The 115343-nt window shown below is 63.8% G+C and carries 100 protein-coding genes, 1 tRNA gene, 2 pseudogenes and 2 riboswitches (2 of these 105 cut by a window edge); of the genes and pseudogenes, 38 read left to right on the top strand and 65 right to left on the bottom strand.

All coding sequences use genetic code 11. From position 1 onward, the window contains the following. From fliG to QYH69_RS17850, 5 genes are all read left to right on the top strand, one after another. Positions 1-14 carry the 3' end of a flagellar motor switch protein FliG gene (fliG, locus tag QYH69_RS17870; protein WP_075158458.1) on the top strand. Its footprint begins 982 nt before the window's first position, so only the last 14 of its 996 coding nucleotides appear in the window; the start codon falls outside the window, past its left edge; it ends in the stop codon at positions 12-14. Next, a complete protein-coding gene (fliH, locus tag QYH69_RS17865; protein WP_308833169.1) occupies positions 7-678 on the top strand; it encodes a flagellar assembly protein FliH in 672 nt (223 codons plus the stop codon). The genes fliG and fliH overlap by 8 nt, the downstream gene beginning before the upstream one ends. Further along, entirely contained in the window at positions 672-2171 is a 1500-nt protein-coding gene (gene fliI, locus QYH69_RS17860; RefSeq protein WP_308833168.1) for a flagellar protein export ATPase FliI, read from the top strand. The genes fliH and fliI overlap by 7 nt, the downstream gene beginning before the upstream one ends. 2 nt (positions 2172-2173) lie before the next feature. Continuing rightward, positions 2174-2623: a flagellar export protein FliJ gene (fliJ, locus tag QYH69_RS17855; protein WP_308833167.1), complete on the top strand. Its 450-nt coding sequence runs from the start codon at positions 2174-2176 to the stop codon at positions 2621-2623. Positions 2624-2746: 123 nt separating this feature from the next. Next, on the top strand, positions 2747-4351 hold the full coding sequence (locus QYH69_RS17850) for a flagellar hook-length control protein FliK (RefSeq protein ID WP_308833166.1): 1605 nt from the start codon (positions 2747-2749) through the stop codon (positions 4349-4351). Between the two features lie 46 nt (positions 4352-4397). Here the strand turns inward: QYH69_RS17850 and QYH69_RS17845 are convergent, their stop codons facing one another. Next, positions 4398-5351, bottom strand: a complete 954-nt coding sequence (locus QYH69_RS17845; RefSeq protein WP_308833165.1) for a fimbrial protein — start codon at positions 5349-5351, stop codon at positions 4398-4400. Positions 5352-5692: 341 nt separating this feature from the next. On the opposite strand from QYH69_RS17845, the gene fliL reads away from it, so the two are divergent. From fliL to fliR, 7 genes are all read left to right on the top strand, one after another. Next, entirely contained in the window at positions 5693-6205 is a 513-nt protein-coding gene (gene fliL / locus QYH69_RS17840; protein WP_308833164.1) for a flagellar basal body-associated protein FliL, read from the top strand. A gap of 60 nt (positions 6206-6265) precedes the next feature. Then, positions 6266-7264 carry a flagellar motor switch protein FliM gene (gene fliM, locus QYH69_RS17835; protein ID WP_075158465.1) on the top strand — a complete coding sequence of 333 codons (999 nt, stop codon included), beginning with the start codon at positions 6266-6268 and terminating at the stop codon, positions 7262-7264. After that, positions 7257-7751 carry a flagellar motor switch protein FliN gene (fliN, locus tag QYH69_RS17830; protein WP_374992438.1) on the top strand — a complete coding sequence of 165 codons (495 nt, stop codon included), beginning with the start codon at positions 7257-7259 and terminating at the stop codon, positions 7749-7751. Before fliM ends, fliN begins: the two co-directional genes overlap by 8 nt. Continuing rightward, complete coding sequence (gene fliO, locus QYH69_RS17825; RefSeq protein ID WP_308833163.1) at positions 7748-8368, top strand: flagellar biosynthetic protein FliO; 621 nt, start codon at positions 7748-7750, stop codon at positions 8366-8368. The genes fliN and fliO overlap by 4 nt, the downstream gene beginning before the upstream one ends. Before the next feature lie 120 nt (positions 8369-8488). Next, positions 8489-9199, top strand: coding sequence for a flagellar type III secretion system pore protein FliP (gene fliP, locus QYH69_RS17820; protein ID WP_308833181.1), 711 nt, complete (start codon positions 8489-8491; stop codon positions 9197-9199). Positions 9200-9291: 92 nt separating this feature from the next. Beyond that, positions 9292-9561, top strand: a complete 270-nt coding sequence (gene fliQ, locus QYH69_RS17815; protein ID WP_075158468.1) for a flagellar biosynthesis protein FliQ — start codon at positions 9292-9294, stop codon at positions 9559-9561. 58 nt (positions 9562-9619) lie between these two features. Beyond that, complete coding sequence (gene fliR / locus QYH69_RS17810; protein WP_308833162.1) at positions 9620-10411, top strand: flagellar biosynthetic protein FliR; 792 nt, start codon at positions 9620-9622, stop codon at positions 10409-10411. Positions 10412-10432: 21 nt separating this feature from the next. On the opposite strand, the gene flgL is transcribed toward fliR, so the two are convergent. The 12 genes from flgL to flgB form a co-directional block, all read right to left on the bottom strand. After that, positions 10433-11677 carry a flagellar hook-associated protein FlgL gene (gene flgL, locus QYH69_RS17805; protein WP_308833161.1) on the bottom strand — a complete coding sequence of 415 codons (1245 nt, stop codon included), beginning with the start codon at positions 11675-11677 and terminating at the stop codon, positions 10433-10435. Positions 11678-11689: 12 nt separating this feature from the next. Beyond that, on the bottom strand, positions 11690-13684 hold the full coding sequence (gene flgK / locus QYH69_RS17800) for a flagellar hook-associated protein FlgK (RefSeq protein ID WP_308833160.1): 1995 nt from the start codon (positions 13682-13684) through the stop codon (positions 11690-11692). A 376-nt stretch (positions 13685-14060) separates the two neighbouring features. Further along, positions 14061-14816 carry a flagellar regulator YcgR PilZN domain-containing protein gene (locus QYH69_RS17795; protein ID WP_308833159.1) on the bottom strand — a complete coding sequence of 252 codons (756 nt, stop codon included), beginning with the start codon at positions 14814-14816 and terminating at the stop codon, positions 14061-14063. A 253-nt stretch (positions 14817-15069) separates the two neighbouring features. Next, on the bottom strand, positions 15070-16074 hold the full coding sequence (gene flgJ / locus QYH69_RS17790) for a flagellar assembly peptidoglycan hydrolase FlgJ (protein ID WP_308833158.1): 1005 nt from the start codon (positions 16072-16074) through the stop codon (positions 15070-15072). 16 nt (positions 16075-16090) lie between these two features. Beyond that, positions 16091-17332 (bottom strand): flagellar basal body P-ring protein FlgI, encoded by a 1242-nt coding sequence (locus QYH69_RS17785; RefSeq protein ID WP_308833157.1) that lies wholly within the window; start codon positions 17330-17332, stop codon positions 16091-16093. Between the two features lie 5 nt (positions 17333-17337). Further along, positions 17338-18027, bottom strand: coding sequence for a flagellar basal body L-ring protein FlgH (gene flgH, locus QYH69_RS17780; protein ID WP_374992443.1), 690 nt, complete (start codon positions 18025-18027; stop codon positions 17338-17340). 71 nt (positions 18028-18098) lie between these two features. Then, on the bottom strand, positions 18099-18887 hold the full coding sequence (gene flgG, locus QYH69_RS17775; protein WP_308833155.1) for a flagellar basal-body rod protein FlgG: 789 nt from the start codon (positions 18885-18887) through the stop codon (positions 18099-18101). A gap of 63 nt (positions 18888-18950) precedes the next feature. Next, positions 18951-19709 (bottom strand): flagellar basal-body rod protein FlgF, encoded by a 759-nt coding sequence (gene flgF / locus QYH69_RS17770; protein WP_308833154.1) that lies wholly within the window; start codon positions 19707-19709, stop codon positions 18951-18953. 80 nt (positions 19710-19789) lie between these two features. Further along, on the bottom strand, positions 19790-21052 hold the full coding sequence (gene flgE / locus QYH69_RS17765; RefSeq protein WP_308833153.1) for a flagellar hook protein FlgE: 1263 nt from the start codon (positions 21050-21052) through the stop codon (positions 19790-19792). Between the two features lie 24 nt (positions 21053-21076). Beyond that, positions 21077-21802: a flagellar hook assembly protein FlgD gene (locus tag QYH69_RS17760; protein WP_308833152.1), complete on the bottom strand. Its 726-nt coding sequence runs from the start codon at positions 21800-21802 to the stop codon at positions 21077-21079. 22 nt (positions 21803-21824) lie between these two features. Beyond that, positions 21825-22247, bottom strand: coding sequence for a flagellar basal body rod protein FlgC (gene flgC / locus QYH69_RS17755; RefSeq protein ID WP_308833151.1), 423 nt, complete (start codon positions 22245-22247; stop codon positions 21825-21827). 90 nt (positions 22248-22337) lie between these two features. Next, complete coding sequence (gene flgB / locus QYH69_RS17750; RefSeq protein WP_308833150.1) at positions 22338-22823, bottom strand: flagellar basal body rod protein FlgB; 486 nt, start codon at positions 22821-22823, stop codon at positions 22338-22340. 283 nt (positions 22824-23106) lie between these two features. Between flgB and flgA the strand changes: the two genes are divergently transcribed. From flgA to QYH69_RS17735, 3 genes are all read left to right on the top strand, one after another. After that, positions 23107-24696: a flagellar basal body P-ring formation chaperone FlgA gene (gene flgA, locus QYH69_RS17745; protein ID WP_308833149.1), complete on the top strand. Its 1590-nt coding sequence runs from the start codon at positions 23107-23109 to the stop codon at positions 24694-24696. Between the two features lie 135 nt (positions 24697-24831). After that, a complete protein-coding gene (flgM, locus tag QYH69_RS17740; protein WP_308833148.1) occupies positions 24832-25173 on the top strand; it encodes a flagellar biosynthesis anti-sigma factor FlgM in 342 nt (113 codons plus the stop codon). 98 nt (positions 25174-25271) lie between these two features. Then, positions 25272-25718, top strand: a complete 447-nt coding sequence (locus QYH69_RS17735; protein WP_308833147.1) for a flagellar protein FlgN — start codon at positions 25272-25274, stop codon at positions 25716-25718. A 13-nt stretch (positions 25719-25731) separates the two neighbouring features. Here QYH69_RS17735 and QYH69_RS17730 read toward each other — a convergent pair whose 3' ends face one another. The 13 genes from QYH69_RS17730 to QYH69_RS17670 all read right to left on the bottom strand — a co-directional run bounded on the left by QYH69_RS17730 (position 25732) and on the right by QYH69_RS17670 (position 40315). After that, positions 25732-26769 carry a GSU2403 family nucleotidyltransferase fold protein gene (locus QYH69_RS17730; RefSeq protein ID WP_308833146.1) on the bottom strand — a complete coding sequence of 346 codons (1038 nt, stop codon included), beginning with the start codon at positions 26767-26769 and terminating at the stop codon, positions 25732-25734. A 128-nt stretch (positions 26770-26897) separates the two neighbouring features. Beyond that, positions 26898-27629 (bottom strand): RNA polymerase sigma factor FliA, encoded by a 732-nt coding sequence (locus tag QYH69_RS17725; RefSeq protein ID WP_075155282.1) that lies wholly within the window; start codon positions 27627-27629, stop codon positions 26898-26900. Between the two features lie 24 nt (positions 27630-27653). Beyond that, positions 27654-28523 (bottom strand): MinD/ParA family protein, encoded by an 870-nt coding sequence (locus tag QYH69_RS17720; protein WP_308833145.1) that lies wholly within the window; start codon positions 28521-28523, stop codon positions 27654-27656. Continuing rightward, positions 28516-30372, bottom strand: coding sequence for a flagellar biosynthesis protein FlhF (gene flhF, locus QYH69_RS17715; protein ID WP_308833144.1), 1857 nt, complete (start codon positions 30370-30372; stop codon positions 28516-28518). The genes QYH69_RS17720 and flhF overlap by 8 nt, the downstream gene beginning before the upstream one ends. Further along, positions 30369-32477 (bottom strand): flagellar biosynthesis protein FlhA, encoded by a 2109-nt coding sequence (gene flhA, locus QYH69_RS17710; RefSeq protein WP_308833143.1) that lies wholly within the window; start codon positions 32475-32477, stop codon positions 30369-30371. Before flhA ends, flhF begins: the two co-directional genes overlap by 4 nt. After that, on the bottom strand, positions 32474-33736 hold the full coding sequence (flhB, locus tag QYH69_RS17705; protein WP_308833142.1) for a flagellar biosynthesis protein FlhB: 1263 nt from the start codon (positions 33734-33736) through the stop codon (positions 32474-32476). The genes flhA and flhB overlap by 4 nt, the downstream gene beginning before the upstream one ends. A 196-nt stretch (positions 33737-33932) precedes the next feature. Next, the gene (locus QYH69_RS17700) at positions 33933-35180 is read right to left on the bottom strand and encodes a DUF3443 family protein (protein WP_308833141.1); all 1248 of its coding nucleotides are present in this window, start codon (positions 35178-35180) and stop codon (positions 33933-33935) included. A gap of 43 nt (positions 35181-35223) precedes the next feature. Beyond that, entirely contained in the window at positions 35224-35847 is a 624-nt protein-coding gene (locus QYH69_RS17695) for a DUF2844 domain-containing protein (protein ID WP_308833140.1), read from the bottom strand. A 351-nt stretch (positions 35848-36198) separates the two neighbouring features. Next, positions 36199-36906, bottom strand: coding sequence for a protein phosphatase CheZ (gene cheZ / locus QYH69_RS17690; protein ID WP_075155288.1), 708 nt, complete (start codon positions 36904-36906; stop codon positions 36199-36201). Position 36907: 1 nt separating this feature from the next. Further along, entirely contained in the window at positions 36908-37303 is a 396-nt protein-coding gene (gene cheY / locus QYH69_RS17685) for a chemotaxis response regulator CheY (protein WP_308833139.1), read from the bottom strand. A gap of 215 nt (positions 37304-37518) precedes the next feature. Beyond that, positions 37519-38610, bottom strand: a complete 1092-nt coding sequence (locus QYH69_RS17680) for a chemotaxis response regulator protein-glutamate methylesterase (protein ID WP_308833138.1) — start codon at positions 38608-38610, stop codon at positions 37519-37521. A gap of 5 nt (positions 38611-38615) precedes the next feature. Beyond that, on the bottom strand, positions 38616-39383 hold the full coding sequence (gene cheD, locus QYH69_RS17675) for a chemoreceptor glutamine deamidase CheD (RefSeq protein ID WP_308833137.1): 768 nt from the start codon (positions 39381-39383) through the stop codon (positions 38616-38618). Further along, positions 39380-40315 carry a CheR family methyltransferase gene (locus tag QYH69_RS17670; RefSeq protein ID WP_308833136.1) on the bottom strand — a complete coding sequence of 312 codons (936 nt, stop codon included), beginning with the start codon at positions 40313-40315 and terminating at the stop codon, positions 39380-39382. The genes cheD and QYH69_RS17670 overlap by 4 nt, the downstream gene beginning before the upstream one ends. A gap of 305 nt (positions 40316-40620) precedes the next feature. Here QYH69_RS17670 and QYH69_RS36120 point away from each other — a divergent pair, with 305 nt between their 5' ends. Then, complete coding sequence (locus tag QYH69_RS36120) at positions 40621-40806, top strand: pentapeptide repeat-containing protein (RefSeq protein ID WP_374992442.1); 186 nt, start codon at positions 40621-40623, stop codon at positions 40804-40806. Positions 40807-41008: 202 nt separating this feature from the next. Here QYH69_RS36120 and QYH69_RS17665 read toward each other — a convergent pair. The 8 genes and pseudogenes from QYH69_RS17665 to flhD all read right to left on the bottom strand — a co-directional run. Further along, positions 41009-42442 (bottom strand): annotated as a pseudogene (locus tag QYH69_RS17665) (methyl-accepting chemotaxis protein); the annotation flags it as partial. A 27-nt stretch (positions 42443-42469) separates the two neighbouring features. Beyond that, positions 42470-42997: a chemotaxis protein CheW gene (gene cheW / locus QYH69_RS17660; RefSeq protein WP_075155294.1), complete on the bottom strand. Its 528-nt coding sequence runs from the start codon at positions 42995-42997 to the stop codon at positions 42470-42472. Between the two features lie 51 nt (positions 42998-43048). Next, positions 43049-45409, bottom strand: a complete 2361-nt coding sequence (gene cheA / locus QYH69_RS17655) for a chemotaxis protein CheA (RefSeq protein WP_308833134.1) — start codon at positions 45407-45409, stop codon at positions 43049-43051. Between the two features lie 136 nt (positions 45410-45545). Further along, a complete protein-coding gene (locus QYH69_RS17650) occupies positions 45546-45917 on the bottom strand; it encodes a response regulator (protein WP_308833133.1) in 372 nt (123 codons plus the stop codon). A 29-nt stretch (positions 45918-45946) separates the two neighbouring features. Further along, positions 45947-47041: a flagellar motor protein MotB gene (gene motB, locus QYH69_RS17645; RefSeq protein ID WP_308833132.1), complete on the bottom strand. Its 1095-nt coding sequence runs from the start codon at positions 47039-47041 to the stop codon at positions 45947-45949. A 25-nt stretch (positions 47042-47066) separates the two neighbouring features. Then, positions 47067-47927, bottom strand: a complete 861-nt coding sequence (gene motA, locus QYH69_RS17640) for a flagellar motor stator protein MotA (protein ID WP_308833131.1) — start codon at positions 47925-47927, stop codon at positions 47067-47069. Between the two features lie 134 nt (positions 47928-48061). After that, on the bottom strand, positions 48062-48607 hold the full coding sequence (gene flhC, locus QYH69_RS17635; RefSeq protein ID WP_075155299.1) for a flagellar transcriptional regulator FlhC: 546 nt from the start codon (positions 48605-48607) through the stop codon (positions 48062-48064). Positions 48608-48730: 123 nt separating this feature from the next. Continuing rightward, entirely contained in the window at positions 48731-49060 is a 330-nt protein-coding gene (gene flhD / locus QYH69_RS17630) for a flagellar transcriptional regulator FlhD (RefSeq protein WP_308833130.1), read from the bottom strand. Positions 49061-49775: 715 nt separating this feature from the next. Between flhD and QYH69_RS17625 the strand changes: the two genes are divergently transcribed. Continuing rightward, the gene (locus QYH69_RS17625) at positions 49776-50846 is read left to right on the top strand and encodes a glycosyltransferase family 4 protein (protein ID WP_308833129.1); all 1071 of its coding nucleotides are present in this window, start codon (positions 49776-49778) and stop codon (positions 50844-50846) included. Positions 50847-51360: 514 nt separating this feature from the next. On the opposite strand, the gene QYH69_RS17620 is transcribed toward QYH69_RS17625, so the two are convergent. Continuing rightward, complete coding sequence (locus tag QYH69_RS17620; RefSeq protein WP_075155302.1) at positions 51361-51666, bottom strand: H-NS histone family protein; 306 nt, start codon at positions 51664-51666, stop codon at positions 51361-51363. Positions 51667-52225: 559 nt separating this feature from the next. On the opposite strand from QYH69_RS17620, the gene QYH69_RS17615 reads away from it, so the two are divergent. Next, positions 52226-52504 carry a PXPV repeat protein gene (locus QYH69_RS17615; protein WP_308833128.1) on the top strand — a complete coding sequence of 93 codons (279 nt, stop codon included), beginning with the start codon at positions 52226-52228 and terminating at the stop codon, positions 52502-52504. A gap of 178 nt (positions 52505-52682) precedes the next feature. Here the strand turns inward: QYH69_RS17615 and QYH69_RS17610 are convergent, their stop codons facing one another. Next, positions 52683-53504: a Cof-type HAD-IIB family hydrolase gene (locus QYH69_RS17610; RefSeq protein ID WP_308833127.1), complete on the bottom strand. Its 822-nt coding sequence runs from the start codon at positions 53502-53504 to the stop codon at positions 52683-52685. A gap of 54 nt (positions 53505-53558) precedes the next feature. Next, on the bottom strand, positions 53559-54449 hold the full coding sequence (locus tag QYH69_RS17605) for a BadF/BadG/BcrA/BcrD ATPase family protein (RefSeq protein ID WP_308833126.1): 891 nt from the start codon (positions 54447-54449) through the stop codon (positions 53559-53561). Positions 54450-54638: 189 nt separating this feature from the next. Here QYH69_RS17605 and QYH69_RS17600 point away from each other — a divergent pair, with 189 nt between their 5' ends. Then, positions 54639-55274: a DNA-3-methyladenine glycosylase I gene (locus tag QYH69_RS17600; protein WP_308833125.1), complete on the top strand. Its 636-nt coding sequence runs from the start codon at positions 54639-54641 to the stop codon at positions 55272-55274. A gap of 93 nt (positions 55275-55367) precedes the next feature. Here the strand turns inward: QYH69_RS17600 and rpsU are convergent, their stop codons facing one another. Together rpsU and QYH69_RS17590 are read right to left on the bottom strand one after the other, a co-directional pair. After that, positions 55368-55580, bottom strand: a complete 213-nt coding sequence (gene rpsU / locus QYH69_RS17595; RefSeq protein WP_075155305.1) for a 30S ribosomal protein S21 — start codon at positions 55578-55580, stop codon at positions 55368-55370. Between the two features lie 253 nt (positions 55581-55833). Then, positions 55834-56238 (bottom strand): hypothetical protein, encoded by a 405-nt coding sequence (locus QYH69_RS17590; RefSeq protein WP_308833124.1) that lies wholly within the window; start codon positions 56236-56238, stop codon positions 55834-55836. A 25-nt stretch (positions 56239-56263) separates the two neighbouring features. Here QYH69_RS17590 and QYH69_RS17585 point away from each other — a divergent pair, with 25 nt between their 5' ends. The 4 genes from QYH69_RS17585 to QYH69_RS17570 all read left to right on the top strand — a co-directional run bounded on the left by QYH69_RS17585 (position 56264) and on the right by QYH69_RS17570 (position 63235). After that, the gene (locus QYH69_RS17585) at positions 56264-57700 is read left to right on the top strand and encodes a flagellin (protein ID WP_308833123.1); all 1437 of its coding nucleotides are present in this window, start codon (positions 56264-56266) and stop codon (positions 57698-57700) included. A gap of 310 nt (positions 57701-58010) precedes the next feature. Continuing rightward, positions 58011-59573, top strand: coding sequence for a flagellar filament capping protein FliD (gene fliD, locus QYH69_RS17580; protein ID WP_308833122.1), 1563 nt, complete (start codon positions 58011-58013; stop codon positions 59571-59573). A 44-nt stretch (positions 59574-59617) separates the two neighbouring features. Continuing rightward, on the top strand, positions 59618-59917 hold the full coding sequence (locus QYH69_RS17575) for a flagellar protein FliT (RefSeq protein WP_075155308.1): 300 nt from the start codon (positions 59618-59620) through the stop codon (positions 59915-59917). Positions 59918-60211: 294 nt separating this feature from the next. Next, positions 60212-63235 (top strand): tetratricopeptide repeat protein, encoded by a 3024-nt coding sequence (locus QYH69_RS17570; protein ID WP_308833121.1) that lies wholly within the window; start codon positions 60212-60214, stop codon positions 63233-63235. A gap of 1310 nt (positions 63236-64545) precedes the next feature. Here QYH69_RS17570 and cysC read toward each other — a convergent pair. From cysC to QYH69_RS17510, 12 genes and pseudogenes are all read right to left on the bottom strand, one after another. Further along, positions 64546-65112, bottom strand: a pseudogene (gene cysC / locus QYH69_RS17565) (adenylyl-sulfate kinase); the annotation flags it as partial. A 310-nt stretch (positions 65113-65422) separates the two neighbouring features. Further along, positions 65423-67138, bottom strand: a complete 1716-nt coding sequence (locus QYH69_RS17560) for a thiamine pyrophosphate-binding protein (protein ID WP_308833120.1) — start codon at positions 67136-67138, stop codon at positions 65423-65425. Between the two features lie 56 nt (positions 67139-67194). Next, positions 67195-68583 (bottom strand): L-serine ammonia-lyase, encoded by a 1389-nt coding sequence (locus QYH69_RS17555; RefSeq protein WP_308833119.1) that lies wholly within the window; start codon positions 68581-68583, stop codon positions 67195-67197. 211 nt (positions 68584-68794) lie between these two features. Beyond that, a complete protein-coding gene (locus QYH69_RS17550; protein WP_374992441.1) occupies positions 68795-69865 on the bottom strand; it encodes an alginate lyase family protein in 1071 nt (356 codons plus the stop codon). A 244-nt stretch (positions 69866-70109) separates the two neighbouring features. Beyond that, complete coding sequence (gene gcvP / locus QYH69_RS17545; RefSeq protein ID WP_308833117.1) at positions 70110-73040, bottom strand: aminomethyl-transferring glycine dehydrogenase; 2931 nt, start codon at positions 73038-73040, stop codon at positions 70110-70112. Positions 73041-73118: 78 nt separating this feature from the next. Then, positions 73119-73499, bottom strand: a complete 381-nt coding sequence (gene gcvH / locus QYH69_RS17540; protein WP_075155317.1) for a glycine cleavage system protein GcvH — start codon at positions 73497-73499, stop codon at positions 73119-73121. A 103-nt stretch (positions 73500-73602) separates the two neighbouring features. Further along, positions 73603-74721: a glycine cleavage system aminomethyltransferase GcvT gene (gene gcvT / locus QYH69_RS17535; protein WP_308833116.1), complete on the bottom strand. Its 1119-nt coding sequence runs from the start codon at positions 74719-74721 to the stop codon at positions 73603-73605. 82 nt (positions 74722-74803) lie between these two features. Beyond that, positions 74804-74922, bottom strand: a riboswitch (glycine riboswitch). Positions 74923-74978: 56 nt separating this feature from the next. Beyond that, positions 74979-75090, bottom strand: a riboswitch (glycine riboswitch). Positions 75091-75270: 180 nt separating this feature from the next. Further along, positions 75271-75621, bottom strand: a complete 351-nt coding sequence (locus tag QYH69_RS17530) for a hypothetical protein (protein ID WP_308833115.1) — start codon at positions 75619-75621, stop codon at positions 75271-75273. Between the two features lie 173 nt (positions 75622-75794). Then, positions 75795-76850 carry an oxidoreductase gene (locus tag QYH69_RS17525; protein WP_308833114.1) on the bottom strand — a complete coding sequence of 352 codons (1056 nt, stop codon included), beginning with the start codon at positions 76848-76850 and terminating at the stop codon, positions 75795-75797. Between the two features lie 101 nt (positions 76851-76951). Further along, positions 76952-77986 (bottom strand): carbon-nitrogen hydrolase family protein, encoded by a 1035-nt coding sequence (locus QYH69_RS17520; protein WP_308833113.1) that lies wholly within the window; start codon positions 77984-77986, stop codon positions 76952-76954. Positions 77987-78010: 24 nt separating this feature from the next. Beyond that, positions 78011-79888, bottom strand: coding sequence for a cation acetate symporter (locus tag QYH69_RS17515; RefSeq protein ID WP_308833112.1), 1878 nt, complete (start codon positions 79886-79888; stop codon positions 78011-78013). Next, positions 79878-80222, bottom strand: a complete 345-nt coding sequence (locus QYH69_RS17510) for a DUF485 domain-containing protein (RefSeq protein WP_308833111.1) — start codon at positions 80220-80222, stop codon at positions 79878-79880. Before QYH69_RS17510 ends, QYH69_RS17515 begins: the two co-directional genes overlap by 11 nt. 163 nt (positions 80223-80385) lie before the next feature. Between QYH69_RS17510 and QYH69_RS17505 the strand changes: the two genes are divergently transcribed. Together QYH69_RS17505 and QYH69_RS17500 are read left to right on the top strand one after the other, a co-directional pair. Next, positions 80386-81282 carry a LysR family transcriptional regulator gene (locus tag QYH69_RS17505; RefSeq protein ID WP_308833110.1) on the top strand — a complete coding sequence of 299 codons (897 nt, stop codon included), beginning with the start codon at positions 80386-80388 and terminating at the stop codon, positions 81280-81282. A gap of 231 nt (positions 81283-81513) precedes the next feature. Then, positions 81514-83607 (top strand): UvrD-helicase domain-containing protein, encoded by a 2094-nt coding sequence (locus tag QYH69_RS17500; protein WP_075155325.1) that lies wholly within the window; start codon positions 81514-81516, stop codon positions 83605-83607. Positions 83608-83771: 164 nt separating this feature from the next. Here QYH69_RS17500 and QYH69_RS17495 read toward each other — a convergent pair whose 3' ends face one another. After that, positions 83772-84713, bottom strand: a complete 942-nt coding sequence (locus tag QYH69_RS17495; RefSeq protein WP_075155326.1) for a cytochrome c5 family protein — start codon at positions 84711-84713, stop codon at positions 83772-83774. Between the two features lie 359 nt (positions 84714-85072). Between QYH69_RS17495 and QYH69_RS17490 the strand changes: the two genes are divergently transcribed. The 5 genes from QYH69_RS17490 to QYH69_RS17470 all read left to right on the top strand — a co-directional run bounded on the left by QYH69_RS17490 (position 85073) and on the right by QYH69_RS17470 (position 88856). Further along, positions 85073-85148: transfer RNA gene (locus QYH69_RS17490), tRNA-Arg, on the top strand. A gap of 467 nt (positions 85149-85615) precedes the next feature. Beyond that, complete coding sequence (locus QYH69_RS17485; protein ID WP_308833109.1) at positions 85616-86668, top strand: N-acetyltransferase; 1053 nt, start codon at positions 85616-85618, stop codon at positions 86666-86668. Further along, positions 86646-87062, top strand: coding sequence for an ASCH domain-containing protein (locus QYH69_RS17480; protein WP_308833108.1), 417 nt, complete (start codon positions 86646-86648; stop codon positions 87060-87062). Before QYH69_RS17485 ends, QYH69_RS17480 begins: the two co-directional genes overlap by 23 nt. 12 nt (positions 87063-87074) lie before the next feature. Continuing rightward, positions 87075-87581, top strand: a complete 507-nt coding sequence (locus tag QYH69_RS17475; protein ID WP_308833107.1) for a GNAT family N-acetyltransferase — start codon at positions 87075-87077, stop codon at positions 87579-87581. Positions 87582-87593: 12 nt separating this feature from the next. Continuing rightward, positions 87594-88856, top strand: a complete 1263-nt coding sequence (locus QYH69_RS17470; RefSeq protein WP_308833106.1) for a hypothetical protein — start codon at positions 87594-87596, stop codon at positions 88854-88856. 528 nt (positions 88857-89384) lie between these two features. Here the strand turns inward: QYH69_RS17470 and QYH69_RS36115 are convergent. After that, on the bottom strand, positions 89385-89627 hold the full coding sequence (locus tag QYH69_RS36115) for a SymE family type I addiction module toxin (protein ID WP_374992437.1): 243 nt from the start codon (positions 89625-89627) through the stop codon (positions 89385-89387). Positions 89628-90235: 608 nt separating this feature from the next. Here QYH69_RS36115 and QYH69_RS17465 point away from each other — a divergent pair. The 6 genes from QYH69_RS17465 (at position 90236) to QYH69_RS17440 (ending at position 96457) form a co-directional block, all read left to right on the top strand. Continuing rightward, entirely contained in the window at positions 90236-92341 is a 2106-nt protein-coding gene (locus QYH69_RS17465) for a tetratricopeptide repeat protein (RefSeq protein WP_308833105.1), read from the top strand. A gap of 97 nt (positions 92342-92438) precedes the next feature. Beyond that, the gene (locus QYH69_RS17460; protein ID WP_308833104.1) at positions 92439-93545 is read left to right on the top strand and encodes a DegT/DnrJ/EryC1/StrS family aminotransferase; all 1107 of its coding nucleotides are present in this window, start codon (positions 92439-92441) and stop codon (positions 93543-93545) included. Then, on the top strand, positions 93542-94300 hold the full coding sequence (locus QYH69_RS17455) for an SAM-dependent methyltransferase (protein ID WP_308833103.1): 759 nt from the start codon (positions 93542-93544) through the stop codon (positions 94298-94300). The genes QYH69_RS17460 and QYH69_RS17455 overlap by 4 nt, the downstream gene beginning before the upstream one ends. 10 nt (positions 94301-94310) lie before the next feature. After that, positions 94311-94991, top strand: coding sequence for an acetyltransferase (locus QYH69_RS17450; RefSeq protein WP_308833102.1), 681 nt, complete (start codon positions 94311-94313; stop codon positions 94989-94991). A gap of 41 nt (positions 94992-95032) precedes the next feature. Further along, positions 95033-96025 carry a GNAT family N-acetyltransferase gene (locus QYH69_RS17445; RefSeq protein ID WP_308833101.1) on the top strand — a complete coding sequence of 331 codons (993 nt, stop codon included), beginning with the start codon at positions 95033-95035 and terminating at the stop codon, positions 96023-96025. An 18-nt stretch (positions 96026-96043) separates the two neighbouring features. Beyond that, positions 96044-96457: an FdtA/QdtA family cupin domain-containing protein gene (locus QYH69_RS17440; RefSeq protein WP_308833100.1), complete on the top strand. Its 414-nt coding sequence runs from the start codon at positions 96044-96046 to the stop codon at positions 96455-96457. A gap of 51 nt (positions 96458-96508) precedes the next feature. Here QYH69_RS17440 and QYH69_RS17435 read toward each other — a convergent pair whose 3' ends face one another. From QYH69_RS17435 to QYH69_RS17400, 8 genes are all read right to left on the bottom strand, one after another. Continuing rightward, complete coding sequence (locus QYH69_RS17435; RefSeq protein WP_308833099.1) at positions 96509-97168, bottom strand: hypothetical protein; 660 nt, start codon at positions 97166-97168, stop codon at positions 96509-96511. A 124-nt stretch (positions 97169-97292) separates the two neighbouring features. After that, a complete protein-coding gene (locus tag QYH69_RS17430; RefSeq protein ID WP_308833098.1) occupies positions 97293-98147 on the bottom strand; it encodes a glycosyltransferase in 855 nt (284 codons plus the stop codon). Positions 98148-98391: 244 nt separating this feature from the next. Beyond that, positions 98392-99666, bottom strand: coding sequence for an MFS transporter (locus QYH69_RS17425; RefSeq protein WP_308833180.1), 1275 nt, complete (start codon positions 99664-99666; stop codon positions 98392-98394). Between the two features lie 146 nt (positions 99667-99812). After that, positions 99813-100547, bottom strand: a complete 735-nt coding sequence (locus tag QYH69_RS17420) for a ribonuclease activity regulator RraA (RefSeq protein WP_308833097.1) — start codon at positions 100545-100547, stop codon at positions 99813-99815. Positions 100548-100583: 36 nt separating this feature from the next. Further along, positions 100584-101369 carry an SDR family oxidoreductase gene (locus tag QYH69_RS17415; protein ID WP_308833096.1) on the bottom strand — a complete coding sequence of 262 codons (786 nt, stop codon included), beginning with the start codon at positions 101367-101369 and terminating at the stop codon, positions 100584-100586. Positions 101370-101698: 329 nt separating this feature from the next. Next, on the bottom strand, positions 101699-102589 hold the full coding sequence (locus tag QYH69_RS17410) for a LysR family transcriptional regulator (RefSeq protein ID WP_308833095.1): 891 nt from the start codon (positions 102587-102589) through the stop codon (positions 101699-101701). A gap of 657 nt (positions 102590-103246) precedes the next feature. Then, positions 103247-103822, bottom strand: coding sequence for an FUSC family protein (locus tag QYH69_RS17405; protein WP_308833094.1), 576 nt, complete (start codon positions 103820-103822; stop codon positions 103247-103249). An 84-nt stretch (positions 103823-103906) separates the two neighbouring features. After that, positions 103907-104155, bottom strand: a complete 249-nt coding sequence (locus tag QYH69_RS17400; protein WP_308833093.1) for a hypothetical protein — start codon at positions 104153-104155, stop codon at positions 103907-103909. A gap of 399 nt (positions 104156-104554) precedes the next feature. On the opposite strand from QYH69_RS17400, the gene QYH69_RS17395 reads away from it, so the two are divergent. Both QYH69_RS17395 and QYH69_RS17390 read left to right on the top strand, forming a co-directional pair. Next, positions 104555-105490 carry a LysR family transcriptional regulator gene (locus tag QYH69_RS17395; RefSeq protein WP_308833092.1) on the top strand — a complete coding sequence of 312 codons (936 nt, stop codon included), beginning with the start codon at positions 104555-104557 and terminating at the stop codon, positions 105488-105490. 207 nt (positions 105491-105697) lie between these two features. Then, a complete protein-coding gene (locus tag QYH69_RS17390) occupies positions 105698-106852 on the top strand; it encodes a porin (protein WP_308833091.1) in 1155 nt (384 codons plus the stop codon). A 143-nt stretch (positions 106853-106995) separates the two neighbouring features. On the opposite strand, the gene QYH69_RS17385 is transcribed toward QYH69_RS17390, so the two are convergent. From QYH69_RS17385 to QYH69_RS17370, 4 genes are all read right to left on the bottom strand, one after another. Continuing rightward, positions 106996-108144, bottom strand: coding sequence for a branched-chain amino acid ABC transporter substrate-binding protein (locus QYH69_RS17385; RefSeq protein ID WP_308833090.1), 1149 nt, complete (start codon positions 108142-108144; stop codon positions 106996-106998). 89 nt (positions 108145-108233) lie between these two features. Continuing rightward, positions 108234-112241 (bottom strand): trifunctional transcriptional regulator/proline dehydrogenase/L-glutamate gamma-semialdehyde dehydrogenase, encoded by a 4008-nt coding sequence (gene putA / locus QYH69_RS17380; RefSeq protein WP_308833089.1) that lies wholly within the window; start codon positions 112239-112241, stop codon positions 108234-108236. Between the two features lie 863 nt (positions 112242-113104). Further along, positions 113105-113275 carry a hypothetical protein gene (locus QYH69_RS17375; protein WP_308833088.1) on the bottom strand — a complete coding sequence of 57 codons (171 nt, stop codon included), beginning with the start codon at positions 113273-113275 and terminating at the stop codon, positions 113105-113107. A gap of 98 nt (positions 113276-113373) precedes the next feature. Then, positions 113374-115343, bottom strand: partial view of a primosomal protein N' gene (locus tag QYH69_RS17370; RefSeq protein WP_308833087.1) — the 3' portion only. 325 nt of this gene lie beyond the right edge of the window; only the last 1970 of its 2295 coding nucleotides appear in the window; the start codon falls outside the window, past its right edge; its stop codon occupies positions 113374-113376.

Genomic DNA, 115343 nt, shown 5'->3' with positions numbered 1-115343 from the left:
ACGCATATGTCTGAACGTGAGTCCGCGCGCAGCGACACACTGTCCGCGTATCAGCGGTGGGAGATGGCATCGTTCGATCCGGTGCCGGAACCCGATCCCGTTGAAGAAGAACGCGACATCGAAGCCGAGCTGCAACGGCTTCGCGACGCTGCGCATGCCGAGGGAGTCGCGTCGGGCCACGTGGCCGGACAGGCGCTCGGCTACCAGGCGGGCTACGAGCAGGGACACGCGAAGGGCGTCGAACAGGGACGCGCCGAAGCGCGCAAGGAAGCCGAACGCGTGATCGCGATCGCCGATTCGTTTACGGGCGCGCTCGGCGCCGCGCAAAGCGAAGTGGCCGAGACGCTCGTCGCGCTCGCGCTCGACATCGCCCAGCAGGTCGTGCGCCAGCATGTGCAGCACGACCCGACCGCGCTGCTCGCCGCGGCGCGCGAAGTGATCGCGGCCGAACCGGCTTTGACCGGCGCGCCGCATCTGATCGTGAGCCCGACCGATCTGCCGATCGTCGAGGCGTATCTGATGGACGAACTGCGTGCGCGCGGCTGGAACGTGCGCACCGATCCCGCGATCGAGCGCGGCGGCTGCCGTGCGCAGGCCGCGACCGGCGAAGTCGACGCGACCATCGGCTCGCGCTGGGAGCGCGTCGCGGCCGCGCTCGGCAAGGTGAGCACATGGTAAGCCCGCCGACCCTCGACGACATCCACACGAACGATCTCACGCCGCTCGAGCGCGAGATCGCGCTGGCGTCGGTCGGGTCGAATGCGCCGCATGCGCGGCCGGCCATCGCCGCCGACAATCCTCATTTGCAGGCATGGCGCCAGCGGCTCGACGCGCTGCGCGAGCGCAATGCGATCGCGAAGCCGCTGCGCGCCTGCGGGCGGCTGACCCGCGCCGCCGGCCTCGTGCTCGAGGCGGTCGGGCTGCGTCTTTCGGTCGGTTCCGAAGTAATGATCGAATTGCCGCCCGGCAGCACGCTGCCGATGGCCGAAGCCGAAGTGGTCGGCTTCAGCGGCGATCGTCTGTTTCTGATGCCGACCACCGAAGTGCACGGGCTGTTGCCGGGCGCTCGCGTCTATCCGCTCGAAACGGCGCCGGTCGAAGACCCGATGACGGGCGCGAAGCGCCTGCCGGTCGGCTGGGGGCTGCTCGGCCGCGTGCTCGACGCGTCGGGCAAGCCGCTCGACGACCTCGGCCCGCTCGCCGCCGTCGACGACGCGCCGCTGACCGCGCCGACCATCAACCCGCTGCACCGCGAGCCGATCCACAAGGTGCTCGATGTCGGCGTGCGCGCGATCAATGGACTGCTGACCGTCGGCCGCGGCCAGCGTATGGGCCTGTTCGCGGGTTCCGGCGTCGGCAAGTCGGTGCTGCTCGGCACGATGGCGCGCTACACGAGCGCCGAAGTGATCGTGATCGGCCTGATCGGCGAACGCGGCCGCGAAGTGAAGGAATTCATCGAGCAGATTCTCGGCAAGGACGGTCTCGCGCGCTCGGTCGTCGTCGCGGCGCCGGCCGACATCTCGCCGCTGCTGCGGATGCAGGCCGCCGCTTACACGACGTCGCTCGCCGAATATTTCCGCGACCAGGGCAAGCACGTGCTGATGCTGATGGATTCGCTGACGCGCTATGCGATGGCGCAGCGCGAGATCGCGCTCGCGATCGGCGAACCGCCGGCCACGAAAGGCTATCCGCCGTCGGTGTTCGCGAAGCTGCCCGCGCTCGTCGAGCGCACCGGCAATGGGCCCGAGGGCGGCGGCTCGATCACCGCGTTCTACACGGTGCTCACCGAAGGCGACGACCAGCAGGATCCGATCGCCGATTCGGCACGCGCGATTCTCGACGGCCATATCGTGCTGTCGCGCGCGCTCGCCGAAGCAGGACACTATCCGGCGATCGATATCGAAGCCTCGATCAGCCGTGCGATGACCGCGCTCATCGACGACAAGCATCTGGAAAAGACCCGCATGTTCAAGCAGATGCTGTCGCGCTACCAGCGCAACCGCGATCTGATCAATGTCGGCGCCTATTCGAGCGGGCGAGATGCGCTGCTCGACCGGGCGATCGCCCTGTATCCCCGCATCGAGGCGTTCCTGCAGCAAGGTTTTCGCGAATGCGCGCCATTCGACGCGAGCCTGCAGGCGCTTGGCGCGCTGTTCAACGAAGGAGGCTGAAGATGGCGGACCCTACCCCGCTGCAGATGCTGATCGAGCTGGCTCAGGAAGAACTCGACGCCGCCGCGCAGCGCCTTGGCCGTGCGCAGCGCGAGCGCAACGATCTCGAATCGCAGCTGAACGCGCTGATCGAATACCGCAACGAGTACTACACGCGCTTTACGACATCCGCGCAGCTCGGCATGGCGGCGGGCAATATGCGCAACTTCCAGGCGTTCATCGACACGCTCGATGCGGCGATCGAACAGCAGCGTCGGCAGCTCGCTGCGGCAACGGCCCGCGTCGAGGCGGCAAAGCCGGAATGGCAGAAGCAGAAGCAGAAGCTCGGCTCGTACGAGGTGCTGCAGGCGCGCGGCGATGCCGCCGAAGCGCTGAAACTCGCGCGCCGCGAACAGAAGGATGCCGACGAGTTCGGCGCACGCGCGTTGAGGATGCGCGCCGGCAACGTGTAACGGAAGCCGCGCGTCCCGCGTGTGGAAAGCGGCCGGATTGGCCGGATTGACTGGACCTGGTTTGACTATCGTGCCCCCTCCTTGCCGACGGCGGGATCGGGGCTTTGACCGACGGGAAACATCATGTCGAAAATTTCGATGATCGATTCGCTGCTGTCCTCGCAAGGCGCAGCCGTATCGCATTCCGCCAGCACGGGCAACTCGACGCTCTTCGCGCAGACGCTGCAGCAAAGCATCGCAGCGCAGACGAACGCAGCAAACGTGAGCGCCCCTACGCAACCGGCGCCGGGCACGCAGCCGTCTTCGTCCGCGTCGAGCGCATCGGGCTCGCAGCCGCAGCAGAACAATGGCGCGGACAACAACACCGCGTCGAGCGGTACCGGCACCGTGCATCCGGGCGACAGCACGCAGGCATCGCAACCGGCGCAGCCGGGGTCGTCGCAGGATGCGTCGACGGCAAAGTCTTCGTCGTCGACGGACAGCAGCGCGCAGCAGGCGGGCGACACGGGCAACACAGGCAACGGCAAGGCCGGCGACGCGAATTCGAAGTCGCAGGACACGCAGGCGTCGAATGGCGCACAGGCGTCGGCGGCCGCTGCGGCAACCGCGGCGGCTGCGGCCGCCGCGCAGGCCCGCGCGAATGCGGCAGCCGATGCGGACAGCGACGCTAACGCAGCCGCCGACGCGGCCGCCGCGGACGCTGCCGCGGCAGCGCTCGCCGGCGACGCGAAGACCGGCGACGGCACCGGCGATCACAAAGGACTCGGCGGTCCGTCGACGGGCGGCAAGTCCATGCATCAGAAGGTCGACTCGGCGCTGGCGGCGCTGAACAGCGGCCGCACCGATCTGGCGGCTGCCTTGCCCGTGCAGAACTTCGCGGCAGGCGCAGCCAACGGCGCCGGCACCGACAAGACGAACGCCGACCTCGTGAGCGGCGGCCACGGCAATTCGAACGGCAAGGGCTTCGGCATCGGTCCGATGCTCGGCGATGCGAAGGCGGGCGCGAACGGCGCGGCGAACAGCGGCATGCAGGCGGACAACGCGTCCGTCGCCACCACGGCCGCACAAGCGCAGCAGACCACGCAGGCAAGCGCGGGCGCCGCAGCGGCAGCATCGGCCGCGGCCAACGCCGACGCGAGCGCCGCGGCAAGCCTGCCCGCCGCGACCGACGGTATCGATGCGCTCAATGCCGCGCTGGCCGCCTCGCAAGCGGGCGGTGCCGGCGCGAGCAGCGGCGCTGGCGCGTCGCAATCGGCGAAGTCGGGCAGCGCGGCTTATGCCGACAATGCGCTCGCCCCCGAAGTGGGCAGCACGGACTGGGACGAAGCGCTGAGCCAGAAGGTCGTGTTCATGTCGAACCTGCATCAGCAAAGCGCCGAACTGACGCTGAACCCGGCCAATCTCGGGCCGCTGCAAGTCGTGCTGCAAGTCGCGGACAATCACGCGCATGCGCTGTTCGTCTCCCAGCACCAGGAAGTGCGCGCCGCGATCGAGGCCGCGCTGCCGAAGCTGCGCGAGGCGATGGAGCAGAACGGCATCGGCCTTGGCAGCACCAGCGTCAGCGACGGCTTCGCGCGGCAGAGCGGGCAGCAGGCGCAGGACGGCGGCAGGAGCAGCGGCAGCCGCGGCGGCTATGACGGCGGCGCCGCAAACGACGTGGCAGCGACGACGGTGACGACGTCGGGCCCGACGCGCAGGACGGTGGGGCTCGTCGATACGTTTGCGTGAGCGCGTCAGCACGGTTGGCGCGGCTCATCGCGCCGCCGGTTGCAGGCTACTGATAGAACATCGTATAGATCAGCGTTCCCTTGACCGTGCCCGGCACGACAGGACCGGTCCGGTAGTAACGGATCGCAAGGTTGATCGGCAAGTCGCCGCCGGTTTGCGGATCGTAGGCAGGGACCATCTGCGGCGTTTGCAGTCTGATAACGTCCTGCGCCGCATCGGTCACGGACAATGCAACGCCCTTCGCGGTCGAATCGCGGCTCAGCGCAAACGTGCCGTTTGCCGCATCGATCGCGCCATCGGGCGGGTCGAGTTGATACTGGATCTGCTTGAGGCCCTTCGGGCAGCCGGACAACCTGATAGCGAATGGCGTCGATCCGGTCGTTGCGCCCACCGAAGGCAGCGCCGAACCCGAGACGTTCGGCAGCACGACCGTTTGCGTCGCGGCAGCCGTGCACGCGGCGGCGGCCACGGACGCCGTCGTGACGCGCAGATTAGCTACGGTAAGCGTCCCGAGACTCATGGTCGCGTACAACGTGCCGTTGATCGTTCCGGCCTCGGGTTTGCCGATCACGACAACCTGCACGCCGAATTTCATGCCGTTGAAAGCCCAGTCGCCGTTGTAGATTTCCTGCGCGCCTGCGCCGTAGTACCGGAAGAAGTTGGCGCCGTCCGTATCGAAAAAGCGCATGCCGATGCCCGGAACATTCGTCGCATAGGTGTAGGGGTTTGTCGAAAACTGCGTGCCGCCCGTCACTGCCCGGACGACCGGCGTATTGCCGCTGCAGGTTGCGTAGGCGCCGCTGGAGGGAATAGCGGACTGGTACGGCGGCGTGTACAGAATCGTCCCGACTGCCGCATCCCGCGGAACCATGAGCGACGGAATGTTGAACGTGTAGTCGCGTGTCGTCTGGCCGTTGCGCCATGAGCAGGCAGCCGTTGCTTGCTGCGAGCCGGCGATCGAGACGAACGTCGCACACATGAGCGGGAAACGGAAAGCCACGAAGCCCGCGAAGCGTAATCGGGGCCAACCGTTCGAGTGCCGGGGAAGACGCCCGTTGTCCATCGGCTTTCTCCATTGACGGGCGCTCGGAGCAATGTTGCCCAACGTGACACGCCTTTGCAGGTCGCCCTATGAAAGCTGTTTGCCTCGAAGTGCAGCTTAGTCGCCGTTCGGCGCGCAGGCAAAAACGCACCGCGCGCGGCGTCCCCCAAACCCCTGAGTTAGCCACGAATCTCCCCTCTTTTCGGCCCATCACAGGGCTTGCATTTAACGAACAATGCACGCTATCAAACTGACTTCGAGCTGACCTCGGACAGCCGCCGCAATCACAGACACGACACATGGCCACCACGACCGCAAACCCGCAAGCCGCCGTACCGCCGCGCTCGCCCGGGCTGATCAAACGCTCGCTCATGATCGCGCTGATCGCACTTGTCGCGGCCGCGCTCGCGGGCGGCGGCACCTGGTTCTACATGAGCCGCCACGAATCCGCCGCGGCGGCTCAGCCCGCCGCGCAGGCGCCGAAGCCCGCGCCGGTGCCGGTGTTCTTCGCGCTCGAGCCGATGACCGTCAACCTGCAATCGGACGACGGCGAACAGCACTATCTGCGCATCGGCCTGACGCTGAAGCTCAACGACCAGCAGACGCAGGAACATCTGACCCAGCACATGCCGGAGATTCGCAGCCGCGTGCTGCTCGCGCTGTCGAACAAACACCCCGATGAACTCGCGCCGCTCGACGGCAAACGCGCACTCGCAAAAGAACTCGCCGCGCTGATCGAACAGCCGACCGATACCGGCGGCGCGCCGGTCCATGTCGACGACGTGCTGTTCACCGAGTTCGTCGTTCAGTGACGCTGCGTCGCGCACCCGCGCGTCTCTCTCAATAGGCGAACCGACGCACAAGGAATCGAGATGGGCCACGAAGAGTTCATGTCCCAGGAGGAGGTCGATGCCCTCCTGAAAGGCGTCACCGGAGAGCACGACGAGAAGTCCGAGCACGCCGAACGTGCCGGCGTGCGGCCGTACAACATCGCCACGCAGGAGCGGATCGTCCGCGGCCGGATGCCCGGCCTCGAGATCATCAACGAGCGCTTTGCGCGACTGATGCGCGTCGGCATCTTCAACTTCATGCGGCGCACGGCCGAAATTTCGGTCGGCCCGGTGAAAGTGCAGAAGTACAGCGAGTTCACGCGTAACCTGCCGATCCCGACGAACCTGAACCTCGTGCACGTAAAGCCGCTGCGCGGCACGTCGCTGTTCGTGTTCGATCCGAACCTCGTGTTCTTCGTGGTCGACAATCTGTTCGGCGGCGACGGGCGCTTCCATACGCGCGTCGAAGGCCGCGACTTCACGCAGACCGAGCAGCGCATCATCAGCAAGCTGCTGAGCCTCGTGTTCGAGCATTACACGACCGCGTGGAAAAGCGTGCGCCCGCTGCAGTTCGAATTCGTGCGTTCCGAAATGCATACGCAGTTCGCGAACGTCGCGACGCCGAACGAGGTGGTCGTCGTCACGCAGTTCTCGATCGAGTTCGGACCGACCGGCGGCACGCTGCATATCTGCATGCCGTACTCGATGATCGAGCCGATTCGCGACGTGCTGTCTTCGCCGATCCAGGGCGAGGCGCTCGAAGTGGACCGCCGCTGGGTGCGCGTGCTGTCGCAGCAGGTGCAGGCCGCCGAAGTCGAGCTGACCGCCGACCTCGCGCAGATCCCGATCACGTTCGAGAAAATCCTGAACATGAAAACGGGCGACGTGCTGCCGATCAACATCCCCGAATTCATCACCGCGAAGGTCGATGGCGTGCCGGTGATGGAATGCGGTTACGGAATTTTCAATGGTCAATACGCGCTGCGGGTCCTGAAGATGATCAGCGCCGCGGACACGATGAAGGAAGGCGGATATGAGTGATCTGAACGGGACCCCTACCCCGACCCCCAACGCTGCGCCGGCAATGCCCTTGCCGGAACTCGCGCCGGAAATGGAAGCCGCCGCGCAAGGCGCGGGCGAAGCAACCGACGAAACCGCACTCGACGATTGGGCGTCCGCGCTCGCCGAACAGAACGGCAATGAGGTGGCGCCCGCCGCGGCAGGCGTGTTCCAGCCGCTGTCGAAGGTAACGTCGACCGCGACGCGCAACGATATCGACATGATCCTGGACATCCCTGTCCAGATGACGGTCGAGCTCGGCCGCACGAAGATCGCGATCCGCAACCTGTTGCAGCTCGCGCAGGGCTCGGTCGTCGAGCTCGACGGTCTCGCCGGCGAACCGATGGACGTGCTCGTCAACGGGTGTCTGATTGCGCAGGGCGAAGTCGTGGTCGTCAACGACAAGTTCGGTATCCGTTTGACCGACATCATCACGCCGTCCGAGCGGATCCGGAAGCTCAATCGATGAAACCCGCAGTGCTCGCGATGCGGCTCGTTCCGTTCGCAGCGTTTTTGCCAGCCTTTTTGCCGGCCTTTTTGCTTCTGGCTGCGTTGCCCGCCAGGGCCGCGGACCTCAATGCAGTCAACCATGCCGCGCAGATCGCCTCGGGCGTCGGCGCGGGGTCCGCGGTGCCGGCGCTTGGCGTCGGCGCGCTCGTGCAGACCATCGTCGGGCTGGCCGTCGTCATCGGACTCGTGTTCGGCTGCGCGTGGCTCGCGCGTCGGCTCGGCCTGCAGCCCGGACAACGCGGCGGTCTCGTGAAAACGGTCGGCGGCACGTCGCTCGGCGGCAAGGAGCGCGTCACCGTCGTCGAGATCGGCGACCAGTGGCTCGTGCTCGGCGCGGCGCCCGGCAATGTTCGGCTGCTGTATGCGATGCCGGCCGGCTCGACTGGCGCGGCCGGCGCCGGCCGCCCAGGCCCGCACGCCGCTCATGATGGCTTCGCCGCCCCTTCCGCGGATCGCCACCACGCCGCTTCCTCGGCCGGCAGCGGTCTGCCCGGCACGTTCGGCCAGCGCTTTCGCGACGCGCTGAAAAGCGAAGCGGCGAAACGACTACAGCGACACAGCGGCGGAGATCGATAGATGGAAGTGCTTCGTTCCGCGATGCGCCGTGACGGCGCGGCCCGCTCGTTGACCTCGCTCGTGCACTTTCTTTCGTCGGCGCGGCGGCGCCCGCTGGCGGCATGGCTGCTGCCGGCGCTGATGCTCGCGCTGCCGTCGCTTTCCTTCGCCCAGGTCGCAGGCCTGCCCGCGCTGAACGCAACGCCAGGCCCGAACGGCAGCACGACGTATTCGCTGAGCGTGCAGACAATGCTCGTGCTCACGATGCTGTCGTTCCTGCCGGCGATGGTTCTGATGATGACGAGCTTCACGCGCATCATCATCGTGCTGTCGCTGCTGCGCCAGGCGTTGGGCACGACGACCACGCCGCCCAACCAGGTAATGGTCGGCCTCGCGCTGTTTCTGACGCTGTTCGTGATGTCGCCGGTGCTCGACAAGGCGTACAACGACGGCTACAAGCCGTTTTCCGCAGGCACGATCTCGATGGACGACGCAGTCCAGCGCGGCGTCGCGCCGTTCAAGACCTTCATGCTGCGCCAGACGCGCGAAACCGATCTCGCGCTGTTCGCGAAGATCGCGCACATGCCGCCGATGCAGGGTCCCGAAGACGTACCGCTGTCGCTGCTCGTGCCGTCGTTCGTGACGAGCGAGCTCAAGACCGCGTTCCAGATCGGCTTCACGATCTACATTCCGTTCATCATCATCGACCTCGTGGTAGCGAGCGTGCTGATGTCGATGGGCATGATGATGGTCTCTCCGGTCACGATTTCGCTGCCGTTCAAGCTGATGCTGTTCGTGCTCGTCGACGGCTGGCAGCTGCTGATCGGCTCGCTCGCACAAAGCTTCACATAGCCGCGCGCGTTTTCGCGGCGCTTTTCACGCGCTTTCTTACCCGCTTTCTACCGATACCACCTGATTTTCAACCGACGCAGGAGCAACCCGCGATGACGCCGGAAACCGTAATGACCTTTTCGCACGACGCGATGCGCGTTGCGCTGCTGCTTGCCGCACCGCTGCTGCTCGTCGCGCTGATCGTCGGTCTGATCGTGAGCCTGTTCCAGGCCGCGACGCAGATCAACGAAAGCACGCTGACCTTCATTCCGAAGCTCGCCGCGGTCGGCGTCACGCTCGTGATCGCCGGCCCGTGGATGCTGGAGACGATGATCGACTATATGCGCCAGGTGCTGGTGAACATACCGAACGTCGCAAACTGAAAAATCGCGACGCGACGCGGCGCATGCTCGCCCGTCGTCGCATCCGGATTCGCCCGTCATGTTTACCGTCACCTATGCGCAGCTGAACGCGTGGCTCACCGCATTTCTCTGGCCGTTCGTGCGCATTCTCGCGCTCGTGGCAAGCGCGCCGGTGCTCGGTCACGCGTCGGTGCCGATCCGCGTGAAGGTTGGCCTCGCCGCATTCATGGCCGTGATCGTTGCGCCGACGCTCGGCGCGATGCCGCAGGTCACGGTGTTTTCGGCCGCGGGCACGTGGATTCTCGTCAATCAGTTGCTGATCGGGCTCGCGCTCGGCTTCACCATGCAGATCGTGTTCGGTGCGATCGAGACGGCCGGCGCGATCGTGGGCCTCGGCATGGGCCTCGGCTTCGCGACGCTGATCGACCCGCAGTCGCATGGCTCGACCGACGTGCTGTCGATGCTGCTGAACATGATCGCCATGCTCGTGTTCGTCGCGCTCGACGGCCACCTGCAGGTGATCAGCGCGCTCGTCATGACGTTCCAGTCGGTACCGGTGAGCGCGAACCTTCTGAGTGCGGCCGGCTGGCGCATGCTTGCCGAATGGGGCGCGACGCTGTTTGCGGGCGGCGTGCTGATCGCGTTGCCGGTCGTGGCGGCGCTGCTGATCGCGAACCTGTGCCTCGGCATTCTGAATCGCGCGGCGCCGCAGATCGGTATCTTCCAGATCGGCTTTGCGGTCACGATGCTCGTCGGCCTGCTGCTGATCCAGCTGATGCTGCCGAACATGATTCCGCTCTTCGCGCGGATGATCGATAACGGGATCGAAGAAATGGGCCGCGTCGCGCTTGCGTTGCGGCCCGCTTCGTAGCGTGTAGAGCGCGTCCTGCGCTTACGGCGTGATCATCGAGAACAGCGACAGCTTCGAAACGGACGCGAACGTCGTTTCGGTCGCGCTCAACATCGACTCCTGCAGCGTGAGCTGGCTGAACACGGTAGACGGATCGGCCTGCGTGATGTCGGTCAGATCGGTGGTGGTCTGCAAGGACTGCTGCGAATTGATCTTGCCGAGCGCCGTCACCTGCTGTTCGCGGCCCGCCACGGATGCATGCACCGTGGCTACGTTGGTCATCGTGTTGTCGATCTGCGTGTGCGCGGTGTTGATCGCGTTTTCGATGGTCGCCATCGCGGCCGTATCGTCCTGCGCCGGATTCTGCAGCGCGGCGATGACATCGTCGATCGTCTTGAACACGTCGGTGTTGCCCTGCGCGGCCGGCGTGACCGTGAACGAATCGCCCGCGACCGGCGTGCCGGAAATCGCGACGCTCTCGCCGCCGCCGAGATCGATCGGCTGACCCGCCGTAAAAGCTTGAGGCGTGCCGATCGCCGTGGGCGGCGTGGTCGACGTGTCGTTCACCTGGTAGTCGAGGTTGCCCGTGGTCGGATCGGTCAGGAACGTGATCGAGTACGGCTTGTTGTTGCTCGCCGCGCCCTGTGTCGAAATCGACACCGGGCCGATCACACCGGTACCGGCGTTCGTCGATGCGCCGGCCGGAACGGGGTCGGACAGACCGGGCAGCACGCTCAGAAACACGCTTGCGCCGTTGTCGGTGGTCGCGACCGATGTCGTGTTCGAGATTTGCAGCGTACGCGTACCGAGATCGCCGTTATAGGTCACGCCGCCATTCGAGGCGTTCGAAAACGGCGCCGTGCCGCCCTGGAACCCTGAGAAAATGAAGTTGCCGGTGCCGTCGGTCGTATTGGCCAGCGTCATCAGCTGGTCGCGCAAACCCTGCAGCGCCTTTCCGGCCGCCTGCCGGTTGCTGTCGTTGATGGTGCCCGAGCCCAGTGCATTCAATTGCGTAAGCACGTTTTGCAGCGCCGTCGAAACGTTGCTCAATGTCGTGTCTTCGGTTTGCAACAGGCTGATCGCCGTGTTCTGGTTCGACGCGAACTGCGAAAGAACGGACCCCGTGGCCGACAGCTGGACCGCTTGCGCGGCGCCGAGCGGATCGTCGGCAGCCGTTGCAACGCGAATGCCCGTCGATGCCTGTTGCTCGAGTCGCGCCAGCAACGACTGCTGGTTGTCCATATTGGAGATCGTGTTCGCGTAAATCTGTGTCGTAGCGATACGCATGGTCGAAAACCTTTAGCCGAGTGCCTGCAGGATCGTCTGAAAAAGCGATTGCGCGGTCTGGATTACTTTGCTGCTCGCCTGGTACATCTGCTGGTACTCGAGCAGGTTCGTTGCTTCTTCGTCGAGGTTCACGCCCGATACAGACTGCTGTTGCGACTGGATCTGCGCAAGCGTGCTGCTCTTCGCGGTGGCCATCGACTCGAGATTGCTGGCCGTATTGCCGACGTTGTTCACGAACTCCGCGTAGCCGTTCGTCAGCGTGGTGCCGCCGAACGCGGTACTGGTGCTGACGTTGAAAATCGCGGTCGCATTGCTGCCGTCCTGCGTGCCGCCCGTGTTCGGCCCGATCGTGAAGGTGTCGCCGTCGGCCGGCGTGCCCGACACGGTGAACGAAATCCCGTTCGGCGACGTCGCCGGCGGACCCGGGTTGGTCACCGTATAGGTGTCGCCGTTCGTCGGGTCGTACGGCACGCCGGGATTAGCCGCCGTGACCGTGAAGGTTTGCTGCGGATTGCCGAACGTGACCGTCGAGCCGATCGGAAGACCCGTGAGCGTGCCCGTGGCGGCATCGTAGGTGAGCGTCACCGGCGCATTGATCACGAAGCCCGAACTCGCCGCGCCGATCGCGATCTTGCCCGTGCCCGTGTTCGACTGATTGGCGCTCGCGATCGCCGGCGACGACGCAGCGATCGCGCTGCCGTCGGTGGTCGCGACCGCGAAGCTGTCGAGTGCGCCCGAGGTCGGCTGGATCGTGAACGAATCGCCGGCCGCCATCGTGCCGTTGATCGTAATCGCCACGCCGCCGATCGGGTTCGTTGCGCTCGGCGGCGTCGTCGACGTGCCGAGCACCTTGCCCGTGGTCGCATCCGTGACCGTGTAGTTCGTGCCGTCGAACGTCAGCTTGTAGTCGTCGGTCGGCGGCGAAGCCGGGTTCGTCAACGTGGCCGACACGGTCGCACCGCCGGTGTTCTTCGTGTTCGCGATGACGTTCGGCGCCCCGATGTTGAAGAGCGGTCCGCCCGTGTTGCCGTTCTGATCGACGCCCAGTTCGTTCTGCGCATTGACCTGCGCGGCGAAGCTCGTGGCAAGCGCCCCGAGTTGCCGGGCGGCAGGATCGAGCGTCTGGCTGCGAAACTGCAGCACGCCGCCGAGCGACCCGCCGCTGATCGCCGAGTCGGGCAGAACCGTGGTGACGAACGAACCGGGCTTGGTCGAGTCCGGTTGCTGATACGTGACCGCCAGTTCGGACGGATTGTCCGGCGACGGCGTCGTACCCAGCTGGTAGCTCTGAGTACCCTGTACGAGCGTCATGCCGTTCGGCAGCGAAATCGTATCGGTGCCGTCGCTCGCCTGCTGGACATTGACGCCGACGAGCTGCGACAACTGCGAAACCGCCTGGTCGCGCGTGTCCAGCAGCTGGTTCGGCGGCTGTCCGTTAGGGCCGACCGCGGCGATCTGCGCATTCAGTTGCGCAATCTGTTTGGTCAGGTTGTTGATTTGCGTGACCGTGCTCGAGATCGTCGTATTGATGCCCTGACGCGTCTGATCGATCTGGTTTCCCATCGAGTTGATCGCGTCCGCGAGAACCGACGCGGCGTTGATCACCGTCTGACGGGTCGGGCCATCGTTCGCGGAGCCCGCCAGCGTCTGCAGGCTGTTGAAGAAGGCCGTGAAGTCGGCGCCGATTCCCGCAATCGGGTCGCCGATCTGGTTGCTGAGATTCGTGACCAGCTGGGAATACGAGCTCAGCGACGAGCTTTCGGACTGCGTGCTGTAGAGCTGGCTCGTCAGGGTCTGGCTGAACTGGCGCTGGATCGTCTGCGTCGTCACACCGCCGCCGATGAAGCCGGAGCCCGTCTGCAGCCCGCCCGCTTCGACAAAAATCGCAAGCTCGCGGTTGTAGCCCGGCGTCGCCGCATTGCTGATGTTATTGCCCGTGGTCGACATCCCGAGCTGCGCTGAATTCAGTCCGGTCAAACCGAGGCTAAAAAGGTTTCCTCCTGACATGCATGCTCCTGAGAGGCGGGTCCGGCGAAGGCCGCCGATTGCGTGAACAAGCGGTATATCGGCGCGGACGGCGCGAAATTTAGGGATTGCGCGTACGTCGGCGAAGATTCTGCGGAAGACCTCGGCGGTGCTGCCGGCTGCGCGCGGCGGAACCGGCCGAGGCTGCATTATCGGCAACACCGGCGCAAGTCAAAACGGGGATGAAACGGGGAATTGGGCGCTATATCAGGAGCGGAGGGTATGCGGGCAGGCTTGCTGCAAGGTTCGCCGAAAGGTTCGTAAGCGGAAGCTGTCCGCGCGGGCCAGATGGCACAAGTCGAACGCGTGACATTCACTGCGCCGCATGCCGCCGCGCCGCTGTGCACCGCTAGAGAACTTACGCGCGCACGAGCGAGCGGCGCTTCATTTCGAGTTGAGTGATCAGACGTTGCAACGTATTTTCCGCGCTGCCCGGCAACGACATGAAACGCAAACCGAGCAGATAGCGCGTGCCGCTGCCGTGCGGCAACGGTGTGGCGCGCAGCGAGACGATCTGCAGATCGAGCGAGAGCATGCCGCTGCCATTGAGGTTCACTTCGACGTCCGGCAACACGGTGCTCAACGGCAACGTCGCGACACGGTCGTCGTTTGTGCGCAGCCCGATGCCGCCGAGCGAAAGATCATGAATTTCGAAGCGGAACGAATCGCCCTCGGGCAGCTTTCCCGAGCAGTAGTACGGGTTCAGAATCGGCGTCTCGACGCGGAAGTACTCGCGCCGCTGGATGTAGTACAGCACCTCGGGAAACGCTGCTTCGAATGCCGGGCGGCCTTCGAACGAGGTTTCGCGCGGCGCGCCGGTGCCGAACTCGACGCGCACGCCTTCCGGCGCCGCAAGGAAGTGGCAATGCGGCGCCGCGAGCAGGCCGCGGTTCTGCTCGGGCAGCGCGCCCCAGTCGAACACGAAGGTCTGCGTGCGCACGTCGACGTCGAGGATACGCGTCACGAGCTGGCCACCCTTGTACTGCACGGTTAGAAAGTCGCCGCGGTTGAAGAGGTTGCGCAGCTGCACGCCGATTTCCAGCGGATTGCGGCGGCCGAAATGTTCGGTCGGTTCGACTTCATCCGTCTGGGCGGTCGACAGATTGGGTTCCATGATGGTCGTAGTCTCGCGATGCGGACCGCCGGCCGTGCCGGCGAAACGCGTATTCCATGACCGTTTTGCCGGTGTCCTCCGGCAATCGATCTTTACGCTATAGCGGCAATTATCCCGCGAAGTTTAGAGTTCGACCGCAAATAAATTTCACGCGTGCGCACGCGCCCGTCGCAAATCGCGACCGGGGCGTGCGGAATATGCGCAGTGCGTGCACGGTTACGGCGTGAAAGAGCCGCTGAAGCGGCTCGCCGCGTCATTCCAGATTGAGCGACGCAACCGGTTGAGCCCCCGCCGGGCTCATCTGCTGCATGATCGACATCAGCTTGCGTGCGTAGTGCGGATCGGTCGCATAGCCCGCGCGCTGCATGCCGGCCGCAAAACCCGCCGCGCTCTTTCCGCGCGAGGCGGTGAGCACCGCCGCATAGCGCGGGTTGCTCTTCAGCATGCTCGCGTAATCGTTCATCGCTTCCTGATACGAGCCATACGAGCGGAATTTCTCGACCCTGCGCTGCGGCTGGCCGTTCACGTACTCGGTCGTGACGGTCGATACCGTGTCGCCGGTCCAGTCTTTGGTCGCCTTGATGCCAAACACATTGTGGCTCGTCGAGCCGTCCGCCTTCCTGATCTCGCTTCTGCCCCAGCCCGACTCGAGCGCGGCCTGTCCGATGATGAAGCGCGCCGGGATGCCGGTCGCCGCGCTGGCCGCCTGCGCGGGCGCCGCGAGCTTGTCGACGAACGCATCGACTTTCGGCGACTGGCCGTTGCCGCGCAACGGCGGCGTCAGCGCGTTATTGGCCGAGTAGCCGCGGCCCGTCGTCAGCGCGCCGTTCGAGGCCGGATTGGCATAGGCGCGCGCGAGCGAGTTCAGCGTCGAAATCGAGCCCATGCCGCCGCCCGCGACACCGCCCGTGTCCGCATCGCTGCCGTCGAGCGGAATATGAGCCTGACGCGCCAGCTGTTTGATCATCATGTCGGCGACGCCGACGCCCTTCGACGACATCTGCTGCGCCATCTGCTCGTCGAGCATCGACATGAACTGGTCGCCTTCCCGCGAATCGAGCGGGCTGTCGTGCGGCGTCGCCTCGCGCATGCTTTTCATCATCATCTGCAGGAACACTGCGTCGAACTGGCGCGCAGCGCTCTTCAATGCGGTTTGCGGGGAATTCTTCGCCTGCATGCGCAACGCATCGAAGCCCTGCACGTCGAGTGCGAAGCGCTGGTCGAGATCGGCTACCGGTTTTGAGGAATCCGCGTTCATCGGTCGTGCTTCCTGCCTAGATGATTTCGAGGTCGGCGCGCAACGCGCCCGCGGCCTTCATGGCCTGCAAGATCGACATGAGGTCGGCCGGCGTCGCGCCGAGCGCATTCAACGCCTTCACCACGTCCGCGAGATTGGCGCCGGCCGTCACGTATTTGAGCGCCCCGTTGTCCTGCTTGAGCTGGATCTGCGACTGGCGCGCGGCGACCGTCTGCCCGTTCGAGAACGCATTGGGCTGGCTCACCACGGTCTGCGTATTGACGACGACCGACAGATTGCCGTGCGCGACCGCGCAGCTATCGAGCGTCACCATCTGGTTCATCACGATGGAGCCGGTGCGCGCGTTCAGAATGACCTTCGCGGCAGCCTTCGCGGGCTTGATCTCGAGGTTCTGCAACTGTGCGAGGAACGATACCTGCGAGCCCGGATCGCTCGGTGCGTGCAGCTGGATCGTGCGGCCGTCGAGCGCGGTCGCGGTGCCGGGCCCGAACGCATTGTTGACGGCTGCGACAATCTTCTGCGCATTGTCGTAGTCCATGTCGTTCAGGTTCATTTCCATCATGCCGCCGGCCTGCGCGACGTTGACGGGCAACGAGCGCTCGACGATCGCGCCGGCCGCGACGCGACCGGCCGCGAGCTGGTTCACCTGTACGCGGCTGCCGTTCGCGCTGGCACCCGCGCCGCCGACCGCGAGGTTGCCCTGCGCGAGTGCGTAGACCGTGCCGTCCGCGCCTTTCATCGGCGTGAGCAGCAGCGTGCCGCCGCGCAGGCTCTTCGCATTGCCGAGCGACGACACGGTCACGTCGATCGCTTCGCCGGGCCGCGCGAACGGCGGCAGCGTCGCCGTCACCATGACCGCGGCAACGTTCTTCAGCTGCAGGTTCGAGAGCGGCGACACGCCGCCGTTGGTCGCACCGGCCTGCTGGTTGTTGATGCCGATGCCGAGGTTCGCGAGCATGTTCGCGAGCGTCTGCGTCGTGAACGGCGTTTGCGTCGTCTGGTCGCCGGTGCCGTCGAGACCGACGACGAGTCCGTAGCCGATCAGCGGGTTGTCGCGTACGCCCAGAATCGAGACGAGATCCTTGAGCCGCTCGGCATGCGCATCGGGAGCCGAACCGGCGACGAGCGCGAACACCGCGACGGCAAACAGCGCGGCGCTCGCCGCGGCGCGCGCGGACTGCCCGGCGCGGCGCGCGGCAAAGCGCCCGAAGTGGGCGACCGTTCCGGTCAAAGCGTGACGAAGAGTCGAGGCGTTCATCGTCATCACCACGGCGAGATATTGAGGAAGAAGCGCTGCAACCAGCCCATCTGCTCGGCTTCGTCGATATAGCCCTTCGCCGAGTATTCGATCTTCGCGTCGGCCACTTCTGTCGAGAACACCGAGTTGTCGCCGGCCACCGTATTCGGATTCACGACGCCGGAAAAGCGCACCCACTCGTTGCCCTGATTGATCAGCATCTGCTTCTGGCCGCTGACGACGAGATTGCCGTTCGGCAGCACGTTCGTCACCGTGACCGTGATCACGCCGTTGAACGTATTCGATGCATTTGCACCGCCTGCCGCCGTGAACTGGTTCTGTCCGTTCGCCGCGATATTGGCCTTGTTGAAGAGGCCTGACAGGAAGTTGGCCTGCGTAACCGCGACGTTCGTCGAGCCGTTGCGGTTCGCATTCGCGCCGGACTGCTTGGTTGCGTTGATGTTTTCGGCGATGACGATGGTCAGGATGTCGCCGACATTGCGCGGACGCTGGTCTTCGAACAGCGGATGCCCCGCCGTGCCCGGGTTGTAGATCGACCCCGGCGCCTGCAGTTGCGGAGGAACGGGCGGCACCGCGCTCATCGGCTGCTGCACGATCGGTTCTTTCGGCACGAGCGCGCAGCCGGCAAGCGCGCCGGCGAGCGCCCCCGCCGCCGCGAGCCGCAGCGCCGCCTGCGCGGCGCTCGTGCGAACCATAAGACTGATGAGCTGCGACATCTTCGTAACCGCCTGCTGGATAACCACCTGTTCGATGCGACGACGTGCGTTCAAACCTGCATCTGACTGAGCGTCTGCAGCATCTGATCGGACGTGGTCACGGCCTTGCTGTTGATTTCGTATGCGCGCTGGGTCTGGATCATGTTCACCAGTTCCTGCACGACGTTGACGTTCGACGTTTCGACAAACCCCTGTTGCAGCGAACCGATGCCGTTCAGGCTCGGCTGACCGACGTTCGGCGCGCCCGACGATTGCGTCTCCTGGAACAGGTTCTGACCGATCGAGTCGAGACCGGTCGGGTTGATGAACGTCGCGAGCTGGATCGAGCCGATGTTCACCGTATTCGTCGAATTGCCCTGCGTGATCGACACCGTGCCGTCCTGACCGATCGTCAGATTCGTCGCGTTCTGCGGAACCGTGATGGCCGGCTGCAGCGGGAAGCCGCTCGACGTGACGAGCCGGCCCTGCTGGTCCGTCTGGAACGAGCCGTCGCGCGTATAGGCGATCGTGCCGTCGGGCATCTGCACCTGGAAGAAGCCGTTGCCGTTGATCGCGACATCCTTCGAGTTGCCGGTCTGCGTCAGGTTGCCCTGCGTGTACAAACGCTCGGTTGCGACCTGCTGCACGCCCGTGCCGACCTGGCTGCCCGACGGCAGTTCGGTGTTCTGCGTCGAGTTGGCGCCCGGCTGGCGCAGCGTCTGGTAAATCAGATCCTCGAACACCGCGCGCGAACCCTTGAAGCCGTTGGTGCTCACGTTCGCGAGGTTGTTCGAAATCACATCCATCTGCGCCTGCTGCGCATTCATGCCGGTTGCGGCGATGAAGAGGGAACGGTTCACGTCTTATTCTCCTGGTGTTACACCACGTGTTTCAGATGGCTAGCCCGCTTGCGGCAGGACGCGTCAGCTGAAATTCAGCAACTGGTTGGCCGACTGCTCGTTCTGGTCGGCGGTCTGCAGCATCTTCGTCTGCATCTGGAACTGACGCGCGTTCGTGATCATCGAGACCATCGCGTTGATCGGATTCACATTGCTGCCTTCGAGCGCGCCCGAGGCGATCTGCACGTTCGGATCCTGGTCGGCCGGATTGCCGTCGGCCGTACGGAAAAGTCCGTCGTCGCCGCGCGACATCGTGTTCGGATCCGGGTTCACGAGCTTGATCTGATCGACCAGCGCGATTGCGTTCGGCGGATCGCCGGCTGCAATCACCGACACGCTGCCGTCCTTGCCGATCGACACCTGGGCCTCGGGCGGCACTGCGATCGGGCCGCCGTTGCCGATCACCGGCAGGTTGCTCGCGTTGACGAGCTGCCCGTTCTCGTCGACGTGCAGATTGCCGCCGCGCGTGTACGCTTCATTGCCGTCCGGCGTCTGCACGGCAATCCAGCCCTGCCCCTGAATCGCGATGTCGAGCGGGTTGCCGGTCTGCGAAATCGGACCCGGCGTGTAGTCGGAGCCCGGTGTCGCGGACAGCACGAATGTGCGCGTCGTCACGTCGTTGACCTGCGAGCCGTCGCCGAAACTCATCGGCACGGAACGGAAGTTCGCGAGCTGCGCGCGAAAACCCGTGGTCGACGCGTTGGCGAGATTGTTGGCGACGACGGCCTGCTGGTCGAGCGCCTGCGTGGCGCCCGTCATCGCGGTGTAGATCAGTCGGTCCATGACTAGCTCGTGTCCTTTTCTGGCATCCGGCTGCCGGGCGGCTCGCGCATCGATCGCACAGCCGCCCAGGCTTGCCTGCGTTACAGATTGATCAGCGTCTGGTCGATCGTCTGCTGCGTCTTGATCGTCTGCGCGTTCGCCTGATAGTTGCGCTGCGCGGTGATCAGATCGACGAGCGAATTGGTCAGATCCGCGTTCGACGCTTCGACCGCGCTGCCCTGAATCGAACCGAGCGTCGACGTGCCGGCCACGCCCACTTGCGGCTCGCCCGAATCGTTCGTCTGCGCGAACTGGTTGTTACCGAGGTTCTGCAGGCCGTTCGGGTTCGTGAAGGTAGCGAGCAGCACCTGGCCGAGCACCGCGGTGCGGCCGTCCGTGTACGAACCCGTGATCGTGCCGTCGGAGCCGATCGTGAAGTTCGACAGCTGCGAGGTGCCGAAGCCGTCCTGCGAGGGTGCCGAGGTCGCCGCGCTATCGGTGCCGTCGCCGCCGAACTGCGTGGTGCCCGACAGGTCGACCGTGATGGTCTGCGCCGCTGCGCCGTCGGTATTGGGAATCGCAAGACTGAACGAGCCGGCCGGCGTGATGGGGGTGCTCGCCGGGGGCGGGCTCGCCGAAGCAGTCAGCGCACCCGACGAATCGAACGTCATGCTGCCGAGGTCGGTGGGCGTGGCGCCCGACGGACCGCCGAACACTTCCCACTGGCCCGACGTGGCCGACTTCACGAAATACAGGTTGACCGTCGTCTTGGCGCCGAGCGAATCGACGGTCTGGATCGAGGTCGAGAACGTAAAGCTGCTCGGGTCGTTCGGGTCGAACGTTGCGTCTTTCGGTTGCGCCGCGGCGGCATCGAGATTGACGTTGAACGTCGCCTTCGTCGTCGCGACCGGCGGCAGCAGGCTCGAATTCGGAATCTGGATCGGCACGACCTGGCCTGTCTGCAACTGGCCTTGTGCGTTCGCCTGGAAACCCATGATCTTGTTGCCCTCGGCGTCGACGATGAAGCCCGCCTTGTTCTCGACGAGCTGGCCGTTACGCGAGTAGGTGATCGAGCCGTTCGGGTTCAGCATCTGGAAGAAGCCGTTGCCGTTGATCGCCATGTTGGTCGGCACGTCGGTCGTCGTCACTTCGCCCTGCGAGAAATCCTGCTGCACGCCGGCGAGACGCGTACCGATACCGATCTGATTGTTGACTGCGGTTGCGATCGAATTCGCATACAGATCGGCGAACACCGCCGTGCTCTGCTTGAAGCCGACCGTTTGCGCGTTCGCGATATTGTTGCCGACCACGTCGAGGTCGTTCGATGCGGCCGCGAGGCCGCTCAAAGCTGTCTGATAACCCATGTTGCGCTCCGTATCGAATGCTTGTTAAAGGATGGCCGATGCGCCGCCGTTGAGAGGGATGGTCTGGCCAGTCTGCAGGGTGAGTCCTGGTGTTCCGTCGGCCTGCGTGACGACGCCGATCACCGGGAAGCCGGTCAGCGGGACGGGTGCGTTGTCGCCGGTCGCGGCGCCGCCGGCGTCCACGACGTTGAACGTGTAGTTGCCCGTGGGCAGCGGCTTGCCGCCTGCATCGACCGCCTTGAAACTCGGCACCGGAATCACGCCGGCCGGCTGCTGGCCTAGATCGATCGTGTTCACGACGTTGCCGTTCGAATCGACCACCTGCAGCTTCAGGTCCGACGTCGCGGCCGGCAGCTTGATACCGAACGGCGATGCGGCCACCTTGCTCGTGTCGGGCGTGCCGTCGGCGCTAAGCGGATGCGCGACAGTAAACGTATTGCCCGGCACGAGCACCGTGCGGCCGACCAGCGACGCTGCCTGGCCCGCCTCGCTCGCCGACAGTTGCGCGGACAACGAGCCGAGCGACTGGTTCAGCTGCGCGATGCCGCTCACCGTGTCGATCTGCGCGAGCTGCGACGTCATCTGCGAGCTGTCCATCGGCGAGGTCGGATCCTGATTCTGCAACTGCGTGATGAGCAGCTTCAGAAACGTCGACTGAAGGTCGGAAGCCGATGTGCCCGCGTTCGGGCCCATCGTGTCGGTCGGCGCGTTCGTCTGGGTAGTGCCGTTATTTCCAATTGGCGTGCTCAAAAAACTCTCCTTGGCTGCCGGGTCACGTACCGATCGTCAGCGTTTTCAGCATCAGATTCTTCGCGGTGTTCAGCGTCTCGATGTTCGCCTGATACGAGCGCGAGGCCGAGATCATGTTCACCATCTCCTGCACCGGGTCGACGTTCGGCGAGGTCACATACCCGTCCGCGTTCGCCGCGGGGTTGCTCGGGTCGTACGTCGTCTTCATCGGCGTCGGGTCGTCGACCACGCCAGTCACCTGCACGCCGCCGACCTGCTGGCCCGACGCGGAGCGAGCGCCGCCGAGCGGATCGACCGCGAACACCACCTGCTTCGCGCGATAGGGCTTACCGTCCGGACCGGTCGTGCTGTCCGCGTTCGCCAGATTCGACGCGGTGACGTTCAGGCGCTGCGATTCCGCAGTCAGCGCCGATCCCGCCACCTTGAAGATGTTCATCAATGACATGGCCTGTCGAGCCTCCTTCGTTGATCCCGTAGCGTTAATTGAGTGCTGTTGCGCGGCTGGTTATGCCGTTATGTTCTGTTAGCTGCCGAGTTAGCTTCCCGACGTGATCGCCGACAGCAATCCCTTGATCTGCGACGACACGAGCGTCATGCCCGATTCGAGATGCAGCGTGTTGTCGGCGAATTGCACGCGTTCCGAGTCGAGGTCGACCGTATTGCCGTCGAGCGCGGGCTGCACCGGAATCCGGTACCCGAGCCGGCCGTAATCTTCAGCCGGGCCGCCCGTCGGGATCAGCTTCGCCTTGCCGGCCATATGACCGGGCTCGGTCGTCGCGAGCGTCATGCCGGTCGTCACGCCGGCCGGCTGCGCCATCTGAAGCCGCGAAGCGCCGAAGCCCGATTCGCCATTGGCTTGGCGCAACGCACCCGCGAGCGACGACGAGAAATTGATGTCGCGCGCCTTGTAGTTCGGCGTATCGGCGTTCGCAATGTTCGACGACAGCACTTCCTGCCGGTATGCGCGCACGTCGAGCGCTTCCTTGTTGAACGCAAAATCCTGATCGAGCCTGTCAAGCATCGGACACCTCTCCGTATGAACGGTCCGCGGTCATATTCGCCTGCCCGCCCCTGCGCATCCTCGCGGCGGCACATGGTCGGCGGCGGAAGCAATCAGCAAAGGCTTTTTCGCATGGAGTGCATCTTAGGGGCGCGACGCAAGGGCCAATTGAACGAATAGCCGGGGAAGCGCCCCTCTATTCAACGTTTGCGATGGGAGGCCGCTCCCTAGAATTCGTCCTGTGCCGTTAGTACACGCAGGCCGTTGCGGCTCGCGCGTTCGCCCCTGATTCCGGAGAGTTGCCATGACCCTGCCCGCTTTCGCTGCCCTGCCCGGCGTGGTTCGCGCCGCGCGGCTGCACGGCGTGGTGCGGCAGGGGTCGCGTGCATGGCGTGTGTCGTCGGTCGCGGCGGTGCTCGGCATGGCGTTGCCCGGCGCGGGCTTGCCTTTCGCATCGATTGCAGCCGGCGCAATGCCCACGCTTGCGTATGCGCAGGACAATGGCGGACCGATCGTGATCCCCGGCCCCGGCGAAAAAAATCCCGCCGATGCGCAGGCGCTCGCCGCGCGCATGGGCCTCGCCGCTCATTCCACCCAGCCGGGCGCGGCGGCGCTCGCCGCACTGCGTCCGACGCCTGCGGCGCAGCGCGCCCTCGACGCGGACAATGGCCAGATCGTCATTCCAGGAACCGGCGAGCCTGGCGCGCAGCTGGCGCCAGGTGCTTATGCCGCGAACGCGACGAGCGGAACCGTCACGAGCGGGCGCGTCATGACTGCCCGTGCGTTGCCGGCCGTACCGGTGACGCTGCAACGCGTCAGCGTGCAGCCGCCGGCGCAGGGTGTGGCGCCGGTCGTCGTCAGCAACGCGCAGGCGCGCTACAGCGTGCCCGCCTCCGACTTCCACGCGACCGATACGGCGGCCGCGTCGGCGCCGATCCAGATCGATCCGCTTGCCGCGCGCGGCGAGCCGCCGCAACTCGGCGGTGCCGGTGGCAGCACAGCGGCGGTCAGGACACAGCCGACGAATGTGCAGCCGATGACGGCGGAGCAGGCGAACGCTGCCCAGATCAGGGCAGCGCAGCAGTGGGCCGCGCAAGCCGCAGCGCCGGCGCCCCAGCGGCCCGCGCAAACAGCCCAATTGCAGCCCGTGCGTTACACGCCGCCGCGCGCCGCCCTGGCCAATGGCACGGGTCAGTCTGTGGCCACGGTCAACGCCGGCGGCGCCAACACGCTGGCCGCGAGCGCGTCCGATGCCGCCCCGGTTCCCGCCGGCCAGCAGGACGGCGAGACGATCCGCGCCACGGCGCTCGCGTTCCTGCAGCAGCAAACGGCCGGCTTGCCCGGCAAGATCACGATTGACGTCGCGCGTCCCTTCCCGCGCGGCCTCGCGGCCTGCACGGCGCTCGAGCCGTTCATGCCGGTCGGTGCGCGCCTGTGGGGACGCACGTCGGTCGGCGTGCGCTGCGCGGGCGCGCGCCCGTGGACGCTCTATCTGCAGGCGCGCATCTCGCTGCAGGCGACCTACTACACGGCGTCGCGCCAGATCGCGCCGGGCGAAATGCTGACCGCTGCCGATCTCGTCGCCCACGAAGGCGATCTCGCGACCTTGCCGCAAACGGTGATCACGGATCCGTCGCAAGCCGTCGGCGCGGTCGCGCTCGTGCGCATCGGCGCCGGGCTGCCGCTGCGCCAGGACACGATCCGCAGCGCCGCATCGGTGACGGCGGGACAAACGGTGCGCGTCGTCGCATCGGGCGAGGGTTTCTCGATTTCGGCGGAGGGCAGCGCGATGAACAACGCGACGCCTGGCCAGCAGGTGCGGGTCAAGACCACGAACGGCCAGATCGTGACCGGCGTGGTGAAGGACGGTTCGACCGTCGAGATCCAGATGTAAGGCAGATTCGGCCTGAGGAGCGCGTTTCAGACAAGGAAAAGGTGACGGAAGACGGAAAAACAGCGGGCTCCGGTTGCGCTAAAGTTTCAGCCGGCGTTTGCCGATATCACGGTCAAATCGTTCAGGAAGCCCATCGTGAAAGTCGATTCCAGCACCAACCCGAATCTGGCGCCGCTCGGCAACGGCGTGCAGCGCGGCCAGCAAGGCGAAGCCGCCGCTGCCGGCGCCGCCACGGCGCGTACGCCAGCCCCGAGCTCGAGCGGCGGCGCGGCCGCGGACGTCAGCCTGTCGGCGCTCGCGGGCCATCTGCAAGCGCTCGGCGCATCGAGCCCGGCCGATATCGATACGGCCCACGTCGAATCGATCAAGCAGGCAATCCGCGACGGCTCGTTGAAAATCGATGCGTCGAAAATTGCCGATGGCGTGCTCGAAACCGCACGCAGCCTGCTGCAAGGCACCCAGCCGTCCGGCAGCTGAGCGTCCGAACGTTCTTTCTCGGGGCGCTCTCACTGGCGGACGCATGTAGAAACCTGCGTCGCCTGCGTCATGCGGGCGGTTTAACGTTTGAGTGAGAGATGAAAGACGCCCTGCTTGACACCATCATCGACGAATACGCGACCGTCGAAGCCTTTGCCTCCTTGCTCGCCGTCGAACAGAAAGCGCTGACCACGGCGTATCCGGGCGAAATCCTGAAGCCGATCGTCGAGCAGAAAACCTCGATGGCCGACAAGCTCGCGATGCTCGAACGCGCGCGCGAAAACCATTTGCGCGAACGCGGCCTGCCGGCGGGCAAGCGCGGCATGGATCTCGCCGCAGCCGAGGACGCGCGCCTGAACGAGCAGTGGGGCCTGCTGCAGAAATCGGCGGAACGCGCCCGCAAGCTCAACTTCAACAACGGCCTGATGATCCGCACGCGCATGGACTACAACCGCCGCATTCTGGCGGTGCTGCGCGGGACGCCCGAAAAGGCATCGACGTTCTACGGCCCGGACGGCAAGGTGCCGATGTATTCGGGGCTGTAGGCACACGCGCGCTTCAGGCGGCGCGGCTCAGGTCCGCGAGAAAATCGCGCGCACGCTCCGACACATCCAGTTCAAAGTTCACCGCAAGCGCAGCGGCCGTCGACACACGCGGCCGCGCCTTCTTCTCGATCCTTTCCGCCGCCGCTTCCAGCGAGTCCGGGTAGCGCTCCATCAACGCATCGATGAGCACCACCGCCTGGCGGCGATCTTTGCCGGCTTTCGCGGCGAACCCCGGACCGCGCAGCGTGCTGACGACCAGTTTGTGAAGCGCAAATCTGGCGGGATCCGGCACGGTGACCGGAACCGCATGTTCCTTGCCGAGCACAAAGCCGGCCACGGGCTCGTTCAGCAGATATCTGAAGTACGGCAGTCCCGTTGCATGCGCGCGCAGGTGCGGCAGCGGTTTCGTTTCGTACGCTTCGGTGCCCGGCACGAGCAGATCGACCTTCAATGGCTGCCCGCGCGCCTTGAACGACGTCGCGGGCCGGCGCGCGTCGAGTTCCGGCACTTCGAGAAAAGGCAGGCTGCTATCGCGCAGAATGTCGAGGAAGCTGCGATTCTGCGGAATGGCGACCGAAATCGCGCCGGTGCTGCCGATATCGATGTCTTCGGTCCGATAGTTCGCCGACATGCGCACACCGAGTCCGTTTAGCAGCGCGCCGAACGCATGCGAACCGACGAGCACGCCGCCGTGACTGAAAATGCCCGCGTTGTAGAGCGTCGCGATGGTAAGGGCGGCGGAATTGTCGGCTGCGGCGAAACCGGCTTTGCGTAATATCTGAACGTCGGCGGCAAGCCCGCGCATCTCGAAACTTTCCTGCAGTTTCGCGTCGAGCGTGGCGTTGGTTGCCGGCTCGCCCGCGCGGCCGAGCGAGGTTTCGACCCGCTTGCCCGATGCAAGATAGACACGCCAGTAAACGTAGCTTTTTCCGGCGACGGACTTGATCGACGCAGAGCCCGGAGAATGAAGCAGGATTTGCGTTTGCGCGGCGGCACGCTCCGCAACGGAGGCGTACAGCGTTTGCAGCGCATCGTTGTAGAAGGTCGGCATGGCGGCGGAAATTTATACCCTACGATTGCATTGTAGGGTATAAGACCAGCCGGCGCCCTTTTATACCCTATCGTTGCATTGTAGGGTATAAACTCGCGCTGGACCCTTATCAGGCGGGCACGCCCTTTTTAGCTCTCCTCGGCCGCCCACGCCATTTCGCGTAAGCGCGCGCGCAGCCGCGCGACTGCCTGGCTATGCAGCTGGCACACGCGCGATTCGCTCACCTCGATCACGGCGCCGATCTCGCGCAGGTTCATCCCGCGCTCGTAATACAGCGACATCAGCAGCTTCTCGCGCTCGGGCAGCCGCTCGATCGCCTCGATCAGCGCGCCGCGCAGGCTCTCGTCGAGCAATGCCGAGAGCGGGTCCGAGTGATCGACGCAATAGCGGTCGAGGAACGGCTCGTCGTCGGCGGAGCGGTCGAAGTCTTCGTAATAGATGAGCTGGCTGCCGTGCAGGTCCTGCAGCATCGACTGATACTCGTCGAGCGGCATCTTCAGGTGCTGCGCGATTTCAGCTTCGCTGGCCGCGCGGCCGAGCTGCTGCTCGACCTGGTGCACCGCCATCTCGAGCTCGCGCGACGTGCGCCGCACGCTGCGCGGCAGCCAGTCGTTGCTGCGCAGCTCGTCGAGCATCGCGCCGCGAATGCGCTGGCTCGCGTAGGTTTCGAACTGCGCGCCCTGATCTTCCTTGTAGCGGCTCGCGGCGTCGAGCAGGCCGATCATGCCGGCCTGAATCAGATCGTCGAGGTCCACGCTCGCCGGCATTTTTGCCACCAGCTGCAGACCGAGCCGCCGGACCAGCGGCGTGTATTTCGTCAGAACGTCGGCCTGAGAAATCTTTCCTTGAGCGTTGTACATCGAGCTCCCCTTGTCCGCTGCCTGTCAGGCGTGTTGTGCGGACGGTTGTTCGGCGTGTGATGCCGTCGTGACTGCCGCGCTCGCCGCCCACGGCGCGCGCGATGACATCGCTGGCCGCATCGGCCAGTACTGCAATTCCGCGGCAAGGTGCCGGAAGTCGCGCGCGGCAGGTGCCGAAGGAAATGCTTCGACGATGCAGCGCGACAGTTCCGCGGAGCGCGTCATCAGCGGGTCCGCCGCGACGCAGCCGGCGCCTTCGAGCGCCACGGTCAGATAACGCCCCGCGACGGCCGCGAGGTTGTCGAGCGCGAGTTGCGCATCGGAGACGCTGTGCACGTGATTGACGAGCATGCGGAATTGCGCGATCGCATACGCGTAATGCAGACGCTTCATGCAGGCGTACGTATCGGTGATCGCCTGCGCGGCCACGCGCGTGACCATCATGAGGTCGTGTGCCTGCAGCGCGAGGTCGGACAGCATGCCGTCGCGTTCGAACTGCACGTCGATCAGCACGACATCGGCCGTGCTGTCGAACACCGCGGCCAGCTGCGACGGCTTGCACATGTCGCGATGGCTGCGCGGCGCAGCGAGCACCGCGAAGCCCGCGCTATGGCGATCGGTCGCCGCATCGAGCGCCAGCTCGCCGCGCGTAAATGCGACGAAGCGCTCGGCCGCGGCGCCGTTGGGCGTCGCGACGATCGCGTGCGGTTCGCCCGCATGCTCGTCGACGACGAGCACGTCCTTGCCCTGCGCCGCGAGCGCCGCCGCAAGATTGACGACGGTCGTCGAACAGCCGACGCCGGCCGTGCCGCCGGTCACCGCGATCGCGCGCGAACCGTGGCGCGCGAGCAGGCGCCGCAGTCCTTCCGCCTGATCGGACACGAACTTAGCCAAACCGGACCTCATGCTGCTCGGCAGTCGAGCGTGCGGACAGCGCGGAGAGCAGACCCGGCACGTCGTCTTCCTGCGGAACGAACGGCGAATGATCGCGCGGGATGCAGAACGCGCTGCGAACGAGAAATTTCTTTGTCGCGACGTAAAGGTTTTCCGGCACCTTCTGGCCGGTCGAGACGTAGTGCACGGGCAGGCGGTAGCGCAGCACCGCATCGAGCGTGCTGCCGAGATTCGTCGCTTCGTCGAGCTTGGTCAGGATGCAGCCGGCGAGCGGTTGCTTGTCCGGCGCGCTCTGATAGGCCTGCACGACTTCGTTGAGCGTGTCGCCGTGGCAGGTCGCGTTCAGCAGCAGCAGACGCTGCACCGGTTGGCCCGCGCGGCTCAACATCGCGATCTGGTCCGACACGAGGCGGTCGCGCTGGCTCATGCCGATCGTGTCGATCAGCACGATGTGCTTGTTGCGCAGCTCGGACAGCGCGAGCTGCAGGTCCGCGCCGTCCTTCACCGCGTGCACCGACACGCCGAGAATCTTGCCGAAGATGCGCAGCTGCTCATGGCCGCCGATCCGGTAGCTGTCGGTGGTCAGCAGCGCGACCTTGCTCGCGCCGTAGCGCATCACGCAGCGCGCGGCGAGCTTGGCGGTCGTCGTCGTCTTGCCGACGCCGGTCGGGCCCATCAGCGCGAACACACCGCCGCGCTCCATCAGCGCGTCTTCGCTTTCCATCACCGGCAGGTTCGACTCGAGCACCGAGTGCACCCATTCCATGCCCGCGTCGAAGCTTTCGACGGCCGGCAGGTTGTCGACCACCATCCGCACGAGCTGCGCGGAGAAGCCGGCTGCGAACAGGTGCCGCGTGAGCGCCGACTGGATCGGGCTGCGCCGCTGGCTATCGGCCCACAGCAAACCGGCGAAGTGCTCTTCCATCATGCCGCGCAGCGAGGCCAGCTCGTTCATCACCGTTTCGTTGACGATCTGCGACATGCGCGCATTGATCGCGTCGGTGACCGCGGCCGTTACGTTCTCGGGATAGCCGGACGCCGTCGTCGCGCGCTGCGTGGCGCGGCGCGCGGCGAGTTGCGCGGCTTCGCGCGCCCAGTCCGGCGCCTCGTTCGTGAGCGTCGGAATCGCGGCAAGCGAAGCGCCGTGCGGATCGTCGCGGCGCGCGCTCGATGCCGGCTCCGGCGCGAACATCGGTGCCGGCGCTGCGCTCGGCGTGCCCAGGCCCTTCGCAGCGGCGGCCGCAGGCGTGAGCGGCGGCTGTTTGCTGCTGTAGTCGCCGGGCTGGCTATCGCGCTTCGCGGCGATCTGCTGCGCATGGTCGATCAGCCACGGATTCGTTTCGGCCATCGTCGGACGCGGCGCCGGCGCCGGATGCCGTTCCACCGGCTTCATGATCGATGCGGCCGGCACAGCGGGCTTCGCGACCGCAGCCGGTTCGCTCTTCTCGAGGCGCGGCCGCACCGGTTCGATCTCGGGCGCGATCAGCGCGGCCACGGTTTTCGCTTCGGTCGCGCTCGCGCCGGGTTCGCCGTCGGCGCCCGCTTCGGGGCTCGCGCCGAATACCGACGAAAACACGTCGGGCAAACCGCTCGCATACGGATTCGCAAACCCGGAGACCGCGCCGGCACGCACTGCGCCTTCGCCGGCCGCGCCGCCCAGCGCCGCGGCGGCGCGCTTGCCCGCAGCCGGCGCGATGGAGGCGAGTTCGCTGTCGGCAAGCGCGACGATCTCGACGCTGCCGTCGGCGAGCGACCGGTTCGACAGCACGACCGCATCGGCGCCGAGCGCTTCGCGAACGAGGCGCAACGCGTCGCGACTCGTGGCGCCGGTGAATTTACGGATGTTCAAGCTTGACCCCCGATGAGGTTAACGACCTTGATGTTTCTTGTGTCGGGCACTTCCGCGTACGAAAGCACCTTCAGTTGCGGCAGGCTGCGGCGCAGGAAGCGCGCGAGCATGGCGCGCAGCGAGTGCTGCACGAGCAGCACCGGCGCGTAGCCGAAGCTTTGCTGACGAGTCATCGCCCGTTGCGTTTCGGTAAGCAGCGTCTGCGCGAGGCCTGGTTCGAGCCCGGGGTTCGGACCGGTCGTCAGCGCCTGCGCGAGCACGCGCTCGAGATTCGAATCGAGGCCCATCACCTGCATGTCGCCGCTGCCCGGGAACCATTGCTGCGTGATCGCGCGGCCCAGCGCGAGGCGCACGATCGCCGTGAGGTCGTGCGCGTCGGTGACCTTCGGCGTGTGCTCGGCGATCGATTCGAGAATCGTGCGCATGTCGCGGATCGGCACGCCTTCCTCGAGCAGGTTCTGCAGGACCTTTTGCAGCGTCGTGATCGACACCTGCTTCGGAACCAGTTCTTCGACGAGCGACGGCGACGACTTCGTCGTCCGTTCGAGCAGCGCCTGCACTTCCTGGCGGCCCAGCAGTTCGGACGCGTGCATGACGACCAGGTGGTTCAGGTGCGTGGCGACCACCGTGCTCGAGTCGACCACCGTGTAGCCGTACACCTGCGCCTGCTCGCGCAGGTTCGTGTCGATCCAGACGGCCGGCAGGCCGAACGCCGGGTCGGTGGTCGGCGCGCCCGGCAGCGCGGCGCTGACCTGCCCCGGATTGATCGCGAGCCACTGGCCCGGGTACGCCTCGCCGACGCCGATCTCGACGCCCTTCAAGGTGATGCGATAGCCGTTCGGACGCAGTTCGAGGTTGTCGCGGATATGAATGACGGGCGGCAGAAAACCGATTTCCTGCGCGAACTTCTTGCGGATGCTCTTGATCCGCTTGAGCAGCTCGCCGTCCGAGTTGCGGTCGACGAGCGGAATCAGCCGGTAGCCGACTTCGAGGCCGAGCGTGTCGATCATCGTCACGTCGTCCCAGCTCGCCTCGGTGTTCTCGGGCGCGGTCAGCGTGGCCGGCGAAGCCTCGACGAGCGCCGACGCCGACTTGCGCCGCTCGGCGCGCTTCTTCAGCACGCGGCCGAGCTGGATCGCGCCGCCGCCGAGCGCCAGGAACGCGAGGTGCGGCATGTCCGGAATCAGGCCCATCAGCACGAGGATCGAGCCTGTGATCATGAGCACGCGCGGGTTCGAGAACAGCTGCGAGGTCAGCTGCGTGCCGATGTCCTCGTTGGTCGCCACGCGCGACACGATCACGCCGGCGGCCGTCGAAATGACGAGCGACGGGATCTGCGCGACAAGGCCGTCGCCGATCGTGAGCAGCGTGTAGTTCTTGCCCGCGTCCGCGAAGCTCATGCCGTGCTGCGCGACGCCGACGATAAACCCGCCGAGGATGTTGATCACCATGATCAGCAGGCCCGCGATCGCGTCGCCGCGCACGAACTTGCTCGCGCCGTCCATCGAGCCGTAGAACTCGGCTTCCTGCGCGATTTCGCTGCGGCGCTTGCGCGCCTGCTCTTCGTTGATCATGCCGGCATTCAGGTCGGCGTCGATCGCCATCTGCTTGCCCGGCATCGCGTCGAGCGTGAAGCGCGCGGACACTTCGGCAATGCGGCCCGCACCCTTCGTGATCACCATGAAGTTGATCACCATCAGGATGATGAACACCACGATGCCGACCGCGAAGTTGCCGCCGACGAGGAAGTGGCCGAACGCCTCGATCACCTTGCCGGCCGCATCGGGGCCCGTGTGCCCTTCGAGCAGCACGATGCGGGTCGACGCGACGTTCAGCGACAGGCGCAGCAGCGTCGAGAACAGCAGCACGCTCGGGAACGCGGCGAAATCGAGCGGCTTCGTCGTGTACATGCTGACGAGCAGCACCATCACCGAAAGCGCGATGTTGAACGTGAACAGCAGATCGAGCAGGAACGGCGGCAACGGCAGAATCATCATGCCGAGGATCATGCAGATCAGGATCGGCCCGGCGAGCGCGCGCAGATTCGCGCCCTGCAACATGTCAGGGCGGCGCGACAGGAAACCGACGCGGGGCGGCGTGCTCATGCGCGGCCTCCGTCGTTGCGCGGGTTACGGTTGCCGCGCGTGTCGCCACGCTCGTTGGCACGGGCTTGCGGATCGATTGCTTCCACGTCTTCGATATCTTCGATGTCGTCGTCTTCGTCAGCGGCCGGGCCGCGCTTGTCGAGTTCGGCCGGCACGTCGAGGTCGCTCGGCCGTACCGGCTCCGCGCCGCCGTGCGTATTGAAGCGGCGCAGCTGATAGACCCATGCGAGCACTTCGGCCACCGCGCCGTACAGCACGCCCGGCACTTCGGCGTCGAGACGCACGTTGTAGTAGAGCGCGCGCGCAAGCGGCGGCGCTTCGAGCAGCGGCACGTTGTTCTCGGTCGCGAGTTCGCGAATGCGCGCCGCGACGAGGTTCACGCCTTTTGCGACCACCTTCGGCGCGCGCATCTTGCCGTCCGTGTATTGCAGCGCGACCGCGAAGTGCGTCGGGTTCGTCACGACCACGTCTGCCTTCGGCACGTGCTGCATCATGCGGCGCCGCGCGGCCGCGCGCTGTTGCGCGCGAATGCGGCCTTTCACATGCGGGTCGCCTTCGTTTTCGCGGTGTTCGCGCTTGACCTCTTCCTTGGTCATGCGCAGCTTTTTCTCGTATTGCCAGATCTGGTACGGCACATCGAGCGCGGCGATCAGGAACATGCCCGCGACGGTCGTCGCGCAGCACACGGCGATCAGATGGGCGGTGTTCGCGAAGGCCACCGACATCGGCTGCGTGACGAGCGCGAGCACGTCGTCCTTGTGATTCCAGACCGCGAGCGTGCCGATCCCGCCGACCACGAGCGTCTTCGCGAGCGCCATGCCGAGCTGGATCACGCCGTTCGGCGAAAAAATGCGGCCGAGGCCCGACACCGGATTGAGCTTGTTCCACTTCGGCTCGAGCGACTTCGACGACAGCAGCCAGCCGCCGAGCGCGATCGGCGCGACCAGCGCGGCGAGCCCGGTCAGAAACAGCAGCGGCGCGAGCGCCTGCAGGCCCTGTACGCTCGCGGCGCCCGCGCCGATCAGCATGCGGCGCGTTTCGAAGACGCTAGCGTGATCGAACGTGAACGAGCCGCGCAACATGCCTTCCAGATGAGCGCCGATCTGACCGGACAGGCCCCATGCGCCGAAGAAGCCGGCCGACAGCAGCGCGAACGAGACCAGCTCGCGCGAGCGCGCGACCTGCCCTTCCTCCCGCGCCTTCTGACGGCGACGGGGGGTGGCTGATTCGGTCTTTTCGAGGTCGCTGTCCTCTGCCACGGGGCTCTCCAGGCGGTCACGGCATCCATTGCCGGTATTCCGGGTGAGAGCGATTATTCCCGTAGACGTAAAGGGACGATCGGCGGATAAAGGGCGTTAAACCGGGGTATTTCGCGGGATGGAGGAAGCAGCGGGCCAGTAGCCCCGCAGCGGCCCCGGACGGGGCCGCTGTTTCGCCGGATGCGAACGCGCGGGACTAGAACGCGATAAACGGCGCCTGGCCGCCGGACGCGCGCAGGTCGAGGCCGTGATACACGGTCTTGCCGAAGTAGAACGGCAAGCCGAGATCGAGCGTGCCGTTGGCGGCCGTGCCGGTCAGGTTCGGCAGCGCGAAATTACCGGTGTTGAACAGGTTGGTGGCGTTATCCGCGAAGAAAGTCACCCCCAGCGCGGTCGCGCTTTCGCCCTGCAGCGTCGCGCTCAGCGTCGCTTTGCTGGTCGGGCAGTAGAAGTCGGGCGCGTTGCTGCCGCACGGCGTCAGCGGCGGGCCGAAGAACATTCCGTTGGAACCCGTGTCGAGGAACGCGTCGACGTTCGTCAAACCGCTGAATGTACTGTTCTTGAGGTCGCCTGCCTCGTCGGACGCGAGTGTCGTCACCGTGCCCGGCATCGCATTGTTCGCCTGCGTGTTGATCCCGAAGGTTACGAGGCCCGTCGCCGTCTTCGAGCCGCCGTCCGGCACGGCCGGGAACTGCACGATCACGCCGTTGTTGTCGCTCGGGAAGCGCGCGACCGGATTCGTGACCTGCTGGGCGACCGCGACCGGCACGCGCGTGCAGTTGGCCGTCGTGGTGTTGGGCGGGCACGAGAAGTACGTGCTCGGATTGCCGGCCGACATGGCCGCCGCGCACGCGGTTCCGCAGTCGTTGGTCGCCACGCCGACGCCGAGAATGCCGTTCGCATTGAGGGTGCTGGCCGTGTCTTCCGCGTTCGACACCGGCACGCTGTCCGTGCAGTTGTCGCTCGGAATCGTCGCGTCGGACAGATCGCCGACCACCTGAACCGGAATGCCGGACGCGGTCTCGCCGCCGATATGCACGTCGGCCGTGCGGATCGTCCCCCATGTGAAGCTCTGCGCGAAAAGCGCACATTGCGCGAGCACGCCGGTGCCGGACGGCACGGTCGGCAAGCTGGCGGCCGTCGAGCCGAGCGACGAGTTGAGCACGCGCAGGCCGAAAGACTTCGTGTCGAGCAGCACGTTATCGATAGTCCGGCATGCGCTCGCCGAGCCGGGCGCGCAGACGGTAACGCTCACGGTCGGGATATTGATGTTGCCCGTCACGCCCTGAGCGATCACCGCGGACACCTGATTCGCGCCGGCGGGCGTCGGGCTCGCCGGCGCGTTCTGACTGGTGTTGTTGTCGCTGCCGCCGCCTCCGCCGCAACCGGCGACGATCAGCGACACGGCAAGCGCAGCGGCGGCGGCTTTCAGCCAGGCCGTCATTCTGGTTGTTCGATGCACGAGGATTCTCCAGTCGTCGGTCGGGTTAGCGGATAACGTCGCCGGTTACACCGGGCGGCATCAGCGCGGGCAGATAACCGCAGCCGACGTAGTGCCCCATGTGGCCGCCCGCGCGAACCACGAGGCCGCCCTGTTCGACCGTCGCCGGGCCGCGTGCGGCACCGCGTGCCGCCCGAGCGGCGCGCGCGCCCTCCACGTACTGCTGGTAGTAGTCGTTGCCGAAGATCTCAGTGAGATTCGGATAGGCGGGTCCGTTCCAGCATGCGGCGAACACCTGACCGTTCCCGTCCACGTATTCGCGCACGACGGTGCCGGTTGCGAGCGTGGTCGAGCGCACCGTATAGGCGGCGGTACCGGACGCTGCTGCAGAACCCGAGGCAGCCGACGCCGCGCTTGACGCCACGCTTGACGCCGCAGTCGACGCGCCCGGTGTAATCGCATTGCGCATCGTCGCCGTGGCGGACGCGGACGGCGCGCCGGACATGGCCGACGGACCCGACGTCGTCACGCTCGCGCCTTGCGGCGTGGTCATCGGACTGCTGCCCAACGCCGCGTTCGCTAACGGCGCGGCGGCCAGCACGCCGGCCGCGCAGAATGCGGCAGCGGCAAGCGCGAATACGCGATGCCGCAACGGGTTTGATTCGAACATCGGCACTCTCTCCTTGAAAACCGCGCTCGCGATGCGAGCCGCATGCAGTCCGAACCTGTTTGCATGGTCGCCGACGCATGTTGAAGCGCGATGACACACGGCACCGCGTGCCATTCAGATCCGCCTTCCCGACACGCCAGCTGCATCTGGAAAGCTCGTTGGCAACCGCCCGACAGCGCACCGCAAGCCTGATGCCCGTTGGCGGAACGGGAAAGGGCATTTGCGTTACGCGATGGCTAGTATGCCTGCGGACAGATCGAAGGGACAGATTCCGCGGCCGCGTGAGCATTCGCTTTCAGCAGCCGCGCAGCCTTCGGGAATGAGATAAAGCGGGAGTCGGAGAGATCCGCGTCAGAAGCCGAGGCTCGCGAGCAGGTCGTCGACTTGCGACTGATCCTGCATGACGTCGGCCTTGCCTTCGGGGTTGATCTGCGGACCGTTGAGCAGGCCCTCGGGACTGCCCGTCGACGACACTTCCGCGACGAGCGCCGCAGCCGTCGCCGCGAACTGCTCGCGCCGCTCGGGCGCGATGTTCTCGACGAGCACGCCGAGCAGTTGCTGCTCGATCACATAGACGATCTCGGTGATCTTCTTGATCACCTGGCCCGTCAGATCCTGGAAATCCTGCGCGAGCATGATCTCGAGCAATTGCTGGTTGGTCGCCGCTGTCGCATCGGGCAGCTTGCCGAGAAACGCGTGCGTGTCGTCCATCAGCGTGCGCACTTCGTCGCGTTCGAGCGGCGCCGCGTACCACTGCGCCCAACGCGCATCGAGCTTGCCCGCGTCCTGCTGCAGCTGCTCCTGGATCGGCTTCGCGACTTCGATCGCGGTCAGCACTTTTTCCGCGGCCTGCTCGGTCATCGTCGCGACGTATTTCAGGCGGTCGCGTGCGTCCGGGACGGCTTCCGCGGCACGCTCGACATGCTTGTCGATGCCGAGCTCGCGCATCGAATCGCGCAGCGTGCGTGTCAACTGGCCGATCCGGGCGAGAATCCGGTCGGTGGTGTGATCGCTGTCGTCGCGCGCGACCGCGTCCTGCGCGTTGGTCGGCTGGTTCACATTAGCCCCCGGTTTTGCCCATCTTTTCAAGAATCTTGTTCAGCTTCTCGTCGAGGGTCGCCGCGGTGAACGGTTTCACGACATAGCCGCTCGCGCCGGCCTGCGCCGCCGCGATGATGTTTTCCTTTTTCGATTCGGCGGTCACCATCAGCACCGGCAGGTGCGTCAAGGTTGCGTCCGCGCGAATTTCCTTCAGCATCGCGAGGCCGTCGAGGTTCGGCATGTTCCAGTCCGAAATCACGAACTCGTAGCTGCCGCCGCGCAGTCGCGCAAGACCCGCCGCGCCGTCTTCCGCTTCGTCGACATTCGAGTAGCCGAGCTCCTTCAGCAGGTTGCGGACAATCCGGCGCATCGTCGGAAAGTCGTCCACCACCAGAATCTTCATTCCCTTGTCCATCTGATTCCCCTCTATTTCCCAATCCAGCCGGGCGGCGCACCGCCACCCGTTCGTCATTCAGTTCCCGGTCCGCGCTCGGGCCTCATGCAACAAAGCCGCATCGATGTGCCGTATAGAACGGTTATCGGCTGCACCGCGGTTACTCTGTAACCCAAATGGCCCGCTCAAGACCCCGCCGCGGCGTCGCCTTCGCAGGCGCGCCGCGACCGGCATGATTACACACGCTGCACCCGTTCGCCCATCGAGTTGAGTCGCGCCATCACGCGGCGGCTCATGTCGGCAAGCGGCGAGATGTCGTCGGCCGCGCCCATCGCGATCGCTTCGCGCGGCATGCCGAACACGATGCAGCTCGCCTCGTCCTGCGCGAGCGTATAGGCGCCCGCGCGGCGCATGTCGAGCAGACCCGCGGCGCCGTCGCGGCCCATGCCGGTCAGGATCACGCCGATCGCGTTCTTGCCCGCATGCTGCGCGGCCGAGCGGAACAGCACGTCGACCGACGGACGGTGCCGGTTCACCGGCGGCTCGTCGGACAGGTGCGCGATATAGTTCGCGCCGCTGCGTGCGAGCAGCAGGTGCGCATGGCCCGGCGCGATGTACGCGTGGCCCGGCAATACGCGCTCGCCGTGCTCGGCTTCTTTCACCGTGATGCGGCACAGCCCGTTCAGGCGCTGCGCGAAAGATCTGGTGAAGCCCGGCGGCATATGCTGCGCGATCAGCACCGCCGGCGCATCGGGCGGCAGCGGCACGAGCACTTCGCGAATCGCCTCGGTACCGCCCGTCGACGCGCCGACGATAATCAGCTTCTCGGTCGATACGAGCGGGTTATTGAAGAGCGGCGCGTGCGCGGCGGCCGCCGGATGCGCGCCGCCTGCTGCCGGATGCGCGGCCGGCGCCGCCTGCCGCACGCGCGCGCGGGCTGCCGCGCGCACTTTGTCGGCGAGCTTCTCCGAGTATTCGAGCATGCCGTCGCGGATGCCGACGCGCGGCTTCGTCACGAAATCGACGGCGCCCAGTTCGAGCGCGCGCAGTGTGATTTCCGAGCCGCGCTCGGTCAGCGACGACACCATCACGACCGGCATCGGCCGCAGCCGCATCAGCTTCTCGAGGAAATCGAGGCCGTCCATGCGCGGCATTTCGACGTCGAGCGTCAGCACGTCGGGGTTGTGCTGCTTGATCAGCTCGCGCGCGACGAGCGGATCGGGCGCCGTCGCCACCACTTCCATATCCGGCTGGCTATTGATGATCTCGGTCATCAGGCTGCGGATCAGCGCCGAATCATCGACGCACAGTACCTTGATCTTTTGCACAGTTGCTACGCCTCCTCTGCGGTCCGCGCATTTTTGGAATCGTTCTCGCGGCCGCCCGCGTTGAACAGCTCGATACGTGGCTTCGTCGCGCCGCCTGCGGTGCCGGCTGCGGAGCCGCCGGCGCGCGGCGCGCTGCCGCCGGCCTTGCCGGCACTGAACAGCTCGACACGCGCGCGCGCCCTCGCGAGGCGTTCGGCGCGCTGCTCGGCGGTCTGCCGGGCCAGCACGCGTTCGCGCTCCGCCACATCCGGGTCCTGCTGCAATCCGAGTTTTTTCACCATGACCTGACCGGTGCGCGGCAGGAACGCGACCTTGCGCGGATGCGCACCTTGCAGGTCTTCGGCGATGATGCGGATTTTTTCGAGCGCGAGATAGCGGCGCACGAATTCGGAATTGCGGTCGCCGATATTCATCGTCGTCATGCCGGCGAGCACGGCGGCGCCGCCGAACACTTTCGCTTCGAACCGCTCGCGGCGCCCGCCCGCCTTGATCAGCTCGTTGATCAGCACTTCCATCGCGTACGCGCCGTAGCGCATGGCGTCGGAGGCGGCCTGCACGACTTCTGCGCCGTCGTCGGGCAGCATGAAGTGATTCATGCCGCCGATGCCCGCGGTGCGGTCCTGAATGCAGGCGGCGACGCACGAACCGAGCACGGTGACGAGCACCATGTCTTCGTTCGTCGTATAGAACTCGTTCGGCAACAGCTTCACGCCGGGACGCTTGAAGTGGTTGTCGTAATAGAGGTTGTTCGCGATCGGCAATCCGGTGCTCATGCGCTCACCTCGTTCATCCCGCCGTGCGTGCGTCCCGGCGCGGGCGCGGCGCCGCTGTCGCGCGACAGCTCGTAGACGGTCTGGCCTTTGAGCCGGAACGCCTGCGTCACATAGGTGAAGTTCTCCGAGTGGCCGGCGAACAGCAGGCCGCGCGGCTTGACGAGCGGCTCGAAGCGCGCGAGCACCTGCGACTGCGTCGGCTTGTCGAAGTAGATCATTACGTTGCGGCAGAAGATCGCATCGAACGGGTTGCGCAGGCCGTAGTCGCGATCGGTCAGGTTGAGCCGCTCGAACCGGATCATCGCGCGCAGTTCGGGCCGCACCTTGACGAGCCCCGTATGCGCGCCCGTGCCGCGCAGGAAAAAGCGCTTCAGGCGCTCCGGCGACAGATGCCGCACCTGCTCGTACTGATAGACGCCTGCATCGCATTTCGCGAGCACTTGCGTATCGATGTCGGTGGCGAGCACGGTCGCGTGGCGCGCGGCCGATTCGCCGAGCGCTTCGACGAGCGTCATCGCGATCGAATACGGCTCCTCGCCCGTCGAAGCCGCCGAACACCAGACCGACACCGGCTGCTGCCGCTTCTTTACGAACTCCGCGAGAATCGGAAAGTGATGCGCTTCGCGGAAGAACGCGGTCAGGTTGGTGGTCAGCGCGTTGGTGAACGCCTCCCATTCGGCCGGATCGTCGTTTGCTTCGAGCTGGTCGAGATAGTCGCGGAAGCTGTCGAGGCCGAGCGTGCGCAAGCGGCGCGCAAGCCGGCTATACGCCATATCGCGCTTGTGATCGGACAGCGAAATGCCCGCGCGGCGATAGATGAGCTCGCGAATGCGCGTGAAGTCCGCCGACGTGAATTCGAAGTCGCGGCCCGGCTCGCCGGCACGCGGTGCGTCGGCGCGGCCGCCGCGTTGCGTTGCGCGCGTGTCGCTCATTGGATTCCCCGCTTGTGGATTTCCCGCTTACGCGCCGCGTATGTGGCACGGTCGTGCGCCGGCAACGGACGGCCCCGCCCGAACGCACTGACAAAGCGCGCTGTGCCGTGTCGCCCGTTCGCGGGCGCGAAGCCGTGCCACTGCATGTTTGCGTCAATCCTTCTAGAACGTTTCCCAGTCCGCGTCGGCGCCCGCGCTAACCGTCGTCGAAATTGCCGGCGCCGCTGCGCTAGCCGCGGCACGCGCAGCCGGACGCTTCAGTACCGGCTCGCGGCGGGCCGCCGGTGCGGCGCGTTGCGGTGCGGATGATTTCGCGATGTCGTGCTTCGTTGCGTCGTGCTTCGCTGCGTCGTGCTTCACTGCCTCATGCTTCACTGCCTCGTGCTTCACTGCGTCGTGCTTTGGCGCGGCGCTTTGCGCGGCGTCCGCGCCACCGCTTGCGCCGATATAGGCCGGCACCACGGGTTTCGTTGCCGATGCAACCGCTCTGACCCGAGCGGCAGACGCCGCCGACTGCGCACGCACCGGCGCACGCGCGGGCGCCGCCGCAAAGCTCGCGAATTCGGCCGAGCCGTTGCTGGACACGCGCCAACCGCCGACCACGCCGCGCAATTGCCGCGTCTGTTCTTCGAGCGATGCGGCCGCGGCCGCCGCCTGTTCGACGAGCGCCGCGTTCTGCTGCGTCACGTCGTCCATCTGGCTGACCGCGCGATTGACCTGCTCGATGCCGCCCGACTGCTCTTCCGACGCCGCGCTGATCTCGCCCATGATGTCGGTCACGCGCCGCACGGCCTGCAGGATCTCTTCCATCGTCGCGCCGGCGCGGCCGACGAGTTCCGAGCCGCCCTGCACCTTCGCGGCCGAGTCGCCGATCATCTCCTTGATTTCCTTCGCGGCGCTCGCGCTGCGCTGCGCGAGGCTGCGCACTTCGCCCGCCACGACCGCGAAGCCGCGGCCCTGCTCGCCCGCGCGCGCCGCTTCGACAGCGGCGTTCAGCGCGAGAATGTTCGTCTGGAACGCGATGCCTTCGATCACGCCGATGATGTCGACGACCTTGTTCGAGCTGGCCGCGATATCGCGCATCGTGACGACGACTTCGCTGACCACCTCGCCGCCGCGCGTCGCGATTTCGGACGCGTTGACCGCGAGCTGGCTCGCCTGGCGCGCGTTCTCGGCGTTCTGCCGCACGGTGCCGGTCAGCTGTTCCATGCTCGACGCCGTTTCCTGCAGCGAGGCGGCCTGCTGCTCGGTGCGTTGCGACAGATCGGTGTTGCCCATCGCGATTTCGCGCGCGCCCGTATCGATCGACTCGGTGCTCGAATGCACCGACTTCACGAGCGTCACCACGCCATCCTGCATCTTGCGGATCGCCGCGAAGAGCCGCCCCATTTCATTGCGGCTCGTGTTGCGCACGGTCTGCGTGAGGTCGCCGGTCGCAATGCGCTCGAAGCATTCGATCGCTTCGTCGAGCGGCTTCGAGATCATGCGGCTCATCACCACGCGCACGACGATCATCATCAACACCGCCACTACGATGCCCGCGCCGATCAGCGCCTTCATCGTGGCGATATAGCGCGCGGCGTCCGTCTGCTGCTGGTTGGCGCGTTCCTGCAGCGCCTTTACGATCGGCGCGGCCGCGTTGTCGAATGCGACGAACATCGGGCTGATCTTCGTATTCGCGATCTTGCGGTACGTGGTCAGGTCGACGTCGCGCAGCGCGGCGATCTCGGGCTCGACGCCTTCGTGCAGCAGCGAATTGCGGCGCGCCACGGCCTCGTCGATCAGCGCCTGGTCGATGCCGCTCTTTTGCAGCGACGTGAACGTCTGCCACGCTTCGTTCGATTTGTTGAACAGTTCCTGCGCGCGATCGATCGCCGCCTTCGCCTGATCGAGCTCGCCGTCGCCGAGCAGGCCGCTTGCGCGGTCGAGCGAGACACGGCCGCGCAGCAGATAAGTAGACGTGTCGCTCAACACGCGCGTGGCCGTCAGATCGCCGTTCGCGATTTCATCGAGCGCATCGGTGGCGCGCGTCAGCGAAAAAACCCCGAGCGCGCCGACCGCTACCGTCAGCAGCACGAGCACGGCGCCGACCACGGTCAGCGCCGCGCGGATCGACCATCGGTTCATATGTCGTTCTCCCGCTCGCGTGGGCCGTTAGAGGCTGACTGCCTCGATCAGCTCCATCTCGCGGCTCGTCATGAGCTTTTCGATGTCCATCAGGATCAGCATGCGGCCGTCGACGGTGCCGAGGCCCGTCAGGTATTCGGTCGTCAGCGTCGCGCCGAATTCGGGCGCGGGCATGATCTGATCGGCCGTCAGCGTCAGCACGTCCGACACGCCGTCGACCACCATGCCGACCACGCGATGCGCGACGTTGAGGATGATCACGACGGTCTGGTGGTCGTATTCGACGCGGCCCAGGTGGAACTTGATGCGCATGTCGACGATCGGCACGATGATGCCGCGCAGGTTGATCACGCCCTTGATGAAGTCGGGCGCGTTCGCGATGCGCGTGACGCTGTCATAGCCGCGGATTTCCTGCACCTTCAGAATGTCGATGCCGTATTCCTCGGCGCCGAGCGTGAAGACGAGGAACTCCTGGCCGCCGGCGTCGGCTTGCGCTGCATCGCGGCGGCTCACTGCGCCGCCAAGGGCCGGGTTGATCGATTGAATGTCTGCCACGTTAGCCCCCAAAGGGTTGGGTATGAGTTGATTTATCGGTTAATCAGGCGATCAGGCCATCGCGAGCGCGCCGTGCGCGGCGCGCGTCTCGCGATTCAACGCTGCCACGTCGACAATCAGCGCAACGCTGCCGTCGCCGAGAATCGTCGCGGCGGAAATGCCGTGCACCTTCCGGTAGTTCGTTTCGAGGTTCTTCACGACCACCTGCTGCTGGCCGACGAGTTCGTCGATCAGCATCGCGAAACGACGGCCTTCCGTTTCCATGATCGTGACGATGCCCTGGGTCGGATCGGTGCGCGCGCCGTCGACATTGAACACTTCGTGCAATGCGACGAGCGGCAGATATTCGCCGCGCACGCGCACGACGCGCTCGCCGTTCGCGACGGTGTAGATGTCCTCGGCGCGCGGCTGCAGCGACTCCATCACGAAGTTCAGCGGCAGAATGAAGATCTCGTTGCCGACCTTCACCGACATGCCGTCGAGAATCGCCAGCGTGAGCGGCAACACAATGCGCGTGGTGCTGCCCTTGCCTGCGTGCGACGTGATTTCGACGTGGCCGCCCATCGACTGGATGTTCCGCTTCACGACGTCCATGCCGACGCCGCGGCCCGACACGTCGGTCACCTGTTCGGCGGTCGAGAAGCCCGGCAGGAAAATCAGGTTCCACACTTCTTCGTCGGTCATCGATTCGCTGACCGACATGCCCTGCTTCATCGCCTTCGCGAGAATCTTGTCGCGGCGCAGACCGGCGCCGTCGTCGCTGACTTCGATCACGATATTGCCGCCGTGATGCGCGGCCGACAGCACGAGTTGCCCCGTGCCGTCCTTGCCCGCCGCGCGCCGCGCTTCGACGGTTTCGATGCCGTGATCGAGACTGTTGCGCACGAGGTGCGTGAGCGGGTCGATGATGCGCTCGATAAGGCTCTTGTCGAGTTCGGTCGCCTGACCGAAGGTGACGAGTTCCACTTCCTTGCCGAGCTTTGCCGCGAGATCGCGCACGAGACGCGGGAAGCGGCTGAAGACGTAGTCCATCGGCATCATGCGGATCGACATCACCGCTTCCTGCAGATCGCGCGCGTTGCGCTCGAGCTGCGCCATGCCGTTGTAGAGGCGATCGTGCAAGGCCGGATCGAACGTGCTCGTCGTTTCCGCGAGCATCGCCTGGGTGATCACGAGTTCGCCGACGAGGTTGATCAGCTGGTCGACCTTCTCGACGCCGACGCGGATCGAGCTGCCTTCGGCGCTCGCGGCGGCGGCCGGACGCGCCTTGCGGTCGTGCTCGGCGGACTGCTGTTGGGACGCGGCGGCCGGCGCGGCCACCGCTGCCGCTACCGGTGTGCTTGCCGCGGGCGCGCTTGCGGCTGCGGCCGGTGCCGCGACAGCCGTTGCGGCCGGCGCCGCGCTTGCTGCCGGCGCGGCAGCCGGTACCCGTGCAGCCGACGCTGCCGCGGGCTGCTGAGCCGCGGCCGGCGCCGCCGCGGCGGCAGCCGGTTGTGCCGCTGCGGGCGGCACGGCGTCGACGGCTTGCGTGGACGGCGCCGCCGCTGCTTCCGCGTGCGCATCGCCAACCGGCGCGCTGCCGCGGCCCACCGAGATCTGACTCTCGTCGATCACGAAACACAGCACCGCGACGATGTCGTCGGACGGCACATCGGTTTCGAGCCACAGCGTCAGGTCGCCGCCTGTCTTCACCTGTCCGACGATCTGCCCGAGGTTGCCCAGCTCTTCAGCGAGCAGCGCCTCGTCCTTCTCTCCCACGCCCCGTAGCGTAATTTTCAGATGTGGCCCGGCGGCGTCTGCTGCGCCGCTCGTGGCCGGTGCTGCTGTCGTTGTCGATGCTGCCGCGTCGATGCCGTGGCGCGCATTCGCTGCGTCGACCGCCTGATCGACGACGTGCTCGGGCGGCGACCCCGCGGGCGCTTGCGCCGCAGCCGGCGCAATCGTTGGCGCGGCGGGCGCGGCTGCGGGCGCTGCGGCCGGCTGCGCCGGCGCTGCCGCGGCCGACGTGTCGGCGCCGAAGCGGTTCTCCGCATTGAGCCGCTCGAGCTTCGCGCAGATCGCCGCGGCCACGGCCGCGTCGGGTTCCTGGCTCGCGCGATAGTCGGCGAGCTGCCCGGACAGCACGTCCTTCGTTTCGAGGAAAGTGTCGATCATGTCCTTGCGCAGCACGAGTTCGTTGTTGCGCGCGCGGTCGAGCAGCGATTCGAGGATGTGCGTCGTCTCCGTCAGCGCGGTGAAGCCGAACGTCGCGGCGCCGCCCTTGATCGAATGCGCGGCGCGGAAAATCGCAGCGAGATCTTCGGGGTCGGGTTGGCCGACGTTCAGATTGAGCAGCAATTGCTCCATCTGCGCGAGCAGTTCATCCGCTTCGTCGAAGAACGTCTGATAGAACTGTGTGATATCGAGTGTCATGCCTGGTTCACCGCGAATATTTCTGTCTTCTGGGCTCGTACTGCGGGGCTCGTACTGCGGGGCTTGCACTGCCGGGCTCGTACTGCTGGGCTCGTGCCGCCGGGTTGTCAACTTGCTGCGTGGCGGTGCTTCAGGTTCAATCCGGCGCATCGAGCGTCGAAACGAGCTCGGTCAACATGTCCGGATCGAGCGGTTTCTCGATCCAGCCCGTTGCGCCCGCCGCGCGCGCGGCCTCCTTGAACGGTTCGCCGGATTCCGTTGTCAGCAACAGGATCGGCGTCGCCTCGTAGGCGGGGTTCGCGCGCAATTCGGCGATCAGATCGACGCCGGTCTTGCCCGGCATGTGCTGATCGGTCAGCACGAGATCAAACGCCATCGCGAGCGCGTGCTCAAGTCCTTCGTCTCCATCTTTGGCGACCGTCACGTCGTAACCAGCGGTCGTCAGCGTCGCGGAGAGAATCTCCCGCATCGCGGCCGAATCGTCGATCGCGAGAATGTGCCTGATCATGAAAACCTCGCTGCGTCCCCAATATGGGTTTACTTGATCTGTACTGCTGCCGCGGCGGCGGGTGCCGGCTGCGGCGTCGTGATGCCCGGCGCCGGCACGTCCGGCATGACCACGCCCGGGGCCCGCACGGCCGGCGCCGCGCCGGTCGCCGTCGCCTGCCCGATCTTCTGAACGAGCGGCGGTGCGAACGATGCCGAACCGCCCGCATCGTCCGAGAGCGTGGTGGTCGTCGTGTCGTCCTGGTTCATCTGCTCCTCGGACTTCTTGTTGAGCACGATGATGCTGATGCGGCGGTTCTCCGGATCGAGCGGATCGGCCTTGTTCAGGTTCTGCGTCGACGCGAGGCCGATCACGCGCAGCACCTTCGATTCGTCCATGCCGCCCGCGATGAGCTCGCGCCGCGACGCGCTCGCGCGGTCCGCGGACAGTTCCCAGTTGCTGTAGCCTTTCTCGCCGCCCGCATAAGGCACGGCGTCGGTGTGGCCCTGCACGACGATGCGGTTCGGCACGTCGTTGAGCGTCTTGCCGATCTCGCGCAGGATGTCGCGCATATACGGCTCGACTTCGTCTCTCGCGGTTGCGAACATCGGCCGCTTCTGCGAATCGACGATCTCGATGCGCAGGCCCTGCAGTGTCGAGTCGATGCGGATCTGCTGCTTGAACTGGCGCAGCACCGGGTTCGCCTGGATCGCGGCCATCAGCTTGACCTGCAGGTCGTGCAGGCGCACCTGTTCGCGCCGCTCGAGCTGGCCCTGGCTCAGCGCGGCCGCTTCGTCGTCGTTGTGCGCGACCGAATGCGTGCCGTTACGCGTCGTGCCGTCGGTCTGGCGCATCACGCCCTGGCGGTCGGTCGACACGTCGCGGCCGCCGGCGCGAATCACGCTCGAATCGGTCGAGCTGCGGTCGCCGCCCCACAAGGTGATTTTCAGCGGCTGGTTGAAGTAGTCGGCAATGCCCTTCAGCTGGACGGTGGATGCCGAGCTCAGCAGCCACATCAACAGGAAAAACGCCATCATCGCGGTCATGAAGTCCGCGTATGCGAGCTTCCATGCACCGCCGTGGTGCCCCTTCTTGTTGGGCGCCGAGCGTTTGACGACGATCGCGCGATCCTTATCCTTGCTCATTTCGGCTGCTCCGCCTGCCTCCGCCTTACTTCGCTTTCACGCGCCGCACGTGCTCTTCGAGCTCCGCGAACGACGGGCGCTCGGTCGAGAACAGCACCTTGCGACCGAACTCGACCGCGATCGCGGGCGCATAGCCGTTCAGGCTCGCGAGAATCGTGACCTTGATGCACTGGAACATCTTCGTCGACTCGGTCACGCGCTGTTCCGCGACGCTCGCGAGCGGCCCGATCAGGCCGTACGACAGCAAAATACCGAGGAACGTCCCGACCAGCGCCTGCGCGATCATCTGGCCGAGAATCGCGGGCGGCTTGTCGGCGGACGCCATCGTGTGCACCACGCCCATCACCGCGGCGACGATACCGAAGGCCGGCATCGCGTCGCCGATCTTCGCCAGCGCATGGCTCGGCGCCTCGCCTTCCGCGTGATGCGTTTCGATCTCTTCGTCCATCAGGCTTTCGATTTCGAACGCGTTCATGTTGCCGCCCACCATGAGCCGCAGGTAGTCGGTCAGAAATTCGACGATGTGACGGTCGGCGAGGATTTTCGGGTATTGCGTGAAGATCGGGCTCTTCTCCGGGTCGTCGATATCGGCTTCGAGCGTGAGCGTGCCTTCCTTGCGCGCCTTCGCGAGCAGTACGTACAGGAGCGCCATCAGCTCCATGTAGACGTCCTTGTTGTACTTCGAGCCCTTGAACAGCGTCGGGATCACGCGGACGGTCGCCTTGATCGTCTTCATACCGTTGCCGAGGATGAAGGCTCCGACGCCCGCGCCGACGATCATCAGCACTTCGACGGGCTGCAGCAGCGCGCCCAGATGGCCGCCCTCCAGCGCATAACCGCCGAAGACGGACAGCAGCGTCACGAGTGTTCCCAGGAAAATCAGCACCGCGGAGCCCCCAAATTAGGCGACGGAGATCGTCGTTAATTGGGTTTACGGCAGGGAAACGAAAAACCTTTGACGGAAAAGCCGCTTGCCGCCCCCGTGTAAACCTTGGGGCGGCGGCGCTTTGCGGCGAAGGGTCAAACCGCCGCGCGGGCCCGCTCGTCGGCGGCCTTGCGGGTCTTTCCCGCCCGCGAAGGCGGCTGGCACAGCCCGCAGACGAAGCCCGCGCGCGGGTCGTGCGCATGCGCGACGAAATGTCCGCCGCAACGCGTGCACGGCGTCAGCTGCAGCATGCCTGAGTCAAAAAAGCGCACGAGCGTCCAGGCGCGCGTCAGGCTCAGCACGGGCTCTTCGCCGTTCATCTGCACGTGCTCGCGATACAGCCGGTAGCCTTTGACGATCGATTGAATCGTCTCGCAGCCGCCGCGCGCCGACATGAACCGGTAAATGTTGTAGAACAGCGACGAGTGAATATTCGGCTGCCAGGTCATGAACCAGTCGGTCGAGAACGGCAGCATGCCCTTCGGCGGCGATTCGCCCTTCAGTTCCTTATATAGCTTGATGAGCCGGTCGCGCGAGAGGCTCGTTTCGGCCTCGAGCAGTTGCAGACGCGCGCCGAGCTCGATCAGCTCGATCGCCAGCGTGATTTCGCGTACCTCGACCACCACGCTCCTAGTGGCCATGCGCGATGCGCTCCGTGCCGTCGCCGCGGGCCTCAACCGCCGGCGCTGCGGCGGCCCGCCCGATTGCGCGGTAAAAGCCGCGCCGGGCGGCACTGTGCATGCAAGCCCGCAACGCGGCACGCATCAGCCGATCTGCTCCACGGGCTGGCCCGCCATGAGGATGGCCGAGTGCGCCTGGCTCACGGAAGTCGCCTTGCCTTTGTCGGCGAGCGAAGAAAGGATCGCGTGATCGTCGAAGCGGAAGCGGCACAGCAGCTGGTTCGACGCCGACAGCTTGACGGTCTGCGCAAGCGTCAGATTGACGAGCACGTCGGCAAGCTGCTCGGAGATCCCCATGCGGAACATGCCCATCGGTTTGTCCTCGCGCAACAGACGTTGCGCGAGCAACAGATACGACAGGTTCACTTCCTTGATCTCATTGAGCATGTCACTACTAGCGACGGTAGCGCTCATGATTCCCCCGAATTCGAATCCCGATTGAAGCTTGATGGTCTTGACTGGTCTTGTCTGGCCCTGCACGAAATCGTTTGCTCTTTCGCGTCCGCTGGGTTTTTTCAGGGGACACGATCGGCAGTGTGATGACCGTGCAAGCATTGTGTCTCTGGCCGTTTCGCACGAAAAGCGGACATTTGCCCGTCTGGACGACGGAATAGTCCATTAATGCTGTAGGAATTTTTCCTACAAAAGAGAGCTTAGGCTCGAAGAATGCTACGGGATGTTTCGCTGCCGGGCGGTGCCGCCGGCGCCGGGAGATGGGCGAGCAAATTATAGGGTGCTTTCATGCTGCCGCAACAATCGACATGTAAGCGGCGACAGGCGCCTCTTGCCATAGCGGGGCGGCCTCGCCGATCATGTCGGGCGGCCGCAAAGCCCTGCCGCGCAACGGTCCAGGCTCGATCGTGACAATTGCAACGACGCTCGTTTCCCGCTGTAACAACATTAAGCGTTTGAAAAATAGGTCGAATTATCGCGCCGGACATCGATAATAGGCCTTAAGGGATAACCCGATTCGGCTTCAGGCCGCCATCGGGCGAGCGCACCCAGAGCTTCATCCAGGTCCGGCTCATCGCCGCCCGAGCGCGCCGCCCATCCGTCCGACCGGCATTCGCCTTCCGTTGCGCCTCTTGCGCCGTCGTGCGAAGTAGCCCTTTGAACAGGAGTTCATACAATGCGAATCGCACAAATCGCGCCGCTCTACGAAGCCGTTCCTCCGAAGCTCTACGGCGGCACCGAGCGAGTCGTGTCCTATCTCACTGAGGCACTGGTCGACCTGGGCCACGACGTGACGCTCTTCGCGAGCGGCGATTCCGTGACATCCGCGAAGCTCGAGGCCGCATGGCCGCGCGCCTTGCGCCTCGACCCGACGATCCGCGATGCAATGGCGCCGCACATGCTGCTGCTCGAGCGCGTGCGCCGTATGGCGCATGAGTTCGATGTGCTGCACTTTCACCTCGACTACCTGCCGTTCCCGCTGTTTTCGCAGATGGACACGCCGTTCGTGACCACGCTGCACGGCCGGCTCGACCTGCCCGAACTGCAGCCGATGTTCGACACGTTCGGCGACGCGCCGGTCATCTCGATCTCGGATTCGCAGCGCCAGCCGCTGCCGCAGGCGAACTGGCTCAATACGATCTATCACGGCCTGCCGGACCAGTTGCTCACGCCGCGCACCGATCGCAAACCCGAATATCTGGCCTTCCTCGGCCGCATCTGCCCCGAAAAGCGCGTCGACACGGCGATCCGGATCGCCGCACAGTCGGGCCTGCCGCTGAAGATCGCCGCCAAGGTCGACAAGGTCGACATGGACTACTTCAAGACGGAAATCGAGCCGCTGCTGTCGCAAGCGCATGTCGAATTCATCGGCGAGATCAACGAGGCGCAGAAGCCCGAGTTCCTGTCCGGCGCCAAGGCGCTGTTGTTCCCGATCGACTGGAGCGAACCGTTCGGCCTCGTGATGATCGAGTCGATGGCGTGCGGCACACCGGTCATCGCGTTCAACCGGGGGTCGGTGCCCGAGGTGATCGATCACGGCGTGACCGGGTACATCGTCGAAGACGTGCAAGGCGCTGTGGCCGCGCTCCAGCGCATCGACGAGCTGTCGCGCGACGAGATCCGCGCACAGTTCGAAAAGCGCTTCAGCGCGAAGACGATGGCGCAGAACTACGTCGACGGCTACATGACGCTGATCGAAGCACAGCGTCGGCCGATCCTGCGCCGCGTGGCCGCTGCCGCGGGTTAAGACGTCGAACACGCCGCAACGCGTGGCGCCGGCGGCTTATCCCATCGGCGCCACACATTCAGGTTCGGCGGGTCCTGTTTCGGTTCGCTCGGGTAATGCGCGTTTTCCCGATCTTTTGTGCGGTTTTACCGGAACGCAGAGGAATGCAGGCGGTATACGTTTCCAATGAATTAACCGATGTAAAACGTTTGCGCGCGTTCGAATTGCGGTAGAAGTGTGCATAACATGCGAAAGCCGCCTTTGAAAGGCGGCTTTTATTGCCCTTGCCTCGTACCGCGCTACGCCCTTGGTATAGGTTACTCGGCTCACTTGAGCGGACGGTCAGGTTTTGGGGCAAACAGTTTGCCCGAACGTTTAGGATCGCCTTTGAGAACGCATTAGACTGCTTCTACGCGTTCTTGCGAATTCCGAATTGGCTCAAAGTTGAGTCAGATTTCAGTAGATTCGGAACAGCAATGCGTAACCATGTAGGGGATCGGACCATGCACGGTTACGCAATATCCATACACTTCGATTACGACTGGCCGCCGATCAGAAAGCGGTCGCGGCTCTTGCCGGCAATCCATTTCGGCGGTTTGCCGCGCCCGCTCCACGTACTGCCGGATTTGGGATCGCGATACTTCGGCGGCAACGGCGCCTTCTTCGGCGGACGGCCGCGCCGCGCGGCGGCGGCAAAACCCAGGTCCTGCGGCGTCAGGCCATACTCGGCGATCTGACGTTGAATCTCGGCGATCACATTGCCCACTTCAATACGGCGGGCTTCCTCCGCCTGCGCTTGCAGCTTGGCGATCTGGCTCTTCAAATCAGCATATTGCGACATTTCGGCCTCCCTTTTTGTTCAACCCCGTCGGTTCGGAGATTAGCGTCGTTTAATAAAGTCCGCAACGGACCTTAATCATTTTACGCGAAATCTTCTGATAATTTTTACGGAAGAAACTGATAAATGCTCTGCAAATTTTACGAAGAATAAGGGAACACCAAGCGCGGAATTAACAAAAGTTGACATCCTCTTTGGAAATGCGTCTGTTCGAATGCACTCCAAATCCGGATATATCAGCAAATTCGCGCGTTCGGGATGGGCGCGCGTCGCGACTTGCTGTGCGTGATTCGTCTCGCGCGACGCTGCGAAGATTAATCGCGTGGCACAGATGTAAGGCGGGTTTACGGTTGACGCAGCGCGCCGCTTATCGCCCGTGCTAGCAGGGCCCGCAAGCGCCGCCGGTCATGTAGCTTTGCGCGCGCATGCTGCTTACGCACGCGCGCCAGGAGGCAAATCGATGCTTGCACTCCGTAACATCCTGTCTCAGTACACGGCCGGTCGAATGCGTAGATTGAACCTGTGCGACAGAGATGTCGCGTCGAACCAGGAGGGAACCAACATGAAGCGCATCGTCACTCATCTGCTCGTCGCAGCGGGCCTCGCGGCCGGCGTATGCGGCGTCGCGCAGGCGCATGGCAACGTCGGAATCGGTATTTCCCTGGGCACACCGGCACCGGTCTATGCGGCGCCGCAGCCGGTCTACTACTCGCACGGGGACCGTGGCTGGAACCGGTATCGCCATGACTGGAACCGCGGCGACGATCATCGCTGGGAGTACCGCGACCGGGATCACCGCAGTTGGGACCATGGCCGCACGTGGGGCAACTGGCGCGACTAGCGATATAACGAGCACGGACGCCGCGGCGGTTGCGTACGCAACGCGTGACACGCCGATCCCGGAGCGATGCCTGCACAGCCGACATCGCGGTTCACATCGCGGCCAATATCGCGTCTATTAACTCGTCCGATCGCATAACGGACCCACTCGCGGGCGCTCATCACGGCGCCCGCGTTTTTCACGACATGACTTCATCAGGCAGTTCGAACAGCTTGCGCAGATGGTGCGCAACGCCAGCTTCAAAGTTATTGCCGATGCGCGGCACCGCGGGCAGCCTCGCCATCAGATCTGGGTTTGCGTTGTTCATCATGAACGGATGGCCCGCTGTTTCGAGCAGATCGATATCGTTCATGTTGTCGCCGAACGCGACGCAGCGCGCGGCATCGATATCGAGGCGGTTCAGCACGACGCGCAGCGCGCGACCCTTCGACACATTCGGCGCCATCACCTCGAGACAGTCCGGCATCGAATACGTGACGTATAACGACGCGCCGAACTCGCGTTCCAGATTGGCCGACACTGCGGCGAGATCGTCGGGCTCGCCGATATACAGCACCTTCGCGATATCGCGGCCGTCGTGTGCGTTCAGATCGACGACTTCATAGGCGAAGCCCGAATCCTGGTGATAGCGCAGCAGATGCGGCGCATCGCGATCGATAAACCACTGCCGGTCCGCGAACAGATTGGCGATCACGCGCCGATGCGCGCCCGTGATTTCCGGTTGCACGAGCCGCTTGACCAGGGCGGGCATCAGGTTTTGCGCGTGAATCATCGCGCCGTCGGGCGCGTGAATGCGTGCGCCGTTCGACGTGACCAGATACGGACGGATGCCAAGCACATCGCGAATGCCGGCGACGTCGGAGTAATGCCGGCCGGTCGCAATGATGAAATGCAGCCCTTGCGCCTCGAGGCTGCGCAAGGTCGAGACCGTGAACGGATCGACCTGATGGTTGGCGTTGAGCAGAGTGCCGTCGAGATCGGTGGCGATGACGCTATACATGAGGGTGGCGGGCGAACTTTCGGAGTTCGTATTTTATCGTCGCCCGCCCTCCGGTCACGCTCGCGCGGAGAATACTTTTGGCGCTTCGCGCTGTGCGAGCTGCAGCGCGCCGTGCGCCGAGTCCGAGAGCGGCGCGCGCAGGCGCGCCTGCAAGCGGGCCGGCACGAACTCGCGCAGCGGCACGGACAACCCGCCGCACAGCGCAACGGGCAACGCGTGATCGGGATCGAGCGCATCCGCCAACTGTTCGATCTGCTGACCGGCTTCGGCGAGCAGGCGCGCCGCGACCGGATGTTCGCGATGCGCGAGCACGACCGGCGCAAGACTCGCGTAGGCCGTGGTATTCGCGGCGCAGAGCCAGACGACGAGGCTGTCGCGGTCCTGCGCGCCGACCTTCTCGAGCAGTGCGCGCGCGAGGTCGTCGAGCGGCGCACGGCCATCGAGCGCACGCTGCGCATGCACGATGATGCGCAGCCCGAACCAGGCGCCTCCCGCTTCGTCCGCAGTCGGGTATCCGTAGCCGCCCGCAATCCGGCAGACGCCCGATTCGTCGAGCGCGGCGGCAATGCTGCCGGTGCCGAGCGCAACGACGACACCGGGCGCGCCACCGTGCGCGCCGAGCAACGTGGTATATGCATCGCTTTCGACGGCGAGGCCGGCCACCGCCGGCGCACGCTCGCGGAACGCGGCGAGCCAGTCGCGATTGTTCACGCCGGCGAGTCCGCAACCGACCACGCAACGCGACCAGTCGAGCGTGAGCCCGGCGCGCGCAAACGCATCGGCGCTCGCCGCTCCGATCGACTGCCATGCGCGCTCGACGCCGAGCGCAAGGCCCGACGGGCCGCTCGTCGCGATCGCGAGTTCGCGCCCTTGCGCATCGCCGAGCACGACGCGCGTCCCCGTGCCGCCGCCGTCGACGCCAATCAGATAGAAGTGCGTATCCATCGGATAAAGTTCATTGAGAGTGTGCGGCGGCCTCGACCGGATGCCGCCATTGCGCAACAGCGCCGCCATGCCGCCGGCACTCGATCGTCCGGCGATCGACCGACGGCCGGCTTGCGAACCGTTGTCGATCGGCTATGCTTGCAAAGCTTTTCTTCACCCGTTTCACATTCACCACGCCGGAGCCGCAACATGACACAGCGCGAGACGCCACGCTGCACCTGGGCAACCAGCGAAGCACTCGCACACTATCACGACAACGAGTGGGGTGTCCCGTCCCGCGACGATCGTCATCTGTTCGAGATGCTTGTGCTCGAGGGCGCGCAGGCCGGCTTGTCGTGGTCCACCATTCTGAACAAGCGCGAGGGTTACCGACGCGCGTTCAGGAACTTCGATATCGATGTGGTCGCGCGCTTCACGCCGAAGCAGATCGATGCGCTGATGCTCGACGCGTCGATCGTCCGTCATCGCGGCAAGCTGGAGTCGGCCGTGGCCAATGCGCGCGCGGTCCAGCAGATTCGCGACGAACACGGGTCGCTCGCGAACTTCGTCTGGTCGTTCGTCGACGAAACGCCGATACAGAATGCGTGGAAGTCCTACCAGCACGCGCCCGCCTCCACCGAAATTTCCGACGCGCTCAGCAAAGGCCTCAAGGCGTACGGCTGCAAATTCGTCGGCACGACGATCTGTTACGCGTTCATGCAGGCGGTCGGCATGGTCAACGACCATCAGGCCGAGTGCGGATTTCATGCGAAGTGCGCGGCGCTCGGCAAGAAGCGCCGCGCACGGAAGGCGGCAAAAGAGACGAGCAAAGAAAAAGCGGAGTGAACCTGAGGGTTCACTCCGCTTCTGAATCTGAGACCCGTGCTGCCCCGCCAGCTTGATGACCTGGCGTTACCGGTGGGGTCGAGCCGCCACTTTTTAGTGGAGCTTCTTCGGCAGCATCTGGCTGCGCAGGCGCTTGTGCAGGCGCTTGACCGCAGCTGCCTTCTTGCGCTTACGCACGGCCGTCGGCTTTTCGTACGACTGACGCTCGCGCAGCTCGGCGATCAGGCCGTTCTTTTCGATCGCGCGGCGAAAGCGGCGGATCGCCACTTCAAACGGCTCGTTTTCCTTCAAAAAAATGGTCGTCATGGAGTTCCTAACTCGATCATTGATACGGTTTCAACTGCGTGAGCAACTGCGCGAGGCAAAGCGGCTTACGCGCCGGCGCTCCGGTGGGATGCCCCGCCGGACTCACAGCCACACGGGCCGGAACGGGGCAAACAGCTTGCGAAGCGGCCCGGAGGCCGGAAAAGAGGTCGTAAGTTCACCGCGGTGCGAAGCCGCCCAGGAAGTCACCAAAGGCGGCGCAGGTAGCAAACTCACCGTCGCCCGGAGGACGATCTCAATCCAATCCGCGATCATAACAGGATTCGAGGCTGTGGGCGAGCCATTTTTCCGTTCGCTCAAGGACTTGCGGAACATCCATGCGCTTCAGGCCGCTTACTGCACCGAGGATCGCGGCAGACGCGCAGACACGCCGGCGCACAGCCGCTTTTTTGACGCCCGCACATCGCGCTGCTAACAAATTCTTACAAGTCCGGCGCCCGATTCCAAGCAACTGAATCGCAAAGATTTTCTGCCCTGCGCGCAACAACGGCCCGGAAAGCCTTGATTGGCGCGGTTCTCCAATAAATGCGCGCAATTCTGTTTGCTCCCTCAAGTTTTTTTTCTCAACGCCGTCAACCTTCACTGAGGCGGCCAGCAATGAACGAGTGCTTCCGCCGATCTCAACGTTGCCATGTTTCAAGACTAACGCCTCTACGGAGAACCACATGTCTCTTTCTATCAACAGTAATATTCCGTCGCTGGTCGCTCAGGAGAACCTGAACGGTTCCGGCAGCGCCCTGTCGCAAGCCATCACCCGCCTGTCGTCGGGCAAGCGCATCAACAGCGCGGCGGACGACGCAGCCGGCCTCGCCATTTCCACCTCGCTGCAAACGCAGATCAACGGCCTGAACCAGGGCGTGTCGAACGCGAACAACGGCGTGTCGCTGGTGCAAACGGCCAGCACGGGCCTCGCGCAGATCACGGCAAGCCTGCAGCGCATCCGCTCGCTGGCTGGCGAAGCAGCAGGCGGCACGCTGACGACGGCCAACCAGCAAGCACTGCAGCAGGAAGTCACGCAGCAGATCGCTGAAGTGAACCGTATCGCTTCGCAAACGCAATTCAACGGCATTGGCCTGCTGGACGGCGGCGCTGGCGTGATCCAGGTGCAGGTTGGCGCGAACGTCGGTCAGACGGTTTCGCTCGACCTGAGCCAGGGCGTTTCGGCAGCATCGCTCGGCGGGGGCTTCGTGCAGAAGGGCAACGTGCTCGGCACGATCACCAACCTGAACCTGAACGCGAACGGCGCGGAAACGTCGGGCGCAGGCACGATCACGTCGATCAACATCGTTTCGGACGGCAACGGCGGCTTCTCGTTCACCGACCAGAACGGCAACGCAATCTCGTCGACGGCATCGGCAGCCCTGTTCTCGACGACGACGACCAACGGCGTCTCGTCGATTTCGCTCGGCAGCGCCAGCGCGCTCCAGCCGGCAAACGAAATCACGTCGATCGCGACTGCGTTCAACGCCAACGGCTCCACGGCAACCGACGGCACGGTGTTCGGCGTGATCTCGGGTATCAACGTCGACTCCTCGACGGGTAAGGACGCACCGGCGGGCGACACGAACACGATCACGTCGGTGACGGTCGAGTCGGACGGCAAGGGCGGTCTGAAGTTCGTCGACCAGCACGGCAAGGCGCTCTCGTCGAGCGCGCAGGCAGGCCTGTTCTCCACGACCGGCGGTGTCTCGTTCGCCACGGTGCCGACCAGCACGATCGGTTCGTCCGCAGCCGGCGCGCAGCCGACCGGCTCGGCGCTCGCGAACATCAACACGCTGAACGTGCCGACGTCGGTGTCGCAGATCGACATCAGCTCGACGGAAGGTGCGAACAACGCGCTGAACTCGATCGACAACGCGCTCGCCGCCATCGCCAACATCCAGGCATCGCTCGGTGCTGCGCAAAACCGCTTCAGCGCGATTTCGCAATCGCAGCAGAACGAGTCGACCGACCTCGCAAGCGCGCAGTCGCAAATCACGGACGCCGACTTCGCGCAGGAAACGGCGAACCTGAGCAAGGCGCAGGTGCTGCAACAAGCCGGCATCTCGGTGCTCGCGCAAGCAAACTCGCAGCCGCAGCAAGTGCTGAAGCTTCTGCAATAAGATTCGCCGACGGCGAATCGAAGGGCAGTAGAAAGTAGTCTGTAGCGAGCAGCAGCTGTACGCACGCGGGTGAGCCGGCAGTTCATGCAGCACGGCTCATCCGCGGGCGCGTCTCGAGGGGCTAAGCCCCGCCTCGAACACTCGCGAGACACAAGCCGACTCAAACGTCGCGCAATCGGATCGTCAGGCTATTGCAGCGCTGACGAAGCAAAGAACAACCGAACAAAGCAGTACGGCGACGCGGGTCTGCGTCGCGAACCCGGATCGTTGCACATCAGCTGGCCCGACGGGGCCGTATGGAGCCTCTCAGATGAGTTCACCCATTGCCTCCCAGGCAGCCGCAGCCGCCGCGGCAGCAGCAGCCGCCGTCAAGCAGGCCGCCGATTCGTTGATCTCCGGCTCGACCGGCAGTTCGCTCGACGTCAATTCGCTCGTGTCGGCGCTGGTGAAGGCGAAAACCGCGGGTCCTGCTGCCGCGATCTCGGCGCAGGCCCAGAGCGACAAGACCGAAATCACCGGACTCGCCACGCTGTCGGCTGCCATGTCGGGTCTGCAGTCGGCCATGGCGCCGTTTCTGAACGGCAATGCGCTTGCATCGTTCAGCGCGACCTTGAGCGGCGACGGGGTGACGGCGAAAGCCGGCGATGGTGCATTGGCGGGCAACTATTCGCTCGACGTCAAGCAGGTCGCACAGGCACAGTCGATCACTTCCGGGACCTTCTCGAACGCCGACGCGGCTGCGCTGGGTTCGGGCACGCTCACCATCTCGCTAGGCGACGCCTCGAGCTCGAAGTCGTTCCAGATCAACGTCGATTCGTCGAACGACAGCCTGCAGCAGATCGCGGACGCGATCAACTCGGCATCCGACAACCCCGGCGTCAAGGCCACCGTCATCACGGGCGCGAACGGCCAGTCGATCACGCTGCAGTCGACCACCACCGGTGCATCCAAAACGATCAGCGTCAGTTCGAGCGCCACCAGCGGCCCGCTGTCGCAACTGGCGGTGACGTCGTCGCCCAGCACCGATCCGAATGCGCCGGCCGGCTCGTCGGCGATCAGCTCGACCGGCAATTTCTGGACGCAGAACACGGCGGCTCAGGACGCGCAACTGACCATCAACAACCAGCTTGTCACGAGCTCGACGAACACGATTACCGGCGCGCTGCCCGGCGTGACGCTGACGCTCGATCCGAACAACACGAAAACGGTCGGCGCGCAGACGCTCACGATCGCGTCCGACGACAGCTCGGTCGAAGGCGACGTGTCCGCGTTCGTCTCGGCCTACAACGCCGTGATCGACCAGCTGAACACGCTTGCCGCGCCGGGCACCGCAGGCGTGCAGGGCAGCGGCGGCCAGCTTCTCGGCGACGAAATGATCAACCAGATCGGCGCGGCGCTCGGCAGCATCGTGGGCGGCAAGGTATCGAGCGGCGGCTTGCAGGGCACGCTTGCGGCGCTCGGCATTTCGTTCCAGCAGGACACGGGCGGCCTGCCGTTCGCGGAACTGCAGATCAACGCCGATCCGAACCTGCCGACGCTCGATGACGTGATCGCGACCAATCCGGGGCTCGTCAGCACGCTGTTCAACGATACGAACGGTATCGCGACGCAGTTGAATTCGCTGATGGACACATACACGAGCAGTAGCGGTATTATCTCGTCGCGCACGGACGCGCTCACCGCCGATATCTCTGCGCTCTCGAAACAGCAGGACGATCTGGACGATTTTTCCGCGCAGTTGACGTCGCAATTCAACGACCAGTTCACCGCGCTGAACACGCTGCTGGCCCAGGCACAGCAGAATCAGACCTACCTGACCGCGTTGTTCGGCGGCAGCAACAGCAACGGCGCGCTGGCGCAGAACAGCAAGTAAGTCGCAAACAGGCGGCGGTTCACCAACAAGGAGTACGCAAGGCCATGGACCAGAATCAATTGCTCGAGCGAGTCGTCGGGCTGACGCAGATGATCGAGGAAGCTGCGGCGATTTCCGACTGGCCGCGCGTCGCTCGTCTGATGGAGCGGCGCACGCCGCTGCTCGAATCGCTGACGTTGCCGACGTCGCCGGCCGCGCTGCAGGCGCTGCGCCGCGTGCAGGCATCGATCGAAGGGCTGCGTTCCCGCGCGATCACGTCGCGCGCGGAGCTCGAAACGGAATACAGTACCGCCGTGCGCGGCGTGCAGGCTGCCAACGCCTATACGCGCGTCGGCATGCTTTGATGCAACGGCATACGCATAGCCGCCAGGCATCCGCCGAATATCGATAAGAAAAACGCGCCGTGACAGGCGTGCTCGTTCAGCTCAGGCCCGCTTCCGGCGGGCTTTTTTTATGGGCGCGCGATCGCAGGATGGAGGCAGATTGACGATACGCGCTCCTACGCCCCGAAAAACGGGTGAATCCGGCATCTGCTCGCGGGATCGTCCCACGCCCGGGTCTTTAGACTTGTCCATGGGGCACTGCGCGCTCAGGCATATCGCCCTGACGTTCGATGCCCGATGCCCGGAGCAGAACCCATGACACTCGACGCCACCCTGCAGCAGGCCGTGCAACACCATCAGGCGGAAGCTTTCGCGGAAGCGGAACGGCTATACCGCTCGATCCTGCAAGCGCAGCCCGATCATCCGGAGGCGAATCACCATCTCGGCATGCTCGCGGTGCAACTCGAGCAGCACGCGATGGGCTTGCCTTTTCTGAAGGCCGCGGTCAAAGCCAGCCCGCAGCACGCCGAGTTCCGGCGCGATTATGTCAATGCGCTCGAAGCGGCGGGCCAACACGACGAGGCGGCGCGTGTGCGCGAGGCCGGCAGCGTGCCGGTGAACGCGGGGTTTGTCACCGGGATCCACGCCAACGGCGCGATCAACGAGACGGCAGCCAATCTGACAAGCGCCGCAGGCGCAACGCCGACGAACAGCGCGCCGGCGTCCTCCGAGGCCGACGTCCTCGCCGTCGAATTCGTCGAAACGATTGCCTTGCTGACCGCGAAAGGCGATCACGCGGGCGCCGAAGCGCTCGCGCAGCAGATGGTGCGCCTGCTGCCCGAACACGGCTTCGGCTGGAAAACGCTCGCGCACGCGGCGCTGCGGCGCAGCGATCTCGACGGTGCGCGAGTTCCGCTTCAGCACGCGGTGCGGCTCATGCCGCACGACGAACCGCTGCGCAATCATCTGAGCGCCGCGATGGCAATGCACAACGCGCGCGCTCTCGACCAGGCGGGACGGTACCAGGAAGCCGAGCGGCTCTACCGGATCGTCGCCGCCTGCTATCCGCAGTATCCGGACGCGCTGCACAAGCTCGCCGTCGTGCTGATCCGCCAGCATCAGCCCGATGCGGCCGTGCCGTTGCTCGAGAACGCGATCGGCATCGCACCGAATCAGCCGCAGTACTGGATGAACTACGTCGATGCGTTGCTGCAGTCGGGGCAGACAAAGGCCGCGTGGCTCGCGCTCGAAATGGGCCAGCAACGCGGCATGACCGGTCCTGCCGTGGACGCGATCATCAACCTGATGACGACGATCACCGCGCAGAACCTGGAGATCAGACCGGAACCGATCACTCAGCAGCCGCGAATCGAAGCCACGCCCGCGCAGAACGATGCGGCCGCGTCGGCATTGGCATTGGCCACGGCAACCCCCGCTCGTGCGCCCCGCGCGCCGCGGCCCGGTGCCGCCGGCGGACCGATGCCGTCGCAACGCGAATGCGATGAGGCGATCGCGCATTTCAACAAGGGGCGGCTCGACGAGGCGGTCGCTGCCGGCCGGTCGCTGACCGAGCGCTTTCCGTCGCTGCCGCTCGGCTGGAAGGTGCTCGGCTGCGGCAGCTACCGTCTCGCGAACTATGACGATGCGTTCGGCGCGCTGCAGAAGGCAAGCGAACTGGGACCGCTCGACGTCGAAGTGTTGCAGGCGCTCGTGAGCCTGCTGATGGCGAAGAACATGCATAAGGATGCGGAAGCACGCTGCCAGGCGATGCTCGACATCGAGCCCGACAACCCGGAAGGCCACCGCATCATGGGCATCGTGCTGTTGACGCAAGGCCGCCTGAAGGAAGCGGAGCAACATGCGCGCATCTCGACCGCGACGTCCCCCGACGCATCGGGCACGCAGGTGACGCTCGGCGCGATCCTGCTTCAGCAAGGACGGCATGCCGAGGCCGCGACCGTATTCCGCCGCGCACTGGAACTGGATCCCACGTACAACACCGCCTTCGAGAATCTGAACTTCTGCCTGACCCACGTTGAAAACGTGGAACCGGAAGATCTGTTCGCCGAACACGTTCGCTATGGCGAGCATTTCGAAAAGCCGCTGAAAAAACGCTGGAAACCGCATCGCAACCGGAAAGATCCGGACCGGCCGTTGCATGTGGGCTTTATCTCGGGCGACTTCCGCGGGCACGCGGTGGCCAACTTTATCGAGCCGGTGCTCGAGCGGCTCGCGAACGACCGCAGCGTGATTCTGCATGCTTACTCGAATACGCCGGGCGAAGATCAGGTAACCGACCGGCTGCGGCAGCACTTCGCTCATTGGCACCACATCTTCGGCACGCACAATGACGTCGCGGCCGAGCAGATTCGCGCCGACGGCATCGACATCCTGATCGACCTCGCGGGTCACACTGCCAACAACCGGCTGCTCGTGATGGCGCATAAGCCTGCTCCGGTGCAGGCGACCTGGATCGGCTATCCGGGCACGACCGGCCTGACCGCCATCGACTACTTCCTGGCCGACCGGTTCTGGGTGCCGTCCGAAGAATTCCGCAGCCGCTTCACCGAAAAGATCGTCTACCTGCCGGCGATGGCGCCGTTCAAGCCCGAAATTCTGTGCCCGCCGGTCAACGGGTTGCCCGCGCTGCGCAACGGCTATGTGACGTTCGGCAGTTTCAACCGCATCGAAAAGCTGCGGCGCGATGTGATCGAGTTGTGGGCGAAGGTGCTGCATGCAGTGCCGGGATCGCGCATGATGGTCGGCTCGATGCCGAAAGACAGCGTGCCCGAAGAGCTGATCGGCTGGTTCGCGGACGCGGGTATCGGACGGGAGCGGCTCGACTTCAAGCCGCGCGCGTCGGTGGCCGTTTATCTGCAGCAGCACTATCACGTCGACATCCTGCTCGACACGTTCCCGTTCACCGGCCTCACGACGACGATGCAGGCCTTGTGGATGGGCGTGCCGATACTGACGATGCCGGGCCGCACCGTACCGGGCCGCAGCGGCGTGACCGCGCTGTCGCACGTCGGGCTCGAATCGTTCGTCGCCGACGGCGTCGACGATTACGTGAAGAAGGCCGTCGCACATGCGAGCGACGTGCAGGCGCTCGCGACGTTGCGCGCGGGCATGCGCGCGCGCTGCGAAGCGTCGCCGATGTTCAATCCGGATCTGATCGCGACAAGCTTCACGCAGGCGCTGCGCGTGATGTGGCGCAGATGGTGCGAAGGCAAGCCGGCGCAGATGTTCGACGTGTCGGAGTTCGCGCAAGCGGCACCGACGTCTCGCGCGACAGATCAGGAAGCTGCGGGGACGAATCGCTGTTCGATAAGCGGGTAGTTGGCCGGTGCGTTTCACGCGTCGGTCGCCTCGGGTCAATCAGAGCCAGTGAGAAAACAGAAACGCCGTCTGCGATCGAGATCGCGGACGGCGTTTTCGTTGATGCGTCGATGCGTTGATGCCTGCGCCAGCTAGCCGCAAGCGCGCATTCAGGATTGGGCGACGCGCAGATTCCGGAACGCGGGGTTGGCGGCGCCCTCGCCGATCTGCTGGTTTGCCGCTTCGATCGCACGACGCTCGAGCGGATTGTGCAGCGCCGCCTGCGCCTCGAGTTTGCCGAGTGCGTTCAGCTTCGCCTCGTCATAGCGGATCAGCGCGATGCCCGCGTTGCCGTCGAGATATCGATGCTCGCCGTCCGTATGCACGTAGTAGTTCACGTTCGATGGCGCGGCGCGATACGGAATGCGGTCCATGACGATCGCGAGCCACATCGACACCTGGTCGACGCGCTGCAGCGTGCCGCTGCGCTCGAGCGGCTCGTCGTGTTCGATCAGCCACTGCGCCCAACGGCGCCACGACTGGTCGACGATCTCCGCGATCGCTTTCGGGATGCCATAGAAGCCCGCGTTGCAGTGGCCGGCAAACGTCGCGGCATACTCGATATCGGCCGTGCCGACCGGCGGACGATTGCGCATGCAGGCCGCGCGTGCGATTTCTTCGAGCACCGGCACCGGCGGCTCCGCGAGATCGACGACTTTCGCCACGAGCGCTTCCGTGCCCAGGAACGGTCGAATATCGGCGACGGCGATCATGTTGGTATCGAGCAGCACGACGTGGTCGAAATCGAAGCGATGCAGATTGGCCAGCTGCGCGATCTTGTTGCAGAACCGGCCGTCGCCGAAGCGCTCGATGTCGTGCAACGTGCAGCCGAGGTCGCGGAACAGATCGCGTGTTTGCGTATCGACTTCATGCGTGAACTGCACGTTGATGTCGGCCGGCGCGTCGCAGCTATGCTGGATCAGCGAGCGCGCGAGATGATAGCCCTCGTGTGCGAAGCGCGGCTCGGCGTCGACGACGAAAGAGAAGATCGTGCGCGTGCGCAGCCCGGGGCTGGCCGGCGGAGAAGTCGCGGTGTTGTTGGCAGCGATGTTGTTGGCAGCGGCGTTGCTCGCTGCTGCCTTTTTCGCTGCCATCGCTGCGGCGACGATCGGTGACCCGGCATATTCGGCTGCGTCGCCCGTCGCCGGATTGCCCGTCGCTTTCTTCGCCGCCATCGCCGCGGCGACGATCGGCGAACCCGCATATTCGTCCGGCGCACCGCCTTTCGCTGCTGCGCTTGCCGGCTGCAAGGAATCGTTGCGCCACATCCGCTGCAACGCGGTCAGCACCTGCGACGCCGATGTCGCCGCATCGCACTGCGCCGTCTCGACGCGAATTTCGGGATTTTCAGGCGCCTCGTACGGCGAATCGATCGCGGTGAAGTTCTTCAGCTCGCCGCGCCGCGCCTTCTTGTACAAGCCTTTCGGATCGCGCGCTTCGGCCACTTCGAGCGGCGTATCGACAAAGATTTCGATGAATTCGCCCGGCTTCATCAATTGGCGGGCCATGCGCCGTTCCGCGCGGAATGGCGAGATCAGCGAGACGAGCACGATCAGACCGGCGTCGGCCATGAGCCGCGCCACCTCGGCCACGCGTCGCACGTTCTCCGCGCGATCGGCATCGGTGAAGCCGAGATCGCGATTCAGGCCGTGCCGGACATTGTCGCCATCGAGCAGATAGGTCGGCTTGCCGAGCGCATGCAACTGCTTTTCAACGAGATTCGCAATCGTGGACTTGCCGGCTCCCGAGAGCCCCGTAAACCACAGCACGCACGGTGCGTTGCCGAGCAGCGCCGCGCGGGCGGCGCCCGTCACTTCGAGTCGCTGCCAGCGGACGTCGACATCGTTGAGCGCCTTCGACCCGCCGACGCGCGGCATGTCGTCGTTCGACCCTTGAACCATCGAAACTACCCTCCGTTATGCCCGGTCTGCGATGTGCATGCGTGACAGACTGAATCCCGCGATTATCGGCGATGCCGGTTATGCCGAATGGTCGAATAACAACTGAAAGTCGTCTCAGTTTAATGTCAGTTCGACACCGGCAATAATCGGCACCTGATTCGCGATGGAGTTTAACTCCGGTTCTTTAGTCCGCGCAGTTTCCGCTGCAGTTGTTCCCGCAGTTGCTTGCGCAGTTTCTGCGCGCGCGTCACTCGCCGCGCATTTTCCTACCCTGCTCCCGGATCTGTTCGAGCGTCGCGCCTGGCGTGCTCGCTTCCTTCGGCATCCGAATTTCGATCAGCGCCGGACGCTTCGCCGCAATGGCGCGCTCGAAGGCCGGCATGAACTCGTCGGTGCGCAAAACGGTCTCGCCATGCGCGCCGAACGACTTCGCGAATGCCGCGAAATCGGGATTCGTCAAACCGGTGCCGTGTACACGGTTTGGATAATGCCGCTCCTGATGCATGCGTATCGTGCCGTAATGCCCATTATTCACGACGATAAAAATCACTGACAATTCATACTGCATTGCCGTCGCCAGTTCCTGGCTCGACATCATGAAACAGCCGTCGCCCGCGAAGGCGACGACCATTCGTTGCGGATACATCGACTTCGCCGCGACCGCGGCCGGCACGCCATACCCCATCGCACCGCTGGTCGGCGCCAGTTGCGAACGGAAGTGACGGTACGCGAAATGACGATGCAGCCAGATCGCGTAGTTGCCGGCGCCATTCGTGACGATCGCGTCGTCGGGCAGGCGCGCACGCAGTTGCTGCACGATCTCGCCGAGCTGCACGTCGCCCGGAATCGCGCGCGGCTTGCGCCATTCGAGATACGCCCGGTGTGCTTCTTCCGCGGCGCCATGCCATACCGGCTGCGCAGCCGGCGGCCGCGTCGCCGCGAGCGCGGACGCCATCTCCGGCATGCCCGATACGATCGGCAGTTCCGCCGCATAGACGCGCCCGAGTTCGTCCGCGCCTTGATGCACGTGCACGAGCGTCTGTTTCGTCTTCGGGATGTCGAGCAGCGTATAGCCGCCCGTCGTCGATTCGCCAAGACGCGGCCCCACGACGATCAGCAGATCGGCGTCGCGAATGCGTTGCGCGAGCGCCGGATTGATGCCGAGGCCGACATCGCCTGCGTAGTTTGCGTGCTCGTTGTCGAAAGTGTCCTGGAAGCGGAATGCCAGGCCGATCGGCAACTGCCAGTTTTCGACGAAGCGGCGCAGATCGGCGCACGCATCGGGCGTCCAGCCGCTGCCGCCTGCGATCACCATCGGCCGTTGCGCGCCTTCGAGCAGCGCCGTCAGCCGCGCGATCTGCGCCGGCGACGGCGCGGCCGCGACGCGCTGATAGGCCGGCGCGCCCGGCACCACGGCGCATGCGTCGCTCAGTACGTCTTCGGGCAACGCGAGTACGACCGGCCCAGGCCGGCCCGACGTCGCCGTATGAAACGCATGGCTCATATATTCTGGAATGCGCCGCGCGTCGTCGATCTGCGCGACCCATTTCGCCATCTGACCGAACATGCGCCGGTAGTCGATTTCCTGGAAAGCCTCACGGTCGAGATGCTCGCGCGCGCATTGGCCGATCAGAAGAATCATCGGCGTCGAATCCTGAAACGCCGTGTGGACGCCGATCGAAGCATGCGTCGCGCCGGGCCCGCGCGTGACGATCGCCACGCCAGGCCGCCCGGTCAGCTTGCCGACCGCTTCGGCCATATTCGCGGCCGCGGCTTCATGCCGGCAGACCACCGTTTGAATGCGTTCGGTTTCGTCATGCAGCGAATCGAGCACGGCGAGAAAGCTCTCGCCCGGCACGCAGAAGACGCGCTCGACGCCATGCGTGAGCAGCGCATCGACGATCAGCCGCGCGCCCGTGGTCGTATCGGAAGAGGAAGCAGCGGAAGCATTCGACTGAGGCATTGCGATGAGTCTCCGAATGGTGTTGTCGGGGGGGACGCCGCCGTGCAGCCATCAGTTCAGCACTCGATGATGTTCACTGCAAGGCCGCCGCGCGACGTTTCCTTGTATTTCGTTTTCATATCGGCGCCGGTCTCGCGCATCGTCTTGATAACCGAATCGAGCGACACATAGTGGCTGCCGTCGCCGCGCAGCGCCATGCGCGCCGCGTTGACCGCCTTCACCGATGCCATCGCATTGCGTTCGATGCACGGAATCTGCACCATGCCGCCGACCGGATCGCAGGTGAGCCCGAGATTGTGCTCCATGCCGATTTCGGCCGCGTTTTCGACCTGCGACGGCGTGCCGCCCATCACCGCGGCCAGCGCGCCGGCCGCCATCGAGCACGCGACGCCGACTTCGCCCTGACATCCGACTTCGGCGCCCGAAATCGAAGCGTTGAGCTTGTACAGAATGCCGATCGCCGCGGCGGTCATCAGAAAATCGATGACGCCCTGCGGGTTCGAGCCCGGCATGAAACGCGTGTAGTAATGCAGTACGGCCGGGATAATGCCGGCCGCGCCATTGGTCGGCGCCGTGACGACGCGTCCGCCCGCGGCGTTTTCTTCGTTGACGGCGATTGCGTACAGATTGATCCAGTCGACCATCGACAACGGATCCTGCAGCGCGCGCTCGGGGTTATTCGCGAGCGCGCGATACAGTTGCGGTGCGCGGCGCTTCACCTGGAACGGACCGGGCAGCGTGCCGTCCGCATCGGAGTTGCCGATGCCGCAGCCGCGCGCGACGCACGATTGCATGACGTCCCAGATCTTCAGCAGGCCGGCGCGCGTTTCGTCGTCGCTATGCCATGAGCGCTCGTTTTCCCACATCAGTTGCGCAATCGACTTGCCCGTCGACCGGCACATCTCGAGCAGTTCGGCTCCGGTACGGAACGGATGCGCGCGCTCGTCGACGGCCGCCAGCACCTTCGTATTCGGCGCGCCCGCGGTGACCACGAATCCGCCGCCGACCGACAGATACGTCGATTCGCGCAACGTGCCGCCTTGCGCATCGAAGGCACGCAGCTTGAGCCCGTTCGGATGCTCGGGCAGCGCCTGGCGGTAAAACGAAATCTGATCTTTCGGCACGAACGGTACGTCGTGTGTGCCGAGCAGCGCGAGCGTGCGCGATGTGCGGATCGCGTCGAGACGTTCGCCGATGGTTTGCGGATCGACCGTGTCGGGCGCGTCGCCGAGCAGGCCGAGCATGACGCCGCGGTCGGTGCCGTGGCCTTTGCCGGTCGCGCCGAGCGAGCCGTAGAGGTCGACCTTCACCGCTGCGGTCGATTCGAGCAGGCCATCGCGTTCGAGTCCTTGGGCAAACATCAGCGCGGCGCGCATCGGGCCGACGGTGTGCGAACTGGACGGACCGATCCCGATTTTGAAGAGGTCGAATACGCTGACTGCCATGTCTGCTCCTGCGATGAGTGATGCCGGGGCGATTCGCCTTGTGAGCGTGCCGCCGCAGTGGCCGCGGTGGCGGCGCTTTAACTGCTTTTTACTCTCTTTTGGCGCGATTCATTCATCGCGCCATGGCCGGGGCATTGCGGCCCGTCGAGCCTCGTCGCGGCCGTTACCGCGCGCGTTACTGCGGACGTTACTGCGCGCGTTACTGCGGACGTTACTGCGCGCGCGCCGGCAACGGCAGGCACACGGCGAGCCATGCGGGCGGCGTCGGCGCCAGTTTTAGCGCGATCGGCGTGTATTTGCCATCGAGCCGCGCGGCGAGGTGAAAGAGCTCCGCCGCATCCTTCGGATTCCACGGCCCGGTAAAGCCGGGCATGCCCGCTTCGCGCCGCTTCGCATCGAATGGCACTTGCGAATGCACGAATTCGTCGTGTGTTTTCGCACCCGTCGCGTATGGTGTGAGCCACGCGAGCGCCGCGGCCAGCGTCGCGCCGCTCGGCGCGCGTTGCGGCAACCAGTTGCGGTTGTGCCGACGTGCGGCGAGCGCCGCGACCACGAGCGGCTGCAGGTCGTACGTCACATAGTGCAGCGCGTCGCGCTCGGCGAAATCGACGGTCGAGCCATCCGGCGCGATGTTGTCGTTGATGTGCTCGATAAAGAGACGCTGCGCCGCATCGATCATCTTGCGGTTATCGAGCGTAAAGGCCGCCATCGAGATCAGCTTGACGCGGTGGCTTTGCCAATTGTTGCGAAAGGTGCCCGTGAGCGGCCGCGGCTGCGCGTCGATTTGCGCGATATAGCCATTCGCGAGCTTCGTCAGAAACGCCATGGCCGCATTGCGCGTTTTGACGGGCAGCGCACTCGCGGTCATGTCGTAGGCAAGAATCAGTCCTTCGAACGGCGATTCGTCGATCGGGTTGAAGCTCGGCTGGTAGGTCGTCACCCATGCGTAGAGCACGCGGTCGACGTACTTCAGATAGCGCTCGTCGCCGGTTGCGCGCCAGGCGAGCGCCGCGTCGCGCAGCAGTTCAAGATCCTGCTCGGCCGCCTTGCTCTGATCGTAGATGCCTTCGTGCGGCAGCGTGCCTTCCGTGTGCAATTTCGGCAGCGCGCGCGGCGAGTCGTTCAGATGCGCCTGCACATTCGCGACGAGCGCTTTCACGCCCGGGTCGGAACTGGTGCGCTCGCTCGATTGCAGCGCGGGCGCGGCGCAAAAGTTCATTGCGGCACGGGCCTGTGGCAGACACAGCATCGAAGCGACGCAGGCCACGGCCCACGCAAGCATGCGGTGATTCCGGAATTGCATCGTTCGCACCTTTCGCACCATCGGATACTCCTTCTTTGGGCAATTCGGTGTGAGATGTTAGCTGTTCCGGACCTGCAACGACAGCGGTTGACAACGGTTTTATCGGGTCTTCGTCGGCCCGGAGCTTGCGACGCAGGCAAACTGGCGGCCGGTAATGGAGACGAGAAGCCGATAATGAGGCGGCGGGCGCGGGACGGACGTCCTGCACACGCGCCGCCGCTCATCACTCGTAATCGGCCACCGGCACGCACGAGCAAAACAGATTGCGATCGCCATACGCGTTATCGGCACGACCCACCGGCGGCCAATACTTCCGCGCGATCAGCGTCGGCAGCGGATAAGCAGCCGTTTCGCGCGAATACGCGTGCTTCCAGTCGTCCGCCACCACCGCCGCCGCCGTATGCGGCGCGTGCTTGAGCGGATTGTCCTCGCGATCGGCGCGGCCTTCCTCGACGGCGCGGATTTCGTCGCGAATTGCGATCATCGCTTCGATAAAGCGGTCGAGCTCTTCCTTCGACTCCGACTCGGTCGGCTCGACCATCAGCGTGCCCGGCACCGGAAAGCTCATGGTCGGCGCGTGGAAGCCGTAGTCCATCAGCCGCTTCGCGACGTCGTCCACTGAAATGCCGCTCGTGTCCTTGATCGGCCGCAGATCGAGAATGCACTCGTGCGCGACGAGCCCGCCCGGCCCCGCATACAGCACCGGATAGTGCGGCGCGAGCTGCTTCGCGACGTAGTTCGCGTTCAGGATCGCGGTCTCGCTGGCTGCCGTAAGATTGGCCGCGCCCATCATCGCGATATACATCCACGAGATCGGCAGAATCGACGCCGAGCCGTATGGCGCCGCCGACACCGCGCCGATGCCGTGCGCGTCGCGCTCGTAGCCGGTCGACGTCTGGTTCGGCAGGAACTGCGCAAGGTGCGCGCCGACCGCAACCGGCCCGACGCCCGGTCCGCCGCCGCCGTGCGGAATGCAGAACGTCTTGTGCAGATTCAGGTGCGACACGTCGCCGCCGAACTGACCCGGCGCGCTCAACCCGACCATCGCGTTCATGTTCGCGCCGTCCACGTAGACCTGGCCGCCGTGCGCATGCACGATCTCGCAAATCTCGCGCACGTTCTGCTCGAACACGCCGTGCGTCGACGGATACGTGATCATGATCGCGGCGAGCTTTTCAGCGTGCTGCGCGGCCTTCTTCTTCAGATCTTCGATATCGACGTTGCCCTGCCCATCGCATGCAACGACCACCACCTGCATGCCGGCCATCTGCGCCGACGCCGGGTTCGTGCCGTGCGCGGACGCCGGAATCAGGCACACATTGCGATGCCCTTCGCCGCGCGACGCGTGATACGCGTGAATGATCAACAGACCCGCGTACTCGCCCTGCGAGCCTGCATTCGGCTGCAGCGAGACGGCCGCATAGCCGGTCGCGGCGACGAGCATCTGTTCGAGCTGATCGATCATTTCGCGGTAGCCGACCGTCTGCTCGGCCGGCGCGAACGGGTGAATCTGGCCGAACTCGGGCCACGTGACCGGCAGCATTTCCGACGTCGCGTTCAGCTTCATCGTGCACGAGCCGAGCGGAATCATCGAGCGGTCGAGCGCGAGGTCCTTATCCGACAGGCTGCGCAGATAGCGCAGCATTTCCGTTTCCGAATGGTGCCGGTTGAACACGTGATGCGTGAGGTACGCGCTCGTGCGTTCGAGCGACGCCGGGAACGTGTTCGAGGCGCCCAGTTGCGCGTCGAGTTCGTCGACGGTCGGCACGTTATCGACGAACGCAGCTTGCGCGAAAGCGGCGAGCAGATCGGCGAGGTCCGCGCGCGTCGTCGTTTCGTCGAGCGAGAGGCCGACGCGCGTGTCGCTGACATGGCGCAGATTGATGCGCTTGCCCGTCGCCGCGTCGTGCAGCGCCTGCGTGCGCGCGCCCGTTTCGAACGTCAGCGTATCGAAGAACGTTTCGTTGACGAGCGTATAGCCGAGGTGTTTCGCGCCCGCGGCAAGCAAGGCGGCCATGCGGTTCACGCGCAGCGCGATCGTCTTCAGGCCTTGCGGGCCGTGATAGACCGCATACATGCTCGCCATGATCGCGAGCAACGCCTGCGCGGTACACACGTTCGACGTCGCCTTTTCGCGGCGGATATGCTGCTCGCGCGTTTGCAGCGCGAGACGCAACGCCGGGTTGCCCTGCGCGTCGACGGTCACGCCGACAAGACGCCCCGGCATCTGCCGCTTGAATTCGTCGCGCACCGCGAGATACGCGGCATGCGGGCCGCCGAAGCCGACCGGCACGCCGAAGCGCTGCGAGTTGCCGACGGCGACGTCCGCGCCCCATTCGGCGGGCGGCGTCAGCACGGTCAGCGCGAGCAGATCGGCGGCGGCAATCACGTGGCCGCCCGCTGCGTGCACCGCATCGGCGAGCGCGCGGTAGTCGCGCACATCGCCGTTCGCGCCCGGATACTGCACCAGCACACCGAAGGCGTTCGCTTTTGCGGCATCGGCAGCCGGACCCACTTTCACTTCGATGCCGACCGGCGTCGCACGCGTTTTCACCACTTCGATGGTTTGCGGCAGGACGTCGTCGGCCACGTAGAACACGTTCGACTGCGATTTGCCGACGCGCTGCAGCAGCGTCATCGCTTCGGCGGCAGCGGTCGCTTCGTCGAGCAGCGACGCATTCGACATGGCGAGGCCCGTCAGATCGACGATCATCTGCTGATAGTTGAGCAGCGCCTCGAGACGGCCTTGCGAGATTTCCGGCTGATACGGCGTGTACGCCGTGTACCACGCCGGGTTCTCCATCACGTTGCGCAAAATCACGGCCGGCGTGTGCGCGTTGTAGTAGCCCTGCCCGATGTACGACCGGAACACCTGGTTCTTGTCCGCGAGCGCGCGCAACGCGGCAAGCGCCTCCGCCTCGCTTTTCGGTTCCGCGAACGGACCGAGCGGCAGTGCGTCGGCACGCCGGATCGCCTTGGGAATCACCGCATCGATCAACGCGGCGCGCGAGGCGAAGCCAAGCGCGTCGAGCATCGCCTGCTGATCGGCGGCATCGGGGCCGATGTGCCGTTCGGCAAAGGCATCGTGCACTTCGAGCGCAGCGAGCGAGAGAGGGGTGCGGTTCATCAGGCGGTCCGGGTGTTCGAGCTTCATTGAAAATTCCTGCTGGCGCGGCGTGTGCGGCTGATGCGACGTGTGTGCGTGTCGGACCGCCGCGCCTGTTGTTGAAAGTTACTCGCCGATCGACTTGCCGTAGGCAGCGGCGTCGATGAGCCGGTCTTGCGCTGCACCGGCGGTCGGCTTGACCTTGAAGAGCCAGTTTTCATACGGCGCGCTGTTCACCGAATCGGGCGTATCGACCACGCTCTGATTCATCTCGATGATCTCGCCCGAAACCGGCGCATAGATATCGGAAGCGGCCTTGACCGATTCGATGACGGCGACCGTGTCGCCGGCTGCGACGGTCTTGCCCAGTTGCTGCACTTCGAAGAAGACGATATCGCCGAGCGCTTCCTGCGCGTGGTCGGTGATACCGACCGTCAGCGTGCCGTCCGCTTCGGTGCGGACCCATTCATGCGATTCGGTGTATTTCAGATCGGCCGGGATGCTCATCGGTTGCTCCTGTGCGGTTGATTGCGCGATTGATGCGGTTAGAGGTGAACGGGGAACGCACGCGACGGACTGGACTGCGCGTCGTCGATGGCCGGACCGCCGTTCAACTGACGAGCACCTTGCCGTTGCGCACGAACGGCAGTTTTACCACGCTTGCGGGAAACGCTCTGTCGCGGATGTGCACATGCACGACATCGCCGGGCTGCACGCCTTTCGGCACGCGCGCGAAGGCGATCGATTCCTGCATCGTGGGCGAGAACGTGCCGCTCGTGATCTCGCCCGCGCCATGCGGCGTATCGACTTTCTGATGCGCGCGCAGCACGCCCGCGGCCTTGCCGTTTTCCTTCTGCAGGATCAGACCGACGAATGCCTGCTGCGAGCCTTTCGCCTCGAGCGCGGCACGGCCGACGAAGTCGCGCGGCGCGCTCAGGTCGACCGTCCATGCAAGGCCGGCATCGAGCGGCGAGACGCCGTCGTCCATATCCTGGCCGTACAGGTTCATGCCGGCTTCGAGGCGCAGCGTGTCGCGCGCGCCGAGGCCGGCCGGGCGCACGCCCTGCGCCTGCAGCGCTTTCCACAACGCTTCGACGTGCGCGGCCGGCGCAATGATTTCGAAGCCGTCTTCGCCCGTGTAACCGGTGCGCGCGACGGTCAGGTCGCCGAACGGCGTGGCGTTCAAGCGCGCCGCGTTGAACGGCTTCAACGCTTCGGTCGCGGCGCGCGCGGACGGCACCGTTTGCCAGACTTTTTCGCGTGCCTGCGGGCCTTGCACCGCGACGATTGCGAGATCGCGGCGCGGCGCGATCGTCACGCCGAAGCCGCGGTCCGCGTTGAGCTGGTTGAACCACGCGATATCTTTGTCGGCGGTCGCCGCGTTGACGACAATGCGAAAATTCGTTTCGTCGAAGAAATAGACGATCAGATCGTCGATCACGCCGCCTTCGGGATTGAGCAGGCACGAGTACAGCGCGCGGCCTGCCGTTTGCAGCTTGCCGACGTTGTTGGCAAGTGCGTAAGCGAGGAATTCACGCGTGCGCGGGCCGCTCAGATCGACGGCGCACATATGCGACACGTCGAACATGCCGGCATCGGTGCGCACGGCTTTGTGCTCTTCGATCTGCGAGCCGTAGTTGACGGGCATGTCCCAGCCGCCGAAATCGACCATGCGTGCATTGAGCGCACGATGCGTGGCGTTGAGCGGGGTGCGTTTGAGTTCGGTCATCGGGGCGCGGCCTCAGGGTGTTCGACGGATTCGGAGCCATGCTGTGCAGCCTCGCAGCCCTTCGGCCGACGAGTGATGCCTGCATGCCCCCTCTGTCCTCGGTACCTGAGAGATTGCGCCGACGTTGCTACGTAGCGCGCGCCCCTTCGGTGGGCAGCTTGCGTGCGCTGCACGCTACTGCCGCTCTCCAGAGTGCGAAGAACCGGTGCCCGATCGAGCCCGTTAGCCCGATGATCCAACGATTGTCAGACGGATTCTTCGACGCGGTCGGTCCTTTTGCCTGAGAGTTTGCGGGTGTGCCCCTTCGGCGGCGCGGCTTTGCATCGCGTATGTTGCGATGCGGCCAGCGCGCTCTCCCGACGCGTGCGGCGAATGTACGCGACGGTATTTAGCTTGTCAATTGAAGCTTTGGGGGCGGCGTCCTGACGCGGGTCGGGCCCGCGGCATGCGCCGCACGCGCGAGGCGCGGAGCAGATTGTGCGCTGCGGTGGATGCTCTGCGCTTCGCGCGGTCCGATTGCCGATTTGTTGAAGTCGGCAATCAGCGAGATCAGCGGTTGATTGCGATCGCTGTCGAATCGAGTTCGTCGTTCAGCGTGCGCTGTTCGTCGCCGGAAATGCCGCCGTCACGGTGTGCGGCCATTTCGTGCGCCTGGCGGCGGATCGTGTCGAGACGGCGGTGCATGTCGGCGCCGACGGGCGGCGGATAGTAGCCCTGGTTCACGCGCGCATCGACATGGCGGCTCATATTGTTGATCCGACCTTCGACCTGGTCGAAGCGCTGCACCGCGACTTCATGCGGGTTAGGGACAGGACGCGCGGCCTGCGGCGGCTCGACGACGCAAGCAGCCAGCGACGAAACCAGCACGCAGCAGCCGAGTGCGCGAATCAGACGTTGCATGGAAGGCTCTCCTTATCAGGGTGGTTATTGTGATCGATAAGGGGAAGCAACGGGCAAACGGCCGCTCGCGATGACGCGGCCGTGTCACGTTTGTGTAACTGTTGGTTGCTCGTGCGCCGGGAAAGAAACCGACACCGCTGTCGAAACCTCGCGGTCGAAACCCGTTTGTCAGCTTAGCCGCCGCGCTTGAACGGCAGGCGCACGCCTTCGTCATTGCTGCGCTGGGCCAGTTCGATCACCGTCATCACGTCGACGGCGTCCTGCGCGCTGACCGGGAACGGCGCGCCGTCGCGAATCGACGCGGCCAATGCGCGATAGAAATCGACGTACGCACCGTCGCGAGTCGGCCATGCACGCTCGACTTCCTGAGCGCCTCCTTCTTCGATTGCGCGCAGCGTGCCCGCTGCGTTGCCGCCGCCAAAGCCCGCATCGCCAGGCCGCAAGCCGGCTTTGAGCTGGTCCTCCTGCGTATCGAGGCCGTACTTCACGTAGCTGCCGCGTGTGCCGTGAATCGTGAAGCGCGGCGCGACGATCGCCGTCAGCGCACTCGCATGCAGCAGCACTTCATGCGATGCATAGCCAAGTTGCAGATGCACGTAGTCGGGCGCGGCCGCCTGATCGCGATGCGCTTTCACCGATGCGTAGACGGTCTGCGGTACGCCGAACAATGCAAGCGCCTGATCGATCAGATGCGGGCCGAGGTCGAGCAGCAGGCCGCCGCCGCGCGTTGCGTCCTCGCGCCAGCGTTGCCGGATCGCCGGGCGAAAGCGGTCGAAGTGCGATTCGAAGACGGTGACGCGACCGAGTTCGCCGCTTTCGAGCAACGCGCGCACGGTCATGAAGTCGCCGTCCCAGCGGCGGTTGTGGAACGGTGCGAAGACGCGCTTGCGGCTAGTCGCGAGGTCTGCGAGTGTGCGTGCTTCGGCGGCGGTCAGTGTGACCGGCTTGTCGACTACGACGTGCTTGCCTGCTTCGAGGACGCGCTTTGCAAGCGCGAAGTGCGTGTCGTTCGGCGTCGCGATCACGATGCATTCGATGTCGGCAAGCGCGAGCAGCGCATCGAGATCGGGCACGACCGTGGCCTTCGGATAGTCGGCGCGCGCCTTGTCGGGCTGGCCCGTCGCGATTGCCGCGACCTGCACCCGGCCGCAGTGTTCGATGACCGGCGCGTGAAATGTCGCGCCGGCAAAGCCATAACCCATCAATCCAATTTTCAGCGGCGAAGTCATGCGAACGTCGTGCTCCTGCAAAAAACGGCGCGCGGCGGGGGCTGCGCGCACGCCTCAATTGTGGCATGCGCGCGGACGTCACTCATTGGATTTGCTAACGCTCAGTCGTCCACCAATACCGCCTCGGCGGCCGGCTGCGGCACGATTGTCGGGCGGCTTGGCGTGCGCCACGTCACCGGCTCGCGCCGCTCGCGATCGACGGTCAGCGAAAACACATCGAAGCGGTTGTAGTAGCCGACCACGTCGTGAAACTGCTTCGGCTCGATGCACCGGTTCAGATCGAATTGCGCGTAGGCAATGCCTTCTTCGTCGGACAGCATGTCGCCGAGCGGCGCGCCGGTCGGGTCGACGAACATCGTTGCGGCGCGCGGCGAGCCGTCCAGCACTGCGGCAGCTGCGGGATCGCGCGCAACGAGAAAGTCGCGCATCTCCGCGTCCATATAGCCCGCGCAGATGATGCCGAACGCCTTGGCTTCGAACGAATGCGCGCCGGCGCGCAGCCGGTTGGCCGCGACGTTGTCGAAGTTGCCGCCGGTAACCGGGCGGCGCGTCGGCCACAGCGCGGGCCAGCTCGAAATATGAATCTGCTCGCCCTGAGCGATCAGCGAATAGCGCGCGAGCGGATTCGTGTTCTCGCCGCAAATCAGTCCGCCGATGCGGCCGATCCGCGTATCGGCCACTTGCAGACCGGCGCCGTCGCCTGCTGCCCACACGAGTTTTTCGTAGAACGTCGGCACGAGTTTCCGATGCAGGTTCAGCACTTCGCCGCGATCGTCGATCAGCACGTTCGAATTCCACAGGCAGCCGACGCTCGCGTGCGAACGCTCGCTAAAACCCATCGATACGAACACGCCGTTGCGCTCAGCTTCAGCCGCGATTTCCGCGATTTCGCTGCCGTCCGCATAGAGGCTCTCGTTCGCGAACCGCTCGAACAGATCGTGATTGTCGATCGGCGCCCACAGCGACGCCCACACCGGAAACGCGGGGATGTACGACTCGGGAAACGCGACGAGCTGCGCGCCGTGGCGGCTCGCCTCGCGGATCAGCGAAACGGCTTTCGCGACCGTTGCGCGCTTGTTCAGGAACACGGGCGCCGCATGAACCGCGGCAACCTTCACGACAGGAAGAGAGGACATGGTGATGGAACTCGAAGGTGAATGTCAGTGATCGACGGCGGTAATCGCGCCGTAGCCCGTCTCGCGACGCACGACGAGTTGGGCCCAGCGCTTGCGCGCCGTAGCGTCCCGCGTGAACAGCGAAACCATGAAAACCAGCAGGAATCCGATCGGAATCGAAATAATTCCGGGATTGCGCAAAGCGATAAGCGGCGCTTTGAGCCCGACGATGCTCGTCGCGTCGGGCGCGATCGCATCGGCGGCCGATTGCGCGGCGGCGCGGGTGGTCAGCAACTGCTGTTGCTTTGCGGTATCGACGAGCGGCGCGCCGGCGGCCAGTTGCCGGTCGATGTCGGCGACCTGATGCAGCGCCTGCGCGCGGACCATCGCCGGATACGTCATGTTCGGCGAGACGAGCACGAGGCCAATCGCCACGAGCGTTCCGCCGACGATGCCGACCAGCACGCCTTGCGTCGTCGTGCGCTTCCAGTAAAGCGTGAGCACGAGCGCCGGAAGATTCGCCGAGGCCGCGACCGCATAGCCGAGGCCGACGAGCTGTGCGACGTTCTGCCCACGCTCGAGAATGCTGACCGCGATCGCCACCGCTCCGACCATGAGCGTCGCGATACGCGCGGCCGTGACCTGCTCTCTGTCCGTCGCGCGTCCGCTCTTCACCGCGCCGACATACACGTCGTGCGCAAGCGACGAAGCAGCGGCCAACGTGAGGCCCGCGACCACGGCCACGATCGTCGCAAACGCGACCGCGGCAATAAACGCGAGCATCAGGTCGCCGCCCACGCTGCCCCGGCCGCCGGCCAGCGCCTGAGCGAGCAGCGGCGCCGCGAGGTTGCCGCCCTTGTCGAGCGATGCGATCAGCGGCGCGCCGACGAAATACGCAGCGGCGAAACCGATCACGACGATCGACAGATGACAGACGCCGATGCCGAGCATCGCCCACATCACCGACTGGCGCGCCGCTTTCGCATCCTTCACGGTGAACAGGCGCATCAGGATATGCGGCATCGCGGCGGTACCGAGCACGAGTGCGAGCCCGAGCGACAGCAGTTCGAGCGGCTTGTTCAGATACAGGCCCGGTTCGAGGAAACGCCAGCCGAGTGCGTCGCCGGTCAGGCCGTGCGCGGCCGACATCGATGCGACGTGAGCCTGTACGAACGGACTGTGCACGACGGCATCCATGAATGCGGGCACATGGAAACCGAACGGCAGCCACGCGAGCACGACGAGCACGAACGACGTGCCGATCAGCAGCACGGCCTTGATGACCTGCACCCAGGTGGTTGCCTTCATGCCGCCGCACGCGACGTACACGAGCATCAATCCGCCGACGCCGCAGACCGACACGTTGTAGTCGATGCCGACGAGCGCGCGCACGATCACCGCGCCGCCGACGATCTGCGGAATCATGTACGCGAGCGCAACGACCACGCTCGACACGGCCGATACCGCTTTGGTCGAACGGAAGCTGTTGCGCGCGACGAGCACGTCGCCGATCGTGTAGCGGCCGAGATTGCGGCACGGTTCGGCGATAAACAGCAGCACCGGGATGAACGCCGCGAAGAAGCCGACCAGATAGATCATGCCGTCGAAGCCGTACAGCGCGATCAGCCCTGACGCACCGAGGAACGCGGCGGCGGACAGATAATCGCCGGCGATCGCGAGGCCGTTTTTCGCGGGGCCGATGCCGCCGCCCGCCGTGTAGAAGTCGCCTGCGGTGCGATTGCTGCGCGAGGCGAACCATGTGATCAATAGCGTCGAGACGATGACGAGGGCGAACACCGTGTAGGTCAGCAGCGGATGGCTGACGGCGCTACCGCCGGCGCCCGTTCCGGCGGCATGCGCGCAGAGCGTCGTGCCGCCGAAGATCGCCGCCGCCCAGGCGGCGCGCAGCAGACTAGAACGCATGATTTTCCTCCGCCAGGGCGATGCCAGCTTCGGGCTGCTGCCTGGCAAGGCCGGCTGCCGTGCGATCGAGCGCAGCCGTGCGGCGCATGAAAACGTAGACAATCAGTCCGCCGAACGGATACTGCGAGACCGCGAACACGGTGCCCACATTGAGGCCGGCGGCCAGCTTGATGCGGAACACGTCCGGCCCCCACGCGATCAGCGCGGGAATCGAAAAGTAGTAGATCGCGGCCAGCACGCCGAGCACGACGATCGTGTTGCGGCGCTGGCGCGCCAGCCGTTTGAAGCGTTCGCTTGCGAGGATCGCTTCCCAGTCCGTGTCGCTTTGGGCCATCGGTGTTCTCCGTCAGGTCGTCAGATGGGCCGCGACGAAGCGCCGGCCACTGATGCGAAGTCTATGAAAGCAACTTGTCAACGCGAACCGGAAAACAATCTATGGCATGTGCAAATTTGCACTGCGAGAATGGCGCCATGAAAACAGAACACCGGCTGCTGCCATGAACATGAATCGTCTGAGCTGGGACGACTTGCGGGTGTTCCTCGCAGTGGCGCGCGCGGGCAATCTTTCCAAAGCGGGGCGTGTGCTCGGCATGGATCACGCAACGGTCGGCCGGCGCATCTCGGCGCTCGAATTCGCACTCGAGACGCCGGTATTCGAACGCGACCGGCAGGGTTACCGGCTCAATGCGCAGGGGCGCGAGATGCTCGCGCATGTCGAAGCGGTCGAGGCGAATGTGCTGACGCTCGGCGATCTGCTGAACGGGGAGCAGCCGGGGTTATCCGGTCATGTGCGCATCGCGACGATGGAGGGTATTGCTTCGCTGTATCTGAGCGAGCAGTTTGTCGAGTTCAAGCGGCGTCAGCCGGGGATCGTCGTGGAGCTCGTGACGTCGGCAACCGATGTGCGCATTTCGCACCGCGAGGCGGACCTTTTTCTCGGTTTCTTCGAGCCGCGCGGCAATAACCTGAATATCGAGCCGATCGGGCGCTTCACGCTTTATCTGTATGCGCATCCCGATTATCTTGCGTCGTTCGGCACGCCGCACAGCGTCGAGGCGTTGAGGCAGCACCGCTTCGTCGGTTATGTCGACGATCTGATCCAGCTCGACGCGGTGCGCTGGCTCGAAGATGCGATCGACAATCCGCCGATCGCGTTTCACTCCACGAGCATGATCGCGCAGATGTTTGCGGCCGCGGCCGGTGCGGGCATCGTCATGCTGCCGACGTTTGCGCGCGCGGAGCGCTTCGGGCTCGTGCGGATTCTGGCGCAGCAGGTGCAGGTGAAGCGCGATGTGTGGATGAGCGCGCATCAGTATTTGCGGCGCGTGCCGCGGATTACGGCGGTCGCGGCGTTTCTTGCCGAGGTGATGAGGCGCGATTATCCGTCGGTGTGAGGGATGGGGAGTTGCGGCGTGATGGGTTGTTGATGATGGACGTCTTGCCGCCGTTGCGCCCAGGTCATCCGTGTTAACATCGCGGGTCCTTGCAAGCGGCAGCGCGAGTCGAACCCATCCGCGCCGACGGTTCGCGCTTTTCGCGCGCGGTTATCGCCGCCGCTCGCAGCAGCCACGTATCACGGGCCGGGCCTTTGCGCCGCGCGCCCTTCATTGCCAAACCCACTGACGATGTCCGCAGGCCTTAACTCCGCGCAAAGCGAAGCGGTGCGCTATCTCGACGGTCCCTGTCTCGTGCTCGCCGGCGCGGGCAGCGGCAAGACGCGCGTCATCACGCAGAAAATCGCGCACCTGATCGAAGCGAAAGGCTTCGAGCCGCGCCATATCGCGGCCGTCACCTTCACGAACAAGGCCGCCGCCGAAATGCGCGAGCGCGTCGGCAAGCTGCTCGAAGGCAAGACGCTGACCACGCCCGGCAAGGAAGGCCGCAAGGTACCCGTCAATCAGTTGACCGTCTGCACGTTCCACTCGCTCGGCGTGCAGATTCTGCGTCAGGAAGCCGAGCATGTCGGCCTCAAGCCGCAGTTCTCGATCATGGATGCGGACGACTGCTTCGCGATGATCCAGGAGCAGGTCGGCTCGACCGATAAGGGCTTTATTCGCAAGATCCAGTCGATCATCTCGCTGTGGAAAAACGGGCTGATCATGCCCGATCAGGCGATGGCGATCGCCGCGAACGAAGACGAGCATCAGGCCGCGATTGTCTACCGCAATTACGTCGCCACGCTGCATGCGTATCAGGCCGTCGACTTCGACGATCTGATCCGCCTGCCCGCCGAACTCTTCGCGCAGAACGAACCGGTGCGCGACCGCTGGCAGAACAAGCTGCGTTATCTGCTGATCGACGAGTATCAGGACACCAACGCGTGCCAGTACGAATTGCTGAAGCTGCTGGCCGGCCCGCGCGCCGCGTTCACCGCGGTCGGCGACGACGATCAGGCGATCTACGGTTGGCGCGGCGCGACGCTCGAAAATCTCGCGCAGCTCGGCAAGGATTTCCCGAAGCTGCATGTGATCAAGCTCGAGCAGAACTACCGTTCGACGGTGCGCATTCTGACCGCCGCGAACAACGTGATCGCGAACAATCCGAAACTGTTCGAAAAGAAGCTGTGGTCCGAGCACGGCATGGGCGATTCGATCACCGTCACGCCGTGCAACGACGAGGAGCACGAGGCCGAGTCCGTCGTGTTCCGGCTGTCCGCGCACAAGTTCGAGCGGCGCGCGCAGTTTCGCGATTACGCGATTCTGTATCGCGGCAATTTTCAGGCGCGCATTTTCGAGCAGGTGTTGCGGCGCGAGCGGATTCCGTATGTGCTGTCGGGTGGGCAATCGTTTTTCGATCGCGCGGAGATCAAGGATATTTGCGCGTACTTGCGGCTGATCGCGAATGCCGACGACGATCCGGCCTTTATCCGCGCGATCACCACGCCGCGGCGCGGCGTCGGCAATACCACGCTCGAGGCGCTCGGCTCGTTCGCGGGACAGGCAAAGGTGTCGCTGTTCGAGGCCGTGTATATGGGCGGCATCGAAGCGCGGTTGTCGGCGCGGCAAGTCGAGCCGCTGCGCATGTTCTGCGATTTCATCCAGCGGCTCACCGAGCGCGCCGATAAGGATCCGGCCACCACGGTGCTCGACGATCTGATGGAGGCGATCCATTACGAGGCGTATCTGTACGATGCGTTCGACGAACGGCAGGCGCAGACGAAATGGCAGAACGTGCTCGAGTTTCTCGAGTGGTTAAAGCGCAAGGGCACGAAGCCCGAGCCTGAAGTGACCGAAGACGGCGACGCCACCGGCTTCGATAACGCCGACGGTCTCGCCGATACCGGTAAAAACCTGCTCGGCTTGATCCAGACGGTCGCCCTGATGTCGATGCTCGAAGGCAAGGAAGAAGACCCGGACGCGGTGCGGTTGTCCACCGTGCATGCGTCGAAGGGACTCGAATATCCGCACGTGTTTCTCGTTGGTGTCGAGGAAGGGATCATGCCGCACCGCGGCGGCAGCGACGACGATACCCCGGTTGACGATGCGCGCATCGAGGAAGAACGCCGGCTGATGTACGTCGCGATTACGCGCGCGCAACGCAGTTTGCATCTGAACTGGTGCAAGAAGCGCAAGCGCGCGCGGGAGACCATTGTGTGCGAGCCGTCGCGCTTTATTCCGGAGATGGGGCTCGACGAAGCGCCGCCGCCCACCGAAGACGAAGCGCCGATGACGCCGAAGGACCGGTTGGCGAGTTTGAAGGCGTTGTTGCAGAAGGGGTGAGTCGGACGATTTGCTTTGCTTGCTCAGTGAAAAATCCCTGCGAAAGAGGCGTTGATTGCCTTTTGTTCGCAGGGATTTTTTTGTCCCGGTCTGGTGACGCTTGACCGGGGCGCTCGAGGCCGGTTCCGGACCGCGCGTGCGTCCGGGTCCGGGTTCGGTGACGCCTATTTGGCCGCGTTGAGCATATAGTCGACGGCTGCTTTGACATCCGCATCGGACGCGTTCGAACCGCCTTTCGGCGGCATGGCGCCTTTGCCATGCAATGCGTAGTTGTAGATCGTGTCGATCGGGTCTTTCAGGCGCGGCGCCCATGCGGCTTTATCGCCGAACTTCGGCGCGTTCAGCACGCCGGCCGCGTGACACGCCTGGCAAACTTGCTGGTACAGCGCCTTGCCGGCCTGGGCCGAATCCGCGGCGGTTTGCTGACCGCCGCCCGCGGCCGTTTGCGGCACGTTGGCGAGGGCCGCGACGGCGGCGGCCGCTTGCGCGGCGCCCGGTTCGGAGGCGGCTGCGCCCTGATCGGCAGCGGCGACGGCGCCGGAGGCACCGGCCGCACCGGCAGGCGCGGCAGCGGACGACGCGCCCGCTGCGGGCGCGCCGGGCACGGGCTTGGGCGGGTCTTCGAAATGGGCGCCGGCGTTGTTGGCCATGTAGGCGACGGCGCGGCCGATTTCGTAGTCGCTGTAGTCGTCGGGGCTGGTGCCGCCGCGCGGGGGCATGGCGCCTTTGCCGGTCAGCGCGGTGTGCCAGAGCGTGTCGAAGCCTTGGGCGATACGCGGGGCCCAGTCGGCGGTATTGGTGAATTTGGGGGCGCCGGCGGCGCCGGTCGCGTGACAGGCCGAGCAGACGGCCTTGTAGACTTCTTCGCCGGTCTTGTAGGTGCGCGGCGCGTTCGCGTCGCGGATCTCGACTTGCGCGATGGGGGCGATGCGCTTGGCCACTTCCGCGTCGGACAGGCCGTCGGTACCGGCGCCGGTGCGGGTCGAACTGTCGACGTAATGAGCGAGCAGAACGATGACGATAATGGGGATGGCAAAGCTGGCGATGACTGCGGCAATCAGCTGCCCGGGGGTTTTGATCGGGGCTCCGTGTGGTGCTTCGCTCATGCTTGTCTCGTCTCCCGTGAATTGTGAGCGGTACAGCGCGACGGCAACGACTGTTATTGTTGATCAGGCCACGGTCGATTATAAGCGGAAGGTTTCGGTGCGGGCGAGCGTGCGGCGGGGGTGTTCAGCAGGCGTTTACCCGCAGTTTTGGGTTGTTTGTTGCGCGATTTGGGGTGGGTTTGGGGGGAGTTCGATGCAGGGCGGATAGGCGCCGCGCGGCTGACGCGGTGGACGGGTCAGGGGAAACAAGGTATGCTTTCGGACTTGCCTGGCGCTGGTTTTGTTTGGTTTTTCTCGTTTGTTCCGGTTTTTTCCGGGTCTTTCGGTTCTCAGCGCCTGCGCAGCATCCCTCCCGATACGCGCCCGTAGCTCAATGGATAGAGTACTGCCCTCCGAAGGCAGGGGTTGCTGGTTCGATCCCAGCCGGGCGCGCCAGTCCTGACAAGGGTCTCCGCGATTTTTCGTTCGGTCTATTTTCCAATACGGAATCGGTACGGAAAATCGTATTCGGTAGTGAACTCGATCCGAACGTGCGAACGCACACTGCGGCGCACGCACACAAACCAAAATCCTGCCAAGGTTTTCCGCGAGCAAAGCTTGCGCGCAATAGCGCAGACGCCGGTCCCCATCTTCGCTCTACGCCGCCCATGCCCGTTAGAACGCTCGGCATGCGGATTCATCTGATCCCTTTCGATCTCTTTCGATCTCTTTCGATCTCCTTCCAATTTGCCGCAAGCATTTGCCGCGCGCTGATGATTAACACCGCCTAAAGACAGCGCCGGCGTACTCTCTACGAAATATATCCATTAGGCATGAAGTTTTATCTGCTGGACTATCGACATACTGATTTTTGTTGCAATATGCTCTAGCTGCAAAAAATCAAGATCTAGAGGGGCCGCAGGATGACCAACCTGGCATACACGAAATTCTCTGATATCGACTTAGCAGACCCGTTCTTTGATTCGCTCAAAGCAGACTACAGAGAGTTTCCAGACTGGTTTGATAAGAAAGCCAAAGCTGGGGAACGCGCCTACATCATTAAACACGGCGGAATTCGAGGTTTTTTGTATTTGAAATTTGAAGATGGGGTTGTCACCGACGTTGTTCCAAGCTTACCAGCGAAGCGACATCTAAAGGTCGGAACACTTAAAATCGATGCCCACGGTACACGCCTTGGTCAGCGGTTTGTTAAAAAGGTCTTCGATCACGCCCTAGCAGGCAATGCGGACGATGCGTACGTGACTGTCTTCGCTAAACATTTGCCTCTTATTTCGATATTGAAAACCTACGGATTCAAGGAGTTTGCTAAAAAAAATGGCTTAAATGGTGAAGAATTGGTCTTGTTAAAAAGCTTCAGAGAAAAAGAAAGCGACATATTACTCAATTATCCCAGGGTATCACGCGACGGTGTGGCCAAAGCTTTATTGGCGATCTACCCCGAATATCACACTAAATTTTTGCCCGATTCGAAACTGAAGACCGAGAATTTTGATATCGTTCAAGACGTTTCACACGCCAATAGTATCCATAAGATTTATATTTCTGGCGTGGCCGCAACTGGCAAATTAAACCGCGGCGATTTGTTAGTGATGTATCGTACAACCGACATCCCGGGGAAGGCATACTTTCGCTCGGTGGCAACATCGATAGGTGTCGTGGAAGAAGTGAAACGAATTGGTGCGTTCCCGTCCCGAAGCGCATTCCTTCACTATGTCAGTCCGTACAGCGTGTTTTCCTCACAGGAACTAACCGACAGATTCACGAAAAAACGACACATCGCTATAAAATTCACCTATAATATTGCGCTAACCAAGCGCCTTAATCGTGCGCGCCTTCTGGAAGAAGTTGGGTTGCCGGGTAATGGTCGCAGATGGGATTTTCTAAGACTTTCCGATCAGCAATTTAACGAAATCCTAAATTTGGGGCAAGTAAATGAAAGTTATCTTATCGATTAAACCAGAATATGCGGATAAGATTCTAGATGGCACGAAGAAATTCGAATTTAGAAAGGCCGCTTTTTCTTCCGGGTCAGTCGAAACAGTTCTTATATATGCTACTAAACCAGTAGGTAAGGTGGTCGGAGAATTTGAGGTCGCAAAGGTGCACATCGACGCCCCGAAGAAAATTTGGAACATTACCAAACAGGCTGCAGGGATAAAGAAGAGCTTTTTTGACGCATATTACACCGGTCGCGATACAGCAGTAGCTATTGCCGTCGGGCGCGTAAAGAAATATGAAGAACCGGTTTCACTTCAGTCATTTGGCCCTGAGTTGAAGGCTCCGCAGTCTTTTCGATATCTCCCAACAAATGCGGAAGACAACCGTCAACTGAATATTCAGTTTGCGTGATGAATTGAAGCCATGAAACGCTCTGCTCTTCTTGACAAAAGAATTTGGACGGAAAGTCCAGAGCGTTTTTACGCCCTCGAAGGTATGGCCCGGGAAAATCTTGAAGGGCTGTCTCTACTCTACCCAAATTTTCTGCACTGGTATGAAAGTAAAGTGGTTCCTGGATTGCTGACCGGCGAGCGGAAAATATTGCTGCGAGAGGCCGGAGGCAGGTTGGCAGGGCTCGCAATCGTAAAAGATACCGAAGACGAAAAGAAATTATGCTGCCTCCGTGTGATGCCGGACTTTAAAGGCAGTGGTATAGGCTTAAAGCTATTTGACGAATCATTTGAATTACTCAAATCTGACAAGCCATTATTAACGATCGCGGAAGAGCAGCTTCCTCAGTTTGGGAAGATTTTCGAACATTTCGGTTTTGAGGTCGGCGACAAATATCAGGATATTTATCGTCGAAATAAAGCAGAATATAGCTACAACGGGTTACTGCTCCAATACGAAGACAATATCGAGAAGATTTAAGAAGGAGAAAGCGTGACTCCAGCGTTTTCCGGAATAATGGTCCGTTATTGCGGCATTTCAAAACCGGACGCAGCCGAAAGAATTGCGGACACTCACGTTGCGTCAAATATCGCACCCGAAGCGAGATTATTGAAGAAGGGCGCGGATAACGTCAACGACGTGGCAGTAAGCGATCAGTTACATGTCAATTTATGGGAAATAAACGGGAGTTCCATTCTTGATCTCGGTGTAATGATCAACAAATGGGAGTCAATCGAATCCATCCAGGTCGATTTACCGTGGGAAGTGCATGCACGAGATGTAAGCGACCTCGGCGCTAAGTTAAATAATGAGAAGACCGTTGCAGCAATTTTTAATGAGGTGGTTTATTATCAAGGAGCGGCAGATCAAAGCTATGCGGAAATTTCGTTTCGAAGTGTCGATGATATTCAAGGGAATGCGCAAAGCGTTCGACCGAAAGATCGCTTTTGTCTTGTTCGGCTCAATCCAAAATCCTTCGAATTAATTTCCTTGAATTTGTCGGATGGCTCGATATCTACTCAACTGAACATTTCGATTCCGTTCGAGCTAAAAGACGCTGCGTTTGAAAAGATTTACATTCGATTCCGGGTAAAAAACGTCCCTCCCGGCGTATACTCGTCGGTGTTTAAACAAAAAGATCGAAACATTTTAAGCTCAAGTTTCGTAACTAGAATTATTGATTTTCGCATAAACGTTAGAAGAGGCACGCCGGATGAGATTCTAGCGAATGATTCATCAGTACGTTTTCCGAAATTCAAGAAGATTCATTTCTTTTTAACTTTAGAGCGGGCTCAAATATGTGAATTCGAGAGCCAGCATTTTATAGGTTGTCGTTCATTGTTTGATGAGGAGGTTTGGAACGAGTACGTTCGTCTGGAAGCGCCCCGACATGCAAATCCTGCGAATGTTAGAAACTATCTTGGATATCAATGGACTGCATCGAGCGAGCAATTGCAGAGAGATGGCATTACGGTAACGAAACCCGTTAAAGATTTGGTCGTACTTGGACGCTTTTCGCACAATAGCTCAAACGCTTTCAATATTTGCCGCTTCATTTTCTTGGGTTTGTTGTTCGGTATGATCGGAAATGGTTTGTGGGACATATTCAAGCCCACGGAAGAATCATACTGGAGTGGTATAGTTGCCGATAAATCAGCGATATTTTTAATAGCCGGACTCTGCCTATTTGCTGTCGTATTAATGTTTACTCCGACTGATGGATGGAAATTTTGGAACAACAAGCGGCGGCGCTAATTAACGCAGACAAGTTCAACTGCGGGCGCGGTAGCGCAACACGACGATCGGTATCGAGCATGATCTATACGTACAAATTCATATTGAAACTCCTCAAGCGCCGGCAAAAATGAACACATCCGGTACACCAGCCATGCGCCCATCCCATCCGGCTTAGCAAAGGCGGCGGCACCATGTCGAGAACGTTTCCTTACGCGCGAGTTAGCACCGCCGAGCAGTCGACGGTGAATCAAATACTGCTAGCCGAGGAAGCCCGAGTTAGCTTCAGCGATCCCGAACAACGTCTCGCAGGCCGTCAGCCATTCGCGCCAGAACCGCGGCTTCGCCACGATGTAGTTGCAGTACACGACCTGCTCTGAACTCTGTACAAGTTCCTGGACGCTACAGCCCGGCGCTGTCTTCAAGCACGCCCATGTAAGTCCGAATAGGGAAAAAACGGCGACATCAGTGGCGCAAATGCACAAACCTAGAGAAATCAAGGTTCCAAGCGGACCGGAGAGCCTGCCTCCCCGGCCCTAACACTCTAAATCAAGCAGGCGTTATAACAAGCTTCCCCTTCTCCACTTCCACCCGAACCTTCCCAGAAATATCAAACCCCGCCTCATTCAGCCACCGCCCCGAAAGACGAATCCAGGGCACCGGCGGATAGTCCTCGTAGCTGCTCTTCCAGGACGGCCAATGCTTAGGCCGATTAAACGGCTGGCGTAGTCTAGACACGGTCAAGTAGCGAACCGAAGTTCCGTTCTCTGTTTTATGATTGCGTTCAGCCATGGTCAACTCCTAGTGTGAGTTGGTTGTGGTTAGCGGGTCGTTTGGGTTGCCGCCCATTCGGCCCGCGCTTCTTCTCCTTCCTCTCCTCTCTTATCGCGAAGTCCATCCCTAGCCGGGACTACGTTCGAATTAATTAGCGATCCAATCAATTTTCCTTGATAGTTTTGGATAATGCAAACCAGCTACCGAACATGGGAAGGATCCGAATGTTCTGCTCAAGACGTTTGAATAACTAAGACAACATCTCTCCAAATCTTCATTCGTTTGCCTTAGCGAGTAGCGCCGCGCCATGCACTGTCGAATATCGGCAGTTTAGGCCGGTCCCTTCTCCACCATTTCAAACAACGCGATCCTCACGCAAGCGACAATCTTTGCGTCGACCGATCCGAATTGAAGCGACGCATGGCGAACCCCAGCTTCGCCGGCCTCCCCGCCCCTCAAGCCCGTGGCCGGAATTAACCGCAAAACCCCAGTCTTATTCAACAATTGAACACCGCCTCCGCCCATTAGACTCCGTCACAATCAGCGCAAAAATTCGGAAATCGGGAGAATCGGGATGAGTTTCGCAAGCCGCAGGGCCGAACTCCCTCAAGGGGACGGGTTCTGACATGACCGCTGTCGAAGAATGGCTGCGGCTCGGGTTGGAGCAGCACCGCGCAGGCGGTCTCGAACAGGCTGAGGCGTTGTATCAGCAAATCCTGCAGCACGCGCCGCAACATACGGACGCGCTGCACCTGCTCGGCGTAATCGCGAGTCAGCGCAGCCGGTTCGATGTCGCCCAGAATCTGATCGGCCGCGCAGTCGCGCTTCGCCCCGATGTCCCCTCGTACCATGCGAGCCTCGCCAATGCCTTCTCCGGCGTCGGCGCGCTCGAAGAAGCCGCCGCCCACTACCATCAGGCGCTGCAGTTGCAACCCGACTTCGCCGAAGCACACCACAGTCTCGGCAAGGTCAAGCAAGCCCAAGGGAAGCTCGCCGCCGCAGCCGACTCTTTCCGCCAGGCCGCCCAGACCAGGCCGGACTATTGGCCAGCGCATCACAACCTCGGCCACACGCTCGCGCAACTGGGCCAGCACGATGCGGCAATCGCGGCCTATCAGGCCGCCATCGCGCTCAATCCGTCCGCGGCCAACCTCTACAGCGAACTGAGCCAGGTGCTCGCCGCAGCCGGCCGCGAGTTCGATGCCGTTGACGTCCTCCTCGGCGCCGTCGATGCCGGCGAGGCGTCCGCCTACGACGAACGCAAACGCACCGCCCAGAAACCGGCCCCGGCCGCCGTCGTGCAAACGAATGAACGCGGCCAGAACGGCACCTATTTCTCCACCGTCGAATCGTTGGCCGCGGAACTCGACCGACGCCGGCTTGCCGGCAATATCGAAGACACGCTCAATCTCCTGCTCCGCTTCGTGCGTACCTGCGTGTTCGACCGGCGCGGTATCGCCAAGGTATTCGCCGACGCAACGCTCGACCGCTGCTGCACGCAAGTCGGCGAAGACCGCCTCGCAGCGCTTCAGGCAACCGGCAACAACAAGCCCGCCAAGGAACCGCGTGCCGATTGCGTGATTCTCGCCACCGAGCTTTATCGTCTCGGCGGTCACACGGCCGTGATCGAAGACCTGCTCAAGACCAAACGCTTCGGTCCGCGCACCGTCCTTATGCTCACGGATGCGCTCAACTCGGCCGATCTCACCGTCATCGGCGAACGCTTCGGCAAGGTCGTGACGAGTGAAGTCGCGCCGAAAGGCGGTTTGGCCGGCAAACTCGACTGGACGTTGAACCGGTTGCGCGCGCTTCGTCCGCGCAAGCTGATCCTGATGAATCACCACAACGATCCCGTGGCGATCGCAGCAGCGCAACCGTCGCTCGCCGACGAAACGATCTTCTACCATCACGCCGACCATCAACTGTGCCTGGGCGTGACGCTTGAACATACGGTCCACGTCGACCCGCATCCGATGGGAATTCACAACTGCCGCGACAACATCGGCGTCAAGAACCCCGTCTACTGGCCGTTCATCGCTGAAGACCACGGCAAGCGGAAATCACCCGCGTGGATGACCGATGGAACGCTGCGTACCTGCTCGACCGGCTCCGTCAACAAGTTCGAGTCGCCGTACAAGATTCAATACGCGGACGTGATCCCGCGTCTCCTCGAATGTACGGGCGGCATGCACGTCCATATCGGGCCGCTCTCGGAAGGGACGCTCTCGCACATCAGAAATGCCCTCGTGACGCTGGGCATTCCGCCGCAACGTTTCGTCCATATCCCGTGGGTGCGCAGCGTATGGAAGGCGCTTCAATCGTTAAACATCGACGTTGTGATCGCGTCGTTCCCGCAAGGCGGCGGCAAGGCGCTGATCGAGACGATGGGCTCCGGTACGCCGATGATCGGACATCTTTGCTACATCTCGCCGTTCCTCGGCGGACCCGACCTGTACTACCCGGGTGCATTTCACTGGACTCGCGTCGAAGAGCTGTTCGACCGCCTGCGCAGCTTGACCCCCGCGCAGCTCCAGCGCGAATCCGACGACGCACGGCGGCATTTCGAGCAGTTTCATACGGTCGAGGCGCTCGCGCGAGCGATCGACGGCGGGCCGGATGCGCCGGTCGTGCCAGCCTCGCGCGTGCATAAAGCCGATCCGTTGCAATCGTTTCTCGATGACATCGCCAACGCGCAGCGTGACTACTCCATCCATGCGCAGCTGATTCAGTAAATCGGTGTTCGAGGCGGCGTGCGACACCGCCTCGGGCAGTTCCGGCTTTCCGGCACTGTGCGAAGCAATCGTCGCTCTCATGCTATCCGGCGCCCCTATGTCCAAGGTACCGTTTTTCTCCACTCAACTGGCTAACGCGAAAGTCGACCTGCAAGCGCCGGTTCAGCGTGTTCTCGATAGCCATTGGTACATCCTCGGCAACGAAGTGACGGCGTTCGAGCGTGAATACGCCGAACACGTCGGCGCCGAGCACTGCGTAAGCGTGGCGAACGGCACCGACGCAATCAACATCGCGTTACGTGCGGTGGGCGTCACGTCGGGCGACTCGGTCATCGCGACGGCCAATGCCGGCTTCTATTCGAGCACCGCCATCCTGCAGATCGGTGCGCAGCCCGTTTATGTCGACGTCGATCCGCTCACGCTGACAATGAGCAAAGACCGGTTAAAAGAGGCACTGGAAACCTGCTCGCCGCGCGCCATTGTGGTCACGCATCTGTACGGACAACTCGCCGATGTCGAAGCGATTGTCCGCATCGCGATGGATGCCGGTGTCGCCGTTATCGAGGACTGCGCTCAGGCCCACGGCGCGATGCGCAACGGCAAGGCCGCGGGCAGCTTCGGCACGGTGGGATGCTTCAGCTTCTATCCGACCAAGAATCTCGGCGCGCTCGGCGACGGCGGCGCGGTCGTAACCGGCAACGCCGAACTGGCCGCGCGGGCCAAGCAACTGCGTCAGTACGGATGGGACAAGAAGTATCACGTCGCGATCAGCGGCGGCTGCAATAGCCGGCTCGACGAACTGCAAGCGGCCGTGTTGCGCGCCAAGCTGCCCTACCTCGATGCGTGGAACGAGGAACGCAGAGCCATCGCGCGCCGCTATAACGCGGCATTCGCGCGACTGCCGCTACGCTGCCCGCAATCGGTCGATAGCGACTATGTCGCGCATCTGTATGTGGTGCAGGCGGAAGATCGCGACGACCTTCGTCGGTTCCTGTCGGAGCACGACGTCGCCACGGATATTCACTATCCCGTCGCGGATCATCTGCAGGCCGTGCATGGTCGCAGCACGCGCGCCGACGCATTGCCGGCGACCGAGGCTGCATGCCGTTCGGTCCTTTCGCTGCCCTGCTTTCCGGGGCTCGCAAGCGATGACGTCGCGCACGTGATACGCACCGTGCTCGACTATTTCGGAGCGCGCCCATGACATCGACGAGCCCGAACCGCTTCGCCGATATCGGTTATGAAGACTTCCGTCGCCTGGCGACGGACGAATCGCTGTCGCCTTACGAGCGGATCGGCTTTCCCGACGCGTACCGCAAAGGTCACGAAGAAGCCATCGTGGCCGATATCCGCGCGAAGCTCACCAACCTCGGAAAAGAACGGCGCACCGTCGTCGACATCGGGCCCGGCTGCACCGACGTACCGCGCATGATCATCGATCTGTGCGAGCGCAACCAGCATGCGCTGACGCTCATCGACTCCGCCGAGATGCTTGCGTTGCTGCCGGATGCACCGTTCATCGACAAGGTGTCGGGGTTCTACCCGACCTGCATCGAGCCGCAAATTGGCAAGCTGGCAGGAACCGTCGATGTGCTGCTGTGTTACAGCGTGCTGCATTACGCATTCGTCGAAGCGGCTTTTTTCCGCTTTATCGATGTGTCGCTTTCGTTGCTGGCGCCGGGCGGTCAGTGGCTAATCGGCGATATCCCTAACGTGTCGAAGCGCAAGCGCTTCTTCGCCAGTGAAACAGGTATCGCATTTCATCAGGCGTTCATGCAGGTAGCCGAACCGCCTGTCGTCGAATTCAACAAGGTCGAGCACGAGCTGATCGACGACGCGGTTGTATTTGCCATTCTCCAGCGCGCCCGCGCCGCTGGCTTCGACGCCTACCTTTTGCCCCAACATCCGTCGTTGCCGATGGCGAACCGGCGCGAAGACATTCTGATTACCCGTCCGTGAGGGGGCCGAGATGCAGAAAGCGAAAAAGCTTGTGATTATCGGCGACAGCGCGTTCGCTGAAGTCGCCTACGAGTGCTTTACGCATGATTCGCCGTACGAGGTCGTGGGCTTCAGCGTCGAGTCGGCCTATCTGACGAAAGACACGCTGTTCGGATTGCCCATCGTCCCATATGAATCGATCGAGCAGCACTTTTCGAGCGATGACGTCGAATTCTATGCGGCGCTGGTCTATTCGCAATTGAACCGGCTGCGGCGCCGCTTTTACGAGACGACCCGGCTCAAGGGCTACCGGCCGGCGAGCTATGTCAGCTCGCACGCCTGCGTCTGGCCGAACGCGCGCATCGGCGAGCACTGCTTTATCTTTGAAGACAATACGGTCCAGCCGTTCGTGCAGATCGGCAACAATGTCGTGTTGTGGAGCGGCAACCATATTGGCCACCATAGCGTCGTTGAAGACCACTGCTTCATTTCTTCGCACGCGGTCATATCGGGCTTTTGCCGCGTCGGCGCGAGCTCATTCGTCGGCGTCAATGCGGCGGTCGGCAATAACGTGACGATCGCAGCGGACAACTGGATCGGCCCGGGCGTCACGATCGTTCAGAACACCCAACCGGCGGAGTTGTTCAAAGGCGAGCAACCGGCGCCGGCACGCGTCAGTACGCACCGCTTCTTCAAGGTGAAGGAGGCGTGACGTGGACGAACACAATCGAATCGTGTCGGGGAGCGCACTGAATGACGATTGAGGTCGTTCCGTTCACCGAGGATGCTGCTCGCGAGTGGGACCGGCTATGCGAGGAGTCGGTCAACGGGACGCTTTTGCATACGCGGCGGTTTCTTTCCTATCACGGTGAACGCTTCAAAGACGCATCGCTGCTGCTCTACGCAGCCGGACAGCTGTGCGGCGTCTTGCCTGCTGCTGCGCGCCGCGACGATCCTCAGCTTGTGGCAAGTCACCCCGGTGCGACATACGGTGGAATCGTGCACGACGGATGGCTCGCCGGGAACCGGATGGTCGAGGCGCTCGCGACGGCGTGTACTCACTTTCGGAAGCTCGGCTTTCGCGCGCTTGCTTACCGGCCCGTCCCGCACATTTACGCGATGCGCCCCGCGCAAGACGACCTGTATGCATTGATGCGGCTTGGCGCGACGCGCGAGCGTTGCGATATCTCGTGCACGATCGACCTCGCGTGCAGAGGCCCGATCAGCGAGCGGCGGCGACGTGGCTTTAAAAAGGCGTCGCGCTCGGCGTCGATCTCGCACGACATCGGTTTGCTACCGGCGCTGTGGGCGGTGCTCGAGGACAACCTCGCACGCAAGCACGACGCCGAACCGGTGCATTCGCTCGAAGAAATCACGTTGCTGCAGTCGCGCTTTCCTTCCGGGATCCGCTTGTGCTGCGCACTGGTCGATGGAAATGTCGAGGCCGGCGTTGTGATGTTCAATTCGCGCAATGTCTGGCACGCGCAGTACATCGCTTCCAGCGAACGAGGCTATGCATGCTCGGCTCTGGATGCGGTGTTCGAAGGCATCATTGCCGAGGCTGCGCGCAGCGGCGCGAGGTATTTCGACTTTGGAACAAGCAACGAAGCGGGCGGCACGATATTGAACGACGGGCTCTATCGCTTCAAACATGAATTCGGCGGCGGCGGCGTGGCTCACGAGTTTTACCGGCTGAACCTCGAGACCGTGCCGGCGATAACGACCACGCCTACCACGTCTCATTGACGCACGGAATGCAGCACCATGATCAAATCGACAATCAACGACTGCAAGATCATTACTCTGCCAAAGGTGACCGATCCTCGCGGCAATCTCACGTTTATCGAAGGAAATAAACACGTTCCGTTCGATGTCAAACGTGTCTTCTATCTGTACGACGTTCCGACTGAAGAGAGCCGCGGGGCACATGCGCATAAGACGCTACATCAGTTCATCGTGTGTCTGTCGGGCAGCTTCGACGTGCGCGTCGATGACGGGGAAAGCCAGGCGACGTTTCACTTGAATCGGCCGTGGAAAGGATTGCATGTGCCGCCGATGATCTGGGGAAGCGAGATCAACTTCGACCCGGGTTCCGTGTGCCTGGTGCTGGCGTCCGCGCTGTTTGATGAGTCGGATTATATTCGCGAATATAAGGCGTTTCTTGCGCACGTCGCGTAGCGTGGGCACGCTGTGAGCCTGATCGGCGTGACTTATCGCGGGCCCCACCTATTAAACGAGCCTTGCCACGGCGACGCCATCTTTACCGAAGTCGTTCCCGTTATAAAAACAATACGTCGACCCATGTGCCTTGATCAGCGCGGAGTACGACATGCCATTCGCGTCGAATGAACCCGGTGTCGGAAGCAGTCCCATTGCCGCGTCGTTTCGGACCCAGTCGAGCCCATCTTTTGATGTAGCGTAGCCAAGCCGGTACGCCGCAACCGAACGAACCCGGATCGAGTAATACAGATGGTAAGTACCCTGGTCGTCGCGCTCGATCCAAGGCCGCCCGAAACCGTGCTCGTCGTGTTGCAGCTCGAGGCACGGTCTGCCCTCGTTCGGCCACTCGATTCCGTCGTGCGATTCGATGTATTTCAGCGAGTACCTCGGAACCTGCTTGCCGCGCACCGTTTCCCACGATGAACCCGCGATGTACCACATCCGATACCCATTGTCGGATTCGATCACGAACGGCGCGCAACGGAACAGGCTTTCCTCGTTCGACGAACCGAGCAACGGGGCGGTCTGTACGCGCTGGAACGACTCGCCGTCGTTGTGGCTGACGGCAAGTCCGGCGAAAATCTTGTAGCGAATATCCGGAAAACGCTGGAAGCCGGAGTAGTACATCAGCAGCCGGCCGTCACGTGCTCGCAGGATATGAACCGGCACGACACCATGTTCATCAAAGGACGGGGAAGCGCCTACGTCCATGACAGGACCCGGCGACACAGACAGGGTTTGCCTCGGATCTCTCGCATCGAGATCGACGTAATAAGGCCTGCCAATATAGTTTTTATCGCAGACGCCCGCGAACACTCTGATCGTGTTTTCGTCGAGCAGGATGGGCGTGGGCACCGTAACGCAAATCGGCGTCTCTGCGCCGATCACTTCGGGCCGCAAAACCAGCCCAAGCTTTTCCCAATTCATCAGCTTCGTTCCCGATGGAAGAGTGGATCACTACTCCCCATACTTCCGCAAATAAGTCGGATCGTAGCCATGTCGTTCTGTGAGCCAAGGAGTTGGTAGAATGTTTTGTCTTCCTAAGACCGCTTGGCCTCCGACTCCTTAGCCCTTTCAATTCCGCCTGCCGACAGAAATCCATGTCATAGAAGTGGAACTTGAATTGATCGTCAAAGCGCAGCCCGGTTTGAACCAGCTTCGCGCTATCGGCAACCAGCATCAGCCCATCGAGCAGCTTGCACTCCTGCCCCGCAGGCCCGAACGAAGACACGTTCTCGCAAGGAAACCCCTTGCCATGCCCAACCGTCCCGCTCAGAAACTGGCGCTCGTCCCATTTGAAGTCAGCGGTCACAAAAGCCCAAGCCGGCTGACGCGGCACACGGCGCGTATTGCCCGCAAGCCCCACCACATCAAAGCGCCCCAGCGCTTCATGAATCCGCTCGAGCCAGAAGAAGTCCTGCAACCAGATGTCATCGTGAATAAACACCAGAATGGCCGGTTGCTGCTCGGCGTAACGAATCGCTTCGTTATAGATCGTGGACAGCCCGCGACTGTTGCTGTCGAACAGATGCAACTGCGCTTGCTGCGCATTATGGTTGTAGAGCTTCAGCGAGCGTCCCAGCGCAGTCTCGGTCGAGAACTGCTGCCGGGTGCTGCGCGTGCCACAGACTAATCGGATCGGCTTCATGGGTCACAAAGGATGGGCGACCGGGTCGGATGTCCGTGCAACGTCGCTGTGAAGCGCCAGCTGCAAACCCGTCGCAGATCGACCCGATGTGGCAAAAGCACGACCGCGCGTCGTCTCCCGGACGCGCTGGACGTGCTGACATAGGGAAGCAGTCTATCGATCCCTGGCCGCAACCGATTCGATGAGTAGGCGCCGGATTCCCTTGCTTTTCGCCCGAATTGAGTAGGGCGTACCGCTGCCCGCCTCAATCCCGATCGATCAACGAAGTCTTCTTCGTCTCCGGCATCAACAGATAGGTAATCAACGAAGCGCAGATACAAGCCGACACGTACCAGAAGAACCAGTTCTCGTGTCCTTCCTTGCGCGTCCACAGCGCGATGTACTCCACCGTCCCGCTAAACACGGAGACGCTGATCGCATACGGCACCGCCAGCCCGAACGTGCGCACTTCAACCGGAAACAGTTCCGCCTTGGTAATCGTGCTCACCGACGAATACATCGCCACCGCAGCCAGCGCAGCCATCACCGCCACGAACGCGACGTAAGGACTTTGCGTGCCCTTGAGAAATGTGAACAGCGGCACCGTCCCGAACGTCCCGAGAATGCCAAACGTGAGCAGCAACGGCTTGCGCCCAATCCGATCCGACAACGCGCCATAAACCGGCTGCAGCACGGTAAAGCCAACCAGCGACAACACCGAAATCAGGCTCGCCGTGCTCTTGGCCATTCCCGCACTATTCACGAGAAACTTCTGCATATAAGCCGCAAACGCATAGTTTCCCACCGACCCGCCGAGCGTCAGCCCAAACACCATCCAGCACGCCTTCTTATGCCGCAGCGCCTCGCGAATCGCGCTGACCTTCTTCGCCTTTTTAGCGTGCTTCTGAAACGATTCCGTTTCCTGCATATTCCGCCGCAACAGAATGCCGACCACGGAAATCAATGCGCCAATCAGAAACGGAATTCGCCATCCCCAGCTCTGCAGTTGCTCGGCCGTCAAAAACAACTGCTGCAACAGCACGAGCGTGGCCATCGCAAGCAGTTGCCCGAGCGAAATGGTCGTATAGAGGAAACTCGAATAGAAACCGCGGCTGCCTTTCGGCGCAGTCTCACTCAGATACGCGGCCGCACTGCCGCCCTCGCCGCCAATGCTCAAGCCCTGCAGAATCCGCGCGAGCAGCAGAATAACCGGCGCGGCAATCCCGATCGTCTGATACCCGGGTGTGAGCGCGATCATCAGCGAGCCGAAGCACATCATCGAAACCGACAGCAGCAGCGCCGCGCGTCGGCCGTGCTTGTCGGCGTAAATCCCCAGCACCCATCCGCCGATCGGCCGCACCAGAAACCCGATCGCAAAAACCGCGGCGGTCCTCAGCAGCGAGACCGTCGCATCGCCGGACGGAAAGAACGCTTTAGAGAAATAAATCTCGAGCCCGACATAAACGAACCAGTCGTAATACTCGATCAGATTCCCTATCGATCCGCTGAAAATGCCCCACAGCCGCGAGCTCATTTTCATATTGGCGGCGGCTGCATAGCGCCGGTCTTCCGCGCGCAGACGAGCGAAGTCGTCCGCGCTCTGGCGTACGTCCCGAGTCATGAGTGTCCCCTCCGCGCATTGCTTCGTTTTTGGTTTTTGCAATGCGCTCAGATGTATTCCGATCCTTAGTCTTTCGAGCCGCCCTTCTTCTTCGCCCACTCGGCATAGCGCGCCTTGTTGGCCTCGTTCGGCGGATACAGGCCCGGCAGCGACGCACCGTTAGCCACTTCGTTCATGATCCAGCCCTCGAGCTGCTCCTGTTCGACCGATGCCGCCACCACCTCGTCCACCATCGCAGCGGGAACCACCACCGCGCCGTCCTGATCGATCACGATCACGTCGTTCGGGAATACCGCCACGCCACCGCACGCAATCGGCTCCTGCCAGCCGACGAACGTCAGGCTCGCCACCGATGGCGGCGCCGCCGTCCCCTGGCACCAGACGGGCAGCTTGCTCTGCAACACGCCTTCCACGTCGCGCACCACGCCGTCCGTCACGAGCCCCGCCACGCCGCGCTTGTGCATGCGCGAGCACAGGATGTCGCCGAAGATGCCGGCATCGGTCACGCCCATCGCATCGACCACCGCAATGCAGCCTTCGGGCATCGCTTCGATCGCGGCACGCGTCGAAATCGGCGAGCCCCACGAGGCCGGCGTCGCAAGGTCCTCGCGAGCCGGCACGAAGCGCAGCGTGAAGGCGCGTCCAACGAGTCGCGGCTGGCCCGGCGCGATCGGCCGCGTGCCGCGCAGCCACACATTGCGCAGTCCGTGCTTGAGCAACACCGTCGTCAGCGTGGCAGTCGATACGCCCGCGAGCGCGGAAATCACGCGCGCATCGAGAGGCTTGAATTCGGTAGTCATAGGTCGACGTTCGAGAAGGTTTCTTGAAGAAGGAAATCAGACGCTCGCGATCAGTCCGCCGTCGATGCGGATCGTCGAGCCGGTGATATACGACGCGCGCGGACTCGCGAGAAACGTCACCATGTCGCCGTATTCGCGCGGCTCGCCATAGCGGCCCACCGGAATCGATGCGGTGCTTTCGGCCGACACGTCTTCAACCGGCCGGCCTTCGCGCTTCGCTTTCGCTTCGTCGAGGAAGCGGATGCGGTCGGTTGCAATGCGTCCCGGCAATACGATGTTGCAGGTCACGCCGTCGCGGCCGACCTCCTTCGCCAGCGTCTTCGACCAGCCGACCAGCGACAGCCGCAGCGCATTCGAAAGACCGAGATTCGGAATCGGCGCGACCACGCCCGACGACGTGCTCGTGATAATCCGGCCGAATTTGCGGCTCTTCATGCCCGGCAGCACACGGTCCGTAATCGCGACCACGGACAGCACCATGCTGTCGAAGTGCTTGCGCCACAGCGCCGGATCCTGCCCGCTCGCCGGTGTCGGCGGCGGCCCGCCCGTGTTGTTCACGAGGATATCGACAGGGCCGAGTTCGCTTTCGATCTTGCTCACATGTCCATCGATGCTCGCGAGATCGGCGAGGTCCCATTGCACGGACAGCGCGCGGCCGCCTGCATCGTTGATCGCGTGCGTGGTCTTTTCCGCCGCGGCCAGATCGACGTCGGCCACCGCGACCCGCACGCCCTCAGCGGCGAGCGCACGCGCAATCGCACCGCCCAAACCGCCACCGGCGCCGAGTACGAGCGCCACTTTGCCATTCAGTTGCAAATCCACCGAGATCCTCACTTAGGCAGTCGACCGGACGACTGCACGGACCTCGTCTCCTTGAGGCTCGCGTCGCGATCGAAGTTGAAAGCCAGTATAGGAACGAGGGAATTTGCCTGTAAAACGGAAATTTACGGGGCTTAGCCTAAGAAAATTAGATAGCTCGTGATGTCGATCGCGCGAACCGGCGCGCCTGCAGCCAACCCTTCCCCGAAGCCATCGAATGGTTCCTCGCGTATTGCAGGAACCGTTCTGAAAGGCCAAGGCGCTTTCTGATGAAGATCGTCGTAATCGGCTATCGCACGCCGCGCATCACACCGCATGACCAGCGAGGGTCATCAGGCGGACCGGCCTGAACGCTTGCCGATTTTCGATGCCTGCACGGTGAGGCTGTCGACGAAGGTTTGCGTCGAAGGACGGTCGAACACTTCGAGTCGCGCGAGAATGCCGATCTCGCGAATCAATGGGCTGCCCGGTAAGCGCAGCGTCTTGATGCCGCGCGCTTTGCCGACCGGAACGAGGTCGCCCGGAATGATCGAGCAGCCAAGCCCTTCGCTGACCATGTTCAGGATCACCGAGGGTTCGTCGAGCTCCATCGTGTCCATCGTCGCGAGCCCGTGTTGCTTCAGATAGCGGTCGACCAGCTGGCCGCCCGGCGAGCGGCGGTCGTAGCGGATAAACGGTTGCGTGCGCAGCACGTCGCCGAGATCGCCGGCTGTTCCTTTAGGCGCGATGCCCACATACCGCTCGCGAATCAGCGGAATCCATTTGAGGTCCGGCGGCAAGCCGAGCCGCGGCTTGATCATCACGGCGAGATCGAGTTCGTGCGAGTCGACTTTTGCGAGCAGGTCGGTCGATACGCCAGGCGCGATATTGATCGACGCGGTGGGCTGCGCGCGCCTGAAATGCTGCAACGCCTTCGGCAGCAAGCTCGCCTGGACCGTCGAAATCGCGCCGATATTCAAGCCGCGCGGATCGGGAAAACCGCGCTGCTGTTTCATGCCGTCGAACAGATCGAGAATCTGCGTCGCCTGTTCCAGCGCATGACGGCCCTCGCTGCACAGCGTGACCGACTTCGCCTTGCGGTCGAATAGCGGAAAGCCGAGCTCGTCCTCGAGCCGTCGTATCTGGGTGCTGACCGCCGACTGCGTAAGGCCGAGCCGATTGCCGGCCGCCGAAAACGACTCGGCCTCGGCCGCGACGACGAAGGTGCGAAGATAGCGGATCATGATGCGGTGTTCTGTCCCGTCGTGTAGCGGTTGAAAAGCGGTTGAAATGGTCAATCTGACGATCTTATAGCCGCTCGCGATACCGCGTCACCAAGGCCCGAATCGCGAGGTCCGCCGGTACCGGCCGCATCGTTTATACTCGCCGCGCATCGATCCGTTCCTGATTGTAAGGAAAAGCGGTAGATTCACATTCGTGGTTAATGAAACAAGTCGGAGGTCGGTGAGTATGTTTAAGCGCTTAATCGCTTTGTCGTTGTTGATGGGTGGCCTGCTGGCCCTGGTGGGCTGCAACACGGTAGCAGGGGCGGGTAAAGATTTGACGGACTCCGCCAATGCCGTCAAGCACGCGCTATAAGCCGCGTGCAAGACTGGCCGCGCGACCCAGGCCTGGTCGCGACTACGCAGTACCGATGAGGACCGGGGCAAGCCCCGGTCCTCTCACGTCAGGATCGCAATAAGCCGCAATGGAAGGGCTATTCGTGTCGATCAGGAAGCGGGCAGGTGAGATTGGCCGTGCGTGCGCGGCGCCTTCGCAGCATGGCTCGATCGTATCGAAGGCGCGGCCCTCTTTGCGCGGAGTCCATGATCGAACGGCTGCACGACGCGACGCGGCGATATCAAGCGACATCCGGTGACGTCCGATGCCGCCCCTCGCGCTCATTGCGGGCCGCGCATCTGCGCAAACGTGCGCTGCCCCCAACCGAAGAGCCAGCTGACCAGAAGCGTCGACAACGTACCGATCATCACCTGGACGAGCCTGAACAGCGGCACATCCCACAACGGCCCTTGCATCGGCACGAGCAGCACGATCGTCGCGGTGATTGCGCCGAGCCGCGCGGCGCTGCCCACGTTCACACACCAGCACGCGACGATAACCGCGGCGACCGTCGTCGCATAGCCGAGCAGTTCGTGCGCGCCCGCGCCAAGCCATGCACCGGCGAAGCCGAACAGCCCGCCCGCCATCGCGCCGATAAACTGGTCGCGCGACAGGTCGCGCGTGTCCGCGTAGTTATGCTGCGTAACCGCGATCGCGGTAATCGCAGCCCAGAACGGCTGCTGCGTATGCAGCGCAATCGACAGACCGTAGGCGAGACACGCGCCGCACACCGCTTGCAATGCGACGAGACCGCCCTCGAGCACGCGTTCGCGAAAAGGCAGGCTTTTTACGAGGCCGATCAGAATGTCGGCGGCCCGGGTCCGCGCTTCGTGCCGTGTCTGCCTCGTGTCGTTCATCGTTTGGGTGCCGTTGTCGGTCGGGAGCGGCTTCATTATGCGGCAACGCTGCGTGCACGCGGCGCAGCGTTGCCGCAGGATGGCTCAGACCGGCCCGGACGCGGCGGCGCGCGCCTGTTGCGGCACGGCGTGGAACGCCGCATAGACGAACGCCGGCTTCATGTCGGGGCCGAGCGCGTTCGCACCGAAGTACGGATCGCAAAAGCCCGGCGGCCCGACGCAGTCGCCCGGACCATTCGGCTGTCCGTGCAGGCCGGCACAGCCCGATAGCGCCGCCGCGGCCGCCACGCCGACTGCGGCGCGCCATATATTCGCAATGATGTGTCGTTTCATATCCATTCACGTCCCGTCTTTCATATCAAACCCGAAGTCGCCGTCGCGCGGCAACGCCCTCGCTCACCTGCTCACCCGGATCGGGCCGGGCGCCGCTGCTTTCGCCGCTGCCTTGCGAGCCCGTGGAATCCAGCATAGAGACGCGAGGGCTCCGTTACGCCAACACAAACGTGAAGAGAAATTTAAGGCGATCGCGACGATCCGCCGTGCGCGCACGCGCCTGCTTAAATTATTTTTCATCTTCGCTTCATGGCTTTTTAAATAGGCGCGTCTCGCGCGACCCGATAATCGCTGACGTTTAGGGAACAAGCCGCGTGCAGGCGCCCTGTGTCGTCCGCACGAGCGGCTTACGATCTTTGCCGCGATCACCAGCGCGACTTCGTTCGCAAGGCCTGCAAAATGAACCAACTACAAGCCATGCGCGTGTTCATGCGCGTCGTCGAACTGAGCAGCTTCAGCGTCGCCGGGCGGCAGCTCGGCATGTCCGCGGCGGCGGTCACGCGAAGCGTCAGCATGCTCGAAGCGCATCTGAACATGCGCCTCCTCAATCGTTCGACACGCAGTCTTTCGCTCACCGAAACCGGCCGTCTGTACCTCGAAGGTTGCCGCGCCGTGATCGAAAAATTCGATCAGGTCGAGTCCGATCTTCTGCGTGCGACACGCAATCCGAGCGGCATGCTGCGCATCGCCGCGCCGGTTCCTTTTGCCAATACCGAGCTCGCGCCGCTGTTTCGCGCTTATCGCGTGGCCAATCCGCGCGTCGAGTTCGAGGTGACGTCTTACGACACACAGATCGACATGATCGAAGGCGGCTTCGATATCTGCTTTGCGACCAACCGTCATCCGGTCAACGCATCGCTCGTCAGCCGCAAGCTGATTGCAGTGCGAGAGGTCGCGGTCGCGTCGCCCGCCTATCTCGCCGAACACGGAATTCCATCCTCTCCGCTTCAGCTTGCCCATCATGACCGGCTCACGCTATCGGAACAGTCGCGCATCTGGGAGTTCTCCGGTACCGACGGCGTCCAGCGCATCGAGGCAAGCGGGCCGCTCAGCGCGACCGGTTACACGATGGTCCGCGCCGCGGCGCTGGCCGGCATGGGCATCGCGCTGCTTCCCTATCATTTCGTCGCCGGCGACCTTGCGGCAGGCACCCTGAAAACCGTGCTTCCTCAATACGAGGTCACGGGCGGAACCCGTTACGTCTCCATCGTCTATTCGGGCCGCAACTATCTGACCACGAAGGTTCGCAATTTCATCGACTTCACGGTCGAGCAGTTCCGGCAAGCACCCGCGGGCCTGTCGGGCGCCGCGTCGCCGTTGCGCGCGGTCGCATGAGGGAGCGCCATCGCGAGCCGCGCATTCTCGGTACTTCCTGAAATTCTCAGTTTTCGATTGCGCTGCGTTCAGCGGAAATTGGCTTCATAGACTGCACCTGGTTTCACATTCATTGCGCACATCGTCGTAGCGATGACTGTGCTAACCACGGTACATGCTTAGGCATCCAAAGTCATGATTCGTCAATCGACGCTGAGAACCCACACAATGAAGAGATCCAGATGGACTGTATTGGCCTTTCCCTTGATGACGCTGTGCGGCGCGGCCCACGCACAAAACAGCGTGACCCTGTATGGCCTGATCGACGAAGGCGTCAACTTCACGAACAACGCGGGATCGGGGTCCGCCGTTCAGTTGCGTAGCGGCGATACCGCCGGTGACCGCTGGGGACTCAAGGGCAGCGAAGACCTCGGCGCAGGTCTTTCCGCTATCTTTCGCCTCGAAGGCGGCTTCAATGGCAGTAACGGCCAGCTGGGCCAGGAAGGTCGGCTATTCGGGCGCCAGGCTTATGTCGGGTTGAGTTCGGACCACTACGGCACGCTTACGCTCGGGCGTCAGTACGATCCGACCATCGACCTGTTCAGCTCGATTACCGCCGCGGGCAGTTGGGGCGGAGACGTCGGCGCCGTGCCGTTCGACAACGACAACGCCGATTGGGATTTCCGCGTTAATAACTCGGTCAAGTACACGACGTCGAATTACCGCGGCCTCACCGGCGAGGCCATGTACGGCTTCAGCAATACGGCAGGCGGCTTCCAGAACAACCGCATGTACAGCGCGGCGGGACAGTATCAGCATGGCGGCCTGACCGCGGAAGCCGCCTATATGCGCATCGATAATCCGGGCAGCGGCACGTCCGGCGCGGTAACGGACGACGCCGTGTTCAGCGGGTCTTCGCAGGAAAACATCGATGCGGGCGTCGCGTACAAGTTCAGCAACCTGCAACTGGGCCTCGCGTATTCGCACACGAAAATCGACGATCCGACCAACAACGCATTCCTGAGCGGCGATCAGAATCCCGCCAACGGCGGCACGTGGACAGGCTGGCGCTTCGACAATCTTCAGGTAAACGGCGACTACTACTTCAAGCCCGACCTGTGGCTCGCGGCCTCGTACACGTACACATGGGGCGAGCTCTCGTCCACCGAAGGAGACTTCGCTCCGCGCTGGCACAGCCTCGCGTTGATGCTCGACTACGACTTCAGCGGTCGCACATCCGTATACATTCAGGGCGCCTATCAGCACGTCGAGAGCGCGCATACGGGCACGCAGTTCGACGATGCGCAGAGTCTTCTCGCCCCGGGCGCGTCTTCATCGCCGAATCAGCTCGTGTACCGCGTGGCGATGATTCACCGGTTCTAGCTGCCGGCTCCAGACACCGTTCGCCGCGCGCGGCGACGGCGCAAAAAAAGCCCCGCGAGCGCGTTTCCGCTCGCGGGGCTTTTGCTTACGTCTACTTCACGGTTACCGGTGCAAATCATGCTCCGGCGCGCAGCGAGACCGGCTTACTTGCCGCCCACGCTCTCCAGCGTCGTCCACTTGCCGTCCACCACCTTGTACAGCGTGATGCCGCCGTTCTTCAGGTCGCCCTTGCTGTCATACGCGAGATCCTTCGTCGTCACGGCCGGCATATTGGTCTTCGCGAGCACCGGCAGGTACTTCGCCGGATCGGTCGAGTTCGCCTTTTTCATCGCGTCGAACATCGCCATCGCGCCGTCGTAGGCGTACGGCGAGTACGTCTGCACGTCTTCGTTGAAGCGCTTCTTGTACTTCTCCACGTAGTCCTTGCCGCCCGGCATTTCTTCGAGCGGCAGGCCCGCGAGCGACGCCACCGTGCCGTTCGCCGCATCGCCGGCCACGCTCAGGAAGGTCGGCGTATGGACCATTTCGCCGCCCATCAGCGGCGCCTTGATGCCGAGCGTCTTCATCTGCTTGACCATCGGCGCGGCCTGCGAATCGGCGCCGCCGTAATAGATGAGGTCCGGGTTCATCGACTTCAGCTTGGTCAGGATCGACTTGAAGTCGACGGCCTTGTCGTTCGTGTATTCACGGTCGACGATCGTGGCGCCCGACGCTTTCGCGGCCTTCTCGAACTGGTCGGCCAGACCCTGGCCGTAGGCGGTGCGGTCGTCGACAATCGCGATCCTCTTCATGCCGAGCTTCTTGACCGCGAACGTGCCGGCCACCGAACCTTGCTGCGTATCGGACGTCATCATCCGGAACGTGGTCTTGAAGCCCTGCTGCGTGTATTCGGGCGCCGTTGCCATCGCGATCTGCGGAATGCCCGCGTTCGCGTAAATGCGCGAAGCCGGAATCGTCGTGCCCGAGTTGAAGTGGCCGAGCATGCCCTTGATGCCGTCGTCGACGAGCTTCTGCGCGACCGTCGTGCCCGTGCGCGGGTCGGCTTGGTCGTCGGCGACGTCGAGCACGAAGCGAACCGGCTTGCCGCCGATCGTCGGCTTCGTCGCGTTCATGTCTTCGACCGCGAGCGTGATGCCGTTCTGGAAGTCCTTGCCGTAGTGCGCCTGCGCGCCGGTCATCGGGCCTGCGAAACCAATCTTCACTTCTTCGACCTGCTGAGCGTGCGCTGCCCCCGCAAGCGACATAGCGGCAACCAGCGTTGCGCCTGCCAGCTTTTTCATCGTGTGTTGCATATCATCTCCTTGGTACCAGGTGTGGATGGAGCGGATGTCGGGGTCGCCGTGCCGCTGCCGTTTTTTTGAATCGATTGGCGAAGGTTCGCTCAGCCGATCGTCATCAAATTCGCATTACCGCCTGCCGCCGCCGTGTTCACGCTGACCGAACGTTCCGTCAGCAGACGCTCGAGCGCATAGTCTTCGTCGCCGTTTTCGAGCGCCCGTGCCGCGACGCCCTGCACCGAGACGATCGGACCATCGCGCTTCGCGATCTCTTTCGTCAGCGCGAGCAGTTCGTCGCTGTCGCCTTCGAACAGCACGGCGTCAAACGAGGCATCGGCACTCTTCTTCGTGCTCGCATAGCGTTTCAGCGAGGCGGGCAGCGCGGCAACGAGTGCCTCGCCTGCCGCGCCCTCGAACAGCGCGCGATTGTCGGTCGCCAGCACGGCGGCGAGTTGCACGCGTGCGCCGCTTGCCGTCGACGCGATGCACAGCACCGTGCCGCGCGCGCCGAGCGAATACGTATTGCGCTCGCCGGTCGGGCCCGGCAATACAGCCGTTGCGCCGGCCGGCACGTTTGCGATATAGCCGTCGCAGCGCGCCGCGAGCGCGGGCTCGCGTTCGGCGATCAGCCAGTCGCGCAGCGCGGTCAGCGCGGCCGATGGCTTGTCGTTGCCTGCGGCGCCGTCGCCCGTTCCGATTCCGGCTGCGTTGGCCGCCGCGCCGTTCTGCGCGGAAGCGGATGCCGGCGCAGGCTGCTGCACCGGCGCGTCCGCGATCAACGTCTGCGCGAGCGACCTCGGCAAGCCCGCCGGCCGCTTCGCGAGCAAACGCTGCAGATACAACGCGCCGCCCGCTTTCGGCCCGGTGCCCGAGAGACCTTCGCCGCCGAACGGCTGCACGCCGACCACGGCGCCGATCACGTTGCGATTCACGTAGATGTTCCCCACGTGCGCGCGGCCGATCACATGCGCGATCGTCTCGTCGATGCGCGTGTGGATGCCGAGCGTGAGCCCGTAACCGGTCGCGCGAATCTGCTCGAGCAGTTTATCGAGCGCGCTGCGGCGATAGCGCACCACATGCAGCACGGGCCCGAACACCTCGCGTTTCAGTTCGTCGATGCTGTCGAGTTCGATCAGCGTCGGCGGCACGAAGGTGCCGGCCGCGCAGCCTTCCGGCATCGGCATCTGCACGACGTTGCGGCCCTTCTCGCGCATCGCCGCGATATGTTCGTCGATGCCGCGCTGCGCTTGCGCGTCGATCACCGGCCCGACGTCGGTCGACAGACGGTCCGGGTTCGCCATCGTCAGTTCCTTCATCGCGCCGGTCAGCATCTCGAGCGTGCGGTCCGCAATGTCTTCCTGCAGACAAAGAACGCGCAGCGCCGAACAGCGTTGACCGGCCGAGTCGAATGCCGATTGCAGCACGTCCGCGACGACCTGCTCCGCGAGCGCCGACGAATCGACGATCATCGCGTTCTGGCCACCGGTTTCGGCGATCAGCGGAATCGGCTTGCCGTCCGCATCGAGGCGCTCGGACAGCGTTTTATTGATGTGCCGCGCGACTTCGGTCGAACCCGTGAACATCACGCCGCGCGTGCGTGCATCGGCGACGAGCGCCGCGCCGACGGTTTCGCCGTCGCCGGGCAGCAGTTGCACCGCGCCCGCGGGCACGCCGGCTTCGCGCAGAATGCGCACGCCTTGCGCGGCGATCAGCGAGGTCTGCTCGGCCGGTTTGGCGAGCACCGTATTGCCGGCCGCCAGCGCCGCAGCCACCTGGCCCATGAAGATCGCGAGCGGGAAGTTCCACGGGCTGATACAGACAACCGGGCCCAGCGGCCGGTGCGTATCGTTCGAGAACTCGTTGCGGATCTGCATCGAGTAGTAGCGCAGGAAGTCGATTGCTTCGCGGATTTCCGATACCGCGTTCGGCAGCGACTTGCCGGCTTCGCGGACGACGAGGCCCATCAGCGTGTGCATTTGCGCTTCGAGCAGATCGGCGGCGCGCGCGAGGCAATCGGCGCGCGCGTCGACGGGCGTCGCCTGCCAGATCGGCGCGGCGGCCAGCGCGTGCGTGAGCGCCGCGCTCACGTGCTCGGGCGTCGCGTCGACGACCGTGCCGACCAGATCGCGATGATCGGCCGGGTTGCGCACATCGCGCGCGGTGCCGCCGTGGATGGCCGCGGCGTCGTCGGCGAGCATCGGCGCGGCGCGCCACGGATGATGCGCGCTTGCGAGCAGCGCCGACGACAGCGACGCGAGCCGATGTTCGTTCGACAGATCGAGGCCCATCGAATTGACGCGCTCGGCGCCATAGAGCTGACGCGGCAGCGGAATTTTCGCGTGCGGCGCGCCGAGCGGCACGATCTTCGATGCGTCCTCGACCGGGTCGGCGACGAGTTCCTTGACCGGCACGGTTTCGTCGGCGATGCGATTGACGAACGACGTGTTCGCGCCGTTCTCGAGCAGACGGCGCACGAGATACGCAAGCAGCGTTTCATGCGTGCCGACCGGCGCGTAGACGCGGCACGGACGGTTCAGCTTGTCGCGGCCCGTCACTTCCTCGTAGAGCGGTTCGCCCATGCCGTGCAGGCATTGAAACTCGTACTGGCCCGGGTAGTAGTTCTGGCCCGCGAGGTGATAGATGGCCGACAGCGTGTGCGCATTGTGCGTCGCGAATTGCGGATAAACCGCGTCGGGCGCGCCGAGCAGCTTCTTCGCGCACGCGAGATACGACACGTCCGTATAGATCTTGCGCGTGTACACCGGATAGCCTTCGAGGCCGTCCACCTGCGCACGCTTGATTTCGGTGTCCCAGTACGCGCCCTTCACGAGCCGCACCATGATGCGGTGACGGCTGCGGCGCGCGAGGTCGACGATATAGTCGATCACGAACGGGCAGCGCTTCTGGTACGCCTGCACGACGAAGCCGATGCCGTTCCAGCCCGCGAGCTCCGGATCGAAACATAGCGCTTCGAGCAGATCGAGCGAGATTTCGAGGCGGTCCGCTTCTTCGGCGTCGATATTGAGGCCGATGTCGTAGCGGCGCGCGAGAATCGCGAGCGCGCGCACGCGCGGCAGCAGTTCGCTCATCGTGCGTTCCTGCTGCGAGCGCGAATAGCGCGGATGCAGCGCGGAGAGCTTGATCGAAATGCCGGGGCCTTCGTAAATGCCGCGGCCGCCCGCGGCCTTGCCGATCGCGTGGATCGCCTGCTCGTACGACGCGTAGTAGCGCTGCGCGTCCGCTTCGGTGGTCGCTGCTTCGCCGAGCATGTCGTACGAGTAGCGAAAGCCGCGCGCTTCGTATTTGCGGCTGTTCGCGAGCGCCTCCGAGATGTTCTCGCCGGTGACGAACTGCTCGCCCATCAGGCGCATCGCCATATCGACGCCCTTGCGGATCAGCGGCTCGCCGCCCTTGCCGATCATGCGCGTGAGCGCCGAAGAAAGCCCCGTTTCGCTATTGGTCGTGACGAGCTTGCCGGTGATCATCAGCCCCCACGTCGCCGCATTGACGAACAGCGACGGCGCGTGGCCGACGTGCGAGCGCCAGTCGCCCTTGCTGATCTTGTCGCGAATCAACGCATCGCGCGTCGCGCGGTCCGGAATGCGCAGCAGCGCTTCGGCAAGGCACATCAGCGCCACGCCTTCCTGGCTCGACAGAGAGAACTCGTGAATCAGCCCTTCGACGCCGCCGCCCTTGCTTTTCGAGCGCAGCTTTTCGACGAGCTTTGCGGCCATCTTCTGGACGTCGGCGGCAAGGTTCGCCGGCAGGCGCGCCTGGCCGAGCAGAAACGGCACGCACTCGGGTTCCGGCCGGCGGTACGCGGCCGTGATCGCCGCGCGCAGCACCGATTGCGGCTGCACACTTTGCGCGAATTCGAGGAAGGGATGCGAGGCACTGTCTTCGTCCGAAGCGCCGGTGGTGCTCTCGAGATCGACGCCGCTGTGGGTGGCGGACAGTTCCGCAGGAAGCTGGCCGTGTTCGATTTTTTCGAGGTACGCGAAGATCGCCTGCTTGATCAGCCAGTGCGGCGTGCGCTCGAGGCGCGTGGCGGCGTCTTTGAGCCGGGAACGCAGGAGGTCGTCGACTTTGACGCCGAGGGTAGTGCTCGCCATGTTTCCTTCTTGATGCTGAGCGCCGGCGCGCGGGCACCGGCCGGAGACTGAAAAGTTGGCGCATCGTACCTCTCTCAATAAAAAGGTGCAACCAGTTTGCAAGCCTGGTTGCACCTGCGCCGAAGCCTTGCCAGGCAAGGCTTTCCGGAACTCGCGAGCGGGCGGTCGCACCACGGTGGCGCTCGGTACTTTCCCTGGCGATAAAGTTTGCGCGGCACCCTAAGTGATTGGCGCGCCGCGCCGTTATACAGGAAAGCAATACGCGTTGTTGCGTCAGACAAGTAAAAACGACCGGTAATCAGGGAAGAAGTGAAATGGAAAAGTGGTGGGTAGTCGCAGCAATCTGGACCCTGTGTGCGATGTGCGCGGCGCTGTTCATCCGCGGCGCCGCGAGTGGCGCGTCACGTGGCGAGCGTGGGCCGCGCCGGAACGTACGTTCCGGCAACGTGCGCGTTCGAGGCTAACGACGCGTCAGCTTCCTGCGGTTGCAGGTTGCCAGCGGGTTGCAGCAGGTTGTAGCGCGGGGTCTGTCGTGCCGTGCCGGTCCCGCATGCGCGTGCGCGCACGAAGCCGGCACGAACATCGGCGCGAAGGCGCGTGCCTTTGCGCGAACTGATTGCAGGCGTCGTCGGGCGACACGAAGCGATCGTGCAGCGTGCACAGCCGCGTCGCGGTCCCGCTCGCAGCGAAGCCTGAACTGAAGACAGCGAGGCCGGGTATGCTCTGTTCGATGGAATGCCGATCGTCGGCGCGGTATCGGCAACCGGCGCACCGCGGCCGGCGCGCGGCGAGGTCCGCGGCCGCATTTGCAGGTTTCGCGAGCGGCGGTATGCACCGTGCGGACCGGCCAGGCGCGGCGGCGCTCACGAGCCCTGCCCCAGGCTGTTCCAGTACGGCGCGAACGCGTGCGCGGACAGCACGTAACCGATCGCGATACTGACAGCGACACCGCCGCAAAGGCGACGAACGCGGTGATGCTTGTGCTTTGAGTCCTTCGACAGATGCGCGCCGCGCCGGCTGCGTATGTTTCGCATCGCCGATCATTCATTCCCGCGAGTCGAATGGCGACAGGCCGCACGCCGATTCTCGCCAAAACATACGGCAACGGATTTGCGCGGACGCCGATATCCGTTCAGATATCGAGCGGATCGACCTCGATACTCCAGCGCAGCACGCCTTTAAGCGTACGAAGCATCGGCTGCCATGCGCGCAGCGTCGCTTGGAGCGCGGCGCGCGACGCGCTTTCGACGAGCAGCTGGGCGCGATGCACATGCATCACCTTGACGATGGTCAGCGGCACAGCGTCATACACCGTCACGCGTTCGGCGGCGGGAATTTCATGCAGCGCCTGCGCGGCTTGCTGCAAAAACGCGAGCGCGGCCTCCAGCGTGCGGCCTTCGGCACGCAGCATCGCCTGGTAGACGAACGGCGGCAGATGCGCGTCGCGCCGTTCGGCCAGCGTTGCATTCGCAAAGCCGATGTAGTCGTGACGCGAAAGCGCGTGATACAGCGCATGCCGCGGATAGCGCGTCTGCACGAGCACTTCGCCGGGCAGGCTGGCCCGGCCCGCGCGGCCGCTGACCTGCATCAGCTGCGCGAAGAGGCGCTCGCCGGCGCGAAAGTCGTGCGAGAACAGCGCCATATCCGCGTTCAGCACGCCGACCAGCGATACGCGACGAAAATCGTGGCCCTTCGCGACCATCTGCGTGCCGACGAGAATGTCGACTTCGCCCGCGTGCACATCCGAAAACAGCGCCTGCGCGCTGCCTTTGCGGCGCGTGCTGTCGGCATCGATGCGCAGCACGCGCGCGCCCGGCACGACCGTCGCGAGCGTTTCCTCGACGCGCTGCGTGCCGCGACCGAGCGGCGCGATATCGACGTTGCCGCACTCGGGGCACGCGCGCGGAATGCGCGCCTCCCAGCCGCAGTGATGGCAGCGCAGCGCGCGCTCGGGCTTGTGCAGCACCACGTACGCGCTGCAGCGCGGACAGCCCGCGACCCAGCCGCACGCGTCGCAAGCGAGTTGCGGTGCGTAGCCGCGCCGATTCAGAAACACGAGGCTCTGCTCGCCGCGCTCGAGACGCGCTTTCAGCGCGGCGATCAGCGGACCCGACAGACCTTCGACCGACGCGCGGCCGCGGCGCCGTTCGTCTTCGAGATCGATCAGCTTGACCGCCGGTAATGCAGCGTCGGCGACGGCGCGGCGCGCAAGCGTCAGCCGCTTGTAGCGGCCCTGGTCCGCTTGCCACCAGCTTTCGAGCGACGGCGTCGCCGAGCCGAGCACGACCGGAATGCCGAGTTGCTTCGCGCGCCAGATCGCGAGATCGCGCGCCGAATAACGCAAGCCTTCCTGCTGCTTGTATGCGGGGTCGTGCTCCTCGTCGACGCAGATAATCGCGAGGCGCGGCAGCGACGCAAGCACCGCGAGGCGCGTGCCGAGCACGATGCGCGCGCGGCCCGTGTGCGCGGCGAACCAGTTGCGCGCGCGCTCGCCTTCGGCGAGGCCGCTGTGCAGCGTGACGATTGCGCCGTCGTCGAGCGCGGCAAAACGCGCGCGAAACGCAGTTTCGAATTGCGGCGTCAGATTGATTTCGGGGACGAGCACGAGCGCTTGCGCCGTCGGGTCCGTCGCGAGCAAAGCGGCTAGCGCGCGTAGGTAGACTTCGGTTTTGCCGCTGCCGGTTACGCCATGCAGCAGAAAGGCGGCGAAGCCGTGGGCGTCGTGGATCGCGGACACGGCGGCGGATTGTTCGTCGGTGAGCGTGGGCAGCGTGGCGGCCGGGTGGGCGTCGGCCATTGATGCGGTGGGCGTATGGATGCCGCCCGGTGTTGCCGTCGCGGCCGGCGACGTCGACGCGGCCGCAGCCGCCTCGATCACCTCGAGCTCGACCCAGCCTTTCTCCCGCCAGGCATCGAGCGTAGCCACCGCCTTCGGATGCAGCGCCCGCGCTTCGGCTGCCGACAGCGACCGCGCGCGCACGAGCTCATCGGCCAGCCGCCGCAGCGCGCTCGCGCGTACCGGCAACGCATCGGGCAGCGAATCCCGCCCGGCCGCCAGCAACCGATAATGCTCTGCGGGCGCAAGCAGCCGCGTCCACCGCG

Source organism: Paraburkholderia sp. SARCC-3016 (assembly GCF_031119615.1).
Classification (GTDB): Bacteria; Pseudomonadota; Gammaproteobacteria; order Burkholderiales; family Burkholderiaceae; genus Paraburkholderia.
Note: the sequence above shows the minus strand (reverse complement) of the source record. Positions and strands in the feature narration are given on the sequence as shown.

Excerpts from the sequence above, each read along its gene's own strand:
- QYH69_RS17585 (WP_308833123.1), top strand. The coding sequence starts at position 56,264 with ATGTCTCTTTCTATCAACAGTAATATTCCGTCGCTGGTCGCTCAGGAG.
- fliP (WP_308833181.1), top strand. The coding sequence starts at position 8,489 with ATGCTCGCGCTGCCGTCGCTTTCCTTCGCCCAGGTCGCAGGCCTGCCC.
- gcvH (WP_075155317.1), bottom strand. The coding sequence starts at position 73,499 with ATGAGCATCCCGGCCGATCTGAAATACACCGAATCGCATGAATGGGTC.
- QYH69_RS17570 (WP_308833121.1), top strand. The coding sequence starts at position 60,212 with ATGACACTCGACGCCACCCTGCAGCAGGCCGTGCAACACCATCAGGCG.
- cheA (WP_308833134.1), bottom strand. The coding sequence starts at position 45,409 with ATGACACTCGATATCACACAGTTCTATCAGACGTTCTTCGACGAAGCG.
- flgE (WP_308833153.1), bottom strand. The coding sequence starts at position 21,052 with ATGGGTTATCAGACAGCTTTGAGCGGCCTCGCGGCCGCATCGAACGAC.
- QYH69_RS17735 (WP_308833147.1), top strand. The coding sequence starts at position 25,272 with ATGAAAGACGCCCTGCTTGACACCATCATCGACGAATACGCGACCGTC.
- QYH69_RS36120 (WP_374992442.1), top strand. The coding sequence starts at position 40,621 with ATGATTTCGCGATGTCGTGCTTCGTTGCGTCGTGCTTCGCTGCGTCGT.
- rpsU (WP_075155305.1), bottom strand. The coding sequence starts at position 55,580 with ATGACGACCATTTTTTTGAAGGAAAACGAGCCGTTTGAAGTGGCGATC.
- QYH69_RS17420 (WP_308833097.1), bottom strand. The coding sequence starts at position 100,547 with ATGACTACCGAATTCAAGCCTCTCGATGCGCGCGTGATTTCCGCGCTC.
- QYH69_RS17575 (WP_075155308.1), top strand. The coding sequence starts at position 59,618 with ATGGACCAGAATCAATTGCTCGAGCGAGTCGTCGGGCTGACGCAGATG.
- gcvT (WP_308833116.1), bottom strand. The coding sequence starts at position 74,721 with ATGACCGAACTCAAACGCACCCCGCTCAACGCCACGCATCGTGCGCTC.
- QYH69_RS17785 (WP_308833157.1), bottom strand. The coding sequence starts at position 17,332 with ATGAACGCCTCGACTCTTCGTCACGCTTTGACCGGAACGGTCGCCCAC.
- QYH69_RS17725 (WP_075155282.1), bottom strand. The coding sequence starts at position 27,629 with ATGTACAACGCTCAAGGAAAGATTTCTCAGGCCGACGTTCTGACGAAA.
- QYH69_RS36115 (WP_374992437.1), bottom strand. The coding sequence starts at position 89,627 with ATGGCTGAACGCAATCATAAAACAGAGAACGGAACTTCGGTTCGCTAC.
- QYH69_RS17410 (WP_308833095.1), bottom strand. The coding sequence starts at position 102,589 with ATGATCCGCTATCTTCGCACCTTCGTCGTCGCGGCCGAGGCCGAGTCG.
- QYH69_RS17620 (WP_075155302.1), bottom strand. The coding sequence starts at position 51,666 with ATGTCGCAATATGCTGATTTGAAGAGCCAGATCGCCAAGCTGCAAGCG.
- QYH69_RS17700 (WP_308833141.1), bottom strand. The coding sequence starts at position 35,180 with ATGACGGCCTGGCTGAAAGCCGCCGCCGCTGCGCTTGCCGTGTCGCTG.
- QYH69_RS17500 (WP_075155325.1), top strand. The coding sequence starts at position 81,514 with ATGTCCGCAGGCCTTAACTCCGCGCAAAGCGAAGCGGTGCGCTATCTC.
- QYH69_RS17530 (WP_308833115.1), bottom strand. The coding sequence starts at position 75,621 with ATGCAACGTCTGATTCGCGCACTCGGCTGCTGCGTGCTGGTTTCGTCG.
- flhA (WP_308833143.1), bottom strand. The coding sequence starts at position 32,477 with ATGAGCACGCCGCCCCGCGTCGGTTTCCTGTCGCGCCGCCCTGACATG.
- QYH69_RS17400 (WP_308833093.1), bottom strand. The coding sequence starts at position 104,155 with ATGAAACGACACATCATTGCGAATATATGGCGCGCCGCAGTCGGCGTG.
- fliI (WP_308833168.1), top strand. The coding sequence starts at position 672 with ATGGTAAGCCCGCCGACCCTCGACGACATCCACACGAACGATCTCACG.
- fliQ (WP_075158468.1), top strand. The coding sequence starts at position 9,292 with ATGACGCCGGAAACCGTAATGACCTTTTCGCACGACGCGATGCGCGTT.
- QYH69_RS17450 (WP_308833102.1), top strand. The coding sequence starts at position 94,311 with ATGCAGAAAGCGAAAAAGCTTGTGATTATCGGCGACAGCGCGTTCGCT.
- QYH69_RS17385 (WP_308833090.1), bottom strand. The coding sequence starts at position 108,144 with ATGCAACACACGATGAAAAAGCTGGCAGGCGCAACGCTGGTTGCCGCT.
- QYH69_RS17555 (WP_308833119.1), bottom strand. The coding sequence starts at position 68,583 with ATGGCAGTCAGCGTATTCGACCTCTTCAAAATCGGGATCGGTCCGTCC.
- QYH69_RS17695 (WP_308833140.1), bottom strand. The coding sequence starts at position 35,847 with ATGTTCGAATCAAACCCGTTGCGGCATCGCGTATTCGCGCTTGCCGCT.
- fliN (WP_374992438.1), top strand. The coding sequence starts at position 7,257 with ATGAGTGATCTGAACGGGACCCCTACCCCGACCCCCAACGCTGCGCCG.
- QYH69_RS17390 (WP_308833091.1), top strand. The coding sequence starts at position 105,698 with ATGAAGAGATCCAGATGGACTGTATTGGCCTTTCCCTTGATGACGCTG.
- QYH69_RS17850 (WP_308833166.1), top strand. The coding sequence starts at position 2,747 with ATGTCGAAAATTTCGATGATCGATTCGCTGCTGTCCTCGCAAGGCGCA.
- QYH69_RS17730 (WP_308833146.1), bottom strand. The coding sequence starts at position 26,769 with ATGCCGACCTTCTACAACGATGCGCTGCAAACGCTGTACGCCTCCGTT.
- flgB (WP_308833150.1), bottom strand. The coding sequence starts at position 22,823 with ATGCTTGACAGGCTCGATCAGGATTTTGCGTTCAACAAGGAAGCGCTC.
- QYH69_RS17625 (WP_308833129.1), top strand. The coding sequence starts at position 49,776 with ATGCGAATCGCACAAATCGCGCCGCTCTACGAAGCCGTTCCTCCGAAG.
- QYH69_RS17560 (WP_308833120.1), bottom strand. The coding sequence starts at position 67,138 with ATGCCTCAGTCGAATGCTTCCGCTGCTTCCTCTTCCGATACGACCACG.
- QYH69_RS17510 (WP_308833111.1), bottom strand. The coding sequence starts at position 80,222 with ATGGCCCAAAGCGACACGGACTGGGAAGCGATCCTCGCAAGCGAACGC.
- QYH69_RS17515 (WP_308833112.1), bottom strand. The coding sequence starts at position 79,888 with ATGCGTTCTAGTCTGCTGCGCGCCGCCTGGGCGGCGGCGATCTTCGGC.
- flgK (WP_308833160.1), bottom strand. The coding sequence starts at position 13,684 with ATGTCAGGAGGAAACCTTTTTAGCCTCGGTTTGACCGGACTGAATTCA.
- cheD (WP_308833137.1), bottom strand. The coding sequence starts at position 39,383 with ATGAGCACCGGATTGCCGATCGCGAACAACCTCTATTACGACAACCAC.
- QYH69_RS17445 (WP_308833101.1), top strand. The coding sequence starts at position 95,033 with ATGACGATTGAGGTCGTTCCGTTCACCGAGGATGCTGCTCGCGAGTGG.
- QYH69_RS17525 (WP_308833114.1), bottom strand. The coding sequence starts at position 76,850 with ATGACTTCGCCGCTGAAAATTGGATTGATGGGTTATGGCTTTGCCGGC.
- QYH69_RS17430 (WP_308833098.1), bottom strand. The coding sequence starts at position 98,147 with ATGAAGCCGATCCGATTAGTCTGTGGCACGCGCAGCACCCGGCAGCAG.
- QYH69_RS17465 (WP_308833105.1), top strand. The coding sequence starts at position 90,236 with ATGACCGCTGTCGAAGAATGGCTGCGGCTCGGGTTGGAGCAGCACCGC.
- fliH (WP_308833169.1), top strand. The coding sequence starts at position 7 with ATGTCTGAACGTGAGTCCGCGCGCAGCGACACACTGTCCGCGTATCAG.
- QYH69_RS17650 (WP_308833133.1), bottom strand. The coding sequence starts at position 45,917 with ATGATCAGGCACATTCTCGCGATCGACGATTCGGCCGCGATGCGGGAG.
- QYH69_RS17485 (WP_308833109.1), top strand. The coding sequence starts at position 85,616 with ATGACCAACCTGGCATACACGAAATTCTCTGATATCGACTTAGCAGAC.
- fliL (WP_308833164.1), top strand. The coding sequence starts at position 5,693 with ATGGCCACCACGACCGCAAACCCGCAAGCCGCCGTACCGCCGCGCTCG.
- fliD (WP_308833122.1), top strand. The coding sequence starts at position 58,011 with ATGAGTTCACCCATTGCCTCCCAGGCAGCCGCAGCCGCCGCGGCAGCA.
- flhC (WP_075155299.1), bottom strand. The coding sequence starts at position 48,607 with ATGGCCACTAGGAGCGTGGTGGTCGAGGTACGCGAAATCACGCTGGCG.
- flgL (WP_308833161.1), bottom strand. The coding sequence starts at position 11,677 with ATGCGTATCGCTACGACACAGATTTACGCGAACACGATCTCCAATATG.
- flgF (WP_308833154.1), bottom strand. The coding sequence starts at position 19,709 with ATGGACCGACTGATCTACACCGCGATGACGGGCGCCACGCAGGCGCTC.
- QYH69_RS17605 (WP_308833126.1), bottom strand. The coding sequence starts at position 54,449 with ATGGATACGCACTTCTATCTGATTGGCGTCGACGGCGGCGGCACGGGG.
- QYH69_RS17670 (WP_308833136.1), bottom strand. The coding sequence starts at position 40,315 with ATGAGCGACACGCGCGCAACGCAACGCGGCGGCCGCGCCGACGCACCG.
- QYH69_RS17440 (WP_308833100.1), top strand. The coding sequence starts at position 96,044 with ATGATCAAATCGACAATCAACGACTGCAAGATCATTACTCTGCCAAAG.
- QYH69_RS17480 (WP_308833108.1), top strand. The coding sequence starts at position 86,646 with ATGAAAGTTATCTTATCGATTAAACCAGAATATGCGGATAAGATTCTA.
- QYH69_RS17610 (WP_308833127.1), bottom strand. The coding sequence starts at position 53,504 with ATGTATAGCGTCATCGCCACCGATCTCGACGGCACTCTGCTCAACGCC.
- QYH69_RS17615 (WP_308833128.1), top strand. The coding sequence starts at position 52,226 with ATGAAGCGCATCGTCACTCATCTGCTCGTCGCAGCGGGCCTCGCGGCC.
- flgH (WP_374992443.1), bottom strand. The coding sequence starts at position 18,027 with ATGGTTCGCACGAGCGCCGCGCAGGCGGCGCTGCGGCTCGCGGCGGCG.
- gcvP (WP_308833117.1), bottom strand. The coding sequence starts at position 73,040 with ATGAAGCTCGAACACCCGGACCGCCTGATGAACCGCACCCCTCTCTCG.
- flgA (WP_308833149.1), top strand. The coding sequence starts at position 23,107 with ATGACCCTGCCCGCTTTCGCTGCCCTGCCCGGCGTGGTTCGCGCCGCG.
- fliJ (WP_308833167.1), top strand. The coding sequence starts at position 2,174 with ATGGCGGACCCTACCCCGCTGCAGATGCTGATCGAGCTGGCTCAGGAA.
- putA (WP_308833089.1), bottom strand. The coding sequence starts at position 112,241 with ATGGCGAGCACTACCCTCGGCGTCAAAGTCGACGACCTCCTGCGTTCC.
- flgC (WP_308833151.1), bottom strand. The coding sequence starts at position 22,247 with ATGTCATTGATGAACATCTTCAAGGTGGCGGGATCGGCGCTGACTGCG.
- QYH69_RS17475 (WP_308833107.1), top strand. The coding sequence starts at position 87,075 with ATGAAACGCTCTGCTCTTCTTGACAAAAGAATTTGGACGGAAAGTCCA.
- fliR (WP_308833162.1), top strand. The coding sequence starts at position 9,620 with ATGTTTACCGTCACCTATGCGCAGCTGAACGCGTGGCTCACCGCATTT.
- QYH69_RS17405 (WP_308833094.1), bottom strand. The coding sequence starts at position 103,822 with ATGAACGACACGAGGCAGACACGGCACGAAGCGCGGACCCGGGCCGCC.
- QYH69_RS17455 (WP_308833103.1), top strand. The coding sequence starts at position 93,542 with ATGACATCGACGAGCCCGAACCGCTTCGCCGATATCGGTTATGAAGAC.
- motB (WP_308833132.1), bottom strand. The coding sequence starts at position 47,041 with ATGAGCAAGGATAAGGATCGCGCGATCGTCGTCAAACGCTCGGCGCCC.
- QYH69_RS17460 (WP_308833104.1), top strand. The coding sequence starts at position 92,439 with ATGTCCAAGGTACCGTTTTTCTCCACTCAACTGGCTAACGCGAAAGTC.
- QYH69_RS17375 (WP_308833088.1), bottom strand. The coding sequence starts at position 113,275 with ATGCGAAACATACGCAGCCGGCGCGGCGCGCATCTGTCGAAGGACTCA.
- QYH69_RS17600 (WP_308833125.1), top strand. The coding sequence starts at position 54,639 with ATGACACAGCGCGAGACGCCACGCTGCACCTGGGCAACCAGCGAAGCA.
- flgJ (WP_308833158.1), bottom strand. The coding sequence starts at position 16,074 with ATGAACGCGGATTCCTCAAAACCGGTAGCCGATCTCGACCAGCGCTTC.
- QYH69_RS17520 (WP_308833113.1), bottom strand. The coding sequence starts at position 77,986 with ATGTCCTCTCTTCCTGTCGTGAAGGTTGCCGCGGTTCATGCGGCGCCC.
- QYH69_RS17395 (WP_308833092.1), top strand. The coding sequence starts at position 104,555 with ATGAACCAACTACAAGCCATGCGCGTGTTCATGCGCGTCGTCGAACTG.
- fliO (WP_308833163.1), top strand. The coding sequence starts at position 7,748 with ATGAAACCCGCAGTGCTCGCGATGCGGCTCGTTCCGTTCGCAGCGTTT.
- QYH69_RS17505 (WP_308833110.1), top strand. The coding sequence starts at position 80,386 with ATGAACATGAATCGTCTGAGCTGGGACGACTTGCGGGTGTTCCTCGCA.
- QYH69_RS17550 (WP_374992441.1), bottom strand. The coding sequence starts at position 69,865 with ATGCTTGCGTGGGCCGTGGCCTGCGTCGCTTCGATGCTGTGTCTGCCA.
- QYH69_RS17795 (WP_308833159.1), bottom strand. The coding sequence starts at position 14,816 with ATGGAACCCAATCTGTCGACCGCCCAGACGGATGAAGTCGAACCGACC.
- flhD (WP_308833130.1), bottom strand. The coding sequence starts at position 49,060 with ATGAGCGCTACCGTCGCTAGTAGTGACATGCTCAATGAGATCAAGGAA.
- cheY (WP_308833139.1), bottom strand. The coding sequence starts at position 37,303 with ATGGACAAGGGAATGAAGATTCTGGTGGTGGACGACTTTCCGACGATG.
- QYH69_RS17425 (WP_308833180.1), bottom strand. The coding sequence starts at position 99,666 with ATGAAAATGAGCTCGCGGCTGTGGGGCATTTTCAGCGGATCGATAGGG.
- fliM (WP_075158465.1), top strand. The coding sequence starts at position 6,266 with ATGGGCCACGAAGAGTTCATGTCCCAGGAGGAGGTCGATGCCCTCCTG.
- QYH69_RS17495 (WP_075155326.1), bottom strand. The coding sequence starts at position 84,713 with ATGAGCGAAGCACCACACGGAGCCCCGATCAAAACCCCCGGGCAGCTG.